The following is a 101,376-nucleotide window of genomic DNA, read 5'->3' on the forward strand; positions in this document are numbered from 1 at the left end:
AGTGCTAGTTCCATTGAGGGCATAAGCGACATCTTCAAAACCAGCGGTAGCCCCTGCATTATCGATAGGAGTACCTCCTGCAGTTTCAAGCGCGTAATTGTATCCACCAGCCGGGGTAGAGACAGGATTGGAAGTAGAAGGAGTAAGCGTTACACGACCATTCGCATCAGGATTTCCACCTGGGCCATCCGCTACGCAGACCGTGTTATCAACATTGTTTGTTTCGGCAACAGCGACAACCGGAAGATCAACCCCTATTACGATTGTAAGTGTATCGGAAGAACAATTCAGGTTCGAGGTAGCGACGACTTTGTACGTATCATCGATTACTCCAGAAAGAGTTGCCGTATTACTTCCAGAAACAGATCCTCCATCAACAACTTGTGTATTATCTGAATAGAACCAATCAAAATCATATGAGCCAGCCGGTGATATAGTTACTGATGCGGCTCCTGTAGCAGACGCTGGGTCACAACTTGTATTATCAGTTGGAGTGCCATTTAAGCTGATAGTTGGAATTACTTGGTTTTCTGATAAAACAAATGATTCGGTAGCTGGACAAGTTGTATTTGTGTGAGTAACAACAAGTGTGTATTCATCAGCGATAAGCCCTGAGACTACTGATGTCTGTGATCCACTAGGTACTGATCCATTTGCTGCGGCAACACCGTCAACTAAATCAACTCCGTCTAATTGCCATTGAAAAGAGAATCCCGTTATGTCTTGAGTTCCAGGAGCAAAATCAGGATTGTTATCTACAAAAGCGCTAAGAACACCATTTCCTGTTGCACAGTCTGTTTGGGCTGCATCTTCTGCAATGACAATGTTAGGAATATACAGGTCATCGTTTACTGTTAAGGTAAGTTCTATAGTCTCACAACCAGTAACGGCATGTTGAGCCACTACTGTGTAATCGCCAGCAGCTAAGTCAGCTAAATCATTATCTCCTAGGGTAGGCCCTGCTAGTACTGGATCACTTGAATCATCACCATCGTACCATGTGAAGTTATAGCTTGTAACCGCATCGCCATCAATACTTACTGATAAGAATCCATTGGGATTTAAGGCATCACATGATGTATTATCATTTACTGTACGACTGGCTGAAAAAGCAGGTATCGTCGAAATATCATTTACTACAACATCTGTGAAGCTGTTACATGTCAGATCATCATTGGTAATACGGATTCTGTAATTACCTGCATCAAGTCCAGTATAGTTCAGACCAGTTGCACCATTGTTCACTGTTTGAGCAAATAACGGAGTAGCAAAACTGTGCCCATCAAATAATTCATAAGTGTAAGAGCCAGGCTCAGTATTATTTGAAGAGCTTGTTACTGCTATTTCACCATTTCCATTAACACAAAAAGAATCATTCGTTATGGAAGTGAAGATGTTTGGAAGATCCGGGATATCAGGTATAGAAACTGTAACTGGAGCTGTAATACAATCAGTAACATCATCTTCTGCAGTTAATGTGTAAAATCCACCAGCTAAGCCAGTAAACAATCCAGTTGAGTTACTAGAAATAAATGTATCTGTAGAAAAACCATCGTAGAGACTATATGTGTACGTGCCGCTTGCAGGAGTAATAAACCCACTTAAATCAACACTTCCATTTGGTGCACTAGCGTCACATGAAGTATTTGCAATAGCATCAGCAACAGGGCATTCGATATCTGCTGTTAGTGTTGATACAGTTCCAGTTGAGGTTCGAGCAGTACCATTATTACCATTCCCACTAGCATCCTGAACATTTGCTCCATTTGCTACAGCGGGTCCTGCAACATCATTGAAGTCGTAATACGCGACCAAACCTGGTTCATTACCTACAAGTTCTTGGCAGAGGTATTGGTTGATTGTTGTTTCGTCTAATGCTATATCAAAGATTCGAAGCTCATCAATTGTTCCTTCGAATTTCCCATATGATGGATTATTATCCCTTCCCAAAAACATGTTTGGTCCTGCATCAATAAGCACACCACTTCCAACGTGGTTGGTCTCACCAATCAGTACCCCATTTGCATACATTTTCATTTCACCAGTGGTGCCATTCCATGTTCCAGTAACATTTGTCCATCCTGCAGCAGAATATGCGCTATTGATTCTACCACGTCCTCCAGAAGATGTTCTAACGACAAAGGCAAGTCCATTATGATTATCAGACCATAAGAGAACTTGGCCTTCTCCAGTAGCCCCAGAAGAAAATGTACGATGGTCATTGGCATAATTAGTAGTAGAAAAATCTGCCCAATAGGATATAGTTAATTCGTTTTGAACATCATTCCCTGGACCGAAAAGTTGAGGTAGTTCTACATACCCTTGACCTTCAAGATTGATAGCATCATCTGTATCGATCACATTATTCAATACAAATTCCGGTTCTACAAAATTATCAGTAATATCAACGGTTGTTGTATCTGTACAAGAGGTAGCTGTTTCTTCTACAATTATGGTATAGGTACCTTCCCTCAATCCTGTCATTTCCCATTGGCCGGCACCAAATGCAGCACTAGGGAAGGAAGCCGAAGGTATTTCATTTTCTGGAATGGTATTGACACCAACAAACCACTCGTAAGTAAACCCAGCTTGACCGACAAGTCCATTTACTTGAGCTTCTGCAATACCTGTAGGGTTTAGACCACAGGTAGAGTTTGGTTGAGTCTCCGAGGCTGTAAGGACAGGAGCATTCGAATCATCCTCCACTAAAACAGTTTGAAAATCATCTGACACACAACCTGATGCATCATCACGTGCTACGACGGTATAATTTCCGATGGAAGAAACGGTATATACTGGGCCAGTAAAATCAGGAGTAGGTCTAACACCAGTACCATCGTACCAAAAGAAAGTGAATCCTGTAGTTGTTCCTCCAATACTTGCAGATACTTCACCAGTTCCTCCACAAGTTTGAATATTTGTAATAGCAACATCTATGTTTGATGCATTCGGTCTAATGATATTACTTGTGACTTCTGCATTTGCAGAACTAGGACAGCCTGTCAAAGTTTCTATAACATTAAGTGAATAAATACTAGCACTTAAATTTTGAATCGTATCACCAGTACCGATGGATGTATTGGTGGCATCAGATGTGATTGTCCATGTAAACTCATATCCATCTGCTGTGTAAAGTGAATCTAGAGGAAAGTTTCCAGCGCCCGGATCAGCAGGGAAAGTGCCGTTTGTTGTCTCAGTGTAAACAAATCCAGCCAATGAACCATCAGGGACACTACAGTTTGTTTCTGGACTCACTTCGTAAGCCCAAGTATGAACAACAGGAGTTACAAGATCTATTGAAATCTCAACGGTATCAGAATAACACTCTGTCGCTCCAAAGAAACCAACTACTTCATAAGTTCCAGTAGTTATTTGCGAATACTGACTTCCGGTATAGATAGGAGCGGAATAATCACCAACATTATACCAATCAAATACAAACCCGTCTGGTTCAGTAAACTCAGCTGTTACATCTGGCCCAGTTCCGTCTATAGATATATTATCAATGTAGTTATGCTCACTGCCTGCTGTATTATGCATTTCTACAGTGATTGTTATGAGTGAATCAGAGCCATCAACATTTAAGTTCGTCAATAATGCTTGCGCATATGTGAAATTTCCAGTTTGAAAGCCGTTTGAAAATAGGCCAGAAGCTGATATTGCATTACTCTTATCTATTATTTCGTAGGAAACTCTTGTGAAATCTCGAAATTCACCAGAACTTTCAGCATCACCATCTTCGAAGAGATCCATCGAGATATTTACATTGGTGTGAGTGGATATATCAATATTTTCTGATGTCCATGTTACGATTCCAACATCATTTGAAGTCCCCGTTCCCGAAGCTCCAAACATCTTAGAACCACTGAAGGTTGTTGCTCCATAAAAATCGGGTGATTCAGTACCCCCATCAGTAGTCCAAGCAGATTCATCTGTATCAGACTGAGCACCATCTGCTCTATCCTCGAAATTTTCAATCCAAAAAGTTGCATTAGCTCCTGGGGTTGGTCCAAAGTAATACGCTCTTGCACTACCATTATCAGGTTTAGTGAGATCACATTTACGATTATCAGCAATTTTTTCAACGGTCAAATCAAAGCTTTGAAATCCAACAAGTACACTTTGAATGTTATTCCCAGTCTCACACTCAGGAATGGTTGCCGTGGGTAGAGGAACTGTTAATGGGGGAGTGCCACCATTGTCATTGATCACTACAAATAGTTCAAAGTCCCCACCTAAACCTGTTATCGTTTGGGTAATGGTAAGAGTCTCGTTTACATCAAAACCTTGAAGCAGAGTCACCTCGGTATCCAGCAAGATACCAGCTGTAGTACGAGGATCATTGAAGTAATACGAAACAGGGAGGTTCCCAGATATAGGTATATCACCAATATTGGTAATCTCAAAATCAACAGTGATTTCCGCATCCGGACAATCGGCATCTGTGGCTGACAAGATTCCTACAAAGTCAATATCTGGAGAAGCAAATTCTACGCAACCATTTTCATTTAGAATCGGCGCTTGGTTTATAAATGTATTGAGGGGACGATTGTCAAATGGAATCACAGTTCCGTCTGAATATTCACAAGTTCCAGCAGCAGAAAAGATAACGGAATGGTCTTGCACCTCGGTTGGTACACTCAAGTCATCGTTAATGTTTACGTTGTAATACCCATGTTGATTCCATACACCCCGTGAAGGCATCCAAGCCTCACCGTCTGATTCATACACACGGATTTGACCGAATTGGGTATTTTCATAAGGATCAAAGGGAGTGGAATTATTAAAGTAACAAGACACACATATTTCGCTACTTCCATCTCCGTCTACATCGGCAATTACTGGGTATTCTTCTTGTGTTCTAGAGACACATGCAACCTCTCTTCTTTCGAATGTAGTATTGTCACCATTACCTACTCCATCAACAATGAGTAATGACTCTTCACTTCTGTACACGACTTCTACAGCTCCATCACCGTTAAAATCAAATAGGGAACAGCCTGTAAAACCTGAAGATCCTTCCTTGATTGGATGTATCCAATGGATACCGAAATTTTCATCGAGGGAATAAAGTTTTTGATCCATGACAAAGTTGGCATTTAATTGTCCATCGCCATCTAAATCACCTATGTTGATTCGTCCAGGTCCTCTAACGAAATTGTTCGTAGGATCATGATAAGTTATAACATTTCCATTGGTTACATCCCAAAAGAAAATGGTTGTTTCACCATTGTATGTTTCTGAGGATGTTCCTAGTGCTCCAGACATTAATATGTCTATGTTTCCATCTAGGTTATAATCAGCTGCTGAAACTGATGACCATTGATCATCCCAACTAGGGTAATATTTTGGGTAGTAATTTAAATTAGGATCGATATCAGAATGGATATCATCGTCCATATCAGCAACCAATGTTCTAGTCCCTGCAGCTTCGTTGATAGACCATACTTCATTACCTGAAACAAGTTCTAACCCACCACAGTCAGGGCATGAAGGAGAAACTGGAAAAATATCTACTGCAATAGAACCGTGTGTATAATCCAAATCCCAATTTCCGCCGGAACTTCCAGCGACGATCACAGTTCCGGTCAGAGCATCCATTACTTCATTTCGGTAGTATATCTCTACATCTCCATCTTCATCAAAGTCAGCTACTCCAGGTAGCCCCACTGATTGGTTCCTTGAAGCTCTTTCTCTCCATACTTGTGTTAATATGCCAGTTGCAATACCAGCGTTATCAACTGATATATCGATGCTATATAAAGCAAGATCGTCACCTGAATTTTGAGATACAATGATATCACCAAATTCGTCTCCATCTATCTTAGCCACTATTGGAGCATTTTCTGGTGTAAAACCAATATCAACTGACGCTATAGTAGCACCAGTAGCTCCGTTTAATACAAAGAGATCAAGACTACCATAATTATTTATTGAAACTACTTCAGGAATTCCATTGCCATCTAAATCACCAATAGCTGGTGTGACATGGCTGGTAGCTGATTCGTCTTCAGACGCCCATTGTTCCCGAATTGCAAATGTTGTTACATCGATTTCATCTGCACAGGCTACTGTGTTTCCGAAAAAGAAGTTTTCACAAGCTCCATCGTCAGAGCATTCTCCGTCATAGCAATCAATGAGACCATCACCGTCATCATCAATACCATTTCCACAATTCTCGGATTGAGCAAAGGTGGCAACAGAAATGAACGTGAAAAATGAAAAAAGTACTGACTTCCAATAGCTATTCATGGTATAAGTTGATATGGATACTGACATAAATACACTTTACAGGTGTAATGTAACCCTCTAGCAATCTAGATAAACCCTCTGAAAACCAAAAGATAAAATGGGTCAGGGTAAAGTTAAACCTATAATCAAAAGCAGAACTATATCAATATGAAATATAATTATTTAAAGGAGTATTTTAGATAAACACACGCTTTTTAAAGTTGAAATAAGATTATTGTATGTTTAACGGGCAAGTAAGATGCTTCCAGACTTGTTCATTTGAGTGTCGTTACATTTAAAAACAAAATAATAAACTCCTTCTGGTACGGGGGAACTGCTTGAATTACCATCCCAGACACAATTGTCAACAAAGGGAGCATCTGCAACTCGTATATTTTTCCCACGTGCATCAAAAATATAGATCTTACAACCAAGAGTATTGTCTTGAGATGAATTAAGTATTTCCCAACAATCATTTATTCCATCGCCGTTAGGAGAAAATGTTTTTTTAGGTCTCAGGTTATCAAGAATTAATTCGAGTTGTGTAGAAACGGTACACCCATTACTATCAGTGCCAGTAAGAGTGATAGTAGTACTTGGTTGATTGGGAAATGCCAAGGTGCTGACTTGAGTTGGGTTATCGAAAATTTCAGAGGGTTCCCATGTCACACCTGAAACATTATCTGCCATTAAAGAAATAAAATTATCCTCTTCTAGGGTCACTATATCTGTTGATGCGTCAATGCCAGGAGAGCTAATATCAATGTCAGAGGGGAAGTTTCTGATTCTAATACTATCCTTAACTTGGCAGCCTATAGTCGTTGTAATTTCAACTATAGCATATACTGTATCTACACCTATTGGTGTAGTAACTTCGAGAGAAGTACCTGATGATGTACTTATGATTGTATCATTAGCAGGGTTAGCATTTCGAATGGCCCAAGTGTAGCTTGATATACTTGCTGCATCTGGACTCGAGAGAGCAACGATAAGGGATTCTGCTTGACATTTAGCAGTTAGATCGGATTGATCAAATGTTAATGTTGGGGCTTCAGAAACAGTTACATTAAATATTTCAATATTACTACAACTTGCAACTTCAGCTGGGTTGTATGAGGTTGTTAAAGTCACAGTATGAGGACCTGTGGTTGTAAACGTAGTAAGCAATTGTGTGGGATCTGTGGGAGATACTGGACTACCATCGACTTGCCAGCTGTATTCTAATGTGAATCCAGACTGTCCAGTACTTTCTGCCAGAAAGGTTGTTTCAAAATCGACACATGTTTCTGAAGGTCCATTGACAATTGAAACAGGCTCACTAATAGCATTTACAGTATAAATTGCTGTCTCAGTAGTACAGGTATTAACATCAGTAACTTCAACTGAGTAGTTACCAGACTGATTGACAGATACGGAAGCATTATTTTCATCTGCAGTGGCTAGATCTGTTCCTTCTCTTTGCCATTGATAGGTGAATGATCCGGTAAAATCTGGTATTGATAGCGTTAAAGATGTTCCTTCACAAAAATTATCTAATCCACTATTCAAAATTTCGAATAGGGGAGGTTGACTGACTTCAACTAGGAAATCAGTAGATTCTTCAGAAAAGCAACCGCCGGTTGATTTTACTCTCAGTGAATAGTTTCCAGCATCAGTAATCACGGAGGATGTGATATTAATCTGAGAAGTAGTAACTGTTGATCCATCAGGGAGAGTCCATTCGAATTCATCAAAAGGTCCTCCAGCCACGTCCAATGTGAACGGATCTCCGAAACATACAGTAGTAGCAGGGCCAGTAATCGTTGGTGGTCCTGGTTGCACTCCTCCAATTAAATTGTAAGTAGCAGTTTGTTGTTGTGAGCATTCATAAGTTTCTCCTGTATCGTGAGTTACTGTAACTCGTATTGAAGTAGAAGCAGGCGAGCCTCCATTTATCGTAATTAACGTATTGTCGGCGTTTGGTGTAGTTATAGAGCCTGTAGCAGGAGCAATGATCTCCCACAAATAAGTAGCTCCTGCTGTTTTTGTAGCATATACCCTAAATGCATCATCAAAACAAAAGTCAGTACTATTTGGAGTGACTTCAGGTTCAACACAATTCCTGTTTAGAAAAATTCCAAGATTTCCAGGATTACCAAGTTGAATGTTATGTGTAAACGCTATATCGGGTCTTCCATCTCCATTCAAATCTCCTACAGCCGAGTTTTGATTGGTATTGGTAGTTGCTACAGCTGTTGGAGTATCGAATACAATTAATCCAGAGGTGGAATTATTTTCAATGACATACAGATTATTCACTGTTGTTGTAGATCCGATAATAAGATCTGGCTTCCCATCTCCATTCATGTCTCCAATATCTACTCCCCAAGGACCTGCACCAGCTATGGCAATATCTACCCCCGTGGCAAAAGTGATTATTTCTCCAGTTCCTGTAGTTGTGTTTCTGTAAACAGTCACTCGTTGTAGTTGTTGATTTGTAGCAACGATATCAATAAACCCATCTTTATCAAAGTCTGCTGCTTTTACATTTACCCTTCTAGCAGAAGTTGATATCCCAGCAGCTTGCTCAAATGAAATGTTATTTGGTTGGCTGTTGTTCTGAAGAACTGTTATTACCTCATTCTGTTCTCTAAAAGGCAATGAAACAATATCCGTACGGCCATCGTTGTTGAAATCTGCAATATCTAGTGAGCTTGTATTAATAGTGCCAGTTACGGTGATCTCAGAGGGTGTGTCAAAAGTAAAGTCTCCATTGCCAGCATACACTATGATAACTCCGTCTGTTTGATTACCTACAACCAAGTCAGAGTTGCCATCACCATCGATATCTGCGATTTTTACTTTTCTAACTAGACGATTACTAGATCCAGAAGGTAGTTTTATGGAGGAAGCAAGAGTCATATTTATGGCAGGACCGCTATTTTCATAGATGAAAATATCTTGTGGATTAGAATTCCTGTTCGAACTGAATACTAGCTCCGGTATGCCATCATTATTCAAATCTCCACATGTCACAGCGATGAATCCAGTACTGTTATTGACAGTGTTTATACTTTGCACCAATGCAAAATCACCTGCGGTATAAGAGTCTGTTCCAGTGGTATTATTTCTGTATATGGTACTTTCATCATCAGAGTTGTCACTTGACTGTACAAAATGAGCCATTGCTAAGTCATTTAGTCCATCATTATCAAGGTCACATATGCAGACATCATATGCATCTGTCTGAGCTGTCGAAACTAAAAACTCTGGGTCGAAATTATTAATTGTACTACCATTAAAACTGATGAAAAAGCGTTGCGATGATTGGGCAACTAGACCATTGTTAATGACAGTAACAACACCATGAGTGGCACCTGGAGGAACAACAGCGGTCATCGTATTTCCTGAACCTGATACACTTGTAGCCTGCACACCTCCAAAGAAAACACTTCCACCTAAATTAGTTCCGGTGATAGTGATTGTTTCTCCTACTTGGGTGTGTGTAGGTGAAATGCTACTTACAAATGGCTTCTGAGCCCAAAGTATCAATGGGAACAAGAAGGATATGATTAATAATTTTCTCATTACTCTGTCACTTGAAGTACCCATGCCTTGGATAATTTAGGTATTTTCCTGAATTCATTTCTCTTTGAACTGGCCTGATTAACACTACCTGACTCATGAATAACAACATAATAGTATCCTCTTCCACTACTGTAGCCAACGATAGTATCATGGAATCCCATTTGGAATAATTCATCACTATAATCTTCAGCATTTTGAAAAACGGAGAAAGCACCGGCAATTACATAATTTCCTATTGGAAGTTCTAGTAAATGATTTCCTCTTTTTGTTACCACATGATCATCTGAGGTTCCGAGTTCCTCTAGAGTTCTAAAATCCTGAGTTAGCTCAGGGTTTCCTTTCGCGATTTCTTCATGATGCTCTTCTGTCAAATCTGGATTCTGAGAAATAGTTTCTGCTTGAGAATCATTGATAGCTCGATCCCATTTTACAACATGCTCTGTACTGCCATCTTCATTTGTCTTCTCATACTTAATCCCTACTTCTTTATTACCATCAGGTAATGTTCTTTCAAGGTGTCCATCTGCAGCTACCGCTAAATTCTCAGCTTGTGATGTAGGTACCCAGCTGATAACGACGTTTTTATCGCCTGTATCACTTGTTTTCTCTAACCTAATTCCCGTCTCTTCTTCTCCAAATTGATTAACTCTTGTAATCTCCTGATGATCCTCTTGGTGATCCCAATCATCTGCCCGCTCAGTAGGTATATCTGCTTCGGGTTCAGGATCATCCAACACTGTTGGCTGAGCAATAGCTAGCGCATCTTCATCCTCTGGTTCCGCGGCTCTATTTTCTTGTAAAGCAGCTAATTGTTTTTGCCTTTCTAGTTCAGCTTTTCTTGCTCTTTCTTCCGCTGAAAGCCTATGACTTTTTATGAAAGAAGACACATGTTCGGCATGATCTTTCTTGGTTCCGAGATGATATCCTAAGTTTATTTCAAGCGTAGGTCCTAAATCTGAAGAAATATCAGGATTGCCAAGTTCATAGGCAAACCCTATAGCAAACTTCTCTTTGACTTTTGCGCCGGCAAGACCGATAATGCCTGCGTCTTGCCTATATGATGCTCCGACCCATACAATATGATACAAGTGCGCAATTAATGTGCCTTCTACCTGATGCGGGACTACATTGCTAAATCGATATATAAGATGTGGCTCAAATGCAAGGTCATCATTTATGTGACCTCTATAATTCATTTTAAACAAAGCATTATCTGTCGGTGAAAACTCAATATCCGAAACTTCTTTCTGAGTGATTGGATTATAACTAAATAAGTTTGGAAGAGATACACCGATATTAAAATGGCCAAAATGATACGCTACTCCAAAATCGCCAAGAAAAAAGGCAGACTGATCTAGAAAGCCAGCTATAGCTGGGTCTCCCGCCGCATCAGCCAACTCATTAAGGTTTACAGAATTTGTCCCAGCTCCAAGAGACATTCCAAAACGTAAGAAATGAGTCCGATCAATATTGATAAGATATGATCCTGAAACTTTGAGAGCTGATGTAGTAAGTATACTTTGCGTGACATTAAATGCTGCACCACCTATTGCTAAACCGCCCTGTAGAGGAACATGAAAACTTGCATGGGCAATTTGAGGAGCACCTTCAATGTTTGTCCATTGATCTCTATACATGAGAAATATCGCAGCGTGTCCTTCTACACCCGCATATGCGGGGTTGTACATATAGGGGTTCATGAAGAACTGATTATATACCTGAGGCTGCTGAGCTTGGATGGAAAAGATAGAGATTAAAAGACAACCAAACAGGGAAGCTTTTAAAATCCCTTTTTTGTAAACCATCTTCGAGCTTTTAAAATGTTTCAAATACGGATGATTTTTGATCTAAACTCTAAATTAGGCAATTTATTATATTTCAACTCACCCGTAACAAATATCCATCCGACGAATAATCCCTTTTATCGATAATTGAACTTTTGGAAGAGTGAATATGAGAAAATATTGACGGATAGATATATAGTACTAAGATTGATTTTGTATTATTACAATTGAAAGAACCTTAAAACGATAATGAGAATTATATTATCAATATGCGTCATAATCGCATTTTCATCAGAATCTCTTGCTCAGTATTGGTTTGGGCCTAAAATCGGTGTAAGCTACATTGATCATGTCTATCAAGATAAAACGTATGAGAAAGATTCTTTTAATGTAGACAATGATATCAACATGCAGTTTGGATTTGCTCTGAGTTATACGGCAACAGATATGTATGCTGTTTATGGTGAGATAGTCTATGAAAGGGTAGGGAAGTCGCTGACAGATAAAGAGACTGATGGGGATAAGGTTACTGCTAGTATGACAAACCATTTCATCTCGGTACCAATAATGTTGAGAGTGACTTTAGGTACTGTGCCGTTTCATTATTACGTAAATGGGGGTCCACGTCTTAGCTATTGGCTAGGTGGTAAGGGAGAGCATGACCTAGAGTCGTTTGCTGAATTTCCGCCAGTGTCTGATGAGGATGGAAATGCTTTGCCGGTAGAATATAAATTAGCTTTCAATTCTGATAATTCCTCTCCGGGTGATTTCAGGACTGCATTTGTAAGTGAACCTAATAGGCTTCAATTCGGCCTGACTCTTGGAGGTGGGATGTTGTTTGATTTAGCTTCAGGAGGTAGACTAATGTTGGATTTCAGATACACTTGGGTACATAGTAACCTTGCAACAAACACTTCCAGGGATACGAATCTTATACGAGGTTCTTCTGGTGATGCGGATTTTTACCGAGAAAATCTAGAGTATTATAATAATATAGCCACTGTGGGTGTTGCATATCTGTTTAGTTATAGTAGCCAGTTAAAACGAAAAGGAAAGAGTACAAATAAGGAAAGTAATAAAAAGAAGAAAAAATAGTACTTTATCAAGGTAAACACTACTGTAATGACGTCTTTTATTGATTTATTCCTACAATTACAGGTAAATATTTAACTTACATGAGTAGCCTGTAAATTCACTACCGTGGTTAAAGCATTCTTAAAATTTTTAGGCGGGGAGCAAGGAGAAGAAAAGAAAATGTTACTCTTACTTGGTAAGGGTTTTTTTATGGGTATTCTTCTAGCTACTTACCAGATTGGTGCTGAAACACTTTTTCTAAAAGTTTTAGGAGATGAGTGGTTAGATGTGGCATTCTTTTCTGCTGGAGCAGCAGGTATTATTTCAACGGCTATTTTCGTTTTTCTTCAACGTAAGATCAATTTTTCCACATTGGTCATCTCAACAACATTTGTTATCCTAATCTTTATTGGAGTATTACGAGCAGCTTTTGAATTTGTAGGTTACAACGAAGATATATCTGGGCAATTTCAACTTTTGCCATTTATTCTTTTCGTCATGATTGGACCTGTCACCTCTATCATATTACTTGGTTTTTGGGGTGTTTTTGGTAGAGTATTTGATCTTAGACAGAGTAAAAGAATTATAGGAGGTATTGATACAGGCCAATTGATGGCTACAATGATTGCCTTTTTTAGCATCCCTCTACTAACCAGTTATGTGATTGATGCTACTTATGATTTGCTATTTGTTTCTGCACTTGCAGCTTTAGGTGTGTTTATATTCACTTTATTACTCGTCATTAATTTCAATTTGGACAAAGCAACGAAAGTTCTCAAAGGAGAGGAAGTACAAAAGGTGAGTTTCTTTAGTTTAATGAAAGATAAATATCTAAGGTTACTTTCGGTCTTTCTTATTTTTTCAATGGGAGCTGCAGTATTTGTAGACTATACCTTTTTGAGTGCTACTGAGACCATGTATCCTGATGAGAAAGATTTATCAAACTTCCTTTCGTTTTTCTCTGGAACCGTCATTGTTGTTTCATTCCTTATCCAAAGTTTTATCAATGATTATATCATTGGCAAGTTTGGGTTAAAGGTTGCCTTGATGACTATGCCACTTATTTTGATCTTGTTTACGTTAGGAGCGATTATTGTCGGGCATATATTCGGTTATGAAGAAAAAACCAGTGAGTTTATTATGTTCTTCGTACTTACTGCAGTTGGAAAGCTTTTTATTGCATCGCTAAAAGATGCATTGGAGAATCCAGCTTTTAAACTATTCTTCCTTCCTTTGGATATAAAGATTCGTTTTGATATTCAAACTCGAATTGAAGGAGTAGTTAATGAAATAGCTGTATTCGTAGCTGGAGCCACCCAAATGGCTCTTGGGCTACTCGTTTTCTTCAAGTTGATCCATTATTCTTATTTCATTCTTGCACTAGCTGCTGGAGTCATCTATTTGGCAGGAAAACTTTTTGAGGAATATAAGAAAACGCTTAAAGCTACGCTAGAAAAGAAAAAAGCAGGGTTACAAGGTGAAGGGAAAAGAAACGAGAACAATACTATTAATATCCTAAAAGAGGAGGTCGAATCAAGAGATGTGGAAAGAATATTAAATGCGCTTCGTCTATTCGAGAAGCTAGAACCTATTGAGTTCGAGTTTGTTCTTCTGGACCTTCTAAATCACAGATCTCCAATCTTACGAAGCTATGCATACCAGAAACTGGGTGATCGTTTATGTTGGGAAGCCATAGAAATAGTTGAAAAAGATATTAAGACAGAAGGAAACGAGGATGTCTTAAAAATTGCCAACACGACATATAAAAATTTAAGGACGGCTGCTGATTTTAAGCTGACGGATGTTTCTATTAAAGAACTAGTTAGATCTACAGAAGCGGAAGATAGAAAAAGAGGAGCCAGACTTCTAGCAAAGGCTTCTGAAGACCGACATATTACATTTATTGTAGAACTACTAAGAGATATAAACCCAGGTGTTCGTTCTGCGGCTATGATTTCAGCGGGTAAAATTAGGCGCCCCGAGCTATGGCCACTACTAATAGAAAATTTGCACTTGGCGACTTACGGGAATGTAGCTATGTCAGCATTAAAAGCTTCTGGTGAAGCAGCATTTCATACGTTAGACACTGCGTTTTATAAAACGGGTCAGTATCATGCAACCATGATAAGAATTATCCAAGTTCTGGGTAGAATAGGAGGTCGAGGAGCTACAGAGTTGCTTTGGAAGAAAATTGACTTTCCAGATAGGAAGATTGTTTCACAACTTTTACTCTCTCTTAGTTACACCGGATTTGTTGCTAGAGATTTTCAAGCAGCAAGAATTAAAATAGCAGTAGAGGGAGAGATAGGAGATATAGCTTGGAACATTAAGTCTACTCAGGAAATTCCGAATGAGACCGATATTGACGTTTTAATTAAAGAGGCAATGGTCGATGAAGATGTCAAGAATTATGACAATATCTTTATGCTATTGGGTATGATTTATGATCCGCAAAGTGTATTGCTGGCAAAGGAGAATATCCAAAGTGGTACAAGTGAGAGCATCACATTTGCGATTGAGATGATGGATATCTTTGTTGAAGAAGAGCTAAAGCCTAAACTCATTCCTGTTTTGGATGAATTAAAAATTCATGAAAGGTTATTCAAACTTCAAAATCATTACCCACCAGAAGATTTTGATTCATATGAAGATCTTCTTCTACAAATCATAAATAGAGATTATAATAGAATTAACAGGTACACGAAAGCATTGGCAATGTTTAGGTTCAGTCAGTTGAGTAGCCATGTTACAGCAGATTTAATAGCTAACTTATTTAATCCTGATCCTTTATTGCTTCAAACGGCTGCTTTTGTTATGTACAATATTAATAAGGACGCCTATCACCAACATACTAAGCGCCTAAGACCAGTAACGAAGAAAGAACTAGATAAAGCCATACTTCCACCTGTATTCAGACACGAAGATGAAGAGTATCACCAAAAATTACTTCTGATCGAACGGGTGGTGGAGTTGAAGAAAATTGAGATTTTCAAAAAAATCCCTGGTGAGTTGATTACCTATTTGGCTGAGGCTTTGGAGGAAGTCAGAATGAAATTAGGAACAACAATAATTAGAGAAGGAGATAATGGTTCTGAACCCATGTATATTGTTTTAGATGGAGCGATTGATATATACGAGGGAGACAATAAAGTCGCCGAAAGAGTGAAAGGCGGAGTATTTGGAGAAAAAAATATTACCGAAACAGATACATTTTCATTTACGGCATTAGCTAGAAATGAGTGTACATTATTGATGCTAAGGAAAGAAGAACTTCTAAATTTAATGTCACGGCATATTGAAATTTTGGATTGTTGGGTTGATATAATGAATGGAATTATGGATGAGGATGACGTGGAAATTGTAGATGTTTTATTTGGATGACATTCGATAACGTACTTTTGAAAGAATAAAAAATTAAATTACTTCACCATATAAAAACCGCCTAATCTCAAAAATGAGTATTAATCGTACCATAGCACTAATTTATTCGGAAAAAGACGATGCGATGATTGATGGAGGCATCAAAGGATGGGTAACAAACTTCCATAAGTTTTTATCTACATTGATGTATCAAATTACTCGAGAAAACCCTGAAATAAAGCTCATAACTGAATCCAATTTCTCAGCTGCGGAGTTAGATGATTATTTTATAATTCTTACTGTGGTAACTTCTAATTTAACCTCAAATGAGGTTTTAATTAAGGCTCTCAATGCACATGGTAAGAAATTGAAAACGCAAGAAAAGCTGGTAGTTGATGGCGTGCCGCGCTTCTTTAAAATTCTAAAAAGACCATATGATCCAGATATTCATTTAAATGAATTAGAAGACCTTCTCACATATGATTTTTATCTGGTCGATCCACTGACAGGTGACCCTCAAGAGTTTACAAGATTTTTCGGGAATGATGCAGAGAGGAGTTACTGGATGAAGCTAGTCGATATGGCTTACGACATCAATCATGTTTTGAATGCTAAAGAAGCTGCTGATGGATCTGGTACTTATGCAACTATACCGCGAGAAAAGACAGTGTATTTAGCAAGTACAGGTGTAGACATGGTTATTCAGAGAGATATTATCAAGAGGGAGTTGATCAGGCATGGTTACAAAGTACTACCAGATCATAGCTTACCAAAAGAATCTAAGGCATTGGACAGAATGGTGAGAGACGATCTTGAAAGATGTCGACTTTCTATTCATTTGGTTGGAGAAGATTACGGATACAAGCCCAGAGGATCAGAATTATCAGTCGTTGATATTCAAAATAGAGTAGCTTCAGACCACACATATCAGATGGTTGAAAGGAATAAGGAAGCTAAGAGCGACGATAAAAAACCATTTAGTAGACTTATTTGGGTTTCCCCTGATCTTAAAAATGTAACCGAACGACAAAAAATTTTCATTGAGGATCTAAAAAGTGATGCTGCCGCTCTGGAAGAAGCAGAGGTTCTTCAAATCCAACTCCAAGAATTAAAAAGAATTGTTAGAGAGGAGCTTGTCACAGGGGGGCGATTCAACAATCGAAGAGAAATTAGAGGATTGGATGAAGAGCAGAAAGACGAGAAGACTAAAATGATTTATCTGATTGCAGATAAGCGTGATGTAGACGAAATAGAAGGTATCCAGACTTATCTTAAGGCTCAAGGATTTAATGTTGTTTCTCCTAGTTATGAAGGAGACTTAGTCGATTTAAGATACATACATCAAGAAAATTTGAGAAGATGCGATGCATCAATAATATACTTTGGCCAGGCTACAGAGGACTGGATCAAGACGAAATTGCAAGATCTTTTGAAAGCTCCGGGTTTTGGACGCGAAAAGCCATTATCGGCTAAAGCTGTTTATTTCATGGGGCAGAAAGATGTTGATATGGAGCATTATAAGAAAAACAACGCCATGGTTTTAGGTAATAACGGAGGAACATTCAGTCCGGAACACCTTAAACCTTTTCTAACTAAAATGGAAAGCTGATGAGCGAGAAAGAAATTGATATTCAAGGTCAAGAGATCCAAGATATCGTTGATATTACCCAGTTAATAAATCCGTTCCCAGGTCTTAGACCATTTGGAATAGAGGAAAGTCATCTGTTCTTTGGAAGAGAAGGACAAAGTGATGAAGTTCTTGTCAAATTATCCGATAATAAATTCGTCGCTATTCTAGGAGCATCTGGAAGTGGAAAATCATCCTTAATGTATTGTGGGTTAATCCCAACGTTATATGGAGGATTCATGACAGAAGCGGGATCCAACTGGCGTATTGTCGTTACCAGACCTGGTGGTGGTCCAATAGATAACCTAGCAGAATCATTATTATTAAAAGATAAAGAATATTCAAACCTTGGAAGTGAGGACAAACTTATACGAAAAACCATCATAAGTACCGTGTTGAGAAGTAGCTCTTTGGGGCTAGTCGAAGTAGTTCGTCAGTTAAAGACGAGTGATTTTCAAAACGTGCTCATTCTTGTCGATCAATTTGAAGAACTTTTTAGGTATAGAAAACTTGAGTCAGCAACATCTGACTTGGACGAATCTTCTGCGTTTGTCAACCTTCTTTTGGAAGCCATCCATCAGTACGATGAGCCTGTTTACATAGCTCTGACCATGCGCTCAGATTTCATTGGAGAATGCGCGCAATTTCCAGACCTGACTCAAATGATCAATGATTCTCACTACTTGATTCCTCAAATGACTCGGGATCAAAAGAGAACCGCCATTGAAGGTCCTGTAGCAGTAGGTGGAGGAAAAATAGCTCCTAGATTAACACAACAACTACTGAATGATGTTGGCGACAATCCCGATCAACTTCCTATTCTTCAACATGCCTTGATGAGAACATGGTCATATTGGACAGAAAATCGAAAGATTGGAGAACCAATAGACTTAAGACATTATAACTCCATTGGAACATTGAGAGAAGCACTCTCGATGCACGCTAATGAAGCTTTTGACTCATTGAGTAAACGCGAGAAAGAAATTTGTGAGGTGATGTTCAAAGCTTTGACAGAAAGAGGCTCTGAAAACCAAGGTATTAGACGACCTACCAAACTAGCAACTATTTCGGCAATTGCCGGAGTAAATGAAGATGAAGCCGCAAGAGTAGTAGAGAGGTTTAGAGAGCCTGGAAGGTCACTACTAATGCCTCCTTTTGGAGTTCGATTGGAATCCGAGACGGTAATTGATATTTCCCACGAAAGTTTGATGCGTATTTGGGTTCGTCTGAAAAGGTGGCTGGATGAAGAATCAAAGGCAGCTGAAATGTACCTGAAGTTATCAGAGGCGGCTGAGCGTTATCAAGAAGGAAAAGCAGGTCTATGGCAGATGCCAGACCTTCAACTGGCACTTAACTGGAGAGAGGAAAATCGTCCTACTTTGGTTTGGGGGCAGAGGTACAATCCGGCATTTGAACGCACCATGGTATTCTTAGAGACATCTGAGAAAGCCTATCTGACGGAACAACGAAATAAAGAAATCCTTCAAAAGCGTCAGGTTAAGAGGATGCGAACCACTGCGGTTGTTTTAGCTATAGCCGTTTTGGTATCCCTAAGTTTCTTGATTTATTCATTTATTAAAGCAGATGAAGCTGAGAAAGCTGCAGCAGCGGCAATAGAAGCAAAAGCAGAGGCGGATAAAGAAAAAGAGAGGGCAGATTTACAAGCAAAAATAGCTTTAGACAATGCCGCTGATGCACGATCAGCTCAGGCAGAAGCTGAGAAGCAAACTGATCTTGCTAATGAAAACCTTAGGTTTGCAAATCAGCAGACAGCTCTAGCTGAGCAAAGGCAAAGTGAAGCAGAAGAAGCTCAAAGAGAAGCGGATGTCGAACGTAAGAATGCTCAAGATGCTGCAGAGCAAGCCAGAATTCAAAAGGATTCTGCAGACGTCCAAAGACAAAAAGCAATTCTAGCCTCTCAAAGAGCAGATCGTTTGAGGTATCAAGCGATTGCCCAATCCATGGCGATCAAGGCAAAATCAATTATTCCTGATGACCGCCCCCTTGCTGAGTTGAAAGGTTTAGTGGCGCTACAAGCATTTTTCTTCCATCAGAAATACAAAGATCCTGGCAAAGGCTATAATGGAGATATTTATGCTGGTGTATATAATGCCTTGCAAGGACTCTATGAAATTAAGTATGGGGACCCTGTAGTAGGTGATTCCGTATTTAATCAATATCATAAACCTGTTAATTCAAATTCTGAAAATACAGTAGTAGCTGTAAGATCAGTAGTTCATTCGAATGATGGAAACTATTTCTATTCAGCTAATGGCAATGGAGAAGTAATTAAATGGAATGTGGAAAGCCGTGAGTGGAATCAGATATTCTACAATGAAGACGTGGCTAGAGTGGTTAATGTTAGCCCTAATGAGCAGTATTTAGCACTTGGAACAGACCAAAATAATATCCTCCTATTTGATGTTAAAAACATAGAACAAGAGCCTATAAAAATAAACGGACACGAAGGAGGGACAGTTTTTGATTTGCTATTTCTTCCGGATAATTCAGGTTTTATTAGTGTTGGAAATGATAATAGAATTTTGAGGAGCGACTTTAGGACATCAACTGAACTAGCAAAATCGAATGTCAGAATTAACAAAATTGCACTTTCACCTGATGCCAAGACACTAGTAGGTGGCGGACAAGACGGAAATGTCTATATCTGGGATCTAACGGATATTGGGAAGGGAGCTACCACTTTAGTGAATAAATCTGCTTCTAACGATTCAACAGGTGTCATTTCTTCCTCAAAAAAGGTTAGCCCTATCAAAGCTGTGAAATTTAGCAACAAAGGCAATCTATTAGCATACGGTACCGATGATGGCAGAATTAAGATCTGGGATTTTAAAACTCAAAGTCAAATTCCACCGACGCTAACGGGTTTTAGAGCTCCGATTACAGACGTTGAATTTAGCCCGAATGATAGGCTCTTACTTGCTACTTCAAGGAATAAGCAAGTAAGAATGTGGGATTTGGATAATCCTTTTGACCTACCTATCATTCTGCAGGATTACAAGGGTTCTGGAGGGGATAATCAAGGATGGGTGAATGATGCAAGTTTTAGTCCCGATGGTCAATATTTTATCACTGGAGCAAATGATGGAAATATTAGAAGGTACCCAACGAATGTTGGTAAGTTGGCTAAAGAGATATGTTCTCATATTACCATTGGCAATATGTCTGCAAATGAGTGGAGGCAATACGTTGGTGATGAGATTGATTATGTTGAAACTTGTTCAGGAGTGCCAAGAAGAGAGAACGAACTCTAATTAGTTTATGAAGAAATATCTAATCGCTTTATCTGCACTTTTTATTGCATCCTATGGCTATTCTCAGTCAGCATCTTCGTGTTCAAGATCATTGAATTTGGCTGAACAAGCATTTGAGCAAGGAAGACTTTCTGATATTATTAATGATGCTGAGAATACGAGTACGTTTAAGACATGCTTAGATGATGGAATCTTCACTATTGAAGAGAAAATACGTGCTTACAAGCTGCTAACTAAAGCATACTTGTTTCAAGATAATGAAGCTAAGGCAGAAGAGATGTTTGTTGAACTCTTGAAGGTAGATAAGGAACATCAGTTTTCTCCAGAAGATCCTGCTGAACTTTACCTCTTAAAGGATAAGTTTAAAACAGAACCAATTATAAGAATAGCAGTTCGCGGGGGGGTAAACAAATCACTTCCTGCTGTGATTCAAGACTTTAACACATTTCAATCCGGAAATAAAAGATACAATGAAAAAGGGAATGATACTGGGTTAGGGATTGGCTTTTGGGGAGAGGTATTAGCAGAGCGACATATAAGTAAAGGGATTGAAGTAGCAGGGGGATTGCAATATCGCATAACAAGCTATGAAATTGAGGGAGAATTAATAGAAGGTGATCTTAATTATGTTGCAAAGAACACAAGTAACATGCTCCGTATCCCAATTTTGGCAAGGTATAGTTTAAATTATGACAAGAAAGATAGTGATGGTAACCGTGTCGGTTTCTTACCCTATGTTTTTATTGGAGGATCATACGATCTTGTTTTAAAAGCTAAATATGTAGATACAAGAAGAACTGGAGGAACCGCGTATACATTGCCTGATGGTAGTGAGGATTTAAAGTCTGCTGACCAAGTCGCAGGAACCAATATTTCTATAATGGCTGGAATAGGAATTCGCTCCAGAGTAGGAAGGGCAAAAGTTGATTTCTTTTCCCTTGAATTGAGATACGATAATGCTCTTTTGAATTATATCAATCCAGATAATCGATGGGTAAATGAAGATGTGAACTTTGGAATTGGACATGTGGAAGATGACTTGACACTCAATACCATTTCAATATCTTTTGGATATACCCGATCACTTTACATTCCAAGAAAACGTAAGCAGTACCGCTAGTATATGAGATTCTTATTATACATATTGATCATTACCATGATGATGGTTTCCTGTCAGATTAAAGATGATAACGCACCATCGCCCGATGAAGCATTCATCAAGTATTATGGCGAATTAACAAGTTATGAAGCAAGTGATATTGAGATTGTTTATAATGCCACTGGGGAAGTACCTGAAAGTCTTATTGTTTTCGGTACAGTAACTACAGAAAGAGGAGATGACGACTATTTCATTCTGCAAACAGACCTAGTGGGAAACGTCTTAGCGTCCACGTCATTTGGATTGTCAGATACGCTTGACCTTGATGATGATGGACTTGCAGATGATTGGACTGGTGATGGTGTTGCAGATCGTTTTAGAGCAGATGAGATCGCAGGTCAAATTCAACATATTCCTGGCTTAGGGTATGCTATTATCGGTTCTTCAGCGATCAATATTAGTGCATTAGGTGTTTCCGATTGGAAATGGTTGTCTTATGGATTTGTTGATGAAGCCTTGCAGCCCATTACAACCCTGGGAGATACCCTTTTATTTGATTTAGCTCAGAATAATGCTGGGGAATTGTTAGATATAGTTGGTAATGATATTATTACGCTTCCAGTAGGAGAGGGTGTCTTATTGGTTGGAGGAGAGGAATTTGGTGCTGGAGGATCCATTCATTTTGATAATTTCTACACTAAAATTTCCTTAAGTGATGGAGTCGTTTTTAATCAAATACAAGGAATTTCAGGTGCGGGAGAAGATGATTTATTAGTGAGAGCATTTGAGAAATCGAACGGAAATCTTGTAATGATAGGGAATAGTAATACCCCTAGTTTGTTGGGGGAAAATGGAGGTAATAATGGAACAAATGTGTTCTACTTAGAAACAGACCCAAATGGCACCCCAGTAAACTCCGCGGCATATGGACTAGCAGATCCAGCTAACAGTATTGTATTTAATGAGGAAGTAAATGACGTCATTAAAACCACAAGCGGTTTCTCAATTGTAGGCACATCTAGTACTTCACAGAATCAGCAATTTGCTTTTATAATGAACTTGAGTAATGGAGGTACATATTTAAATAGTAACAGCCACGATAGTTCTGCATTTACAGTAGATATAGAGAGTGCTCCACTTGAGACCATTGGAGAAGGAGTTACTCAAGCGATTGATAATGATTTGATACTATTAGGTCAATACCTCTCCTTTGTAGATAATAATTTATCTAGAGGAAACGAAGGTTTGTTCACTAAATTTGATCAAGCTTCAAACCCTGTTGAAGGTGAAGAATCGTTTTTTGGATTATCCGATGGAGACGACACGATTATAGATGCAGTCACATTGCCAGATGGAAAGATAGTAGCTGTGGCAAATGTTGACTTTGGAGGAGGAGTAAAACTTATCTCCATTATTAAATTGAATGCTGATGGTTCTTTGGATTAATCCTTGAATAGTACAATTTTAACTACATATACTCTTATCTTGAAATATAAAGCCTATATCGAAAAAATTGTCAGCTGTTTTGTTTTGAAATAACCATTTAAGAACTTCACTGAGTATAAACTCGCTAGCATCATGTCACATAGAGATTTCATTTCACCGACAGCTTCTTTACAAAAAAACCATTTCATGAAAAAAATTCTTTTTCTCTTGTGCTTTGCAGTAGCTGGAATGGCCTCAGCCACGGTCCCAGTTTTTCAATCAGCCACAGCTACATCTACTACGACAATTGATATCGTTTATGATATTAATATTGATTTTGGAACTACTGAGGCAGCATTTATTGCAGGACTTAATGCTGGAGGTGGGTTAGATAAAACAGGTGCCAGTGCCTCTATAACTGGGACAACAATAACTCTCACGCTTGTTGTACCTTTATCAGCGGACTATACAGCATCTGATCTTGCAATTTTAGTTGGTACAGTAAAAGATGATTCTAGTGCTGACCTAAATGCAGGTGTTTCTGGACAAAACATCGATGATGGCATTTCGCCAGAGTTGGTTAGTGCGGTGTTGACCTCATCTACGACGATAGATTTTACCTTCAGTGAGGATATTAATTATGTAACCTCAGATGCTAGTTTTTTAACGAGTGTATCAGCTGCAGGCTTGGATTTGACGGGTGCAAGTGTCACAGATCCGGCAGGCGCTAGTTCGGTGATTACATTGACTTTAGATGGAGCCCAAGCAGTAGGAACAGACTACACAGCTTCAACCTTAGTGATAGGATTAGGCGAAGTAGAAGATCAATCTCTGGCAGACAATGGGAATGCAGCGATCAGTGGAGGAAGCATTACAGATGGAGCAGACCCTGAATTTGTCAGTGCCGTAGCGACGACACCCACTACGATCGACATTACGTTTAGCGAGGATATCAATTATGTGACTTCAGATGCTAGCTTCTTAGCTAGTGTATCAGCCACAGGTTTAGATTTGACAGGAGCGAGTGCGAGTGATCCATTGGGAACTAATTCAGTAATTACGGTTACGTTAGCAGGACCGCAGGCGGTAGCTTCGGATTATTCAGCACCTGATCTCGTGATCGGAGCAGGCGAAGTAGAAGATGTCTCTGCAGGAACATTTCCTAATGCTGTAGTAGGTGGAACTATAGATGATGGAATTTCTCCTGAGTTGCTGAGTGCGGTGTTGACATCCTCAACGACGATAGACTTTACATTTAGTGAAGACATCAATTACGTCACATCGGATGCTAGCTTCTTAGCCAGTGTATCAGCTGCAGGCTTGGATTTGACTGGCGCGAGTGTCACGGATCCATTAGGCGCGAGTTCGGTGATCACCTTGACGTTAGCAGGCGCACAAGCAGTAGGAACGGACTATACAGCTTCAACCTTAGTGATAGGCGTAGGAGAAGTAGAAGATCAGTCGGTGGCGAACAATTCGAATGCGGCAATCAGTGGCGCGAGCATTACAGATGGAGCAGCCCCTGTAATAATTTCGGCAATAACTGGAGATACAGGAGGTACTGCTGGCGAAATTGATCAAATGACTGTTACATTTTCAGAAGATATCGATGGTGGTACTTTAGATACAGATGGTGGATCTGACGATTTTATTGTTACTGATGGAGCCTATACATATACCATTACTAGTGTGGCGGTCAATGGGACGGATGGAGCTACTATCACATTAACAGAACGAGGCTCACCGGATACGGGGGTTACACCTGACATAAACCTTGGAGTTTCTGATATTGAAGATCAAGCACCTTCAGATAATTCTTTGACTGTTGCTCAAGACTTTACTGCTACACAAGATGGCGCAGCACCCGTGCTTTATAACTTTACCTTACAGCCTACTAATTCATTCATAGAGGTAGTATATTCTGAACCAATTCAACAAGTTGGTACAGGAACACCTGTTTTAGGAGATTTCAATGAAAATCAGGCAAATGTTACCCCTTCTACTACGATTACTATTAATTCAATAACGGATGCTTTAGGAGATCCATTAACTGGACCAGAAGACACCATTCAATTTACGCTTACAGTTGGACCTGTCCCTTCTACGTATGATGCTGGAGACAATGTGGTTATTGATACAGACGGAACAACATTAGAAGATGCTGCAGGAAATCCTTTAGGGGATGGAGAAACTACTGGAGCAGTTCAAGTCAATGATGTAAACAATGTTGTAACCATTGTTGATGCAATTTGGGTTACGACTTCAGCTCCAGCAGATTTTGAAGGATACATTGAATTAGAATTTTCTGATGGTGTTTTTGGAAGTGCTTCGGATAAAGCAGTAAGACTGGCTAATTCTGATAATGGTATCTATGAGCAAGGGAATTGGACGGATGGATCTGCCTTATGTGATAATAATGACCAATTATGTGCAACGTATGCATCCAGTGGCTCATCTGCCTTTGTAAATTCAGATTCGAATAATGATATTGAACTAAGAGCTGGCGATAATGGATCGGGAGGTGCTACTGACGAAGACAAAGAAATAAGATTTAGCAATAACGATGCTAATAACATATCAAACTATGATGGAAGTAAGTATAGATTCTATTTAAATGATATAGATAACGGCCCATGGACAGGAGAAGAGACCTATACTTTTGGTCCTGCAAATGCCAGTTCAGGTAAAATTAATGGTCGCACAACAGCATCGACAATGCTTGGGTCATACACTTTCGTATTCACATTGCCGGATTTAACAATAAATGATTTTGATAACGCTACAGCAACTGCTTTGGATGTTGATGGAGACGGAAATATTGATGAAGTAGAAGTGGTGATGCCTGATGGTATTGAAGATGCCACAGTTACACTAGCTGATTTCCAATTCAATTCAATTGCTGCAGATGGGTTTGATACAGGAGCAACTCCTGATGATAATACGTTCAGACTTACATTCAGCTCCTATACGGGTACCGCTGTTGTTGGAAACTTAGTTTATACAGCAGGTACCCTGGAAGATGACGCTCAGGTAAATGCTTCTTACTTAGCTAGCGGAAACCTATATGATGGGGGAACCATTACTCCGGTCGATGGAGCTGGCCCTGTTATTAGAACTGCAACCACTTATGATACAGAAGCGACTCCTAATGGCACCATCGATGAGATTATCATAGAATTCTCTGAGGCATTTTCTGACATAGGCCCAATTGCAACCGGGAGCTTCACGATTCCAGGATTTAATGTATCAGGAGTATTAGTTGCATCTCCAAATGTTACTTTGACAGTGGATAGCACAGGTACTGAGTTTGATACCTACGTTACACCAAATATTACAGTAGCAGCTGCTATTTTGGAAGATCTGAGTGCAGGAGCTGCAGATAACCCTTTACAAACTTTTAGCACTACATCAGATGGAGCTGCAGCTTATTCAACAGTTGATGTCTTAGCAACAGCCAATCAAAATCCAGAAATAACAGGAGAAATTGATGATGTGAATGCGCAGATTCTACTCTCTGTGGGCGGAAATACCAAATCGGCTACCAATAACGCGAATGGAACCTGGACACTTCCAGCCGGTAGCTTGGATACACCCTTGCCAGTTGGAGCTACATATGATGTAATCCTTACCACGATTGATCCTTTTACAAATATCGGATCAGATGATTCATCGAATGAACTCACAATAAATGGAGGAGTTACGATTAGCCCTGCGCCACTTGAGTCACTTTGTACGGATGGTGTTTTCACGACTATAGGTGATATCACGCTTACAGAGACGGATGATGGGGGGATCATTAGTTCCGGAAATATTATTTTATCGCTCCCTCCAGGCTTTGAGTTCAATACATCCGTGCTTCCCACTTTTTCTGGAGCAGGGTATAATGATATAACGATCGACTTGGAGTCAGCCGTTGACGCTGAAGAAACTGAGTTTATCGGAACAGCATCCATAAGCATTGAGATTGATAATGATGGGAGCGCAGATGAAACCGATGTGATCATTATTAGCGGCTTGCAAGTAAGTGCTGTTGGATCTATCGCTCGGGCTGCAGATAACATGTATAGGAGTGGGGGTGATCTATCAATATCACTAGGTACTGATGTGTACGCTTCGTTTGAAAGCAATCTGGCACCTGCTGAAATCACATCAGTTGATGAAACAGTAAATACACTAAACGCAATTACAAGTTTAAATATTCGTTCAGGGATAAACTTCAACTTACAAGTTTCGGATGTTGGTCAGGATGAAGTTCGTTGGGATGAAATAGGAGTTGGTGCTGATCCTGATTATACGGCGGCAGCTGCACCCTTTGATGCTACAGCTGCTAATCTAGGCACTCCTGCAGTAGGATTACATACATACGCTGTTACAAATTTTGTGGCTGTAGATGTGTGTGAGAGCAGTCCTTTTGAATTTGAGCTCCTAATCTATTCGGATGATGACCCTACCATTGCAGGGATAGACAGCACTTTCATCAGTAAGTCTTATCTAGTCACGGATGATACGGATACGATTTACATTAGTAACCCTGCTGGACATACGGTTAATGTATCTGGCGCTGGTACTACAGTAACTAATCCTGGAGATTCACCTAATCCACTCTTAGTTATCTTCGATCCGGGAATAGCAGACGATGATGGAGCAGGAGGTGCACAAGCTCATACGATCACGTACTCAATTACAAATAATACAACAGGAGCTTCAACTACTGAATCTGTTGTTTTTACAGTAGAGCCAGAAACGGAAATATTTGTTTCTCCTTTACCTCCACCTACCCCTATTGCGAAGGAATATTGCTCTAATGAAGGCGGAGGAATCCTTGATCTTACTGTTGATTTTACAGGTTTTAATTCAGCTATTGGAATTCCACTTCCCCCAACTCCTCCAACTCCCCCGTATATAAATACGTTGTTTGTCAATGGGCTAAGGCATGGATTTACCGATTTTCCCTCTGGAGCTGGCATTGAAAATGGAACAGAAGGTCCAGGTGCTTTTCAATACAGGCTTAACATTAACGCTTTAAGCGTACCGTTAGGGGATTTTGAATCGGTCAGGTTTGAAAGAGAAATTGTTGAGCAGGTTGGTGTAATTCAGCGAAAAAGAGTTGATGCAGTTAACTACTTTATTTTTTACGGACTGCCAGACGTCTCTTTATCTAATATAGGAACAGTCTATTGCGAGGATGATGCAGTCTTTACCATTAATAGAAATCTGCAATATGTCCAGTCGGTAAATCAAACAGATCCTGATAATCCTATTCCTACTTTCGGGACAGAAAACAATCAAGCAATTACCAATGGATATATGTTATATAGATCTAATGATGGAGGGGCTACATACCCAACATTGTATGCGGATTTTACCGCAAGTGGTATATTAACTAATACGTTCGATCCAACCAATCCTGATCAAGACGCAAATATTGGCGAAGCAACCGACGTAGGATTTTTCAGAATTCAATACATGACTGAAACTCTTACACCGAGTAACTGCACAACAACCATCACGGTTGATTTAATTGTGAATGCGGACACACCTACACCTACACTAGATGCAGCGACAGCAGCAGGTGGTGGATCAACAGGGTTTGTCATCAATGCTTCTCCTGATCCGGGTATTGATTCTGATGAATATGTGCTAGAATATTGTGCTGGAACAGCATTGTTAACCATAGGTACAAATGCAGGCACAAATGTGAGATGGTATGATGAAAACTTAAATCCATTAGATGATATTGAAGATTTTGCTGTCGCTCCAGCAAATGAACTTGGAATAACTACCGTTGGTGGGGCTAATCGACTAACTGAACAATCGGTTATTTTCTATTTTTCTGAGATAGATGCTACTAATTGTGAATCTGACTTGAGAAAAGTGACATTGGAAGTATATGCCAATCCTGATAATCCAATTGTGTCTAATGCTGAAGCCACAGAAGTAGGAGCAAACAGTTATGAAATTGATTATTGTGATGGAGATACCTATTTGAACATAGACTTGGACGATTTATCGGGATTTACCAATGCCAATTATCTTGCGCGCTTGGATTATTATGCAGATATAAATGCTGACGTAGGATCTGCTACACCAACTTCATCAGTAGGAATAACCAGCTTGGGCCCCAATAGCTTTGTGAATATAAACGGTGGACCATTTGCGATTGGTGCTACAGGGGTTTATGTCTATCAAGTGTCGAGGAGAGAGAATACCAATGCGTCTTCAAGTTTTATTGGGTGTAGTGGTCTCTTAACGACTATTCGAATAAATGTAAACCCTGTAACAACTGCACCAACGGTCGCAGATGTTGTTTCACTTGGAGCAACCATTGTCCATGTATGTGAGGGTGGCGCATTTGCAGATATCAGGTTCCAAAGTACTGGAATAGATGAGTATGTTTTCTATGATACAGATGGTACAACAGAGATTGCCAGGATTGGAAACGGAGAGACCGTATCGCAGGGAGACATAGTATTGCAAGCCACCAATTCTGACTTTGATGTGGATGGAAACGGAGTTTTAGGATTTGGAACATATGATTTCCAATTGACAAGACTTACCGGATTCAATGACCGAACTGGTTTTATTGGCTGTGAGAGTGCTGCCATGACTTTTTCAATAGAAGTTCATGAGATATTAGAAGATGAAATACCGACTATTGTTTCTTCTGATTATACGGATTTAAATGTAGGTCCTGATACGTATCAATTTGCAGTGTGCCTTTCAGAGCTTCTTCCTGGATCAACGTTAACAGCGGCTTCACCTTTTGCAAACCCTAAAGAGTTTGTATGGTATGCTGTAGACGATATAACTGGCGCAAACCCTTCTGAATTACTGGTATCCACAGCGCCAACGTTTAATGATCTGGGTATGGGTATTGGGGATATTACAATCGCTCAATCCAAATTTTTTGAGGTGACGCAACGATTTGATACAGATGATTTTGCTCCTGGAGAAGCTTGTGAAATCCCGGCAGGGGCGATCATTCAGGTGACTTTCTCTGATCAGGATGCTATTGATATAGCAAATGTTGATGATGGAGATCAATTCTGTACATCAGACACAGATTTTACATTGGACCTTCAGGTAGATAATGGTGGTGGCTTTATGCCTGCTGCTTTTCAGGATATCATCGGATATGAAATAAGAAATGCAACTGATCTCTCATTGATTGATTCAGATTTTGATGCGGTCAATGGTGTAGGAAACCCAACCACAGACTTGAAAACATGGCATGAGGATGCAACGGGTAACATGAGAGACGCTGAGGGGAACATTGTAGGAGGTGATCCGAGCATGATTCAAATTACATTGACATATGAAGACCCTGCAGCTAATTGTATTCAAAATGTGGTGAATACAATCACAATCAATCCAGATCCTAATGTCTCTATTGCGCTAAATGGTGTTAACTCAAATGCTTTAGAGTTTTGCTACGATGATCCACCAGTGAGTATTGCGGGGTTTGATATAGATGATGCTGTTATAATTGCTTCAAATATTGGAAGTGGTAGTTTCTCTATAAATACGGGTGGTGGTTTGACGAATACCGGCAATAATTCAGCAGAATTTAACCCTAGAAATGCACATGATGTGTTCCATGGCGGGGCTTCTGGTACAACTCCTTTTGCATCGCAATCCGAACATAGAATTGCTTATTCATTTACGGATAATTTTGGATGTCAGCGTGATACAACATTATTTGTTTATGTAAATCCACGCCCTCAGATTGTAACAGGTACGATACAAGCTTCAAATTCCTGTGCGGTGGATAACATCGAGCTTTTTGTGGATATGTCTGATGACGAATCGAACTATACATTCTCATGGAGAGTAGGTGGTGCTACGATTGATAATAGTTCTGCTGAATTGACTGATTTGGACGGTAATATCTCGGATGCGTTCCTTACATATAATCTGGAAACAGTTTCAGGAAATTTCGGGGTAACTGTTACAAACAATACAACAGGCTGCCAAACGGCAATCAACCTTCAACAAATAACGGTAGGTGAGGCACCTGTTCCATCTCTTACCTGGGTAGGAACGACGGAAGGACGGACAACCTCATTCAGCTTGTCTGAAGATAATAATGCTCTCCCAGATGACAATATTGATAGTATAGGGGTGATTGTTGATGGGATACAGGAAGTTTCTATACTGGGAGCTAGTAATATTACCTTACCATATAGTTTTGATTATTCATTTCTTTCTAGTGGATCCTATACGGTTGAATATGGGATGAGAACAACTGCAGGTTGTAGAATAAATGGAACAAGGGAAGTATTGATTATTGATCATGTTACTGGATTGAGTCCTACAGCAGCTTATGCTGAAGATTTTGAAATAGATAACGGTGGATGGACTGTTGAAACATTATCCCTAGATGGGAAATCGAATATGCTGAGTACTTCATGGGAAAGGGGAATAGATATTCCTGATCTAGCCGGAGATGGTACCGCAAGTGGAAGCAATGCTTTTTATACCAATGGATATTTAGAATCAGAAGTATCATTTGTCTATTCGCCTTCATTTGACTTAAGAGCATTCAATGCGCCTACCATTAGTTTCTTGAGGTTAGAAGATTTTGAGACTTTTAGGGATGGAGTTGTGTTTCAAATGTCCATTGATGATGGAAGAAATTGGGTGAATGTAGGATCGTTCAATGCAGGCTTATCAGGTATTGGTCTAGCATCTACACCAGGATGGTACAATCGAGAGGCGATTACCAGTGCACCAGGATCAGTTTCTCCACCGGGAGCACCACTATCTTCTTCGAATAATAATCAGGGAATTGGTTGGGCAGAAAATAGTGATTGGGAAACAGCAATTTCTCCAATCAGTGTTCCTCCTACGGCACAGTATGCACGATTTAGATTTGCTCTTTCTGCTCAGGCAGGAACAAAGACAACACAAGGTTTTGGGTTTGATTTGGTTGAAATCTACGAACGAGATCAAGTGGTGTTAGTTGAACAATTTTCAACCACCTTACGTGAAGAAAGCAAGGCTGTTAACACTATTATCGATAATGAAAACATCTTTAACACTGGAGATGTTGTTCGAATCAACTACTTCACTGACTTTGCGAATAATGGAGATAGCCTTGATATCCTAAATCAACGAAATACGTCTGCTCCTGGCGCAAGAAGTTCTTTTTACGGTATTGAAGATGTTCCAAGTGTAGCGATTGCAGGAACACCAACGTTGATATCTGACGAAGATCAGTTCAATAGCCTTGCTGCGCAATTGACCAATGCAAAGTTAAATAACCCAGGATTTACTATCACGATCAATGCGTCTATTGATGATCAAAATGAATTGACAGTAGGAGCTGATTTTGAGGCTATTTCTGAGATAGGAAGTGATAATGCGAAACTCGGACTTTTTATCGCCATACTTGAGCCGATGATTATTATAGAAGGGGATGAAAATGCGATTGGTAGATATGTTGATGGAGATACCATTACCAATGTCATGCGGAGAATGCTACCTACTCCTGCAGGTCAATTTGAGGAAGGAGCAGTCGCAATTAGTGATGTTTTGAGTATTTCACCCATAACTTGGCCTGTGTCCAATATGTACACAAAGGATACCTTAGCAGTTGTGGCTTATGTACAGGATTTGACATCTAAGCTTATACTTCAATCGTCAATTTTAGGATTGAGTAATCCGAATGCAGAGCTTGCTTTAGGATTGAGTGATATCAAAGACTTTGTCCTTTATCCCAACCCGGCAGATAAAGAAGTTACCGTGGAGTTTGCGGATGGCATAGCTGAAGATACGGAATGGATCATCTATGATGGAGCAGGAAGAGAAGTATTGAAAGGGGAGGTATCCAGAGGCACCAGAACGATGACGGTTCAAACGGCTGATGTTCCTTCTGGAATGTACTTTATTCACCTATACGGGGAAGATAGAAAGCGTGAGGCTAAACGAATCATGATTGTTCATTAAAAAGATTGAGCAGTCTCATGAAAAAAGGTCCTTGCTGATTTTAGCAAGGACCTTTTTGTTTCCCATTTGTTTATTTGTGACTATTATACTACAATATTCACAATCTTTTTAGGCACCACGATCACTTTGCGAGGCTCCTTACCATCCATCCATTTTTGAATGATTTCATGAGCTAAGGCACCTTCTTCGACCTGTTCCTTGGTAGCATCTGCAGGAAAACTAATTTTGACTCTCATCTTACCATTCACTGAAACAGGGTATTCAATGGAATCTTCAACTAGGTACTTTTCCTCAAACGATGGATAGGCAGCATCTACCACTGAAGTAGCGTGTCCCAGTAAATGCCATAACTCTTCTGTAATATGTGGTGCGAAAGGAGAGAGTATGATACTCATTGGTTCAAGAATGCCTCGTTTATTACATTTCAAGGAAGACAGTTCATTCACTGCAATCATGAATGTACTGACCGATGTATTCAGAGAAAGTCTTTCAGCGTCTTCAGCTACTTTTTTGATGGTTCCATGAAGAACCTTCCATTCATCCTTTGTTGGTTCGTCATCTGAAATACTGAAGGCAGCATCCATATGGAATAAGGACCAGAATTTCCGTAGAAATTTATAAACCCCCTCTATACCATTCGTATTCCACGGTTTACTTTGTTCGATTGGGCCAAGAAACATTTCGTACATCCTCAAGGTGTCCGCTCCATATCGTTCTACGAGTTCATCGGGGTTTACCACATTGAACTTAGACTTGGACATTTTTTCCACTTCCCAACCACATTCATACTTTCCGTCTTCTAGAATGAATTCCGCATTGGCTGCATCAGGTCGCGAGCTTTTAAATGCTTCAATATCAAGGATATCGTCTTTTACAATATTGACATCTACATGAATGGGAGAGGTCTTGTATTGACTTTTCAACCCTTTGGAAACATATTTATTTTCTCCATTGATACGATATGCAAAATTAGAGCGCCCTTGAATCATCCCTTGATTCACTAACTTTTTCGCATACTCATCTACTTCGATGATCTCCATATCACAAAGAAATTTGGTCCAGAATCGTGAGTAGAGCAGGTGGCCAGTAGCATGTTCACTTCCACCCATGTAGAAGTCCACATCTTGCCAATAGTTCATGGCTTCTTTGCTACAAAACTCGTGATCATTATCCTGATCCATGTATCGGAAGAAATACCAACTACTGCCTGCCCAGCCAGGCATAGTGGAAAGTTCATAAGGTTGACCATTATGATTCCAATTTTCCGCACGACCTAACGGTGGATCGCCATCTTCGGTTGGAAGATATTCATTGATTTTGGGTAGGTCTAGTGGAAGTTCTTCATCCGGAACAAGCTTAGGAATGCCATCTTCATAGTATACAGGGATAGGCTCTCCCCAATATCGCTGACGACCGAAAATAGCATCTCGCAGTTTGAAGTTCACTTTGCGAACTCCAATACTTCTCTTTTCTACCTCTTCAATTCCTTGCTCCATCGCCTCAACTGGTGTAAGTCCATTGAGAAAATCAGAATTGATTATTTTTCCTTCTTTAGTAGGATCAGCTTCTGTATCTGTTAGTTTTTGTGCATCATTGATTAGAGGAATAGGTAGATCAAACTTCTTAGCAAAATCAAAATCTCGTTGATCACCACTTGGTACCGCCATTACAGCGCCTGTGCCATATCCTGCCAAAACATAGTCAGCTATCCAGATAGGAATTTTTTCACCATTGAATGGATGAATAGCATAACTTCCAGTAAAAGTCCCAGTTACATTTTTAGCATCACTCATTCGTTCACGTTCTGATCGATTCTTAGCAATGCTGATGTATTCTTCTATTTTTTTCTTCTGATCCTTTGTTGTAAGACCTGTAACTAGCTCACTTTCTGGAGCTAGAACTAAGAATGATACGCCATAAATGGTGTCAATTCGAGTGGTGAATACCGTGATTTTTTGATCAGACCCTTCAACTTTAAAATCGATATCTGCACCATAGGATTTTCCAATCCAATTTCGTTGCATCTCTTTGATGGGCTCTGGCCAATCTATTTTATCCAAACCGGAAAGCAATCGATCAGCATAAGCTGTAATACGCATGCTCCATTGAGGCATATTCTTTTTAACAACTGGGTGACCACCTCGTTCTGAAAACCCATCTTTCACCTCATCATTGGAAAGAACGGTACCTAGTGCAGGACACCAATTTACTGTTGTTTCAGCCTGATAAGTCAGCCGATATTTTAATAAAAAAAGCTGCTGCTCTTTCTCAGAATAGTTGTTCCATTTCTTCGCTGATATAGTTGGGGTGTCTAAATCGCAAGCTGCATCAATGTGGATGTTCCCATTTTTTTCCAAGTGAGAAGTCAAGCTGTCTATATGTTCTGCACGATCGGTTTCATTATTATACCAGCTATTGTATATCAGCTTGAATATCCATTGAGTCCATTTATAAAACTTTGGATCGCTTGTTCTTAATTCTCTAGACCAGTCATAGGAAAAACCTAATGCTTTGAGTTGTTCTTTATATCTATCAATGTTTTCATCTGTGGTAATGGCTGGGTGTTGACCTGTTTGAATAGCATATTGTTCTGCTGGCAAACCAAAACTATCAAAGCCCATAGGGTGTAAGACATTATACCCATTAAGCCTTTTAAACCGTGCAACAATATCTGATGCTATGTATCCTAACGGATGACCTACATGAAGCCCTGCGCCAGATGGATAGGGAAACATATCGAGGATATAGTATTTTGGTTTATTGGATTGATTAGAGACTTCATATATCTTCTCCTCAGTCCAATATTTTTGCCATTTTTGTTCTATATCTTGAAAATTGTATTCCGCCATTATACTTGAGAATTTTAAAGCTCGCAAAGGTAAAAGAAGCAAAGTAGAAATTGGTTTACATTTTGGGAAACCCTTGAATCTTTTAGCTGTCATTATAACAAAACAGACTCAATAAAATAAGGATGAAAAAACTGATGATGATAACGATGCTGGGTGTATTAGCATCTTTTACAATAAATGCTCAAGAAAGTGACTCTACAAAAACGGAGACAAAGCAGATTCCTGCTGATACGATTCCTAAACCTTCAGTAAAATCGGAGAACGAAGATGAAAAGCCCAAGATCATTTACTACCAGAGCACAGAGCCTGAACGTAAGAAAAGACGAAGACAAGACATTAAGACATTGAGTGGTTCCATGAGCCATAGTGGAGGCTTTGGAGCTTTATCTTTTCGAACCACCAAATTTCGAGATGAAGCAATGGTATTGGGCGGCCTAAGAGGAGGGTGGATCATAAACAGAACACTTGGAATAGGCTTTGAAGGTCATGGGATCATTCCAACAGCAAAGTTTGATGACATTGAAGCTGGACGTGAGGTTAATATTTTAGGAGGATATGGAGGGATGTTTTTAGAACTAATTTTCTTCTCAAATGAAGTAGTTCACTTTACATTTCCTGTTTCAGGTGGAGCAGGCTGGTTAGGCTATCATAGAATAAATGAAGATAATACCGTCCCAGGACCATTGGAAAAGGAAGTGGATAGCGACGTTTTCTGGTATGTGGAACCGGGCGCTAACCTAGAGTTTAATATCAGTCGAAACTTTCGTCTAGCTATGGGGGTAAGTAAACGATTCAGTCAGGATTTAGAATTGATAAATACAGAGACTGATGCATTTGATGAACTCAATTATTTCATTACACTCAAGATAGGAGGATTTTAACGCCCAGCTGTAGAACAAAAAAGCCCCTTCCTTCTCAGGTTGGGGCTTTCATCATCGATTCGGTTAGGTCTAATCGAATTTCTTCTAAAACTAGTTTTAGTTTTTAGTCATTTATCACACAGTGATAGTTGAGATAGTACTGCAATTTAATTGATATAATATTATTGTTAAATAATATAACTATTTCAATAAACAGAAAAGTGCTAGATGAACACATCGTTGTACGTTTATGAACAAGTTCAGGGATGTTTCGCTTAGTCAAATGATTGAATTACAGATATTTATGATGTTTGGCACCTTTTGTGACATTAATAGAAAGGAAACCTCAATGTATCAAAATGATAACTTCAATTAAACTATTCTTTAGATCATTAAAGCGAAACAAGCTTTTCTCATTTATCAATATCCTCGGGCTAACTGTAGGGTTTTTTTCATCCATTCTAATTTATCTATACGTCACCAATGAAATGGACTATGATAATTTTCATGAGAATGGAGATCAAGTTTATCGGATAAATCAAACATTTATATGGGGTGAGGATAGTCCTAACTTATTCTCTGCAACAGGTCCTGGTGTTGGATATTCCATAAAGCAGGAAATTCCAGAGGCTAAACATGTGGTGAGAGTGTTTAATGCAAATGACATGCTTCCAATCAAATTTGAATCTGCTGGTCAAGAGCGCTTTTTTAATGATGAGTCTGTTCTTGCTGTTGATTCAAATTTTCTTGAGGTCTTTACATTTCCATTGCTTTATGGCGATAAGAATACATGTTTCGACAATCCCAATTCTGCGGTACTTACTTATGAAACAGCTGAGAAGTTTTTCGGTTCTCATGATGTTTTGGGCGCCACTATTGATATGGATAATGGCGAATCCTATAAAGTGACAGGGGTATTCCAGAAAATTGAAGAAAATTTCTATTTAGATGAAATGGATGTTTTGGTATCACTAAATAGCATTGAACGCATCAAAACCAGTGACTGGAACTGGTTATGGACAATGTTTGAAACGTACATTCTTTTGGAAGATCAAGCCAATCCTCAAGTAGTTCAATCGAAGTTGGATAACCTTTTGGAAAAACATGCGGGACAAACGCTAAAGGCTATGGGATATACTTATGAAGAATATATAGCTGCTGGAAAAGAATGGAACCTATATATGCAACCCTTAACTGATACCTATCTAAAGTCCGACAATGTAATAAGTATACATGGTGATACAGGTAATATAAAGATTGTAGTAGCACTTGTTGGTTCTGCGATATTCTTACTGGTTCTTTCGTGTATCAACTTTATTAATTTAAGTACAGCACAGTTTACAACCAGAGCACAGAATGTCGCAGTAAGGAAGATACTTGGTGGCAATAGTTCAATGTTTGTTAAACGCTTTTTTGGAGAGGCTTTGATGTATTGCATGATTGCTGCACTTTTTTCGATCATGCTGGTATTTTATTCCGTTCCATTAATTAATCAGTCTTTGGGCACAACCCTCAGTTTTTCAGTTTCAGGGCAACCTCAATTAATTGCATTTTTATTCATTTTAATTGTTTCTGTAAGTGCTGTCGCAGGATTCTATCCATTTGTGTTTTTCAATGCATTTAAGCCGATCAGTGCTATGAAAGGGGAATTGAAAACTGGAAGAAAAGGGGTTCGTGTTAGAAATGGAATGTTGATTACCCAGTATGTTTTGTCTTTCCTGCTCATTATCGGTACGATAACCATTTACGAACAACTCAATTATTTTCTAAAGGCAGATCTTGGCTTTGAAAAAGAAAACATTCTGACAATAGATAATGCCGAATGGACGGGATCATTAAATGAGTTTGCTGATGAAGTTGCAAAACTTGAAGGGGTAGTAGGTACCTCCGTATGTGATGCTGTTCCTTTACTTGTTTTCAATGGAGATCAGTTTAAAACTGATGAACCTGATGCTACCTCTCTTCCATTAAATTATACATTAGGCGATGAAAACTATACAGATCTTCTCGATTTTGAATTCATAGTAGGACGTTCATTTGAACAGTCTTTTTCAAGTGACACAGCAAGTATTATCATCAATGAAACTGCTGCAAAAACAATAGGCTGGGCTGTAGATGAATCAATACTGAATAAAAAAGTTGAGAATTGGAGTGGAAAATATAAGGTAGTAGGCGTTGTAAGAGATTTTAACTATTGGGGCCTGAATGGACCAATAGAACCCTTCGCTATTTTTCATTCAAAATCTAATCCAAACGGAGGGAGACCCTTAACAAGAGTTTTGGTAAAAACATTTGGCAATGATGCCGATATGAAAGCTCTAGAGAAAAGATTAGAGGCTAAATGGAACGAGTTTGTGCCGAACAGACCGTTCGAATATACGAACTTGTCTGAACACTACGCTTCTTCTTATGAGACAGAAGAGCAGTTTGGTAGTGTGCTTTCATTCTTTGCTGTACTCACAATTATTATAGCTTCATTGGGATTGTTTGGTATCGTTGTGTTTACTCTAGAACAAAAACTGAAAGAAATAGGCGTAAGAAAAGTTTTGGGAGCCTCTGTTGGAAGTATCGTGTTGCTGTTCTCTAAAAGTTATATAAAGCTTCTTCTCATAGCATTCTTCGTAGCTGTTCCAATTGGTTATTACGTCATGAATATTTGGCTATCGGACTTTGAATACCGAATTAATATGGGAGTGAACATATTCGCTTTCTCGCTAGCAATATTGCTATCTATTTCATTGGCAATATCTATCGTTCAAACGGCGAAAGCGTCCCTTATGAATCCAGCAGAAGTATTGAAGGATGAATAGTTATAAAGATTTTAATATTCTTAGGGACTCTTTGATATGTTGGTTTGCATTAAAGTCAGCTCTAAACGAATGAACAATTATTCCATGTCTATCGATAATAAATGTCACCCGACCTGGGACTAAACCGAAAAGCGTTGAAGGTATTTTGAATGCCTTAAGCGCTTTTTTTCTAGTATCACTTAGTAATATGAAAGGAAGCTTTCTTTTTGTTGAAACTCTTTTGTGAGAACTAGTCGAATCACGACTAATCCCAATAACCTCAGCTCCAACTTCCTGAAACTCTTCGTAATGATCTCTAAATCCACACGCCTGAGCTGTGCAAACACTTGTGTTATCCTTTGGATAAAAATAAACCACTAGAGGTTTTTTGCCTGTGAAATCACTTAAAGAAATCAGTTCTCCATGTTGATTCTCCAATGAAATCTCAGGAATTTTGTCTCCCTTATTTAGCATTTTTCCTGAACTTAATAAGTAGAAGTGGTAATAAGCTTAGATCAATGACTAATGCAATAAGTAACGATAAACTGACAAAAAGGCCTAGGTAATAGGTAGCACCAAAATTAGAAAAGAGATACAAAGCAAAGCCTGACATCATGATGATAGATGTAATAAGCATAGCACTACCAGCATGTTTGAATGTTTCTTTCATGCGCAGCACCGGATCGGACTCTTGACTTTTAAGGTAGTAACTCATCATATGTATAGTGTCATCAACAGCAATACCAAAAGCAATGGTGAAAATGATTGAAGTGGTCATTTTTAATGAAATGCCAAGCCATCCCAACGTTCCAGCAACCATCAAAAGAGGTATTAGATTAGGAACTAAGCTGATGAGTAAAAGTTTCCAGGATTTAAAATAAATCCCCAGTATTATTCCAATTACGAGAATAGCAGTTAATAACCCTTTCAATAGATTGATGGAGAGTAATTCGTGACTTTTATCGATAAGGTAAGTCGTTCCTGTAATTTGATATTGTATGATTTCAGTGTCAATTTCATCCTTTAAAAACAAAAGCATTTTTTCATTCTTCAAACCAGTTTCATATGACCCCAATTCGGGAAAAAATCCAATTAGCCTGGCCACTTTACCATTAGCTGTTACCAGTTTATCTAAACGCTTTGGATCAATTCTATTTTTTAAACGAAGAGTTTGGCTATACGCACCACTGGATGATGGATATTGATAATTCTCGTTTAATCCTCCATTATTGGCCATGTTTAGATACTTAATTATCGTGGCAGGAGATTGAACTTTAGCAATTGGATACTCATTGAGTAAGTATTCTTCAATTTTTATAATTTGATCCATTACTTCTTTGTCCCAGATAGAACTAGCAGTGTCTGTCACTTCTATTCTTACCTCGTAAGGTTTAGAACCTCCCAATTGATCATCTGCAAACTCAAAATCTTTTCTTACTTGTGATTCCTCAGGCAAATCATCCAATAGAAAGGAATTTATACGTAGTTGAAAAATACCGGGAGTTAAAATCATTAAAAGAACACAGGCTATACCTATTATAATTGTTTTGTTATTAAGTAGATAATTGAGCCAGCTTTCAGGCACTTCTAATATTCGTTTTTTTGTCTCGTAGCTTGATATAGAGGCAACCAGTAATCCAAAGGTAAAAGTGATGACAAAGGCAATGAGAATACCAATGGAGGCAAACAAGCCCAGAAACTGAACTGGCTCAGTATTGATCCAAAGAAGACTCAAAAAGCCAATAGCGGTTGTTACGGAAGTTAGAAATGTGGGTACCCATACGATTTTCATTGCACCTTTAACCCTATCTACGGAGTTGCTAGCTAAAGTCTTTTTTAACGCATTCATAAGGTGAACTGCATCTGACATGGAAACAAAGAATAGGATAGGAGGTAATAAGGAACTTAGCAGATTGATTTTATAACCTAGCATGCCAATCAATCCAAATAACCATACGATAGAAAGTAGGCTGATTAAGAATGGTAGCATGGCTGACTTAAAACTTCGAAAGATCAGAAGAAGCAAAACAAAACTTAAGCACAAAGACCCAATTAAGAACTTGCTAAAATCGTTTTGAATGTATGAAATAAAAACACCGGCTGCACTTAGCTTGCCTACTAATCTGATGTTTTCTATGCCATGTTTTTCCGCTTGAAACCTTATTGCACTTAATAGTTGTTCACTTCTTCTTTGATCAGCAAAATGTGCATGATTGAGATAGATACTTAAAGCTTTTCTATTTTCACTGAAAGCACTTCGGTAAAATGGATTCCCAAAAATCCTCATACTATCCTGTCTTAATTGATATTTGGTAGGATCCTTTGTATGAATAAGTGGAAAAATGACCAAGCCAGTTGGGCTCTTGATTACATGCTGAAGAGAAAGGGGAGAATAGACATTCTCGACATCATTGATCTTAGTTAATGACCTTTCAAATAAGTGAGCTCTTTTTATGAAATCTGGATCAAAAAGATGGTTATCTTTTTGAATGATAATATGTAAATAGTCATTGTCATAGCCAAACTGAGCAGAATGTTTAGTGTAAGCTTGACTATCTGGATGGTCGTTTGGGAAAAATTTCTCAAACTCGAAATCAAATGTCACATACTGGAGATTCCATGCTAATATCGTTGTAATTAGTACCAGTAAACTGGTCATAATCACCTTTCCCTTTGTGGTTATTAACCGCTCGACATATTTATCTATTCGTGAGTTCAGGGTTTCTTCGTTTAAAAGTTAATTTTGTTACCAAACTACGAACAGAATGCAACAATACCTGAACCTAATGAAACATATCTTGGATAATGGAACCGAGAAAGGTGATCGTACAGGAACGGGAACTAAAAGTGTGTTTGGATATCAAATGCGATTTGATCTGAGCAAGGGGTTTCCTTGCGTAACCACTAAAAAACTTCACTTAAGATCAATTATTCATGAACTTCTGTGGTTTCTTCAAGGAGATCAAAATATCAAGTACTTAAAAGAGAATGGAGTTTCTATTTGGGATGATTGGGCTGATGAAAAAGGAAACTTGGGTCCAGTCTATGGTGTACAATGGAGAAGTTGGGAAACATCGGATGGAAGAAAAATAGATCAAATAAAAAAGCTTATTGAAGGAATCAAAAATAATCCCAATAGCAGGAGGCATATCGTAAGTGCATGGAATGTAGCGGATGTGGATGAAATGGCATTACCACCATGTCATACAATATTTCAGTTTTATGTTGCTGATGGTAAGTTGAGTTGTCAATTGTATCAAAGAAGTGCAGATGTGTTTCTAGGAGTACCATTCAATATTGCTTCATATGCGTTGTTCACCATGATGGTGGCACAGGTATGTGATTTAGAGCCAGGAGACTTTGTTCATACGTTTGGAGATGCTCACTTGTATTCCAATCACATAGAGCAAACAAATCTTCAACTCACTAGAGAGCCAAGAGATTTACCAACTATGAAAATCAACCCTAATGTCAAGGATATTTTTGATTTTAAATTTGAAGATTTTGAACTAATAAATTATGATCCGCATCCTCATATAAAAGGTGCGATAGCAGTGTAACATTTTGAAGCTTAAGGTAGTCAACTAATCAAGAAATAACCCATGGCAGAAAGTAGCGGAATATTTGATATGATAGGACCAGTGATGATTGGTCCATCAAGCTCGCATACAGCTGGAGTGGTACGTATTGGTCGTGTTACAAATAGGGTATTAGGAGGAATTCCTGAGCATGCTGATATCATTTTCTATAATTCATTTGCAAGAACATATGAAGGACATGGAAGTGATAGAGCAATTTTGGCAGGGTTGATGGATTATCATACAGATGATAAGCGGATAAAGGATTCATTTAAATTAACTGAGACAGCAGGTCTCACGTACAAGTTCAAGTCTATTGGAAGTGCATCTACATTTCATCCTAACTCAGTAAGAGTTTTAGCAAGAAGGAAAGATAAGAAGGTAGAGATTTTGGGAGAAAGTAGGGGTGGAGGAGTTATTCGGATTAAAGAAGTAAATGGATTTGATTCAAATTTTACTGCAAGCCTTCATACATTGATTATCGAGGCTAATGACGTAAAAGGTAGTATAGCATTCTTCACGGAAGTATTGTCTCAGGACGAATGCAACATCGCTACCATGACAGTATCAAGAAAAGGCAGAAATGATTTGGCTTGTCTAATTCTGGAAATGGATTCAGGGATAGACGATATAACCTTAGAGTATTTAAAGAAGAGGAAATGGGTGCATAAGGTCATCTACATTCCGAATATTGATAAATAAATATGATGAAAACTGGACTAATCACCACACTGATTTTATTATGCTTCACCGCAATTGGTCAGGGGAAGAGAGTATTGTCTCTAGAAGAATGTATAGAAATCGCTGTAGATAATAACTTAAGTATAAAACGAAGTGAACTGAACCTTCAAGGTGCTCAGGTTAGCCTGCTGCAAGCACAAGCACAGAGATATCCCACAATAAACTTTAGTGGGAATTTTGGCTATAATTGGGGACGAGGTATTGATCCTACAACCAATCAATTTATTGATCAGCGAATCAATTTTAATGGAGTTGGAGGAACTGCAGCAATGCCCATTATCAATGGTCTTCAAACCCATAACTCTATAAAACAGAGTAAACTAGATGCTGAAGCCTCGAAATATGATCTTCAGAAAGCTGTCAATGACATTTCACTTAGTGTTTCTTTAAATTATTTGAATGTGATCTTCAATAGAGAGCTTCTTGAAAATGCACGCTTTCAATTAGAGTCAAGTCAGCAACAACTCGATCAAACAAAAATATTAGTAGAATCCGGTGCTCTTCCTATAGCAAATGAATTGCAGCTTGTAAGTCAAGTAGCGACTAATGAGGTTACATTAATTAATTCACAAAATAACCTTGACTTGGCTCTTTTGGATTTGAAGCAATCTTTATTACTTCCTCCAGGGCAAGAAATAGATATTGTCATTCCTGAAATAGATATTGATCAAGCTGAAATTGAAAATAGCACTATTGTTGAAGTATATGAAGTAGCATTGGCTAATCAACCTGAAATTCAAAGCGCAGATTTACGGGTAAAAAGCGCAGATGTAGGTATGGATATATCTAAAGGAGGTATTTACCCAACACTTAATCTATCAGGAGGATTTAGTACTAATTATTCTGATGCATTAAAGAATTTTAATCAGACTGGGGCAGCACCTGTTCAGGAGCCAACACAATTGCAAACAGCGTCTGGAGAAGCTGTTTTGCTCAATTCGTTTGATGTACAAGGAGATTTTGAAACGGTGGATTTATCTACTCAATATGATAATAACTTCAGTAGGAGATTGACCCTAAGCTTGAATGTGCCAATTTTCAATGGCTTTAGAACAAGAAGTGATATTCAAAGATCTAAAATCAGCTTGCAACAAGCAGAAATAGCAGCAACCGAACAGCGAAATGTTTTGTATCAAACCATTGAGTCATCTTACAGAAATGCGGTGGCTGCAGCTAAGACATTCTCAGCTTCTCAAAAACAAGTAGCTTCTCTGGAAGAGACTTTTAGAGCTGTTGAAAATCAATATAATAATGGAGCTGCTAATTTCACTGATTATCAAGTAGCTTCAAATAATTTATTTCAAGCACGAACCGATCTTTCAAGAGCTAAATACGATTTTGTATTTAAACAGAAAGTGCTAGAATTCTATCAAGGTAAACCATTAACATTCTAAACCGATCACCAACTTATATATCTAAAATCATGGCTAAGAAGAAGAAAAAATCAAACAAAATTTTATATATCCTAGGCGGAGCAGTAGTTGTACTAATACTATTCGCAGTAGTTGGTAAATCTCAAGGATGGGTTGGTCAGAAGAAAAAACTGCAAGTGGAAGTTTCCAAAGCGGAAAAATATACGATCATTGAAAAGGTAAGTGCATCAGGACAAGTACAACCAGTAGTGGAAGTACAGCTAAGTCCTGAAGTATCTGGTGAGATTATTGAACTAAAGGTAGAGGAAGGTGATTCCGTAAGCAAAGGAGATTTTCTATTAAGGATTCGTCCAGATAATTTTAGATCAGCCTACGAAATTGCACAAGCTAATCTTAATCAGCAATTGGCTAATCAAGCACAGGCAAAAGCATCAGAAGCAAGAGCTGCTGCTAATTTTGAGCGAGCTAAGCAAGACTTTAACCGTCAGGATAAGCTTTATAAAGAAAAAGTTATTTCTGAAGCCGATTATCAACTTGCTGAAGCAAATTTTAAAATTGCTGAACAAGATTATGAGTCTGCAAAGCAAAGCGTAAATGGAGCTGAATATATAGTAAAGAGCTCTAGAGCAAACGTTTCAAACGCTCAGGAAAACCTTAGACTTACCACATTGAATGCACCAATGAGCGGCATTATTTCCAAATTACCGGTAGAACTTGGTGAGACTGTTCTTGGTACTTCACAATTTCAGGGGACTGAGGTAATGCGTATTGCAGATCTTTCAAAAATGGAAGTGCAGGTAGATGTAAATGAAAATGATATTATTCGTATTTCCGTTGGAGATACCACCATCATAGATGTAGATTCATATTCTTATATGGATAAAACCTTTAAAGGAATAGTAACCCACATTGCTAATACAGCCAATGACAAGATATCAGCAGATGCGGTTACAGAATTTGGAGTAAGAATTCAAATCTTAAATAGTTCATATCAAGATCTAGTAAAAGAGGAGGGTCTTAAATACCCTTTTCGCCCGGGAATGACGGCTAGCGTAGATATTATCACGGAAGTCAAGAAAGACATTCTTACTGTTCCATTGGCATCTGTAACTACTCGTTCAGAAAAGGGAAAGAAGAAAGAAGAAGAGAAATCTTCAGCAGACTTAGTTGATGAGGAAGTGAGAGAAGTAGTCTTTGTGATGGAAAATGGAAAAGCTGTGGAGATTGAGGTTGAGACTGGTATTAGCGATTTTGATAGAATTGAAATAAAGTCTGGAGTTTCTGAAGATACGGATGTTATTTCAGGTCCATTCTTAGCAGTCTCTAAGAGATTAAAAGACGGAGATGATGTAGAGGCTAAGGGTAAGAAAAAGGATAAAGAAGAGACATCTGAATCAGAGGATTAACTTATTTTGAGTAGTAAATTTATTTAAAACCTGCCTCGGCAGGTTTTCTTGTTACTAAGTCAACCGGTTATCAAATCTCACTTTTGATTTTAAGCTTAATACCTCAAATTACAAGTACAAAACAACTACACACATGAAACTCACACATATTTTGTCATTCAGTATTGCTGCAATGTTCATTGGATGCAGCTCACCAGAACGTATGGAAAAAAAGGAATTTAAAATTGAGTACGAAAAATTCACACTCGAAAATGGCCTTGAAGTAGTCTTACATGAAGATCATTCAGACCCAATAGTAGCAGTAGCTACGCTCATGCATGTTGGGTCCAATAGGGAAAAACCTGGCAAAACAGGATTTGCTCATTTCTTTGAGCACATGTCTTTCAATGACTCAGAAAATGTCCCAAGAGGAGCAAATCGAAAACTTATTCCAGAATGGGGAGGAAGCAGAAATGGAGGTACATGGTCTGATGGCACGATCTATTATGAAGTAGTTCCAAAAGATGCCTTTGAGAAGATTCTTTGGATTGATTCAGATCGATTTGGTTATATGATTAATACCGTAACGGATGACGCGTTAGAAGCAGAAAAGCAGGTAGTAAAAAACGAAAAACGACAAAGAGTAGATAATGCTCCTTACGGCTATACTGATGAAATTATTCGTAAAAACCTATATCCTGAAGGACATCCATACAGTTGGACTGTAATCGGCTCATTGCCTGATCTTCAATCAGCTACATTGGATGATGTAAAAGAATTTTATGAAGAATACTATGGGGCGGGTAATGCCACACTTGTAATTGCAGGAGACATCAACGTAGAAGAAACGAAGCAGTTAGTTGAAAAATGGTTTGGTGAAATTCGTAAAGGGCCTGAAGTAGAAAAACCTACACCAATGCCTGTTTCATTAGAAAATAGCAAATCACTCCATTTCGAAGATAATTTCGCAAAGCTTCCAGAGCTTAGAATGGTCTATCCAACTGTAGAAGAGTATAATGAAGATACTTATGCTTTAAATGTATTGGGACAGTTGTTAAGCGGAAGTAAAAAGTCTCCTCTTTATCAAGTCATTGTTGAAGAAAAGAAACTTGCTCCAAATGCATCAACTTATCAAAGTAGTAGTGAGGTAGCCGGGGAATTTGTTTTTAGAGTTAGGGCAAATGCTGGTGTTGATTTAGACAGCATTAAAGCTACCATTGAGGAAGGTTTGATTCGTTTTGAAACCAATGGGATTGATGAAAATGACTTAAAGAGAATTAAGGCTGAGTTGGAAACGAATCTTTATCAAGGGGTAAGCACTGTGTTAAATAAGGCGTTCCAACTAGTGCAAGACAATGAGTTTGGAGGAGACCCCAGTTACATTACTCAAACAGCCAAAAACACACAAGCGGTAACATCAGCCGATGTAATGCGGGTTTATAATAAGTATATAAAAGGCCAGAATTACATAATGACAAGCGTTGTTCCAGCTGGCAGTTTAGATTTGACTGTTGATGGATCAGAAGAAGCTGAGGTTTACATTGAAGAGATAGTGGCCAATGTGGAATCTGAAAATGTTACACGTGGCGAAGTAGGGGAATATGAAAAAACATCTTCTAAATATGATCGATCTGAACCAGAGTTCGGTGAATTGCCACTTTTGAACGCACCTGAGGTTTGGACATCTTCCATTGATAATGGAATGCAGGCATTTGGCATTGAGAATAAGGAGTTGCCTTTAGTGTATTTTGACTTAACCATTAAAGGAGGTCATTTCCAAGATTCTCTAGACAAGTCTGGTACCGCATCATTGCTTTCTAGTTTAATGACTGAAGGTACAAAATCAAAAACTCCTTCAGAACTTGAGGAGGCTATTGGCCTATTGGGAGCTTCGATAAATGTTTTTAGTACAAGTGAAGAAATTAGAATCTCAGCGTCATGCTTGACAAGAAATTTTGGTGAGACATTTGATCTGCTGAAAGAAATATTGTTGGAACCAAGATGGGATCAAGCAGAGTTTGATCGCTTGAAGCAGTCTCAACTTACACGATTAAAAGGAAGAGAAGCCAGTCCAACAGCAATTGCTTCTACTGTGTTTAACAAGCTAAATTATGGACCTGATCATGTCATGAGTTACCCTGTAAGTGGAACCCTAAAGACAGTTGAGAGTGTATCAATGGATGACCTAAAAGCTTTTTATGAGCTCAATTTTTCTCCAGTTGTGGCAAACTTTCATGTAGCTGGAAATGTCAGTCAAGAAGAAGTGATGGGTGCACTTTCTGCGCTACAAGAAGAGTGGCCTTCTAAAGATGTGCAACTAGCGTCTTATAACTTACCTGAGAATAGTAATGCAGGAAAATTCTATTTTATTGATTTTCCGGGAGCAAAACAATCAGTTCTCTATATTGGTAAATTAGCTCTTTCAGGTATGGAGGATAAATTCAATGAAGTAGGCTATGCCAATGAAAAAATAGGAGGAGGGTCTAGCGGCCAGCTATTCCAGACTCTTCGGATTGAAAAAGGGTATACGTATGGTGCTTATTCATTCGTAAGACAGATGACGGAAGTGGCTCCATACACGGTTACTTCCAGCGTGAGAGCCAATGCGACTCTTCCATCTTTGGAAATCATCAAAGACATGCTTGCAAACTATGCCGACCGATTCACTGAAGAGGACGTAGAAGTAACAAAGAATAAAGTTTTAAAAGCAAATACACGTGCTTTTGAAAGCTTAGGAGCTAAGCTGGGGATGCTTCATGAGATTAGTCAATTTGGCAAGCAAGCGAATTTTATGGAGCAAGAACAAGACGAACTCACCTCAATGACACTTGAAGATTATCAAAAATTGATCAATACGCATATGAACGAAAGTGAGATGTTCTATTTGGTATTAGGTGATGGAGCAACTCAACTTGAAGAGGTCAAGAAGCTCGGGATGGGTGACCCAATTATTTTAGATATAAAAGGAGATCCTATTACTCAGTAAGGACAGCCCTCAGCAAAAAAAGTCCATCCCTTCCAAGGGATGGACTTTTTTTCAATCCATGCTCATTGCACTTTCCACAGCATCAGTGATCTCTTGCATTTTACGCTGAGTAAATTTCCCCCACGTAGAGTAGACAATCTTCCCTTCTGGATCTATTACATAGAAATAGGGTACGTTTTTTCCGTCAAAATTGAGCGCTTCCTTATATTCTTTCAACGTGCCTTTATAAAAAAGGACATTTGGCTGAAGCCTCTTATCAATCGTTTTTTTGAGCTTATTCATTACTTTTTGATAAGCTGGCCGCTTAGCTCCGGTAAACATCGGGACGAAGTAGGTATTGACGTCAAATGAAAAATCAAATAATCCAGGATTTGGATTCTTGTAAATGAATTGATTGTAAATAGGTTCAAACCATCCTTTCAAGAAGTCTTCTGCCTGTTTTGAATAAGCAAGACCTACTAAGCTATACTTGCCACCAATATCTTTTGGTAGCATAACAAATTCATTGGTCAGTGTTTCAGCTTCCATATCTGGAAAAACACTTCCTACTTGAGCATGTAAATTAGTATGCCCGATATACAGGATAAACAGTGTGAGTACTAATATTCTTTTCATTGAAGTTGCTTTTTGATCAAGTTAAAATACGCATGGTTAACGAAAGAATCTGTTTTATCTCATAAATTTCCTAATTTCATGTGAATAATCTATTTTTCAATGGACACATGGAATCACTTAAATTTTATTAATCCTTGAATTTCTATATTAAAGATTATGAAATTTACGCTTATTTCGTTTTTCATTAATGAATATCAATCATGCAAATAAGAAGAATCAGCTATTTATTCAGTCTATCGATTTTGATCAATTTTTCCTTCGCTCAAAACTATAAAGACTCATACCTCCAGGGTATGCAAGCAATAAAATTTGAAAAATATGATCTGGCAATAGAGAAGTTCAAAGAGTCTATAAAATTTAATCCTCAGTACCCTGATGCCTGGTTTTACTTAGGTAAAACATACGATCATCTAAATAAAGTGGAGGAGACAATCAGTGCTTACAGGAACCTGGAAAAAGTAAAAGCAGACTATAATATTGCGATATATTATGATATTGCCAAGTCATATATTGAGCTTGAGAATCTAAGAAGTGCCAGGATTTACATCAAAAGATACCTCGATAGAGCTCCTAAGACACCTAAGTCGGAGAAGCTAATACACTTGGCTCTCAACCGACTTAACTATATTGATATAAGCACTGAGCTACGGGCTTCTGCTCCAAATACAACAGAGCCAACACCTATAGCTACACTAAACAGTGTTTCTGGAGACTATATGCCTCAGGTTAATCCTACAGGAACTAGACTCTATTTTACAAGTGTAAGGCAAGGTGGATTTGACTTCAAAGATCAAAACAGTGCAGCCTTAGATTTTGGAGAAGATCTGTACTATTCGAAATTGACTAATGATCAATGGAGCGCTCCTGAACTTTTACCCCAACCAATAAATTCAAAAGCGAATGACTTTGGTTCTTCATTTACCGGAGATGGTCAGACGATGGTATATGTTCGATGTGATGAATCTGGAGCGATGGGAAGCTGCGATCTGTATATGACACAACTAATTGGAAGCAAATGGTCAGAACCACGAAATATGGGAAATGTAGTGAATACCAAAAATTGGGAAAGTCAGCCTACAATTAATACCGATGGAAATCGTATCATTTTTACATCTATACGTCCTGGTGGAAATGGAGCATCTGACCTTTATATGATTGAAAAAAATCAATTGGGCTTATGGGGTGTGCCTCAAAACCTTGGAAGCATTGTCAATACTCCATTGAGTGAGAATAGTCCATTTTTAGCGGCAGATGGTAAGACGCTTTATTTTTCCTCAACAGGACATCCAGGTATGGGAGGAGCAGATATCTTTTATACAGTATTTGAAAATGGAAAATGGTCTACACCTAAAAACCTCGGGAAGCCAATAAATTCAAGAGGAAATGATACCAATTTTAGTATTTCAGCTTCAGGTAATGCTTACCAAGCATCATCAAGATTAGACGAAAATAATTTTGACATTTTCAGTGTGGTACTTCCAGATGAGTTGAAACCCAAACCAACTATTATTGTTCAGGGTGTTGTTTCAAATTCAGAGGATAATAAACCACTCAGCGCCCTCGTACTTATTGAAGACCTTAATTCGGGAGAGCTTATAGCAACTAATAAGAGTAATGAGGAGACGGGGGAATACTTGGTTGTTTTACCTGCCGGTAGAGATTATAGTGTTTCTGCAAACGCTGAAGGATTCTTCTTTTATTCTCAAAGTTTTGAGCTACCCACAGACGCAACCTATGCAGAGATCACAAATGACATACCATTAGAGCCAATAAAAAAAGGGACAAAGGTAGTGTTGAACAACATTTTCTTTGAAATAGGTAAGGCTGAGCTAAAGCCTATTAGTTATGTAGAATTGAATAAAGCTGTCACACTTATGAAAAACAATAAGTCGATGGTTATTGAAGTTGGGGGACATACTGATAGTCAAGGTGCTGATGCAGCAAATCTGAGCTTATCTCAAAAGCGGGCGCAATCCGTTGTAGAATATATGGTATTGGCGGGTATAGAAAGGGAGAGATTGATAGCCAAAGGCTATGGCGAAACTGTAGCAATAGCTGATAATAATACAAAAGAGGGTAGAGCTAAAAATCGTAGAACTGAGTTTGTAATAGTAGAATTTTAATTGGATAAAGGAAACTTTAATTCGTTTTCCTTTACTTCAATAAAATCATGATTACTTAAAAGCTTTAGCAATTGTGGAATCACTTCTTTCATACGAGAGAGAAGTGATTCTTTTTTTTCCAGACCGTAGATAAACACAACTTTATCAGGGACTTTTCTGCTTACATATGACCTCACAAAATCGTCATCTTTCGTTACAATGATGTACCCTTTTTGAATGGCTAACCTTCGTAATTGATCATCAAGTACACGCTGTTTTTTCTTTGCTTTTATATCATTGACATGATACGACTCCAGCCCTTCTGACCGAAATAATTCAGTCAAATCAGGAGGTAGATTTTCGTCAATGATAAATTTCAAAAATCAGAACTCTTTTTGAAGTACCCTGTATAAAGTATCCACAGGAAGGCCCACTACGTTGTAAAATGAGCCTTTAATCCATTCGACACCAATTAAACCTATCCATTCCTGAATGCCATAGCTCCCTGCTTTATCCGTAGGAGGCCAAGAACTCACATAGTGATCAATCTCATCAACAGCTAACTCATGAAATTTAACTTCCGTTGTAGAAGAAAATGAAACTGTTTTGTCTTTGTTACTAATGCAAACGCCTGATATGACAGAATGAATTTTTCCCGAAAGTATTTCCAAGACCTTCTTCGCTTCATTCAAATCTTTTGGCTTACCAAGGATCTGACCAGAGAAGATGACAACCGTATCAGCAGTGACAATGAGTTCATCGCCAAATTGAGATCTATGGGCTTTGTTTTTCTCTACAGCTAAATATTCTGCAACCTTTTCAACACTTAAGTCTGCCGGGAAAACTTCTTCAAAATCAATGGTCTTGACTTTGAAGCTAAATCCAGCTTCAGAAAGTAATTGTTTTCTCCGTGGAGATTTGGAAGCCAGGATGAAATTATTGAAATGCTTCATCAAAGAAAGAATTGAATTCGTCTTCTTTTATGGACCCAAAGAGAAACCCGCAAATTACTTTTGGATAGAAATAAGTGCTCTTTTGAGGAAGTGTGTAGCCGCTGTAACATACTTCTTTAACGGTGTTTATGGAAATATCTTTTGTGATAATAGCACATTGTGCTTCATTGGTTATCACCGATTTTAAGCATTTCGTAAAATTTCGCTCAAAGGTCAGGTTCTTACTCCCTCTTTGGTCTTTTCCAGGTATGCCTAAGCATTTTTCAAATACAAAGTAGTGCATTACTGTAAGATCCAATTCTTTAATCGCCTGTGGAAAATCCCATGAAATATTGTTGATCATTTCAGGCTTGAGACGGATTTTGTAAGCCTTATCTTCAATGAGGAGCCCAAATGCCCATAGCTTACCAAGAATCACCTCATTCACCTCAGCAGCTTCTTCAATAGGTTTTATAAAGAAGTATTGATCTAGTTTATTTAAGAGATCCTCTTTTGAAAAATCTTCAATCCCATTGATCATACGGTGAGTGGGAAGAATTCTAAGATCATCAGATTCGGTATTTGTAAAATACATTAGGTGATAATTGTAGCCTTCTTTTCCAGTATGATTGGGGTTATTCTTTGCTCGTTCTTTTTGATAAAGTAAAGAACCTTCATATCTGTGGTGACCGTCGGCAAGGATGATTTGTTTATCCTCTATAATATCCATAATTCGTCTGATAATTTTAACATCATGGATAACACTAAAGACATCTCTAACACCTTGATAGTCTTCTGTTTCATACAAGGGATTTAGTATGGCTTCATCCAGATACTTTTCAATTTCGTGAGTTGTATCGGTGTAGAGTCCGTGTGTTGGGCTTACATTAAGTTGGGTTTTATCCAAAATTTCCATTCGATCATTTACTGAAAAGGGCATGGTGTTTTCATGTCTCAGCAGAATTTTTTCATCCCAATCGTATACTCGAAGATTGGCTATGAATCCCTTTCTTATTCTTTCTTTATCAGATCCAGGCAGGGTGAAATATTGATAATACACGTAAATAGATGGGAGCTCGTCCTGTTTAATTATACCTTCATTCTTCCATTGAATGAGTCTTTTAGCAGCTCCACGGATGGAGTCGTCTCCTCTTGGTACAGAAAGATGTATGCTACAAAATTCTTGTTCGTAAAGAGTCTCTCTTTGACTCTCTGACACTACATCAAAGAGGGGAGAGACTAACTTGTCTACATCTTTGATGTGTTCGTTGTTATATCTCCAGGCTCTCAGGGGTTTAATTTCTGCCATTTAATTACGTGCTCGTTCTTTCCACTTACTCTTGATCTCATTTGAAGAGTGCACCGAGATTGTTTTCGCAGAATTGTTTATCAATTCATATGCTATGAGTGCCGCTATATCAGCTTCTTCCTTGTTAGGTTGTTTTTTCAGAATCTCAGAGTCGTAATGAGACTCTACAAATTTTGTGGTGAAAGATCCATCCACAAACTCCTGATGCCCAAGTACATAATCACAAAATGAAAGAGTAGTTTTTACTCCGGTGATCTGATACTCTTCAATTGCACGTCTCATTCGCTGAATCGCCTCTGTACGATCTTTCCCATAGGTGATTAGCTTGGCAATCATGGGATCATAATAAATTGAAACATCAAGTCCTTCTTCATAACCATCATCAACTCGAACTCCAGCACCTTGAGGTCTAATATACGTCTTGAGTTTGCCTGTATCAGGAAGAAAATTGTTTTCAGGATCTTCAGCATAAACTCTTACCTCCAAGCTATGTCCATTGATGGAAAGATCATCTTGACTGAAACTCAATTTTCCTCCATTGGCAATATTGATCTGCTCCTTTACTAAATCTACTCCGGTAATCAACTCAGTTACAGGATGTTCAACTTGAAGGCGAGTATTCATCTCTAGAAAGTAGAAATCCTGATTTACATCAGCAATGAACTCCACTGTTCCAGCTCCAAAATAGCTGCAGGATTTAGCTACGTTAACAGCGGCTTCACCAATTTGCTTACGTCGTTCAGGCGTTAAGAGGGCGGAAGGAGCTTCTTCGATCACTTTTTGATGTCTTCTTTGAATGCTACATTCTCTTTCAAACAAGTGAATGATGTTACCGTGTTGATCTCCAAGTACTTGCACCTCAATGTGCTTTGGTGAAGAGATGAATTTTTCAATAAATACTTCATCATTGCCAAATGAATTTCTTGCTTCACTCATGGCTCGATCCATCTGCTCTTCAAAATCTTTGAGGTCATTTACGATTCGCATTCCTTTACCACCACCGCCTGCACTCGCTTTAATCATGACAGGATATCCAATGTCATTTGCTACCTTCTTAGCTTTATCCACATCACTAATGGGTTCATCCATTCCTGGAACTAGAGGCACATTGAATTTTTGAACAGTTTGTTTTGAAGTAAGCTTGTCACCCATGATCCTGATGGCTTCTGGAGATGGCCCAATGAAGATGAGTCCTTCTTTCTCAACTCGCTCAGCAAACGAAGCATTTTCAGACAAGAATCCATATCCTGGATGGATGGCATCAGCACCAGTTTGCTTACAAGCCTCTATTATTTTATCCTGAACTAAATAAGATTCTGAAGCAGCTGCAGGCCCAATATTGATTGCTTCATCTGCAAAAGAAGCATGCGGGAGGAGCTTGTCAGCTTCACTGTAAACTGCTACAGTCTTGATTCCCAGTTCTTTAGCGGATCTCATTACCCGGATTGCTATTTCACCTCTATTGGCTACTAGTATTTTCTTTATAGACATAATTCAATCGTTGGTGCAAGTTTATTGAAAAGCCGGCACTCATTATATGCACATTCCTGCTAAATTTGCATCTTGTTGAAAAAAGGAGAACACAAGTAAATGGATTTATTTGAGAAATTACTCAGTGATAAAGGAGCGTTAGGACAATACTCTTTTCTTGATCAGGATGTGAATTATTATTTCTTTCCGAAACTGGAAGGCGAGATTCAGCCTAGAATGAAGTTTAAAGGACAGGAAATGCTAGCGTGGAGTTTAAATAACTACCTCGGTTTAGCTAATCACCCTGAGATCAGAAAAGCAGATACTGAGGCTACAGAGAAGTGGGGACTAGGATATCCTATGGGAGCCCGAATGATGACCGGAAATTCTGATTATCATGATCAATTGGAACAAGAGCTTGCGGATTTTGTTAGTAAGCAAACAGGAATGCTTTTGAATTACGGGTATCAAGGCATCATGTCAGTAATTGATGCATTAGTTGATAGGAAAGATGTAGTAGTATACGATGCTGAGTGTCATGCGTGTATTATAGATGCATTAAGAATGCACATAGGGAAACGTTTCGTGTTCCCTCACAACGATATTGAAAATTGCGAAAAGCAATTGAAGAGAGCCGAAAAGCTAGCAAACGAGCAAGGTGGTGGTGTCTTGGTGATTACCGAAGGTGTATTCGGTATGAGCGGAAATACAGGCAAGCTTGACAAAATTGTAGCTCTGAAGGATAAATACAGTTTTAGACTTTTAGTAGACGATGCACATGGTTTTGGAACAATGGGTAAAACGGGAGCTGGAGCAGGAGAACATTACAACTGCCAGGATGGAATAGATATTTATTTTTCCACATTTGCTAAGTCAATGGCAAGTATCGGTGCTTTTATAGCTGGTGAAAAAGACATTATTGATCATCTTAGATATAAAGTAAGATCTCAAATTTTTGCTAAGTCATTACCTATGCCTTTAGTAGTAGGAGGATTGAAGCGATTGGAAATGCTTAGGACTAAGCCCGAGCTCAGGGAAAAACTATGGACGATCGTGAATGCATTGCAGAGTGGCTTTAAAGAAAGAGGCTTTAATATTGGCTCAACAGATTCGCCAGTAACGCCAGTTGTAATGAATGGGGATGCTATTGAGGCATGTAATATGATCGTTGATCTTCGGGAGAATTATAAGATATTTTGCTCAGTAGTAGTTTATCCAGTAATCCCAAAAGGGATGGTGATATTGCGAATTATTCCCACGGCTATGCACACTCTAGAAGATGTAGAAGAGACACTCAATGCGTTTGATGCAATTAAGATCAAGTTAGATGGCGGAGTATATAAAGAAGCGGGAGTAGAAGGTGCCATGTTGGCAAAATCTTAAGAATTACCGTTACATTATCTTGATATTAACGATTTTAGGCTATATTGCCACCACTTTTAAAATTTATCGATAACCTTAATTACCTTATAACATGAAAAGATTTGAACAACTAAAATCAATGGTTGAATCATTAGAAGCAGATTTTGAAAAATTCTACGATAAGAAAAACAATGCCGCTGGTACTCGAGTAAGAAAAGGTATGCAGGACATGAAAAACCTTGCTCAGGAGATTAGACTAGAAGTTCAAGATATGAAGAACAAAGGATAATCGATCGATAGATAATCAATCGAAACCGATAAAGAAATCGGGAGTCATTTGACTCCCTTTTTTTATGTCTAATAAGTAGTAGTTTCTATTAAATTATCTTTGAGAATATTAAATAAAATTATATCCTCAATCCCTATTCAAAATTTCCTGAAACAGTTTTTCAAAATCATTATCAGCTTTCAAGTAATTGAATCCTTTCCAGAATTCATCGGTATTTTTAACTATCTGACGTTCAAGAATTCCTTTTGAAGCAAGTTCTTCTTCTGGGGGTACTACAATGTTTTCTTTCTCAATATCCGTTACTACAAAGTCTGCTTTAAACATTACTGGACGTGTAATTCCTTGTTTTTCTCTTCGCATCGTCCAGTTTATATTATACGTTGCATGACTTAGATACCACCTCCCATTGACTAACTGATAGTTAAGTTCATTTTGATAATTGTCCATTGTGCTTTTGCCTAACCCCACAATCATAGCGGCCATACTAAATCTATCAAATACCTTATCCGGATTGTCTTTGCTGATGAGTTTATTGAATGCAATTCTTACGAAAGCCAATGATTCTGTATCTAATAAAATTTTTCCCTCAAAAAGGTCTCCCTTAGCTTTTTTCTTAGGTTTAAAGCTTACAACAAAAACGCTTCGTTCATTGTATGAGGTAGCGTCGGTTATCTTATAGGTATGTTTTTTAAGTACTTTCTTGTTTAAAATAGCATGTTCTTTTAATAATGAATTTGCGAATAACGATTGAGGTGTTACACCTATTTGCATACCTCCGATATCACTAAAAAAGGATGTATCTCTGGCAACCCTTCCTTTCAAGATTTTCATAGCATTATTTTCATCACCAAGCTCTCCATAGCGAAACATGTCAAAAGCATATTCAGTAAGTTGGATATATTCTCGCTCATCATTTTGAATAGAAGCTCGCCAAAAAGCTCGAAGTAGCATCTCATTTTGATCATGATTCTTAGGGATAGCTTCAATAGCTTCTTCAATAATTGATTTCTCATTGGTTCGAATAACCAACTCAGGAAGTTCTGTCACAGTAGATTTGAGCTTGATGATCAAATCGTTACTCACGTCTATAGAAGAAACAGGAATAGACTTTAATTCATACCCTAAATATGAAGCAGACAATTTGTTATTGTTAAACTTGGTGGGAACAATTAAAGAAAAGTCGCCATCTATGTTGGAAATGGTACCGTAGCTCGAATTAAAAATGCCTACATGGGAAAAGGCTAGTGGTTCACCCGTTAACGCATCTATTACTTTTCCTGAGATTCTTTTGCTTTCTTGCGCACTTATATGGAGGATGCTAAGTAGCATACCCAATGTTAGTAGTTTTTTGATCATAGAGTTACTTTAAATAGTGTTCCCAGGCAGCTATCAAGTTTTCTGATGCATTGTACAAGGGAGGCTTCACTGTTCGACGGCAAATGCCTTTTACTTCAAGGCCAGCTTTGAGTGATGTTGGATTTCCTTCTTGAGAAAGCAGTTCATATGCTTTTTTCAGGTCCTCTTCTATACGCTCAGCTTCCTCGAAAGAATTTTGCAGTGCTGCACTTACCATATTGATGAAGGGAGCAGGTAAAAGGTTGCTTATGACCGAAATAACTCCTTCGGCACCCTCTTTGATCAATTTGTAAGTCAGTGCATCATCACCAGAAATCAATAGAAAGTCACTAGGCTTTTCATGTGCGATTTTCTTACATTGATCTAAGTCCCATGAGGCTTCTTTAATGGCAATGATATTCGGGTGCTTGGCTAAAGTAAGTGTGGTATCCGCTATTATATTTGAAGCAGTTCGAGCAGGTACATTATAAAGTATAATAGGGAAGGGGAACGCATCTGCTAGCATTTCATAGTGCCGAACAATTCCTTCCTGCGAAGGTTTATTATAGTAGGGCGATGCAGAAAGAATAGCTGAGAGTTCGAATTTCTTTAAATCCTTTGACTTTTCAATAAGATCAAATGTATGGTTTCCGCCCAGTCCAAAAACAATAGGCTTTCTGTCAGCGTTGACCTTGAATACAAAATCAAGGATTTCCAATTTCTCTTCCCAAGAAAATACAGGAGATTCTCCAGTGGTACCTAAAACTACCAAGTAATCTACACCTCCATCTATCGTATGATTTATAAGTTTTTCGAGTGCTGGAAAGTCTACACCATAATCCTTATTCATCGGAGTAGCCAGTGCCACACCTGTTCCTTTTAACTCTTGCCTCATTAAATCATTTTTAGATACCTGATGATACTTTTCATGGCATCAGACTTGTTTTCTTCCATTTTCACAGACATCTGCAACAAATCATAATACTGTTCAGTTTCAAATCCTACTTTGCAGGTGGCCTTACTGAGAGCAAGTACATATTTGTAGTTGATGTTCCCCGATGTATCTAGCGAAATTAGAAAATCAAAAGATTGATTTATGAAAAAACTGAGTTGATTTTTTTTAATGGTACCCGTTCCGGAAATATCTTTTTTACTAAAAAGGAGTGCTTGTTCTGTGGCTTTTTCTACATAGCCTATTCGAGCTACATTCTTTCCATCAGCTTTTAGTTGATTTTCCAGTTCTGTGACAACCTGATCTGGAAAATCATCCGCGTGATATAAGATACCTACCTGAGAGGCATCTAAGTAAGTACAGTGTTCCTTTGAGGCAGTGGTTGACTTGCCTTTATGGTTAAGGAAAATGTTTTTAATCATTTTCTAAAAGTTCTCTAAATGATGACTCGTCCAAAATAGTAATTCCTAATGAATCTGCCTTTTCTTTTTTTGCTGGCCCCATGTTTTCACCCGCTACCAAATAATTGGTTTTAGATGAAATGCTACTTGCTATTTTTCCTCCGTGCTGCTTAATAAGTTCTTTTAGTTCGTCTCTTCCATATCCTTCAAAGACCCCAGAGACAACAAAACTCAATCCTGATAGAGTATCTTTAGTTCCTTCTTTCTGAATTACTTCAAAAGAAAGACCTACGCTTTTGAGTTTAGTGATCATGTTTCTATTTTCTTCTTCAGAGAAGAACGCGACTACACTTTCTGCAATACGATCTCCGATCTCATGGAGATTTACTATTTCTTCAAAGGATGCACTCATTAGACGATCAATAGTAACAAAATGTTGAGCTAGTTTTTCTGCAACTGTCTTACCTACGTGCCTGATTCCTAAGCCAAATAGAACTCGCTCGAAAGGAATTTGCTTTGATTTTTCGATAGATTCAATGATGTTATTAGCTGATTTTTCCTTAATCGAACGCTTAGATATATCTCCTGTTTCCTCATCTATTTCTTCAAATTGAAGGTTATTGATGTGTTCAAATGAGAGCGAGTAAAGGTCTCCAGCGTTCCGAATCAATCCTTTACTTAAAAAGCCCTTGATAGTTCGAGGGCCTAATGATTCTATGTTCAGAGCATTCCTACTAATAAAATGTTCAATACGCCCGAGAACTTGAGGTGGGCACGACTCAACGTTAGGACAATAGTGCTGTGCTTCGCCTTCTTTTCGTACGAGTTCCGTTTTGCATTCTGGGCACTTTGTGATGTAAGAAATTTTTTGGGTATCAGCTGGCCTAGATTTTAAGTTTACGCTTGTAATCTTCGGAATGATTTCTCCACCTTTTTCAACATTTACACGATCACCAATTCGCACATCTAGTCGTTCAATTTCATTTGCATTATGTAGTGATGCTCTTTTAACGGTGGTTCCTGCTAGCAGGACAGGTTTCAATTCAGCTACTGGTGTTATAGCTCCAGTACGTCCTACTTGATAGGTGATTTTGTTCAGTGTGGTAACTGCTGATTCAGACTTAAACTTATAGGAAATAGCCCATCTTGGATTTTTGGCTGTAAATCCTAATTCTGATTGATGTGCAATGCTATTGACTTTGATTACAATACCATCTGTTTCTACGACTAGTTTATGTCGTTCTTTATCCCAATGGCTTATGTATTCCAATACCTGATCAATCGTTTTACACTTTTTGTATGTTTGAGACACATTGAAGCCAGCTTTTTCTAAGAATGTCAGTGATTCTTCATGTGTAGGAAAAGTGTTTGCATCATCGAGATAGGAATAGAGATAGCAATCCAGTTTTCTACTGGCTACCATGGATGAATCCTGCATTTTCAAGCTTCCGGAGGTGGTATTTCGTGCATTTGCGTAGAGCGTAAGCAATGTTTTGCCTTCTGCCTCCCTCACTTTGTTTTCTTCCTTTACGTGATCGTTTAATTCAATGAAGAATTCTTTTGGCATAAAAACTTCACCCCTTACTTCAAAGGAAGGAGGGTAATACTTCCCGTGTAGTTTAAGTGGGATTGATCGGATGGTTTTCACATTCGATGTTATGTCATCTCCCTTTGTGCCATCACCACGTGTGATTCCACGTCTAAGAATTCCATTTTCATAGATTAAACTAATAGCGACACCATCAAATTTTAGCTCACAGATGTATTCATAGTCATCTGTACCTAAACCCTTTTTGACTCTACCATCAAAGTCTTCCAGCTCATCTTTAGAGTATGTATTTCCAAGAGAAAGCATTCTATATTTATGATGTACCGTCTCAAAATCTTTGGTGATATCACCTCCCACACGAGCGGTAGGAGAATGCGAGAGTTTTAGATCTGGGAAGGTAGCTTCCAGCTTCTCCAGCTCTTTGAGTTTACTATCGAACTCATAGTCAGATATTTCGGGTTCGCTTTTTTGATAATAGAGGTAATTGTGGTGATTTAGCTCTTCTGTCAGCGACTCAACTAGGGTTTTAGCTTCCTCTCGATTCATCGAAAACAAATCTATTTCATTCAGAGAGATTCTCTACATTTTTTTATGATGTGAGTATTGGTATTTCTATTTTCGAGCCAATTTCAACCATGGATAAAAAGGCTAAAATCATTAAAGCCGCTTTCTCACTACTTTCTAAAAATGGGATATTGGACACGTCAGTTGATGATATTGCCAAACTTGCCGGTGTAAGTAAGAAGACGCTTTATTTCCAATTTGGATCAAAAGATCGATTAATAAAAGAAACATTCAGCTGGAAGATGATGAATGTATCGAAAGCAGTTGATGAAGTTATTGAGATGGATCTTTTCATCACTAAGAAAATAGCGCTATATATCAAAGTGATATGCGATAGCATCTCTGATATCTCATTTAAGGTGTTTTTTGATTTAGTAAACCTAAAAACGCTTGCTACTCCAGCATCTGCTGAATACTTAAAGCATGCAGTCTTTATTCGATTTAACAAGCTATTGGATGAGGCTAAATCTAACGAGATCACTAAACCTGGGATCGAGGTAGGTAAAGCTTTGATGACTTATTGGACCATACTCAGTCCTTACTTGTTGATGGACCTCAAAAATGATGTGCCTTATGAAATAAAAAAAGCAGAGTCGTTGAGTAAGGTTCTTTATACACAGTTGGTTAATTTTTATGATGATTTGCTAACTGATTCCAATTATACCAAGCTTTTGGAATACTTAAGTCAATCTTGATTAAGTGAATTAATATCTTTGTATCATGTCTGATCAATTTGAGGATCATTTAAGATCTTTGCACATATTTAGTGTGGTTTCCGAAACTGCAATAGAAATAGGCTCACCTACCTATGTTGTGGGTGGATATGTGAGGGATTTAATCTTGAAAAGACCATCCAAAGACATTGATTTTGTATGTGTTGGAAGTGGTATTAATCTGGCAAGTTCTGTAGCTAAGAAACTTGGTGATAAAGCTAAGCTTTCAGTCTTCAAGAATTTTGGAACTGCAGCTATTCATTATCAAGGGTTTGAATATGAGTTCGTTGGTGCGAGAAAAGAATCATATAGGAAGGATTCAAGAAATCCAATTGTAGAAGATGGAACGCTTGAAGATGATCAAAATAGGCGAGATTTTACGGTCAATGCCATGGCGATTAGCCTAAACAAACATGACTTTGGGGTTTTGATTGACCCCTTCAATGGAGTGGAAGATTTGCGCAATATGATTATGCGAACCCCATTAGAACCTGGGATAACATTTTCTGATGATCCATTGAGGATGTTGAGAGCTATTCGTTTTGCGACACAACTGCATTTTGATATCGAACCGGATACTTTTCAGGGTATTGTAGATCATGTAGATCGGATATCTATCATCTCTCAGGAAAGGATTACTTATGAGTTAAATAAGATCATCATGACGGACAAACCATCTTATGGTTTTCAACTCCTTTTTCATTGTGGCCTTTTGAAATTGATCTTTCCTGAAATGACCGATCTTCAAGGAGTTGAAAAAATAAATGGCAAAGGCCATAAGGATAATTTTTATCACACATTACAAGTGCTGGATAATATTTGTGAAATGACCGATGATATCTGGCTCAGATGGGCAGCCATTCTACATGATATAGCTAAACCAGCTACTCAACGTTTCAATGAAAAAGTGGGCTGGACCTTTCATGGACATGAGGATTTGGGCGCTAAATGGGTTCCTAAGATCTTCAAACGAATGAAATTACCCCTGGATGATCGAATGAAGTATGTGCAAAAACTTGTAAGACTTCATTTACGCCCTATTGCTTTGGTAAATGACCGAGTGACAGATTCTGCTATCAGAAGGATGGTTTTTGAAGCAGGAAATGATGTTTCCGATTTAATGACACTTTGCAAAGCGGATGTTACTTCAAAAAACCCTGAGAGGGTTAAAAAGTACCGAGCAAACTTTAAAAAGGTAGAGCATAAAATAAAAGAAGTCGAAGAGCGTGATCATGTAATGAACTTTCATCCGCCTGTATCAGGGGAGCAAATCATTGAAGTGTTTGATATTAAACCATCAAAAGTTGTTGGTGATTTGAAGCTAGAAATTAAAGAAGCTATTCTGGATGGAAAGATTAAGAATAATGAAGAGGAAGCTTTTAGGCTAATGCTAGAACTAGGTAAAAGGCATGGCTTGAAACCAATTGATAAATACATTTCTACCTCCAAGGACAAATAGCTATGTTTGCACGCTGTTAGATTATTTAGACTTATGAAAAAAATATTTTTGGTACTTACAGTACTTGTTTTAGTATACACTTCTGCTGCTCAAAGCACTGAGATTGCTCCAGGAGACTCTATTCCATGGGAATTAAGAAAGCAGTCGTTCATATACAACACAGCTAAAATGTTTAATGATCCTTTGGTGACAAGAATGGCACTTTATAACCTGCTTTCTGAAAACCCAGGCAACATTGCTTTGTATGATTCTTTAGCACTTTTGTACATTCAGTACAACCAAAATGCATCTGCCGCTCTAGTAGCTCAGCAGGCGCTTAGAATTAATCCACAAGACCAACTTGCTATTGAGATAGCTGCAACGAGTTTTGATAATCTGGGAGTAAAAGATAAAGCACTCAACAATTATGAAAAGTTATATTTAGCCAGTGGCGACATAAATACACTCTATAAGATTTCGTTTTTACAGTTTGAGCTGGAGCGCTTTGCGGAATCAAACACGTCCCTTGATATCATTATGGGAGATCCACAAGCAGAGGAACGAAGTATTCGATTTCCTACTTCGGACGGAGTGGGACAAGAGGTTGCATTAAAAGTGGCTGCTAATCGTGTGAAAGCGATGATTTTGGAAGAAAAAGGAAGTGCAGAGGAGGCGAAGGCTAAATACCTTGAAGTTCTTGAGATGCATCCTGGGTTTCAGATCGTGCAGCAACAACTTCGTGAATTGACAAAACCTAAAACGGAAGGAGAATAGAAAACTATTCTTCTGCTTTATTCTTTAAGCATTCAAGCCAGCTTAAGAGTTCATCATAAACCTTCTGATGATTTTCCATTAATACGACCATGGTTCCTTGCAATGATGCACTAACTGTTGCAATGGTTTGCCCTTCGTCAGACTCGAGAGACCAAACAAATATTCTTTTGACCCATTTGGCTTTACTTGTCCAAGTCAGTGTAGAAGGTTTGTTTACTTGTTGAATTTGCGATTCACCATTTGTTCTACCCATGGTCCATTTAAATGTGGAACCCTCACTTAAATCTCCATCAAGAGTTACTTTCTTGACCTCTGGATTCCAATCTGGCCAATTTTCCATGTCAGTAAGTATTGACCAAACTTTTTCAATATCTGCATTGATAATTGTAGAATGAGAATCTCTTATGCTAGCATTCTCATTTATTTTTCCTTTTCGAGCGAGTGCATTAAGTTTTTTCATGCTAACTATTGATATGCTTTGAAGCTAAGTTATTCAACTTCCGAAATTTCTTGTTCTTTTTTTGTGTCCTTCTTCTTTATAAGTCCAGATGTCATAACAAGGCTTGTAACAATAATGATGAAAAGTAATATACCAGATTTAAAATTCTCAAATAAAAACTCTTCAGGGATAGAATAGAATAGGAGAAGCGTAATTAACCCTCTTGGAGCTATGGTGAGCGCTTGTTTTATATTGTCATGCCTATACGGGAGGAATGATAAAAGTCTTGTGACATAGATGATTATCAATATAGCTACACTTACAATCGCTACTCGAACATCCAATAGTGTGGTTAGAGCAATGGAGAATCCAAAAATGACAAAAAAGAAGGTCCTAACGACAAAGGCTGATTCTATAGTAATCATTAGGAAAGTCTCGCGAATATTTTCTATCGCCATGGGTCTTAAGTACTTCTTAAGTCTACCTACAAAAAATAGTTTGTAATTATTAAGAACAAGCCCAAAAACCAGAATAACCAGAAGTGAAGATAAGTGCATCAATTTCCCTACGCTGAACAATAGGAATAATACGCCGATCATTAAAAATAGCTTGACTTTCGTTTCGAGATTTTGAAATATGTAAATCAAGACATACGATAATATGATTGACGTAACTATCGTGATAACTAATCCAAAAGTAAAATCACCTAGTACCATGATATCACTAGTCGGTTTCCCAAGTTCTATCAGAAAATAAAAAACCATAATCCCCAGAATATCCGAAAAGGTGCTTTCATAGATGTGAAACTCTTCATTTTTCTCATCAAGATTAGCTACAGATGGAATTACAATGGCACTACTCAGGATTGATAGAGGAGTGGCGTATATCAATGCTGTAGACCAATCCATGGATTTAAATGAGAAAATAAGAATACCAGCAATGGCAAACATGCAAAGGAGTAGGCCAGATAATGCAATCACAAAAGACTTATAGATTAACTTCAATTTGTCTTTTGCAATCTTTAACTCTAAAGCTGCCTCCAATACGATAAGGATTAATCCTAGTGTACCTAAAACTTCGAGAATTTTGATTCTAGAGAAAATATCAAGAATAGTCATCTTCTCAACACCAAAGAGTCCAATCATTTCACGGCTTATTACGCCAAGAAAAATGAGTAACAATACGGAAGGAATATTAGATTTTTCTGAGACCCTGTTAAAAATATAGGAAAGAATGATAATGAGGGAGGCAGCAATAATGATATAATACTCCATTTCTATTGATTAGATGGGACTAAATTAACAATTTGAAACTACTGGATTCACATATGAACTAAATGAATCTATTAGAAGTTAGATTTGATCAGTAAATAAAATAATCTATGGAAAAAGCCACTTTTGGATCGGGATGTTTTTGGTGTATAGAAGCAATGTTTCAGCGGCTTAAGGGAGTTGAGAATGTGAAATCAGGATATTCTGGTGGTGAAACTAAAAGCCCAACATATAAAGAAGTATGCTCGGGAGAATCAGGACATGCTGAAGTTATTCAGTTTGATTTCGACCCTACTATTATTTCATATGATGAGCTATTGGAAGTTTTCTGGAAAACTCATGATCCTACTACACTGAATCGTCAAGGAAATGATGTGGGAACACAGTATCGCTCAGTTATTTTTTATCATAATGATGCTCAAAAAGAACTAGCTCTAGCTTACAAGAAAAAACTTGATGAATCAGATATATGGCCTGATCCTATAATTACGGAAATTTCCCCACTTGATCTTTTTTATCCTGCTGAAGATGATCATGATGACTACTTTAATCAAAATGAGAATCAGCCCTATTGCGCTTTTATAATAGCACCTAAGGTTGCTAAACTAAAAAAAGTGTTTGCTGAAAAACTTGCTTAGTTGTAGTGTTTACTAAGATGGTGCACATGTATTCGAATTTTATCAACCCTGGCTGTTACATGCTTGACATATTTGTACAATTCAGTTTCTAAGAGATAGACCTGTCCTGAGTAAGAATTGATGCCTACATCATTAGCTGTTTCTTCAGAATTTCGCTCTATTTCTCTTTGTACTTGACATTCTTCATTCATAAAATGAACAAAGCTTTGAGTATTGTACTCATCTTCAAATTTCTTGATATCCTTTAGTGTTTTCTTCACCTCTTTGTCATCACTGGTTTTGGAAATCTTTAACAATACACCGTATAGGACTGTGTCATAATGATGAATGTCATCCAAAAGCGTAAGTATTTTGCTTCGATAATCTGTATCGGTACAAAGAAATTGAAGCCCTTCATAGGTAGAGAGCTTATCAGCTTCTAAATCCCAATCATAGGTGATTTTATCAATTTTTTCATCCAATCGCTCTTCTTGTGGGTAAGCGATATAAACAGTGAAAAGTAATATGCTTAAAAAAATGGTTTTCATGTTTTTATGCTGACTATAACTAGCTTTTATCAAAATTCGAACCAACCTTGAAATTGTTATTCGCTAATATAAGTACTAGTTACTATTCGTTTTCTACGTATAAAACCTGATTTTTACCTTATAGTTTCATACAACTACATTAATAATACGATGATTAGACTCATATATTTCCTTGTTATATTTTATGGATGCACTTCTGAACGCCAAGAAGTAGTGGCTATTGTTCAATCTGAAGAGTTGCTTGAGCTTCAATCTCAAGGAATTAAAGTGGTTGATATTAGAACACTTGATGAATTCAATGCAGGTCATATTCCAGATGTTATTCATATTGACTTTTTCGCGGAGAACTTCCTTGAAAAGATGAGCGCGCTCAATGTAGATCAAGTGGTAATTCATTGTGCTAGTGGTGGTAGAAGCGGAAAGGCTTCTAAAATTTTGCAAAAAGCGGGTTTTAAGAAAGTGTATGATTATTCCGGAGGATTTAATGAATGGAAAACAAAAGGGTTGAAAATTGACAAATAGCAATTGTGTTTCTGGGAAAGTGCGTTTCGAGCTGAAAGAATTGGCTGAAGAGTCGTTAATTCAGCATCACATAAGAAATAATTATCAAAGAGGACAAGGGCCTTTGAATGTTTATCAATGCTTGGATTGCGGAAATTGGCATTTCACTTCAAAAGGAGATAGCCATGAAATGTTTGAGGACCCTGAGGTAATTAGAAAAATTAATCATGAACGTAGAGGTCTAGAATGGGAGCAAAGACTTAAATAAAAAAACCGCTTCGTTGGGCCGAAGCGGTTTGGAGATCCAACGTTTTATTATGAGAAGATTAATAATTATGTCGAATCCTTACTCAAATAGAATCAATTTGCATTTATTTGGTTGCAGGAATTTACATTAACGGTTATTAAATAATTGTGAACATGACTCAAGAACAGATAATAGAAAGATTAAGGAAAGGAAATGAAAGCTTTTCAAATAATAAATTAGCTCATGAACTTCAAAATCAAGATCGTAGGTCAGTCCTTGTCAGTGGTCAAGCCCCTTGGGCAATTATATTGAGTTGCGCAGATAGTCGTGTAGTTCCAGAATTGGCTTTCGATACCGGTCTTGGAGAGCTTTTTGTGTTGAGAGTGGCAGGAAATATAGCAAATACAGATACTATAGCAAGTATTGAATATGCCGTGGCGCATTTGGATACTCAAGTAATTGTTGTGCTAGGGCATGAAAGCTGTGGTGCGGTTGGTGCTGCATTATCCGGAGGAGACAATGGCTATAACCTAAATCATCTATTGGCACAAATAGAGCCCGCAAAGGCTCAAGCAGAAAATTCTGATGTTAACACGGTTGTTAAAAAGAATGCAGAGCTGTCTGCTAACGATTTATATGATCGGTCTAAAATTTTAAGGAATTCTGTAGAAGCAGGAAACTTGAAGATTGTCTCTGCTTTTTATAACCTCGGCAGTGGTAAAGTTGATTTTTTATAGAGAATGTAAGTTTTGATTGAAACCTATGAACAAACTCTTCTAATTCTCATTTGAATCACGTATCATAAAGTTGATTCGCTGCATATCCCCAGATAATTCATTGATATGGGTATGTTCGATATCAATTTTTTCTTTTTCCTGAAAACTCTTAGCTATTTCTTTTTCCACTAGCTTGAAAGCATCAATAGCCTTGGAAAACTGTTTAACTAGAGCTGTTGTGTGATACAGTTTCTGGTAAAATTCTGTAAGCATTCGATTGTGCCTAGTGTAATATTCTAAAGGTGGGGTTGAGTTATTAATGCTTGATAAAAGAGCTTCGAAATCCGCCATTGAACGTTTATCTATATCTTCCAATTGTGGTAAATAGTGGAAATGAATATATTCCTTTAGTACTGAAAGTGATAAGAGTAATTCCTTTTCTGATGAAAGCACATGGGCCTGTATTTTCCTTTTTTTTGTTGGATTGAGTCCATTTACATTGCTTGGAAGTATGCCGCTGACGACACCCCCTAAGCCAAATATCCCACTAATGGTTTCTGTAGTACCCTTTAAGGCACGATAAACATTGAACCCATTTGGAATGAGTAAGTAATATTCTTGAATATAATTGTCTACATATTTAGTGTGAACAAGAATGCTGTCTGGAACTTTGATTGATTCTTCATAAGCGTTAATAGAATTGATTATCATGGAAACACGCAAAGAATCTGAAGTTTGGAGAGAGCTTTCTAGGTTTTTGGATTCTAAGTTTAGATCAGCAATGTTTACGGTCAGTTCTCGATATTGCCTGGGGTAATTGGCGATGGCTTCAAAGTAATTATGAGACATTTTTAGCTGGCTTTTGCTAAGTGGCGCACATGAGGCAATGATTAGAAGACCAATTAGAAGGATTCCAGTGCTCAATTTCATGACTTAAATCTCATAAGTATTAAGTTAATAATGATATTATCACAGCCTTTTATAAATAAAAGTCAAAGTTATATTTGAAACTTCATGGATAAAGTACTCAAAGAATTAGTTGGCTTTAGAAAAGAACTCCACCAATATCCTGAGGTTTCACAAAATGAAACACAAACTCAAAAAAGGATCATTCAATTTTTAAGTAACCAAGAGATACAGGCTAGAAAAATAGGCAAAACTGGAGTGTATGTTTTGTTTGATTCAGGAATCGATGGAAAGATGATAATGCTTCGTTCAGATCATGATGCATTGCCGATCCAAGAGATAAATAATTTTGAACATAAATCAACAATCGAGGGAGTTTCACACAAGTGTGGACATGATGGGCATACGGCGATTATGTGTGGAGTAGCAAAGCATTTTCGAGAGAATCCAATAGACCGTGGTAGGCTGTTGCTTCTGTTTCAGCCAGCAGAAGAAAATGGCGAAGGAGCTAAAGCAGTATTAAATGATCCAAATTTTGATTTTAGGCCAGATTTAGTTTTTGCTTTTCATAACCTACCTGGATATCCACTTCGGAGAGTCGTTGTAAAAGAAGGAAGCTTTAATGCTGCAGTAAAAAGTATCATTATTGAATTGAATGGAAAAACTGCTCATGCAGCTGAACCAGAGATGGGAACTAATCCTGCCAAAACTATATCAGAACTCATAACCATGTTTGATGAAGAGAATCAGCCAGATATAGATAGGGATGATTTCGCTTTAACCACCCCCGTTCATGTTCAACTGGGAGAGATTTCTTATGGTGTATCCGCGGGACACGCACAAGTACATTATACCATAAGAACTTGGAGTAGTGAGATGATGTATGAATTGATGGATCGTTTGGTGAATCGAATTGATCAGATTTGCGAGTCAAATAATATCAAAAACACAATTCACTGGACAGAAGCTTTTGAAGCGAGTAAAAACGATGCTAATGCTGTCCAGTTGATCAAATCAGCAGCGATTGAGAATAGCCTGGCTTTGGACGAAAGAGATCGTCCATTTAAATGGGGAGAAGACTTTGGACTGTTTACGCAACGTTTTACAGGTGCAATGTTTGGTATTGGGTCTGGAGAAGAATGTCCTGCACTGCATAATCCCGATTACGACTTTCCTGATGGAATCATTGAAACGGGAATATCAATGTTTGTGACAATAGTTAAAAAAGCAATTGATATCTAGATAATTTCAATTAAAATTATAATGAAAATCGAGTATTTCGAATTAGAAAGATAGTTCCTACTTTTGCCGCCAAACCTAATTACCATGTCCGCAGATTTTCAAAGCAAGAAGCTTGGATACTTCTTCAGAATTTTAGATTTAAATAGTAATGGCAGCCTTCAAATGGACGATTTCTCTGAAATGGTTGAGAAGGTTCGCTTAAGGCTGGATTATGAGCCAAATAGTAAAGAACATCAGCGAATCACCAATAAGGCGGTAAAGCTTTTCAATTCCTTGGTGAAGGACATTAAACCATTCTCATTTAATCAAGTGACAGAAGGAGAGTGGGTTGAGTTTTTTATGAAGGAAGTCATTTTATCCAATGACGAGGATGCTCTGGATGAGTATAAAGAATTGATCTTCAACTTCATGTTTGACTTTTTTGATCAAAATCGAGATGGTTTTATTTCGAAGAAAGAATATGAAGATTTCTATGACATTTTTGGGATAGATAGAAACTACAGCGATAAGGCATTCAGCCTTCTGGATAAGACTCAGAGCTACAAGCTTTCTCGTTATGACCTGATGACAGCAGTAGAAGAATTTTTAGCTTCCGATGATCCAACACTACATGGCAACTGGATTTTTGGAAATTGGGATTCAGAACCTCATGTAGTAGATATTTAAGTTAGCGCGTCAAGAATTGTTTCATCCACCAAATTAGGTAAGGTCACTTTTAACTCAGGCGTACGAGCCATCTCTCGCTTTATAGCAAAGAGAGCTTCATTATTTCTAGCCCAGCTTCGTCGGGAGATGCCATTGTTTACATCAAAGAAAAGCATGTTCTTAAGTCTTCTATCCGCTTCTTGAGATCCATCTAGTAGCATACCAAATCCACCATTCATCACTTCTCCCCAGCCAACACCGCCACCATTGTGAATGGACACCCATGTGGCTCCTCTAAAGCTATCACCAATGACATTTTGTATTGCCATGTCTGCAGTGAACTTGCTTCCATCGTATATGTTGCTAGTTTCACGATAGGGAGAGTCCGTTCCACTTACATCATGATGATCTCTGCCCAAAACAATGGGAGCTGAGATATCGCCAGACTTGATTGCTTGATTAAATGCTTCTGCAATCTTTGCTCGTCCTTCAGCATCAGCGTAAAGAATACGAGCTTGGGAACCAACAACAAGATTGTTTTTTTCAGCTTCTTCAATCCAGCAGATGTTGTCCTGCATTTGCTGCTGAATTTCTGGAGGTGATTGAGTCTTCACCTCTCGCATTACTTTGAGTGCTAGCTGATCAGATTTTCTTAAATCTTCAGACTCTCCAGATGTACAAACCCATCTAAAAGGACCGAATCCATAATCAAAGCACATAGGTCCAAGGATATCCTGAACGTATGACGGATATCTAAAATCAATGCCATTTTCATGCATGACATCAGCGCCAGCGCGCGATGATTCTAATAAGAATGCATTTCCATAATCAAAAAAGTATGTACCCCTTTCTACATGCTTATTGACTATCGCGGCATGTCTTCTTAAAGATTCCTGAACATGCTTTTTAAACTCCTCAGGGTTGTTTCTGATTAAGCTATTCGATTCTTCAAAGGATAACCCTACAGGATAATATCCACCTGACCATGGATTGTGGAGAGATGTTTGATCTGAGCCTAGTTCTATTAGGATTTCATCTTTATAAAATTTTTCCCATACATCTACGATGTTTCCGACAAACGCAATAGAGACCACTTCACTATTGGTTTTTGCATGAGAAACCCTCTTTACAAGGGTTTCCAGATCTTCAATTATTTCATCTACCCAGCCTTGTTCATGACGTTTGTGTGCAGCATTGGAGTTCACTTCTGCACATACAGTAATGCAACCTGCGATATTGCCAGCTTTAGGCTGAGCTCCACTCATACCTCCTAAACCCGCTGTTAAGAAAATTTTTCCGGCCGGAGACACATGGGCTCCAAGTTTTTTTCTGAATGCATTCATTACAGTGATGGTGGTGCCGTGGACAATACCCTGCGGTCCAATGTACATATATGATCCTGCTGTCATCTGTCCATATTGGGTAACGCCAAGCGCATTAAATTTCTCCCAATCATCTGGCTGAGAATAGTTGGGAATCATCATGCCATTGGTGACAACAACCCGAGGTGCTTCTTTATCGGAAGGAAACAACCCCATTGGATGGCCTGAGTATATATGGAGTGTCTGCTTATCTGACATAGTCGCCAGATACTTCATTGTGAGAAGATATTGAGCCCAATTTTGAAACACGGCACCATTTCCTCCGTAGGTGATCAGTTCTTCGGGATGCTGAGCGACTTCAGGATCGAGATTGTTCTGTATCATCAGCATAATGGCTGCTGCTTGTTGAGATTTTGCAGGGTAATCCGAAATAGCGCGAGCTTTCATCTCATATTCGGGCATAAATCGATACATATAGATTCTGCCATACTCGTTGAGTTCTTCTAGAAATTCTGTAGCTAACTCACCATGCCATTCTGAGATGAAATAGCGTAAAGCATTTTTTATTGCGAGCCTTTTTTCATCTGTACTCAAAATATTTTTTCTTTTTGGTGCGCGATTCACATCAGTTTTCAATGCTTTTTTAGCAGGTAGGGTAGATGGTATCCCTTGAAGGATTTGCTCTTTAAATGTCATCGGTATTCCTATTAATATTCATCAAACTCTGTACTGAACTCGTTCTCTAGCTTTGCTACTTGATTAGCGACATGGATCAATTCATTACTTTTGATCATTTCAATTGCAATTTCCATGGTCTCATTCATAACCCCATCTTTTGTAATGTGATCAATTTTGGAACGGACATGATTATGAATGGCTTCCATGGTTTTGCTTGATTTTAATGGTCGATGGAAGTCTACAGCTTGGGCCGCACAAAACAATTCCACACCAATTATTTTTTGAACATTTTCAATAACTCTCAGTGCTTTTCGACCTCCAATGGATCCCATACTAACATGATCTTCTTGACCTAACGAGGTGGGTATGCTGTCTGCACTAGCAGGGAAGCACAAGCCTTTATTTTCACTAACTAAAGCCGCTGTTGTATACTGAGGAATCATGAATCCTGAATTAGTTCCTGTTTCTTTGAGTAAGAGTTTGGGAACTCCAGGAGTGTCGCCTTCAAGTGATAAATAGATCCTTCGATCCGAAATATTACCAACCTCCGCAGCAGCTAGACAAGCATAATCTAAGGGTAATGCCATCGGTTGACCGTGGAAATTCCCTCCGCTTATTGTATGATTTTCACTAAACACCACAGGGTTATCAGTAACTGAGTTGATTTCAACTTCCAACATTTCTTTTATATGTAGCCATGCATTTCTAGATGCGCCATGCACTTGTGGTATACATCTTAGAGAGTATGGATCTTGAACTCTTGCACAGTTAGCATGAGAGTGAACCACTTCTGACCCTTCCAATAAATGATTGATATGTGCTGCTACATATTTATTGCCTTTGTATGCTCTTAGTTCATGTAACTCTGGAGAAAGAGGTCTTACTGATGCAAGCAATCCTTCTATCATCATTGCTCCTGTGATGTCTGCATGTGTCAAAACATTTTGCAGTTTTTCAACAATGGAAACCCCATGAGCCGCAATAAACTGAGTTCCATTGATCAGTCCTAATCCTTCTTTTGCCCTTAAATCAATGGGTTTAAGATCATACTTGGTAAGTATTTGATCTGTTGGAACAAATGAATTATTGATTTTTACTTTGCCTAGACCTATTAAGGGAAGAAATAAGTGGGAGAGAGGGGCAAGATCCCCTGAAGCCCCTACTGAACCTTGTTCAGGAACCAAAGGGATAATGTTTTCATCAATGTGCCAGATGATTCGATCGATTGTAGATTCCTGCACTCCTGAATACCCTTTGGCAAGTGCATGTACCTTCAAAATCATCATCAACTTGGATAATTCATCTGATATAGGATCTCCAAGACCAACCGCATGACTCATGAGTAAGTTTTTCTGAAGTGTATTTGTCTCTTCTTTGGATATCTGTGTTGTGCATAATGGTCCAAAACCAGTGTTTATGCCATAAACAGCTTCATCACCTTCTGCAATGGTTTTCACGGCTTGAGCACTTTTTTGAATAGCTTCCCGGGTTTTCGCGGATAGTAAACCTTTGGTGAGACCCCTTGCAATAGATAATGATATTCCAGCTGTCAAGTGATCCTCTCCGTAATGAAAAATTGAAGGTGTAGTAGCCATAATATAAAGTTGTTATAGCAACAAAGTTAAAAGAGTTAAGCTTCAAAAAAACAACTCTTGTGCAGTTCTAAATGTATTGGAATGAGCTTGTAGGATATCTCGAATATCTTTTGAATATCCACCGCCCATTGATGCGACTAGCGGGATGGAATTATCCCTCGCGGATTCGATTACAATCTTGTCTCTATTCTTGCACCCTTCAATGCTCAGGCCTAATCTCCCAAGTTTGTCTGTTTTTAAAACATCAACTCCTGACTGATAAAAAATAAAGTCTGGCTCTACTTTATCTAGAAGATGCTTGAGGTTTTGATCCAAAAGATTCAAATAAGTACGGTCATCTGTTCCATCTTTCAAAGGGATATCTAAATCAGATTGTTCTTTATGAAGGGGATAATTATGTGCACCATGCATGCTGAAAGTGAATACGCTAGCTTCATCTTGAAAAATCTCAGCAGTTCCATTTCCTTGATGAACATCTAAATCAACCACAAGCACTTGATGCGCTTTGCCATTATCCAGAAGATACCTGGAAGCAATGGCAATGTCATTTAATAAACAGAACCCTTCTGCTCGATCCGTAAATGCGTGATGTGTTCCTCCTGCAACATTCATAGCGATACCATATTCTAAGGCATAATCTGCACATTGTATGGTGCCTCCATTGATGGTGATTTCTCTTTTTACCAATGTTTCTGAAATGGGAAACCCGCTTTTACGTTCTTCTTGTCTCGTAAAGTCTAGAGATCGAAGTTTTTTCCAGTATCCAGGCGTATGCACTGATAGTATTTCTTTTTCTGTCAACTCTCGAGGAGCAAAAATGCTGGATTCTTCAATCGTACCTTCATGTAATAGTTGCTTTGGTAAAAGGTCATATTTTTCCATCGGAAACCTATGTCCATGAGGGAGAGGGTGATTGTAAACTTGTGACCAGGCAACTTTAAGCATAGAATGCTAACACTATACTATGACTTTAGTTTTGATGGATCTTTTGGTAATCTAAGTCTGATCGCAGTACCCATTCCCGGTTCTGAAGCGATGGTAATATCTCCTCCATGTTGTTTGACAATTCTATTTGCAATAGCCAGACCTAGTCCAGTACCTTTTCCAGGATCTTTTGTTGTATAGAATGGATCAAAAATTTGATATTGTTTTTCAGGAGGAATCCCTTCTCCGTTATCCTCTACAATGATGTTTAGGAATTCACCTTGCTCTTTTGTCCTAAGCCAGATTTTTCCTTCTTTGGGTACAGCATGGATTGAATTTGCAAGTAGGTTTAATATTACCTGATGAAGCTGACCTGAATTGCCCTTAATCGTAGATAAATCACAAAAATCTTTGTTCACTTCAATGCCTATTTTCAGTTCATGATTTAGAATACCAAGGCAATTATTGATAATTGAATCAATGTTACACTCTTGATCAAAAGTAGGACTGCTATAGTTGAAATGATTTAGACTTTTCACAATATTGCCAATCCGATCAACACCTTCTTTCATGATTAGCAAATACTGAGAACTTGACTCTGTGGCACTCCCATTCATGGATTCTATTTCTGTTTGCAGCCCCTCCACACTACCCTTGAGAAAATTCAATGGATTATTTATTTCATGGCTAACCCCTGCGAGAAGAATCCCTAGAGACGCCATCTTTTCTGAGTGAATTAACTGTGATTGGGTACTTTGTAAGTCTTCCAAGGTGTCCTCTGCTTTTTCTCGCTCCTCAATCAATTTATCATATGTCTTGTTTTGATTTTTGATTACAAAATACCCAACAAGTATGGTTAGTAAAAATGAAATTAATATGTGAAAAAAATTGCTCTGTGCTACAACCTCAGGAGCAAGCGTGATGGAATAAATTTGATGCCTTTCCATTATAAAGGAACTTGCTATGAAGAATACGACAAGAGCGAAAGAAATGAAAAAGTAATTAGCTTCCTTTCTAATATTGAAGAACAATGGAAGACAAAATAGGATAGGAAAGAATGAAGTTAATGCGGAGTAGTCCACATTAAATACGTGATATGTAATCCAAAGACTAAAACTGTTCAGGACAAACAGAATTGTTTTGGCTAAACCATGCTTTGTAAGTGAATTGAAAACAAGTGCTACCAGTGTGAGGGTGAGCATACTTGAGGCGAGCCAAATGGAGAAAGACTGGCTATAATAAATACCATACCATATATAGAACAAGTATGCGACAACAGGAATCATCGCTGTGATATTTGTAAGTCTGACAATCTGAGCTTCCTCGATTCTCAAATCATCTTTGATTCCTAGATTTACAAGTTTACGTATCACAAAATAAAATTCTCACATGCAAAATATAGAATTATCAATTGATAAGTACCATTATGAGTGACCGTTCATAAAACTTAATCTTGATTAAAAAAATGATGCTTATTAATCTGATTATCTTTATAAACCATTAAACTTCTTTAAAACAACACCATTATGCCTAAAATGACCATTTCTAGATCAATTACTATTGACGCATCAAAAGAGAAGGTATTCTCATTCATTAACGATTTTAATCAATGGGTACAGTGGTCTCCCTGGCTACTTATGGAACCAGAGGCTAATGTTATTGTAGCTGATGATGCCAAATCATATGAATGGAAGGGAAATAGAGTGGGAGAGGGCAATATGAAAATCTTGGAAGAAAAGGAAAATGAATTTATTAGATGCGAACTTAATTTCTTGAAGCCTTGGAAATCATTTGCGAAAACAGCATTCAATATAGAAGAGGCAAAGGATGGAACAGAGGTCACTTGGACCATGGACAGTTCATTACCATTTTTTATGTTCTGGATGAAAAAATCGATGCAAGCATACGTTGGAGCTGACTATGAAAGAGGCTTGGACATGCTCAAGGTTTTGATAGAAAAAGGTAGCATTCCTTCTAAATTATCGTTCGATGGGATTTCTTCCTTCGAAGGATGCAAATGGGTGGGAATTCGTACTAAATCTTCTCTGGACATAGTCGCAACTCAGATGCAGGCTGATTTTGCCATGCTCGGAGCTTTTACTGAAGAAAACAAAGATTTGGTTGCAGGGAGTCCATTTACAACGTATCATAAATGGGATATACTTAAAGGAAACGTTGATTATACTGCGTCCATTCCAGTTAAAGAAATTCCAGACTCATTACCCGATCAATTTGTTAGTGGGATAATTCCATCACTAATTGCCTATAAACTCAAGCATACAGGATCATATTCCCATCTTGGGAATGCATGGAGCACTGGTTATGCTATGATGCGTAATAAGGAGTTTAAATATAAAAAAGGCATAGACACCTTTGAAATATATTTAAATAACCCTCAGGAAACAAATGAGAAAAACCTAGAGACCGTTCTTCACTTCCCAGTTCGTTGATTAATCTAAACCTACAATCCTAGGCTTTTTCACGGTTGGGCTTTCAAAGAACCTTGGAGCAGAAAGATTAACCTTGAAGTAAAAGACCTGACCTTCGATAGGAGGTTCTGGAAATATGGACACTCTGAATTCAAAGGTGTTGAAGACGAGGCTTTCATTTCGTATCCGTACTCCACCCCCAAAGTTGTAGTACGTTTCTGAAAAGGGCGTAGAAATCCTAGACTCTTGAACATGTCCAATCCCAAGGTGGGCATAAGTTGCAAACCTGAACCCGTAGAAATACCAGGGTTGAAAGACTACATATTCTGAAGAAAGTGATATAACTCTATCACCTTCTATTTGATTTCCTTCAATACTTCTAATTCTATTTTCGCCAACTAAACTTTGAGATTCAGGAATGGAAAGTCTATTTCCATTGAAGAAGTAAAACCGTGTAAATATTCTTGAATAAGCTCCATTTAGATCGATTAATGGAGTGAAGTGACGTCCTTTAAACTGGAAGATGACATTGGTTTTGAAATCATCTCTTAAGAAATAACCAGATTCTAAATCAAATAAAAAGTATCCTTTTTTCTTATTGTAAGTAGAAAAACTCCCTAGGAACCCCCTGTAGTTCCTAGTGCCAAACTCAGTCCAATCTTTTCCTAATAGAAACGAAAACAAATATCCAACAGGTACATCCTCAGTAATGTTAAATGAGAGAATGTTTTTGGTTTTCAAGAAATTGATTTGACTAAAAGAAACTGCACCAACCAAGAAATGATGATTATGATAGATCTCGTTACTATCTATTTGAACGATAGGTCTTTCTGAGAAATTATCATGATCCAATCTGAGAGCTAGACTAAGGCTTCTACGCTCTTGCAGTAAAAAAGACCGAGCCGCCCATATATCGTAACTTTTCCGCTCAATGCTAAAGTTTTCTTCATAAAGCGAATCGGCAAATACCAAATCTCTAATAGGCTGAACATGTTCAAAAGTGGCTTCCCCATTATACTTTATATCTGGAGATACAAAGTTTCTACTAAACGTAATCCCCTTACTTTTCCCACGGTAGTTGTCAGATACAAACAGAGTAGCATCTATGAATGAATCGTCAACATTTCTAATGGTATACTGAGCATCAAACCCATGTGATGGCACATCATTCTTGGCATATAAATATCCAACTCCAAATTCATTTCCAGTACCCAAAATATTTTGATTGATGAAGCCTACCCTAAAAGCACTATTTTCATCAATGGAAAGATCTGGAGACCAAGGAAACCGATCCTTAGATATTACAGTGACTATCACACCATTGGTATCATCCGGATCTATTTTTAGCTTGATCCGAATATCTTCAATGTAAGCTAATGACCGTATAACACGTTCAGTATCAGCCACCTCGAATGGGTCTACTTTATCTCTTATGTTAAAAAGTAAATGTTTCTTGATTACATTTTTTCTGGTATTTTGGTGCAATTGATTACTTAATTCACCTATACTTGATTGAGCTTTCCTTGTGGTATCATTGATGTCACCCCCCAGAATATCTACAGTGACGAATTGGATAGAATTAATTGTTTTACCTTCAAATTCTTCAAAGAAAGATTCACTTTTCACAGGTTCAGTGTCTGTGATACCACCTTGCGTTGGATTACTGTTTATCAGTAAATTATAGAGTTCTTTGGTGACTCGACTTTGACGAGCTACAGCATAAACCGAATCATAAAAGCCATCAGAAAGAACATATTTATTATCATAAACTCGATATGAAATTGTATCAGAAATGAAGATAATAGTGTCTTTTTTGGGGATAAAGATGGAGTCAGAAATAATTAACGCCTGCTTCTGCGTTAATCTAACTGTATCTAAAGAAGATTGGGCATAAATCCCATTCATGAATATTAAAAAGAATAAAAGACTACCAACTACCTTGTTCACAAATTCCTAACGGGTAAATTTTGAAGGCAAGTATATCAATAAGTTGTAATGATACTAGACAGATTAAAAACCTTTATTAAGAATTTTGTGCGATGTAAGGACAATGACTATTCACGGGAAGTAAATAAACAGTTGATTAAGTAGGTGAATAATAATATCGTATAAAACGGTTTAATTTTGGTTCCAAATTTAATTTCATCTAGTCAAACACTTGACTTTTCAAAATACTAATTTGGGCTATTGTTTTTAGTAAGTTGACTTGCAGAACCATTGATTTCCAAGAACGCTTGTTCTAAAAGTTTAGTCGCTTCTTTATCATTGGGATTAATCTTTTGGGCTTTTTCAAGATATTTTAAAGCTTGTGTTGAATTGTCACCTTTATTAGAATACCTTAAGTAATACCTTCCTACTTCTCTATTAGATCCAAAATGGTCTTTGTCCATCTTAAGTACCTTGTTAAATGATGCTAAGCTTTTATCGTGATTATTTTCTTTAGCATAAAGAAGACCATTTAAGAAAAGAAGTTGTAAATCGTTCGGGTATGCTTCTAATGCAAGATCAGATAGAACAAGTGCTGTATGAGGCATTTTTCGATCTATATATCGCTGAATTTGAATTACTGAAAAAGATAAGTTGTCTTTGAATTTTTCATTCACCTCTTCAAGAATTCTATCTACCTCAGCGAATTCTTCAACGGCATACAAGTGTTCCAAGATCAGCTTATATGCAAAATCTTCTTTATAGCCATTGCCTATTAATTTTCTACAATATTGGACTGATTTATTTGAAAAATTTAGCTCTTCTGATTTGAGTATAAGATCGTAGTAAAACTCGTTTGTTGGTTTTCCTATTTCAGCCATCAAGTGAGCTGCATGATCTCTTGAGATAAAATACGCATGAGGATGATTATTTTGCAGTTGCTCATCTGATAACATAATTAGGTTCTCTATCAATGCAGATAATCTTTGATCCATCTCCTTTTTGTGCTGAACACTCTCAGTATTCTTAAAGTAAACCTCATAAGACTCAGCGATCTTTTCTGAAACCTCTACATTCTCTGATAATCGTAACCTGTTGGAGTAAAACTCAGTGTTGATCATGAAGTAATAATACATAGCACTGGTAAGTTCCTCTTTTGATTCGAAAGGTTGCTTTATGGCTTGATTGATTTCTTCTTTTGCAATGCCATAATTGTGCGCATTAAAATGTTTTATGGCTTTCTTGAGATCCTGGTTTTGCGAAAAGCAGTTTGTGAGAGATAAAGCAGCGATAATAATGAAGGTGAATCTTTTCATAATCCACGTAAATTAAGTATTCAGAGCAGGTATAATAAATTGATTAGCCAAAAGAGAGAAATGCTTAGATGAATCGACCTAAAACATCTTTTGGAGTTTTCCACTCATGAATATATTCAGCATATTCTTCCAGGCAGAAAGAAAATTTAAGACTATTATTTATTCTACGGAGATATTACTATAAACCGATAACTATCAACAGACAGAATCTAATAAAGAAAATACGTCCGACTTTCAACCAAAACCTTTTGGAATTAGAGAATAGTATTGCTTACTCTTTTTCGATGTTTTCTTCATCGTTGAGCTTCTGGTTGATTTCCCTTAATGCATTATCCAGTTCAGTGGCAGATTCATGAATGCTTTTATTTATAAAATCAAGATTTTCAGAATCCCCCGGTTTATAAAGGTCAACAAGGCCGAGTATACGAGCTAGAGGAGCACGTACAATATGAGAGTTAGAGGAGATATATTCCTTTAGTTGCTGATTCCTTTTTTCCAGTTCTTTAGCGCGTCGATTGACCATCATTTCCAGGTCGTTATTCATCTCTGTTATTTCACTATTAGCCTGACGCAATTTTTCTGCTTGTGATTCTATCTGATAGTTTAGTTTTTGTAGTGCTTTGTTGGCCATCTTATTACGAGAGTAATTCTTGTAGATGAGATAAGAGATGAAAAACATCGCTAGTAGCCCAGCAATGAGTGTATTTCGAACCCAAATAGCATTATTTAAAGCTTTCTGTTGCTCGAGTTGAGTCTGCTTTTGTTTTGCTTCTTTTATAATCTGTTCATTATCAAGCTCATACTTCGCTTCCTGAAAAGCCATTCGTTTTGCTAAATCCCTATTGAACAATGAGTCATCTAATGCTTTGTAAAGTTTATGATACATCAGAGCTTTATTAAACATGCTTCGTTGCTCATACAATTCTGACAAGTATAGAGAAGCTTGTTTTCTCTGCGGACGTAAGTGAATTTTTGTAGCTACATCGAAAGCTTCTTTGAAAGCATGTTCAGCTTTCTGCACAACGCCCGATTTCATATACATCCTACCTTCATCTATGAGTGTCAAACTCAAAATGTATTGATTGTCGAGTGCTAACGCCATTTCCTTTGACTTATTCAAGTAGAATTCTGCAGAATCGTAATGATCTATTAGCATGTAAGTACTTCCAAGATTGTAAACAGGTAAGATTTCAATATTCTGGTCATGAACTTCTATGCCAAGTTTAAGTGATTGATATAGATACTCCATCGCAAGAATATATTCATCTTGTTTCTTGTAGATATGCCCGATATTATTCAAGATGATACTTTGTCGGGATGAATCTTTCAGTTTTGCAAATAGAGCTGCTGCCGCTTTGTAATTGCTCAATGCTCTATCATAATCATCAATGAAATTATAAATCATGCCTATATTATTGAGACATGCAGCGATTTTAGAAGTGTTTTGAAGAGAATCGTAAGTTTTTTTTACCTCCAGGTACAAGTTGAGTGCCAGGTAATAATTGCCAAGCGCTGCATAACCATTGGCCTGACGCATTTTAGCCTCAGTAGCACCGAAAGTATAGTTTATACGTTTGGCGAGTTGTTCACTTTTTTGTCCTATTAGGATGGTAGAGTCTGGATTGATGTTTATCAATACATAAGCTGCTTGATTCATCACTTCAACCAGGACGATTGTATCTTCTTCATGTTGCGCCAATTGATATAGACTATCTAGTTCGCGTTGAGCGTGCAATGCGAACGTGATGAGTCCTAGTGATAAAATGGTAAATGCTTTCAGTTTCAATAAATCAGCTTTAGGTCGATGATAACATTTCAAATTAACTAGAAAATGAAAAGCTTACAACGTACTTTCGACGATTCGTCTAAAAATAAAAACGAATCAAAATTATCAGATGATAAAAATTTATAGGTGTCTAATGTTGAGTTTAAATAATGTTGTTTATTATAGTAAATAGCGAATAGTAGTAGTTGAAAAATTATTGCAACAACATCTTAATTAGTAATTCTGAGCTAATGAAGGTATTTATTGATTCAATTTGATATGTTTCATCTTCCTTAATTATGACCCCATTTTTCACACTATTTCTTTTGCATTCAATGTGAAAAATTGTGATTCTTATCATGTGCAAACTTAGTAGCCTCTACTAGTTAAGCTTGATCACTTTTGTTAAAAAAATCGAATGATCTAACTATTAGACAACCTATCCCTCGCCTTTGACATTCTTGGAGAAATGATCTAACATGATTAATGAAAAAATAGCTTTCTACCTCATATGCTCCCTCACCTTTCTTACAACTATCTGTGCTCAAGACAATACGTTTATTGTAGTTGGTAAAGTCTATTCAAATGTGACTAAGGAGCCACTTCCTTTTAGTACACTCGGACTCCTAAATAACACCAAAGGAACAATATGTAATTCAGTAGGAGCTTACAGACTTATTTTAAATAGAAAGTATAAAGGAGAGGCACTTCATGTCTCATATGTTGGATTCAAGTCTAAGTCAGTAGTGCTTTCTGGGGATAATCAAAAACTCGATATTTATTTGGAAGAAGACAACCAACAATTGAAAGAGGTGACGGTTACAAGCTTGACAGCAGAGGGAGTCTTTAGCCGTGCATTGGATAGTATTCCTAAAAACTATTACGATTCGCCTCATATAAGTAAGGGGTTTTATCGAATTACTTCAAAAAAAGATGATCAGTATGTCCATCTCTCTGAGGCCGTTTTTGATTTGTATCGATCTAAGAAACCAAATAAAAACCAATTTAAGCTAGTTAGGATGAGGGCACTCACGGATGAACGAGCAGCTCATTCGATGGATTTAGGATTAAAACCAAAGAGTATTTTTAATCAAGATGTTGTGAATACATCACTCATTGAAACAATGTTTAAAAAGAAGACAGTCAAGACTCATACGTTCATTCTGGAGGGGATTTACCCCCATGAGGGGAGAGAGGTTTACATCATTTCATTTGATTTGAATGATGGAGTAGACAAGCTTGGTTTTAAAGGGAAGGTTTTTATCGATACAGAAGACTTTGGATTTGTATATGTAGAATATGGTTTGAGCCCGAAAGGTATTCACCATTTTAAGTTCAATGTAGCTTATCGTGCCTTAATGGAGCTGTTTGACATTCATATTGAGGTTTTGAGTCAAACACAAAAGGTTACTTACAAGAAATCTGGAAAAAAATATTATCTAAGTAATGTGATTGAGGATGGGAGTATCTCTATGAGAAGTACGCGTGAGCACTTTAACTTCAGTCTTGATGTTCACGTGGACTATTTGGTGACTTCCCTTCAGCTGAATGATGCAGTGCCATTTGAAAAAGAAGAAATGCTTGGCAAAGAAAAGCTAATCGAATTTCAGCATTCCGAATATGATTCAGTGTTTTGGAATGATCATACAATCATACTCCCAGATACAGACTTCAATGAAATCGCGAAAAAAATTGAATCCAATAATACAGCCGATGATATCAAAAAAGATATCAAAGGACGACTAAGAAAGTATCCTAAAGAAATCAATGCTAGGGTAGATTCAATTCTTACCTTTTACAATAGAAAGGGACTGTTTAATGGAAATGCATTGATTGCGAGAGATAATGAAATAGTTTTTACTGGTCAATACAATAATGAATTGACTAATAACCAAAGGGAGACTCAATTTAGGATAGGATCCACAAGCAAGACATTCACTTCAATGCTAATCATGCAGTTAGAAGCTGAAGGAAAATTGAGCTTTACAGATACCATTGGGAAGTTTATACCGGACTACCGACACGGTCATGTAACTATTGAACAGTTACTCTCTCATCAATCTGGAATACCAAATTATCTGGCAAAGAATGAATATATGGTGCAATTATTTGATCGACCTTATGAGTCTAGAGAGCTTGTAAGCAAATTTTGTAGTGATTCATTGGAATTTGATCCAGGAAGTAAATTCCAATACTCAAATTCTGGCTTTCTACTCCTCGCATATATCGTAGAACAAGTGAGTGGCGTAGATTATAAAACATTTTTGAAAGAACAAATTTTTGATCCAGTCGAAATGAATTCCAGCTCGCATGGATCTCCGAAAGATGCCTCTATGCTTGCTGCAGGCTACTTCTATGGGAAACCAGAAACTTCATACTACTCGGAAAACGTGATTGGGTCAGGCGGCATTGTTTCAACTGTTGATGATTTGTTTTTGTGGAGTAAATCATTGGAAACAGAGCTACTCATCGACTCAGAAAAACTTCAAGAAGCATATGTTCCTAGAGCAGAGTATCTGGATTGGGAAGGAGATTATGGATATGGATGGATGTTGGACAATTACATGTTCAAAGCTTCTAAGAAACATGAAATACATTACCACCCTGGAACAGACCTTGGATTCTTTTCCATGTTTTTGAAGCAACCAGATGAAGGAATTACAGTGATTCTGCTGTCAAATACAGGCCACTTCCCACGTTTTGAAATTACAGATTTGATTTTGAACGAATTGAATTGATTTCCTATGCAGTATTCATCCACCTCCAGAACTTACCTAATAATGTTTTTGGTTCAGGTCGAACACCTTTAGCCTCCTCTTCGATAGGTTCAGTTTCTTGTTTGACTTTTCGTTTGACCTTCTTTGTCGTCTGTGTTTGTTCTAATTTCTGTTGATAATGAGCAGATCTAAGTTCTTTTAGCTTCTGCGCTTCTTGTTCTGTTCTTCTCTTTTCCTCTCGTGCTTCGTAAGCTTCTTGCTTACGTTTGGCTTTTAATCGACGTTTTTCCTTTTCTTCTTCGCTTAGTTGAGGTCGTTGGTATTTTCTTTCACGATTTGATTTTTTTTCTTGCTCTTCTTCGAGTTCAGATTTCTTCTTAGGTTCTGGAAGGTCAACTTTACCCAATACCTTCAAGCCAGACAATTCTTTTTTGGGTGCTTTTATCAGTTTGATTTTAGCAAGTTCGGCTGGTATTTCTTCAGATTCCAACATTTCTAGAAGCTTATCTGTTTGAATCACTTCATCTTCTTTAGGAGTCAAGTCTTCTGACTTTAATTCTTCGATGATAACTCCAGACTCTTCCTTTGCAGGTTTTTCTTGAATGTAAACTGGTTCAATCTCTCCTTCTACTGAAGCAATATCATCCAATGGAGTTTCAGGTATGGTAAGTGTCTTTTCTTTTTGAACAACATACTCAGAGTCTTCTGCATCCCATTCAGACTCCTCTTCAGTGGGTGATTTAGCTTCTTTGGTTTCCGTTATTGGCTCTTCCCTGACATCTTCCGGTTCTTCCTGGATGACTTCCAGTTCTTCCTGAATTACTAGTTCTTTTACCGCCTCTATGCCAAAAAAATCCAAAACATCAGCTTCATCTTGATCATTTAACTTGGTATTGGAGTGAATTTCTTCTGTAGCATCATTTTCTAGATAGGAGATGATGTCTTGTACACGAATGTCATATTTACGGGCTAGTTGTCCTAGTCTCATTGGTATAGGGAGTTTAAGCATAGCAAAGCTAGTGGTTACTTCGCTTTTTTGTAACTCTAAAGCGAGCTAAAAAGTGAAATTTCAGTCAAAGAGTAAAATGAATCAAACACAATTGAATTTATGATTGATGAATGTAGGAATAAACATGCCTGAGTGGTGTCATAACCACATCAAATAGTATCAAGAACAAATAAACTATCCAACACATTAGTTAAGAGAATAGGGAAAATTCAATGGCATAACTAATATTACTTTTTTACTTATAAAATCGATATTAAGTAAGGGAAATGGAGATCATGATTGATATCTTTATGACAAACTCTTAATTAAAATGTATATGAAGAAAATTATTTACGTATTCGCCCTTTTATGTGGATTTGCTTTTTTAACCTCTTGTGGAAGTGATGATGGACCATCAGTAGATCCTATTATTGGTACATGGGAGTTATTTAATGTCTCTTCAAACGTTACTGAGTCTGATTTTGAATATCTAGAGTTTTCAGACCGAGCAAGTCTTTTCGGAGAAGACGTATACAGTATCGAATTTCTCGCCGATGGAACTTACGAACGAATTTTGGAGGAAGTCCCCCTTACTGGAGGATCTATTGGTAATATTGATGATGATGGCGAATGGGAATTGGATGAGGATGGAGACTTATTTTTAGAAGTAGATGGTACTGAAATAGGAGGATTATCTTATGAATATTCAGTAGCTGAAATAACGGGATCTGATCTTATTTTAGAATTTTCAGAAGCGGGCTCAGCGTTTCCCCAAACAAAAATTAATGAATGGTTTGCCGATGGGACAATTGACGGAGATGGTGCCTTTACAGTAACAGATTCTGAATTTGATTCGCTAGCGACTAATTTTTCACAAAATATAAACACTACATTTTCTTTAAAATTTAGTAAGTAGTAATTCGAAATTTTGGCTTAGGCGTAAAATGTTATGAGAGAGGGATTGTCAATTTTACTCCTTATTGTGCTATGTGGCATTGCCTATGCACAATCAACCATCAACGGAAAAATCGTTGATACTACAGGAGAACCTCTTATAGGAGTCACTATTTTCAATGAAACTACTGAAAAAGGGGTAGTCACTGATATTGAAGGAAACTTCGTATTGATGATGTCACGAGGAGATGCACTAGTAGTGAAGATGCTAGGTATGAAAGAACAACGTATCTCATATAGCGGACAATCCTCACTCAGTATTACTTTAGAAGAAGAAGTGACTTCCATTGGAGAAGTAGTGATTACAGGGTTCCAAGAAGTCAACAGGAAACTATTCACGGGTGCTGCAGAAAGCTTGAAGATGGATGATATTCGTCCTCAAGGTATGGTAGACGTTAGTCGAGTTCTGGAGGGACAAGTGGCGGGAGTAAATGTAGAGAACGTTTCTGGTACATTTGGTACAGCGCCAAGGATACGAATTAGGGGAAATGCGTCTATTAACGGGAATAATCAACCACTTTTTGTTATTGATGGAGTGATATTGGAGGATTTGGCAAATGTCAATACAGATGATCTTATCTCCGGGAATGCCAATTTGTTGGTGAGCTCTTCTATTGCTAACCTAAACCCCAATGATATTGAATCATTTCAGATCTTAAAAGATGCTTCAGCTACAGCTATTTATGGCGCACGGGCGGCCAATGGAGTTGTTGTTATTACAACCAGAAGGGGAAAAAGTGGAAAATTGCAAGTGAATTACAGTGCCAACTTTTCAGGGAAGTTGCGACCTACTTACAATCAATTTGATCTACTGAATTCTGCAGAGGAACTTTCTGTTTATCGGGAATTGGCAAACAAAGGTCTGATTGATATCAGTACAGCTGTGCGAGCACGGAACTTCGGAGCAGTAGGTAAGATGTTCAGTTTGATTGCAGCGAAAGATATTCCCTGGGGACCTGGAGGAACTCTCAACGAATCCTTTTTGAATCAATACGAAAATGCAAATACAGATTGGTTTGGTACATTATTTCGAGATTTAGGCCTTCAACAACAGCATTCCTTAAGTTTTACCACTGGAAGCGAAAAGGCTAATAATTATTACTCTTTTAGCTATTTAAATGATCAAGGTCAAACGATAGCAGATCGAGTAAGTCGTTTTACTGGAACTGCTAGAAACACTTATTTCATATCAGATAAATTCACTTTTGGCCTTAAATTAAGTGCTAGTTATAGAGATCAGAAAGCACCAGGTACGCGCAATAGAGAGTTAGATCCAATAACAGGACAATTCAATCGAGACTTTGATATCAATCCTTACAGCTACAGTCTCAATACTGCAAGATCCATACGCCCTTTTGATGAAAATGGTGACTTAGAGTTTTTTAGGAGAAATTTTGCCCCTTTTAATATTTTAGACGAATTAGACAATAACTTCATTGACATTCGTGTAGTCGACATTTCTGCTCAGACTAATTTTGATTTCGATCCGATAGACAACTTGAGTATAAAAGGGGTGTTTCAGGTGAGATATGCTGATACTCGAAGAGATCATGTAGTAACTGAGCGTTCCAATCAAGCGGAAGCTTTCCGTGCTGATGGTACGCAGTTTATTCAAGATGCCAACAATCTGCTTTTTAATGACCCAAATAATCCTGGACTTAATCCAGTGGTGGTATTGCCCGAAGGAGGATTTAATTTTCAAGATCAAAATGACTTATTCAACTTTTTTGGGCGTATGAGCGCAGAGTGGTCTAAGACATTTAACTCTGTGCATCAAATAAATGCACTTGCTGGACAAGAACTACGATTTACAAATAGATCCTCTACTAGTGCTACTGGTTTGGGAGTTGTATTTGGAAGTGGGGGAGTCGTTGCGACGGACCCTAATATCATAGAGTTTTTTAATCTTCAAAACATCGATTATTTCTCCATTGATGAAGAACGTGATCGATTTGTAGGTTGGTTTTTAAATGGAGGCTATTCGTACAAATCGAAATACGTAGCAAATTTCACGTTGAGGTACGATGGTTCAAACCAACTTGGCAGAAGTAGACAAGCTCAATTTCTCCCAACATGGAATGTAAGCGGCGCATGGAATGTGTTTAACGAATCTTTCGCTGAAAATATGCCGGTACAAAACCTTAAGTTAAGAGCAACTTATGGCGTTTCAGGAAATCTTCCTCCTAATGCTAGCGCACTTTTGAATATTCAATCAGACATCACTATTCGCCCGACAGATGTAGAACCAGTTCTATTCATTGAAGATCTTACGAATACAGAATTAACTTGGGAGAAGCTACAAGAGTTTAATATAGGTGTTGACTTTTCCGTATTGGATGGAAGAATAGGAGTGAACTTTGACTACTACAAAAGAACTTCGTTTGACTTGATAGGTACAGTACAGACCAGTGGAGTAGGAGGTCAGGGGCTGAAGGTTGGAAACTTTGCTGATATGGAAATAAATGGGTTTGAATTTACCGTCAACTCATTAAATATGGAAAGAGAAAATTTTAGCTGGCGAACGAACTTTAATATGGGGTATAGTCAGGATCGAATTACAAAACTTGACTTTGGTCCGCGTTTCGTAGATGCCATTGGTCAAGCAGGAGCTGCGGTTCTAGGTAGACCTAGGAGGTCATTGTACTCGACCGATTTTGCGGGATTGAATAATGCAGGTATCCCTACCTTTTTTGGTAGTGAAGGACAACAAGTATTTGAATTCGATCTACAAAATAGAGAAGGATTGGAAGAGACATTGATATTTGAGGGATCAACTGAACCTAGAGGATCAGGAGGCTTTACTAACACTTTTAAGTATAAACAATTCACTCTTTCAGTATTGTTGTCATATAAATTTGATTATAAAATTCGACTGAATGACGCCTTCTTTTCAAGTTATACTGATTTCGACGCATTACCAGGCGAGTTAGTAAATAGATGGGCAGTTCCGGGAGATGAAGATATTACAGATATTCCAGTCATTCTTGATGCGAATACCTTGGCACAAGGAGGAAGTACGGTTCAAGCCTATCAATTATATAATAAAAGTACTGTTCGAATAGCAGACGGAGATTTTGTGCGATTGAAAACGGTAAGATTAAGTTACAATGTGCCATCAGGCTTTACGGAGCGTTTAGGGTTTAGCAATTTTAATATATCTGTTGAAGGACAAAATCTTGCTCTTTTATACTCCGATAGAGAAAATTTAAGAGGGCAGGATCCCGAGTTTTTTAGTACAGGTGGTATTGCGTTACCACAACCTAGATTGATTACTTTTTCATTAAATGTGGGCTTTTAGATGAGAAACATAAAATTGAAATTGGTAAACCTTCCAACACAAATTTTGTGTTTAACATTAGTGCTTGCTATAGGTGCATGCAGTGATTTTTTAGATGAAGATCCGGATAATAGAGTAGAGGTAGATAACTTAGAAAAAGCAGCACAGCTTTTAGTAAATGCATACTCTTTAGCTAGCCCAAATTTCACCGATTGGATGACTGATGACGTTCAATTCACTTTGGGAACAACACAGAGACTTAGTCATGAGCAGATATATAAATGGGAAGATGTTACCACAGGGCCTACAGATGCCGATACTCCTGATTTTTTTTGGTTCCAGACATATGAAGCCATTGCTCATGCGAACGAAGTGTTGCAATTACTGGAGGACTTACCAGTAGATACGGGCGAAGATCAAGCAAGAAGAGATGCCATAGAAGCTGAAGCACGCCTGACTAGGGCATACGGTCATTTCATGTTGGTTAATCTTTTCGGTCAGCATTTTGATGCTAATAGTAATTCTGATGGAGTCCCATACATCAAAACTCCTGAATCTACTTTCCTAGCTGAATATGAGCGTAAATCTGTTCGCAGAATTTATAGCGAAGTTGAGGATGATTTATTAATTGGATTGGATTTAGTAGACGATAGTTTCTTTGAGAATTCTGGAAAATATCATTTTAACAAAAATGCTGCGTTAGCCTTCGCCTCTCGATTTTACTTATTTAGCGGAGAATTTATTAAATGTGTTCAGTATAGTGATCAGTTATTGGGGTCAAATCCTGAGAATTTCATAAGAGATTTGACGTCAGATAGATTCCAACTAGCTAGTGCATCTGTTGCAGAATACCCCCGCCTATACACGTCACCTGATCTCTCTAGCAACCTATTACTTATTCGGAAAATCTCGTTGGTACAAAGAACTGATTTTGCATATGGTCCTGAACGAAATTTCTATTCTAGTTTATTTGGATCAGGCCCGCTTGGAGGACTAAATGATGAAAGAGAAAATCCAGCCTTTGTAAAAGGGCTTAACAATGTTTACCCAGCTCGCTATGAAGGCTTATTCGAACGCGCAAGCCTTAATTCAAGTGTGGGTTTTCCTTACTACATACATATCGCTTTTAGTGGTGAGGAAGTAGTATTGAATAGAGCAGAAGCTAACGCATATCTTGGGAATTTCGACAGGTCTATCGATGATATTCAAGCACTTAGTGAGAAACGTTTTAGTGGAGGAACACCTTTGCTCACCAGAGAAGTGCTAAGCGATTTCTATAATAGTGGTAACGATTTGAACAATATTCTTTCTTATTTGATTTTTCTGGAAAGAAGAAAAGAATTTATCATGCAAGGAATGAGGTGGTATGATATTAAACGATATCAATTAAGTGTTGAGCACGATTTAATCGATGGGTCATTGATTCAGCTCAATGAAGACGATCGAAGAAAAGCATTGCAAATTCCACAATCTGCTATAGATGTAGGTGGATTGGAACCAAACCCTAGATGATATGAAGCAGAGAACTTTGAAAAAAGCAATTCAAATAGCTGGTTTAAGTTTTTTGATGGTTATATCCATGATCAGCTGCTATCCTGAGGAAGCCTTGAACGAGCCGGTAAAGGACACAGATGATGGTATTAAAACCGAATTAGATCAATACATCGAAACTAATTTCACGGAAGAGTATGGAATGGCTATTCGGTATCGATTTGTAGATAATTATGTAGATGTAGGAGAGCGTGTAAGTCCACCTCAATTGGAGATGGTAAGACCTATGCTAGACTTCATAGATGAGTTTTGGATTGATCCATATATGGATATACCAGGAGGTGAGGCTTTCTTTAGAGATCATGTGCCTTCTGAAATTATTCTTTTAGGAGGTTTGATTTACAATACGGATGGAACAGTGGTTTTAGGAACTGCTGATGCAGGCGCTCGTATCACGCTCACAAATGTCAACGCTGTTGATCCAGAGGACGATGATTGGAGAACGCTACAATTGCAAACAGTGTATCACGAATTTGCGCATACGGTTCATCAATTGTACAAACTTCCAAATGCTTTTGAAACAATCTCTCCAAGGGGATACACAGGGCCAGGGTCTTGGTTTGTGTTAACAGATGAGGAAGCCTTGCAGCGCGGATTTGTTTCTCCTTATGCGACAAGTTCACCAAATGAGGATTTTGCTGAGACTGTAGCTTTTTTTCTTTTTGACCGTGATTTTGATGCAAATTTCATGACTCAAGATGATACCTGTGCTACAAGTGATTGTGCATCTGCAAACGAAGGAAAACTAATGGTAACAGAAAAACTGGCAGCTATTGATGATCATTATCAACAAGTTACAGGTATCAGTCTAGTGGAATTACGAGAGGCAATACAAAATAGGTTGCCATGAGCAAAGTTTTAGTAATACTTTTTTTTGTTTGTCTCATATTAGGATGTAATAATTTTGATGATGAAAATTTGCCTTCATTTGATGACAGAACAAGGGTTGCAATAGATGACCTTAGACAAGAATTGGTCAGCGTATCAAATGGGTGGAGGCTGGATTATTCACCTAGCAGTGAAACAGGGACGTTCGTTGTTTTTTTAAACTTCATGGAGGATGGAACTGTGCGAATACAATCAGATATTTCGGCCCAAAATGGAGAGCTTCAAGATCAAATTGTTTCATATCGCATCGATAGTTCGCAAGGTTTAGAACTCATCTTTGAAACCTATTCTATTTTTCATTTTTTGTTTGAACTTCAGCGGGCAACTTTTGGTGGAGAATTTGAGTTTGTTTTCAGTCAAAAATCAGAAGACAATCTTATTTTTCGTAGTAAAACTGATAACATTTTTGGAGAGGTTACTATCGCGACATTAACTCCTGCGGGAGCAAATGAGGATAATCTGATTTCGACAGCAATAGAAAACTCTTTGAGACAAGGTATTTTCCAAACAGAAAACCTAGCTGGCATCAGTTCCTTTTCAACTTTCAATATTTATATGCCAGCAGATGATATAACGATCTCTACTACTTTCGATATTAATGGAAGGAGAATGAAATTTCATGGAGCTGCTTCCGGGCGGACAATGACTGACATCATCTCAAGAAATGAGAATGTGAATATTGATAGACTTATTGGTTATCGTTATGAAAATGAAACCATAATTCTAGATAGTGAAGTCAGCGTTTCAGTCGGGGGGACCTCTTATTCTATTTCTCAGATACCAGTCGGTGGTTCTTCAGCATTGTCAGAAGAGTTTTGTGCAGGTCAAACATATGATTTAGTAAGATATACGAGCTCAAGTACTCCAAATTTAGGAGACATAGAAATCACAAGTTCACTTTTTCAGACGCAAAGTAATTTTCGTTCAGGTACTGATGTGTTCTTTAGTATCGATTTTCCTTTGTTCGTTTATAACGAGTCTGATGAAATACTCACTGAACAAATTCAGTCGATCTTTCCAGATGTAGCTGCGCTACAATGGTATTACGGGTTTGAACTTGCTGAAGATAGTTTACTCAACGCCGTTGGCTTTGTGACTTTAGACGAAACAAATAATGCAAAATTTTATTTGAGAGGATTTGATTATACTCAAAATGGCAATCATATTAGCCTAACTTTCAATGGAGAAAACTTCATAACTGATGATGAAGTGACCGAGCAACAAATAGCAGGTCTAGAAGCATTGACCGATGAGATTTTTGCAGGAGGAGAGGTGTTTATACTAGAGGCCTTACCTATAGAAGGATTATTTGAATACTATAATCCTTGCAACAGGTATAAGGGATTTGTCAATTGAGCTCTCGCATCATCCAAGTTTCAAAAAATGTTGTAAGAGAACAATGATTGATTTATTTTATGATCAATGAAGGATGATAATTAGATAAAACCAGCTTTCTGAAAGTGAAATTAAAAATGCCTTAAAAAGTTAGTTCTACACTAACCTTTTAAGGCATTTAATACTAAAAAAATGTAGGTTTAGTCTACTTTGATAACATTAACTGGGGTGCTTTCCGTACTTCCTACTTTCGTTTTGAGTACATATACACCGCTATTTAAACCTGTTATATCAAGTGTTAATTCGATTAATTGTTCTGTTTTCTGAACATTTCGTTCAAGTACCACCTGACCATTCAGGTTATACAGCTGGATAGATAACCATCCCATATCAGGGCCATTGATATTAATCTGCAAGTCTCGTTGTACAGGGTTAGGAAATATAGTTACCTCTTGTTTTGTCTCCAACTCAGTAGACAGTGGCTCCTGTACTTCAATGGTAAATGCCTCACTATCGCTAGCTATTCCATCACTAACAGAGATAGTTATCTCATATGTGCCAACCTGCCGAGGGGTCCAATTAAACTCCCCAGTAATCTCATTGAAACTAATGCTGTTAGGTAAAGAACTTGTCGTTTCTAGAGAAAATATGAATGACTCATCAGCATTGGCATCAGTTGCCGTTACTGTGAATGATAGAGGTGTAAAAGCATTTACTGTTCTATTGCCAATGGTAGTAAGAACAGGAGCAATGTTTTCTTCCCGAACTCTGATGGTAAAGATCTCACTTGCGGTTAAATCACCATCGGTCACTTCGACTGTTACATCATGAAAACCTACATCCTGATTATCTACAGTCCAGCTAAAAGCTCCTGTTGCTGCATCGATACTCATACCCTTACCTGTGGAGCTAGCATCTATGCTATATGCAATGATTTGTTCTACAGGATCTCTATCTCTAGCGATGACTGTAAACGCCAGTGTATTAGATTCAACAACTTCTTTATCTCCAATTCTTGAAATGGTTGGTGCGTTGTTAACTTCATTTACTGTAATTGTTAGGCTTTGACTTGCACTAAGTCCGCCAGCATCTGTTACTGTGACCGTTACATCATTCAAACCATCATAATCTTCACCAGGCTTCCAGCTAACTTCTCCAGAGTTAAATACGGTAACCCCTTTATTCCTTGATAATTGATCTACAGTCCAGGTGAATGTATCACCAACATCAACATCTGAAACAGAAGTAGAGAAAGATACTACTTGGCCTTCATTTGTGATTTGATCCGCAATAGGAGTCAGGGTTGGCACGTCGTTGACATTTACAACTTCGAGTTCAAAAATATCTATAGCTGATGTTCCAAGGTCATCAAAAGCCGTTAGTTCAACAGAAAACGTCGCTACATCATCATTGGTAGGTGTTCCTGAGAATGTGTTTGAGATATCGTCATAAGTCAACCAGCCTGGGAGGCCACCACCACTTTCAAGCGAAGCTTCATATCTCAATTCGGTGCTTAAATTTAAATCCCTAAATGTATTTTCAGGCACTTCGAAATTGAAGTTATCATCTTCAAAAGCTTCAATACGCACAATAGGATTTACTAATTCCGGAACTATGTTAGCCAGATCGTATTCATAGATATAGTTAGACGAATTATCCATTACATACATTTTCGTACCATCCGGTTTAAAAGTTAACCCCAAAGAGTTACTAGCCTGACCATTTACATTAAGCCGTTCATCATTCCCGTCGAAGGTGGCTGTTGAAACATCGAAAGCTTCAGCTAATGTGTAAGAAATCACTTGACGATTTGAATTACCTAGTATATACAATTTTGTGCCGTCTAGATTAAAATTCAATGAAAAAGGACTTCCTTCCTGTGAGTTTACCGCAAAACGTTCACCAACGCCATCATACAAAGCGGTAGATACATCATAAGGGCTATCGAGTGTGTAGCTATGTATAAAAGTTCGACCTAATATGAACAATTTAAGTCCATCATTGCTGAATCTCAGATCTCGTGGGTCCGATTCCTGAGGCGAACATGAGAATAGTTCGCCATTTCCGTCATAGGTAACTGTAGACATATCAAAAGGAGTAGCCACTGAATACTGATAAACATTATCTCCTGTTGCACCCAAAACAAACATTTTGGTTCCTTCTGGATTGAAAACAAGTCCGTAGGTTGTACGATCCTGAGATCTTAGTGAAAATGTAATGTTGTCATAGACAGCAGTGGAAATATCATATGCTGAAGCCAAACGGTATTGATTGACCTCATCTCCAGAACTTCCGATAAGAAACATTTTCGTTCCATCTGTATTGAATTGTATTGAGGTAGGTGTAGATTCTTGACTACCAACAAAGAGACCTTCATCAATGCCAGCATAAATAGCATTAGAAACATCATAGGAGTAGCCCGAATAATGATACTCTCCAGCATTAAAACCTCCAATTATCGAATTTCCTCCACCATCTTGAATATCCGTGCCAGTTGTTAACAAGTCAATATCAATCACCCCATCACCTGAAATAGATTCAACTGTAATGATATATTCATTACCACTACCGTTAATGCCAGCTAAACTCGAGCTAACATTTTCAGAACTATTTAGAATGAAGTCTGAGATATCTACACCTGTAACATCTTCTCCAAAGGTCACGATAAAATCTACCGTCGTGTCAAATTGATCTGGACTGTTGGCTAACACAATGTTGCTAACTTTTGGATCTGTCGTTGTAATTGTGGTAGTGGAGTTGTTGCTGGTAGTGAAGGTGCCATCATTGATGACCAACGTGAATCTTGTGATCTCTGGGAAGCCAGAGGTTACTCGATCATCCGTTGGATTGAAAGCGATTGAACGTAGAATGTCCTGCATCTCAGTAGCAGTGGCAGCAGCAATCGCATAAGGACCTGAGCCCGTCAAATCATCACCAGAAAGTATTCCTTTTGCGTTATTATCCAATGTAATAGTGGCAGATACATTCTGATTATTTCCTTCAATGATTATGATATCAGCAAAAGGATTAACAGAGGATCTATCATTTACCTCTTGACCAACCAATACACCCTCAATTTCAGGTGCTACGTCTTTCAAAACATATTCATAAACAAAGTCTGTAGAGGCACCAACGACAAACATTTTAGTACCATCTGGTTTAAAAGTCAATCCATAAGGACTAGGATCTTGAAGGTTTACAGAAAACCGTTCATCATTTCCATTAAAAACTGCTGTTGATATATCGTAAGCTGAGGCTAATGTATATGAGTTAATGTCATCTCCAGAGTTACCCATGACGAACACTTCCATACCATCAATACTAAATGTAAAGGATCTCGGGGTAGACTCCTGACCATTTACAAAAAACCGTTCATCTACTCCATCGAAAACAGAAGTAGACACATCATAAGGACTAGTAAGTGTATACTGGTTGATCACATCACTGGAAAAACCTAGAACAAATAATTTTGTACCATCATGATTGAAGGCTAAGTCTGATGGTGAAGCTTCTTGTCCTGCAACTGAGAATCGTTCAGAATCTCCATCAAAGGTTGCTGATAGCACATCGTAAGGAACTGATAATGTGTATTGACTGATAAAATCACTGGTTTCACCAACAATAAACATTTTTGTGCCATCGTTATTGAATGCTAAACCATATGGATTAGATTCTTGTGCCCTTACAGAAAACGTTCCCGTTGCATCGAAAACGGCAGTAGACACATCGTAAGCGCTAGATAGGTTGTACTGATTGATATCATCACCAGAAGATCCTAGTAAGAACATTTTTAAACCATCAGGAGTGAAGACTAGATCATGCGGATTTCCCTCCTGATTTCCAACATTAAGACCTTCCTCAACACCTAAGTAGACGGCATTAGCAATATCATATGCAAAGCCAGCAATATGATAATCTCGACTTTCAAATCCTCCTATAACCTGATTGCCGGCACCATCTTGAATACCAGTCCCACTTTCATTCAGATTTATACTAATGATTCCATCGCCTGATATAGATGCCACAGTTACAGTATATAGATTATCACTACCACTAACTCCGGATAAACTTGCAGTTATAAACTCTGAGGTATTAAGTGTGAAATCAGAGACGTTTACGCCTGTTACGTTTTCTCCAAAAGTAACGATGAAGTCGATCGTAGTATCAAACCTTCCCGGGTCTCCAACAAGCACAATGCTTTCCACGTTTGGATCCGTACTAGTTATGACGGTTGTTTCGGTATTGTTAGCGATCAAATTGCCATCACTTATGGCTAATGTGAATGTGGTGGTCTCGGTTGATCCAGAAGAGACACGATCATCTGTTGGATCGAATATGAGGTTCCTTAAAATGGTTTGCAATAAATCCGAAGTTGTAGCAGCCACCGTGTAAGGCCCTGTCCCTGTGAGGTCAGCACCAGAGAGCACTCCCTTTGCATTATCATCTAATGTGATCGTAGCTGTTACAGCTTGATTGTTTCCTTCAGTTATCAATATGTCCGCGAAAGGCGCAATCGTAGATCGATCATTGACTTCTTGATCAGCCACTGTTCCATCGATCTCAGGAGCAATATCAAACAGGTTGAATTCATAAATGGCATCTGTAGAAGCGCCTACAACAAACATTTTCGTTCCATCTGGGCTAAAGGCCAAACCAAAAGGAGATGTGTCAAAAGAATTTACAGGAAGTCGTTCCTCTTCTCCATCAAAAACGGCTGTTGAAACATCATAAGCGGTAGATAGTGTATAAGAATTAATGTCATCACCATTACTACCCATGACAAATATTTTTGCCCCATCAGGATTAAAAACAAATGAGAATGGGGT

General features: G+C 38.0%; 61 protein-coding genes. 33 read left to right on the forward strand and 28 right to left on the reverse strand.

Translation table 11 applies throughout. From position 1 onward, the window contains the following. The 3 genes from ABJQ32_00005 to ABJQ32_00015 all read right to left on the reverse strand — a co-directional run. The coding region (locus ABJQ32_00005; protein ID MEP5287993.1) for a LamG-like jellyroll fold domain-containing protein at window positions 1–6,279 on the reverse strand (6,279 nt) is incomplete at its 3' end. A 195-nt stretch (window positions 6,280–6,474) separates the two neighbouring features. Beyond that, on the reverse strand, window positions 6,475–9,798 hold the full coding sequence (locus ABJQ32_00010; protein ID MEP5287994.1) for an FG-GAP-like repeat-containing protein: 3,324 nt from the start codon (window positions 9,796–9,798) through the stop codon (window positions 6,475–6,477). Further along, complete coding sequence (locus ABJQ32_00015; GenBank protein ID MEP5287995.1) at window positions 9,798–11,603, reverse strand: PorP/SprF family type IX secretion system membrane protein; 1,806 nt, start codon at window positions 11,601–11,603, stop codon at window positions 9,798–9,800. The genes ABJQ32_00010 and ABJQ32_00015 overlap by 1 nt, the downstream gene beginning before the upstream one ends. 228 nt (window positions 11,604–11,831) lie before the next feature. Between ABJQ32_00015 and ABJQ32_00020 the strand changes: the two genes are divergently transcribed. The 7 genes from ABJQ32_00020 to ABJQ32_00050 all read left to right on the forward strand — a co-directional run bounded on the left by ABJQ32_00020 (window position 11,832) and on the right by ABJQ32_00050 (window position 33,387). Continuing rightward, complete coding sequence (locus ABJQ32_00020) at window positions 11,832–12,677, forward strand: outer membrane beta-barrel protein (GenBank protein ID MEP5287996.1); 846 nt, start codon at window positions 11,832–11,834, stop codon at window positions 12,675–12,677. A 105-nt stretch (window positions 12,678–12,782) separates the two neighbouring features. Next, a complete protein-coding gene (locus ABJQ32_00025) occupies window positions 12,783–16,037 on the forward strand; it encodes a cyclic nucleotide-binding domain-containing protein (protein MEP5287997.1) in 3,255 nt (1,084 codons plus the stop codon). A gap of 73 nt (window positions 16,038–16,110) precedes the next feature. Next, window positions 16,111–17,625 (forward strand): DUF4062 domain-containing protein, encoded by a 1,515-nt coding sequence (locus ABJQ32_00030; GenBank protein MEP5287998.1) that lies wholly within the window; start codon window positions 16,111–16,113, stop codon window positions 17,623–17,625. Further along, window positions 17,625–20,915: a hypothetical protein gene (locus tag ABJQ32_00035; protein ID MEP5287999.1), complete on the forward strand. Its 3,291-nt coding sequence runs from the start codon at window positions 17,625–17,627 to the stop codon at window positions 20,913–20,915. The genes ABJQ32_00030 and ABJQ32_00035 overlap by 1 nt, the downstream gene beginning before the upstream one ends. A 7-nt stretch (window positions 20,916–20,922) precedes the next feature. Beyond that, entirely contained in the window at window positions 20,923–22,035 is a 1,113-nt protein-coding gene (locus ABJQ32_00040) for an outer membrane beta-barrel protein (protein ID MEP5288000.1), read from the forward strand. A gap of 3 nt (window positions 22,036–22,038) precedes the next feature. After that, window positions 22,039–23,460: a hypothetical protein gene (locus tag ABJQ32_00045; GenBank protein MEP5288001.1), complete on the forward strand. Its 1,422-nt coding sequence runs from the start codon at window positions 22,039–22,041 to the stop codon at window positions 23,458–23,460. Between the two features lie 186 nt (window positions 23,461–23,646). Further along, the gene (locus ABJQ32_00050) at window positions 23,647–33,387 is read left to right on the forward strand and encodes a T9SS type A sorting domain-containing protein (GenBank protein ID MEP5288002.1); all 9,741 of its coding nucleotides are present in this window, start codon (window positions 23,647–23,649) and stop codon (window positions 33,385–33,387) included. Window positions 33,388–33,470: 83 nt separating this feature from the next. Here ABJQ32_00050 and leuS read toward each other — a convergent pair whose 3' ends face one another. Then, entirely contained in the window at window positions 33,471–36,236 is a 2,766-nt protein-coding gene (gene leuS, locus ABJQ32_00055; protein ID MEP5288003.1) for a leucine--tRNA ligase, read from the reverse strand. 122 nt (window positions 36,237–36,358) lie between these two features. Here leuS and ABJQ32_00060 point away from each other — a divergent pair, with 122 nt between their 5' ends. Both ABJQ32_00060 and ABJQ32_00065 read left to right on the forward strand, forming a co-directional pair. Then, the gene (locus ABJQ32_00060; GenBank protein ID MEP5288004.1) at window positions 36,359–37,117 is read left to right on the forward strand and encodes a hypothetical protein; all 759 of its coding nucleotides are present in this window, start codon (window positions 36,359–36,361) and stop codon (window positions 37,115–37,117) included. A gap of 338 nt (window positions 37,118–37,455) precedes the next feature. Further along, window positions 37,456–39,906, forward strand: a complete 2,451-nt coding sequence (locus ABJQ32_00065; protein ID MEP5288005.1) for an ABC transporter permease — start codon at window positions 37,456–37,458, stop codon at window positions 39,904–39,906. Here the strand turns inward: ABJQ32_00065 and ABJQ32_00070 are convergent, their stop codons facing one another. Beyond that, on the reverse strand, window positions 39,907–40,359 hold the full coding sequence (locus tag ABJQ32_00070; protein ID MEP5288006.1) for a peroxiredoxin: 453 nt from the start codon (window positions 40,357–40,359) through the stop codon (window positions 39,907–39,909). After that, window positions 40,349–42,544 (reverse strand): MMPL family transporter, encoded by a 2,196-nt coding sequence (locus tag ABJQ32_00075; GenBank protein MEP5288007.1) that lies wholly within the window; start codon window positions 42,542–42,544, stop codon window positions 40,349–40,351. The genes ABJQ32_00070 and ABJQ32_00075 overlap by 11 nt, the downstream gene beginning before the upstream one ends. Window positions 42,545–42,650: 106 nt before the next feature. Here ABJQ32_00075 and ABJQ32_00080 point away from each other — a divergent pair, with 106 nt between their 5' ends. From ABJQ32_00080 to ABJQ32_00100, 5 genes are all read left to right on the forward strand, one after another. Further along, window positions 42,651–43,445 (forward strand): thymidylate synthase, encoded by a 795-nt coding sequence (locus ABJQ32_00080; GenBank protein ID MEP5288008.1) that lies wholly within the window; start codon window positions 42,651–42,653, stop codon window positions 43,443–43,445. Between the two features lie 42 nt (window positions 43,446–43,487). Then, window positions 43,488–44,165 (forward strand): L-serine ammonia-lyase, iron-sulfur-dependent subunit beta, encoded by a 678-nt coding sequence (gene sdaAB / locus ABJQ32_00085; GenBank protein MEP5288009.1) that lies wholly within the window; start codon window positions 43,488–43,490, stop codon window positions 44,163–44,165. Between the two features lie 5 nt (window positions 44,166–44,170). Then, window positions 44,171–45,598 carry a TolC family protein gene (locus ABJQ32_00090; GenBank protein MEP5288010.1) on the forward strand — a complete coding sequence of 476 codons (1,428 nt, stop codon included), beginning with the start codon at window positions 44,171–44,173 and terminating at the stop codon, window positions 45,596–45,598. Between the two features lie 29 nt (window positions 45,599–45,627). Beyond that, window positions 45,628–46,983 (forward strand): efflux RND transporter periplasmic adaptor subunit, encoded by a 1,356-nt coding sequence (locus tag ABJQ32_00095; protein ID MEP5288011.1) that lies wholly within the window; start codon window positions 45,628–45,630, stop codon window positions 46,981–46,983. 133 nt (window positions 46,984–47,116) lie between these two features. Then, on the forward strand, window positions 47,117–49,948 hold the full coding sequence (locus tag ABJQ32_00100; GenBank protein MEP5288012.1) for a pitrilysin family protein: 2,832 nt from the start codon (window positions 47,117–47,119) through the stop codon (window positions 49,946–49,948). Window positions 49,949–49,999: 51 nt separating this feature from the next. Here the strand turns inward: ABJQ32_00100 and ABJQ32_00105 are convergent, their stop codons facing one another. Next, a complete protein-coding gene (locus tag ABJQ32_00105; protein ID MEP5288013.1) occupies window positions 50,000–50,563 on the reverse strand; it encodes a hypothetical protein in 564 nt (187 codons plus the stop codon). A 200-nt stretch (window positions 50,564–50,763) separates the two neighbouring features. On the opposite strand from ABJQ32_00105, the gene ABJQ32_00110 reads away from it, so the two are divergent. Next, entirely contained in the window at window positions 50,764–52,686 is a 1,923-nt protein-coding gene (locus ABJQ32_00110) for an OmpA family protein (GenBank protein ID MEP5288014.1), read from the forward strand. Here ABJQ32_00110 and ABJQ32_00115 read toward each other — a convergent pair. Genes ABJQ32_00115 through accC form a run of 4 tightly spaced genes read right to left on the reverse strand, consistent with a single transcriptional unit; the run spans window position 52,683 to window position 56,397 of the window. After that, entirely contained in the window at window positions 52,683–53,045 is a 363-nt protein-coding gene (locus ABJQ32_00115) for a DUF5615 family PIN-like protein (GenBank protein ID MEP5288015.1), read from the reverse strand. The two genes, ABJQ32_00110 and ABJQ32_00115, sit on opposite strands and share 4 nt — an antisense overlap. A gap of 3 nt (window positions 53,046–53,048) precedes the next feature. Next, window positions 53,049–53,618 (reverse strand): Maf family nucleotide pyrophosphatase, encoded by a 570-nt coding sequence (locus ABJQ32_00120; protein ID MEP5288016.1) that lies wholly within the window; start codon window positions 53,616–53,618, stop codon window positions 53,049–53,051. Then, window positions 53,602–54,906: a DUF1015 domain-containing protein gene (locus ABJQ32_00125; GenBank protein ID MEP5288017.1), complete on the reverse strand. Its 1,305-nt coding sequence runs from the start codon at window positions 54,904–54,906 to the stop codon at window positions 53,602–53,604. Before ABJQ32_00125 ends, ABJQ32_00120 begins: the two co-directional genes overlap by 17 nt. Beyond that, window positions 54,907–56,397, reverse strand: coding sequence for an acetyl-CoA carboxylase biotin carboxylase subunit (gene accC, locus ABJQ32_00130; GenBank protein MEP5288018.1), 1,491 nt, complete (start codon window positions 56,395–56,397; stop codon window positions 54,907–54,909). A gap of 99 nt (window positions 56,398–56,496) precedes the next feature. On the opposite strand from accC, the gene ABJQ32_00135 reads away from it, so the two are divergent. Both ABJQ32_00135 and ABJQ32_00140 read left to right on the forward strand, forming a co-directional pair. Next, entirely contained in the window at window positions 56,497–57,759 is a 1,263-nt protein-coding gene (locus ABJQ32_00135; protein ID MEP5288019.1) for an aminotransferase class I/II-fold pyridoxal phosphate-dependent enzyme, read from the forward strand. 91 nt (window positions 57,760–57,850) lie between these two features. Continuing rightward, complete coding sequence (locus tag ABJQ32_00140) at window positions 57,851–58,027, forward strand: hypothetical protein (GenBank protein ID MEP5288020.1); 177 nt, start codon at window positions 57,851–57,853, stop codon at window positions 58,025–58,027. Between the two features lie 126 nt (window positions 58,028–58,153). Here the strand turns inward: ABJQ32_00140 and ABJQ32_00145 are convergent, their stop codons facing one another. Genes ABJQ32_00145 through ligA form a run of 4 tightly spaced genes read right to left on the reverse strand, consistent with a single transcriptional unit; the run spans window position 58,154 to window position 62,810 of the window. After that, window positions 58,154–59,383: a carboxypeptidase-like regulatory domain-containing protein gene (locus ABJQ32_00145; protein ID MEP5288021.1), complete on the reverse strand. Its 1,230-nt coding sequence runs from the start codon at window positions 59,381–59,383 to the stop codon at window positions 58,154–58,156. Between the two features lie 4 nt (window positions 59,384–59,387). Next, window positions 59,388–60,257 (reverse strand): 4-hydroxy-tetrahydrodipicolinate synthase, encoded by an 870-nt coding sequence (gene dapA, locus ABJQ32_00150; protein MEP5288022.1) that lies wholly within the window; start codon window positions 60,255–60,257, stop codon window positions 59,388–59,390. After that, window positions 60,257–60,736: a hypothetical protein gene (locus ABJQ32_00155; GenBank protein MEP5288023.1), complete on the reverse strand. Its 480-nt coding sequence runs from the start codon at window positions 60,734–60,736 to the stop codon at window positions 60,257–60,259. Before ABJQ32_00155 ends, dapA begins: the two co-directional genes overlap by 1 nt. Then, entirely contained in the window at window positions 60,729–62,810 is a 2,082-nt protein-coding gene (ligA, locus tag ABJQ32_00160; GenBank protein ID MEP5288024.1) for an NAD-dependent DNA ligase LigA, read from the reverse strand. The genes ABJQ32_00155 and ligA overlap by 8 nt, the downstream gene beginning before the upstream one ends. Before the next feature lie 89 nt (window positions 62,811–62,899). Here ligA and ABJQ32_00165 point away from each other — a divergent pair, with 89 nt between their 5' ends. The 3 genes from ABJQ32_00165 to ABJQ32_00175 are packed head-to-tail and all read left to right on the forward strand — an operon-like array spanning window position 62,900 to window position 65,753. Further along, complete coding sequence (locus ABJQ32_00165; GenBank protein ID MEP5288025.1) at window positions 62,900–63,523, forward strand: TetR/AcrR family transcriptional regulator; 624 nt, start codon at window positions 62,900–62,902, stop codon at window positions 63,521–63,523. Between the two features lie 25 nt (window positions 63,524–63,548). Then, entirely contained in the window at window positions 63,549–65,000 is a 1,452-nt protein-coding gene (locus ABJQ32_00170; GenBank protein ID MEP5288026.1) for an HD domain-containing protein, read from the forward strand. A 33-nt stretch (window positions 65,001–65,033) separates the two neighbouring features. Beyond that, entirely contained in the window at window positions 65,034–65,753 is a 720-nt protein-coding gene (locus tag ABJQ32_00175; protein ID MEP5288027.1) for a hypothetical protein, read from the forward strand. A 4-nt stretch (window positions 65,754–65,757) separates the two neighbouring features. Here the strand turns inward: ABJQ32_00175 and ABJQ32_00180 are convergent, their stop codons facing one another. After that, the gene (locus ABJQ32_00180) at window positions 65,758–66,213 is read right to left on the reverse strand and encodes an SRPBCC family protein (GenBank protein ID MEP5288028.1); all 456 of its coding nucleotides are present in this window, start codon (window positions 66,211–66,213) and stop codon (window positions 65,758–65,760) included. A gap of 29 nt (window positions 66,214–66,242) precedes the next feature. Then, the gene (locus ABJQ32_00185) at window positions 66,243–67,466 is read right to left on the reverse strand and encodes a cation:proton antiporter (protein MEP5288029.1); all 1,224 of its coding nucleotides are present in this window, start codon (window positions 67,464–67,466) and stop codon (window positions 66,243–66,245) included. A gap of 107 nt (window positions 67,467–67,573) precedes the next feature. Here ABJQ32_00185 and msrA point away from each other — a divergent pair, with 107 nt between their 5' ends. Further along, a complete protein-coding gene (msrA, locus tag ABJQ32_00190; protein MEP5288030.1) occupies window positions 67,574–68,101 on the forward strand; it encodes a peptide-methionine (S)-S-oxide reductase MsrA in 528 nt (175 codons plus the stop codon). Here msrA and ABJQ32_00195 read toward each other — a convergent pair. Further along, complete coding sequence (locus ABJQ32_00195; protein ID MEP5288031.1) at window positions 68,098–68,628, reverse strand: hypothetical protein; 531 nt, start codon at window positions 68,626–68,628, stop codon at window positions 68,098–68,100. The genes msrA and ABJQ32_00195 overlap by 4 nt on opposite strands. Before the next feature lie 150 nt (window positions 68,629–68,778). Between ABJQ32_00195 and ABJQ32_00200 the strand changes: the two genes are divergently transcribed. The 3 genes from ABJQ32_00200 (at window position 68,779) to ABJQ32_00210 (ending at window position 70,113) form a co-directional block, all read left to right on the forward strand. Beyond that, the gene (locus tag ABJQ32_00200; protein MEP5288032.1) at window positions 68,779–69,150 is read left to right on the forward strand and encodes a rhodanese-like domain-containing protein; all 372 of its coding nucleotides are present in this window, start codon (window positions 68,779–68,781) and stop codon (window positions 69,148–69,150) included. Continuing rightward, a complete protein-coding gene (locus tag ABJQ32_00205) occupies window positions 69,140–69,397 on the forward strand; it encodes a hypothetical protein (protein ID MEP5288033.1) in 258 nt (85 codons plus the stop codon). The genes ABJQ32_00200 and ABJQ32_00205 overlap by 11 nt, the downstream gene beginning before the upstream one ends. A 152-nt stretch (window positions 69,398–69,549) precedes the next feature. After that, window positions 69,550–70,113 (forward strand): carbonic anhydrase, encoded by a 564-nt coding sequence (locus tag ABJQ32_00210; GenBank protein MEP5288034.1) that lies wholly within the window; start codon window positions 69,550–69,552, stop codon window positions 70,111–70,113. 39 nt (window positions 70,114–70,152) lie between these two features. Here ABJQ32_00210 and ABJQ32_00215 read toward each other — a convergent pair whose 3' ends face one another. Further along, the gene (locus ABJQ32_00215) at window positions 70,153–71,022 is read right to left on the reverse strand and encodes a hypothetical protein (protein MEP5288035.1); all 870 of its coding nucleotides are present in this window, start codon (window positions 71,020–71,022) and stop codon (window positions 70,153–70,155) included. 84 nt (window positions 71,023–71,106) lie between these two features. Here ABJQ32_00215 and ABJQ32_00220 point away from each other — a divergent pair, with 84 nt between their 5' ends. Both ABJQ32_00220 and ABJQ32_00225 read left to right on the forward strand, forming a co-directional pair. Next, window positions 71,107–72,240, forward strand: coding sequence for an amidohydrolase (locus ABJQ32_00220; protein ID MEP5288036.1), 1,134 nt, complete (start codon window positions 71,107–71,109; stop codon window positions 72,238–72,240). Between the two features lie 84 nt (window positions 72,241–72,324). Next, the gene (locus ABJQ32_00225; protein ID MEP5288037.1) at window positions 72,325–72,906 is read left to right on the forward strand and encodes a hypothetical protein; all 582 of its coding nucleotides are present in this window, start codon (window positions 72,325–72,327) and stop codon (window positions 72,904–72,906) included. On the opposite strand, the gene ABJQ32_00230 is transcribed toward ABJQ32_00225, so the two are convergent. From ABJQ32_00230 to ABJQ32_00245, 4 genes are read right to left on the reverse strand one after another with little or no spacing between them, the layout of a single operon-like run. Beyond that, on the reverse strand, window positions 72,903–74,903 hold the full coding sequence (locus tag ABJQ32_00230) for a urocanate hydratase (GenBank protein MEP5288038.1): 2,001 nt from the start codon (window positions 74,901–74,903) through the stop codon (window positions 72,903–72,905). The two genes, ABJQ32_00225 and ABJQ32_00230, sit on opposite strands and share 4 nt — an antisense overlap. Window positions 74,904–74,914: 11 nt before the next feature. Further along, window positions 74,915–76,480: a histidine ammonia-lyase gene (gene hutH / locus ABJQ32_00235; GenBank protein ID MEP5288039.1), complete on the reverse strand. Its 1,566-nt coding sequence runs from the start codon at window positions 76,478–76,480 to the stop codon at window positions 74,915–74,917. Window positions 76,481–76,522: 42 nt separating this feature from the next. Then, complete coding sequence (locus tag ABJQ32_00240) at window positions 76,523–77,425, reverse strand: histone deacetylase (GenBank protein MEP5288040.1); 903 nt, start codon at window positions 77,423–77,425, stop codon at window positions 76,523–76,525. Between the two features lie 17 nt (window positions 77,426–77,442). Then, entirely contained in the window at window positions 77,443–78,777 is a 1,335-nt protein-coding gene (locus tag ABJQ32_00245; protein MEP5288041.1) for an ATP-binding protein, read from the reverse strand. Between the two features lie 153 nt (window positions 78,778–78,930). On the opposite strand from ABJQ32_00245, the gene ABJQ32_00250 reads away from it, so the two are divergent. Beyond that, window positions 78,931–79,854 carry an SRPBCC family protein gene (locus ABJQ32_00250; GenBank protein MEP5288042.1) on the forward strand — a complete coding sequence of 308 codons (924 nt, stop codon included), beginning with the start codon at window positions 78,931–78,933 and terminating at the stop codon, window positions 79,852–79,854. Here ABJQ32_00250 and ABJQ32_00255 read toward each other — a convergent pair whose 3' ends face one another. The 3 genes from ABJQ32_00255 to ABJQ32_00265 form a co-directional block, all read right to left on the reverse strand. Then, a complete protein-coding gene (locus ABJQ32_00255) occupies window positions 79,855–81,780 on the reverse strand; it encodes a hypothetical protein (protein MEP5288043.1) in 1,926 nt (641 codons plus the stop codon). A 227-nt stretch (window positions 81,781–82,007) separates the two neighbouring features. Further along, window positions 82,008–83,075, reverse strand: a complete 1,068-nt coding sequence (locus tag ABJQ32_00260) for a hypothetical protein (GenBank protein MEP5288044.1) — start codon at window positions 83,073–83,075, stop codon at window positions 82,008–82,010. 271 nt (window positions 83,076–83,346) lie between these two features. Then, window positions 83,347–84,861, reverse strand: a complete 1,515-nt coding sequence (locus tag ABJQ32_00265) for a tetratricopeptide repeat protein (GenBank protein ID MEP5288045.1) — start codon at window positions 84,859–84,861, stop codon at window positions 83,347–83,349. Between the two features lie 458 nt (window positions 84,862–85,319). On the opposite strand from ABJQ32_00265, the gene ABJQ32_00270 reads away from it, so the two are divergent. Then, the gene (locus tag ABJQ32_00270) at window positions 85,320–87,578 is read left to right on the forward strand and encodes a serine hydrolase (GenBank protein MEP5288046.1); all 2,259 of its coding nucleotides are present in this window, start codon (window positions 85,320–85,322) and stop codon (window positions 87,576–87,578) included. Between the two features lie 4 nt (window positions 87,579–87,582). Here the strand turns inward: ABJQ32_00270 and ABJQ32_00275 are convergent, their stop codons facing one another. Next, window positions 87,583–88,545 carry a hypothetical protein gene (locus tag ABJQ32_00275; protein ID MEP5288047.1) on the reverse strand — a complete coding sequence of 321 codons (963 nt, stop codon included), beginning with the start codon at window positions 88,543–88,545 and terminating at the stop codon, window positions 87,583–87,585. Between the two features lie 337 nt (window positions 88,546–88,882). On the opposite strand from ABJQ32_00275, the gene ABJQ32_00280 reads away from it, so the two are divergent. Genes ABJQ32_00280 through ABJQ32_00300 form a run of 5 tightly spaced genes read left to right on the forward strand, consistent with a single transcriptional unit; the run spans window position 88,883 to window position 96,571 of the window. Then, window positions 88,883–89,461: a hypothetical protein gene (locus tag ABJQ32_00280; GenBank protein ID MEP5288048.1), complete on the forward strand. Its 579-nt coding sequence runs from the start codon at window positions 88,883–88,885 to the stop codon at window positions 89,459–89,461. Window positions 89,462–89,494: 33 nt separating this feature from the next. Then, window positions 89,495–92,797 carry a SusC/RagA family TonB-linked outer membrane protein gene (locus ABJQ32_00285; GenBank protein ID MEP5288049.1) on the forward strand — a complete coding sequence of 1,101 codons (3,303 nt, stop codon included), beginning with the start codon at window positions 89,495–89,497 and terminating at the stop codon, window positions 92,795–92,797. Then, on the forward strand, window positions 92,798–94,288 hold the full coding sequence (locus tag ABJQ32_00290; GenBank protein MEP5288050.1) for a RagB/SusD family nutrient uptake outer membrane protein: 1,491 nt from the start codon (window positions 92,798–92,800) through the stop codon (window positions 94,286–94,288). Between the two features lies 1 nt (window position 94,289). After that, on the forward strand, window positions 94,290–95,177 hold the full coding sequence (locus ABJQ32_00295) for a substrate import-associated zinc metallohydrolase lipoprotein (protein MEP5288051.1): 888 nt from the start codon (window positions 94,290–94,292) through the stop codon (window positions 95,175–95,177). Further along, entirely contained in the window at window positions 95,174–96,571 is a 1,398-nt protein-coding gene (locus tag ABJQ32_00300; GenBank protein ID MEP5288052.1) for a DUF4302 domain-containing protein, read from the forward strand. The genes ABJQ32_00295 and ABJQ32_00300 overlap by 4 nt, the downstream gene beginning before the upstream one ends. Window positions 96,572–96,750: 179 nt before the next feature. Here the strand turns inward: ABJQ32_00300 and ABJQ32_00305 are convergent, their stop codons facing one another. Then, window positions 96,751–101,328, reverse strand: coding sequence for a putative Ig domain-containing protein (locus ABJQ32_00305; GenBank protein MEP5288053.1), 4,578 nt, complete (start codon window positions 101,326–101,328; stop codon window positions 96,751–96,753). Window positions 101,329–101,376: the final 48 nt, after the last annotated feature.

The organism is Marinobacter alexandrii, from assembly GCA_039984955.1.
Taxonomy (GTDB): Bacteria; Bacteroidota; Bacteroidia; order Cytophagales; family Cyclobacteriaceae; genus Ekhidna.

Bases quoted from the DNA above. Each gene is read 5' to 3' on its own strand.
- ABJQ32_00075 (MEP5288007.1), bottom strand. From the start codon at position 42,544: ATGACCAGTTTACTGGTACTAATTACAACGATATTAGCATGGAATCTC.
- ABJQ32_00065 (MEP5288005.1), top strand. From the start codon at position 37,456: ATGATAACTTCAATTAAACTATTCTTTAGATCATTAAAGCGAAACAAG.
- ABJQ32_00095 (MEP5288011.1), top strand. From the start codon at position 45,628: ATGGCTAAGAAGAAGAAAAAATCAAACAAAATTTTATATATCCTAGGC.
- ABJQ32_00230 (MEP5288038.1), bottom strand. From the start codon at position 74,903: ATGACATTTAAAGAGCAAATCCTTCAAGGGATACCATCTACCCTACCT.
- ABJQ32_00170 (MEP5288026.1), top strand. From the start codon at position 63,549: ATGTCTGATCAATTTGAGGATCATTTAAGATCTTTGCACATATTTAGT.
- ABJQ32_00040 (MEP5288000.1), top strand. From the start codon at position 20,923: ATGAAGAAATATCTAATCGCTTTATCTGCACTTTTTATTGCATCCTAT.
- ABJQ32_00155 (MEP5288023.1), bottom strand. From the start codon at position 60,736: ATGATTAAAAACATTTTCCTTAACCATAAAGGCAAGTCAACCACTGCC.
- ABJQ32_00035 (MEP5287999.1), top strand. From the start codon at position 17,625: ATGAGCGAGAAAGAAATTGATATTCAAGGTCAAGAGATCCAAGATATC.
- hutH (MEP5288039.1), bottom strand. From the start codon at position 76,480: ATGGCTACTACACCTTCAATTTTTCATTACGGAGAGGATCACTTGACA.
- ABJQ32_00275 (MEP5288047.1), bottom strand. From the start codon at position 88,545: ATGAGACTAGGACAACTAGCCCGTAAATATGACATTCGTGTACAAGAC.
- ABJQ32_00070 (MEP5288006.1), bottom strand. From the start codon at position 40,359: ATGCTAAATAAGGGAGACAAAATTCCTGAGATTTCATTGGAGAATCAA.
- ABJQ32_00200 (MEP5288032.1), top strand. From the start codon at position 68,779: ATGATTAGACTCATATATTTCCTTGTTATATTTTATGGATGCACTTCT.
- ABJQ32_00110 (MEP5288014.1), top strand. From the start codon at position 50,764: ATGCAAATAAGAAGAATCAGCTATTTATTCAGTCTATCGATTTTGATC.
- ABJQ32_00250 (MEP5288042.1), top strand. From the start codon at position 78,931: ATGCCTAAAATGACCATTTCTAGATCAATTACTATTGACGCATCAAAA.
- ABJQ32_00165 (MEP5288025.1), top strand. From the start codon at position 62,900: ATGGATAAAAAGGCTAAAATCATTAAAGCCGCTTTCTCACTACTTTCT.
- ABJQ32_00020 (MEP5287996.1), top strand. From the start codon at position 11,832: ATGAGAATTATATTATCAATATGCGTCATAATCGCATTTTCATCAGAA.
- ABJQ32_00010 (MEP5287994.1), bottom strand. From the start codon at position 9,798: ATGAGAAAATTATTAATCATATCCTTCTTGTTCCCATTGATACTTTGG.
- ABJQ32_00215 (MEP5288035.1), bottom strand. From the start codon at position 71,022: ATGAAATTGAGCACTGGAATCCTTCTAATTGGTCTTCTAATCATTGCC.
- dapA (MEP5288022.1), bottom strand. From the start codon at position 60,257: ATGAGGCAAGAGTTAAAAGGAACAGGTGTGGCACTGGCTACTCCGATG.
- ABJQ32_00285 (MEP5288049.1), top strand. From the start codon at position 89,495: ATGAGAGAGGGATTGTCAATTTTACTCCTTATTGTGCTATGTGGCATT.
- ABJQ32_00030 (MEP5287998.1), top strand. From the start codon at position 16,111: ATGAGTATTAATCGTACCATAGCACTAATTTATTCGGAAAAAGACGAT.
- ABJQ32_00280 (MEP5288048.1), top strand. From the start codon at position 88,883: ATGAAGAAAATTATTTACGTATTCGCCCTTTTATGTGGATTTGCTTTT.
- ABJQ32_00260 (MEP5288044.1), bottom strand. From the start codon at position 83,075: ATGAAAAGATTCACCTTCATTATTATCGCTGCTTTATCTCTCACAAAC.
- accC (MEP5288018.1), bottom strand. From the start codon at position 56,397: ATGTCTATAAAGAAAATACTAGTAGCCAATAGAGGTGAAATAGCAATC.
- ABJQ32_00145 (MEP5288021.1), bottom strand. From the start codon at position 59,383: ATGATCAAAAAACTACTAACATTGGGTATGCTACTTAGCATCCTCCAT.
- ABJQ32_00120 (MEP5288016.1), bottom strand. From the start codon at position 53,618: ATGAAGCATTTCAATAATTTCATCCTGGCTTCCAAATCTCCACGGAGA.
- ABJQ32_00100 (MEP5288012.1), top strand. From the start codon at position 47,117: ATGAAACTCACACATATTTTGTCATTCAGTATTGCTGCAATGTTCATT.
- ABJQ32_00060 (MEP5288004.1), top strand. From the start codon at position 36,359: ATGAAAAAACTGATGATGATAACGATGCTGGGTGTATTAGCATCTTTT.
- ABJQ32_00050 (MEP5288002.1), top strand. From the start codon at position 23,647: ATGAAAAAAATTCTTTTTCTCTTGTGCTTTGCAGTAGCTGGAATGGCC.
- ABJQ32_00175 (MEP5288027.1), top strand. From the start codon at position 65,034: ATGAAAAAAATATTTTTGGTACTTACAGTACTTGTTTTAGTATACACT.
- ABJQ32_00270 (MEP5288046.1), top strand. From the start codon at position 85,320: ATGATTAATGAAAAAATAGCTTTCTACCTCATATGCTCCCTCACCTTT.
- ABJQ32_00240 (MEP5288040.1), bottom strand. From the start codon at position 77,425: ATGCTTAAAGTTGCCTGGTCACAAGTTTACAATCACCCTCTCCCTCAT.
- ABJQ32_00220 (MEP5288036.1), top strand. From the start codon at position 71,107: ATGGATAAAGTACTCAAAGAATTAGTTGGCTTTAGAAAAGAACTCCAC.
- ABJQ32_00300 (MEP5288052.1), top strand. From the start codon at position 95,174: ATGAGCAAAGTTTTAGTAATACTTTTTTTTGTTTGTCTCATATTAGGA.
- ABJQ32_00135 (MEP5288019.1), top strand. From the start codon at position 56,497: ATGGATTTATTTGAGAAATTACTCAGTGATAAAGGAGCGTTAGGACAA.
- msrA (MEP5288030.1), top strand. From the start codon at position 67,574: ATGGAAAAAGCCACTTTTGGATCGGGATGTTTTTGGTGTATAGAAGCA.
- ABJQ32_00185 (MEP5288029.1), bottom strand. From the start codon at position 67,466: ATGGAGTATTATATCATTATTGCTGCCTCCCTCATTATCATTCTTTCC.
- sdaAB (MEP5288009.1), top strand. From the start codon at position 43,488: ATGGCAGAAAGTAGCGGAATATTTGATATGATAGGACCAGTGATGATT.
- ABJQ32_00015 (MEP5287995.1), bottom strand. From the start codon at position 11,603: ATGGTTTACAAAAAAGGGATTTTAAAAGCTTCCCTGTTTGGTTGTCTT.
- ABJQ32_00210 (MEP5288034.1), top strand. From the start codon at position 69,550: ATGACTCAAGAACAGATAATAGAAAGATTAAGGAAAGGAAATGAAAGC.
- ABJQ32_00080 (MEP5288008.1), top strand. From the start codon at position 42,651: ATGCAACAATACCTGAACCTAATGAAACATATCTTGGATAATGGAACC.
- ABJQ32_00180 (MEP5288028.1), bottom strand. From the start codon at position 66,213: ATGAAAAAACTTAATGCACTCGCTCGAAAAGGAAAAATAAATGAGAAT.
- ABJQ32_00105 (MEP5288013.1), bottom strand. From the start codon at position 50,563: ATGAAAAGAATATTAGTACTCACACTGTTTATCCTGTATATCGGGCAT.
- leuS (MEP5288003.1), bottom strand. From the start codon at position 36,236: ATGGCGGAATACAATTTTCAAGATATAGAACAAAAATGGCAAAAATAT.
- ABJQ32_00295 (MEP5288051.1), top strand. From the start codon at position 94,290: ATGAAGCAGAGAACTTTGAAAAAAGCAATTCAAATAGCTGGTTTAAGT.
- ABJQ32_00290 (MEP5288050.1), top strand. From the start codon at position 92,798: ATGAGAAACATAAAATTGAAATTGGTAAACCTTCCAACACAAATTTTG.
- ABJQ32_00140 (MEP5288020.1), top strand. From the start codon at position 57,851: ATGAAAAGATTTGAACAACTAAAATCAATGGTTGAATCATTAGAAGCA.
- ABJQ32_00195 (MEP5288031.1), bottom strand. From the start codon at position 68,628: ATGAAAACCATTTTTTTAAGCATATTACTTTTCACTGTTTATATCGCT.
- ABJQ32_00125 (MEP5288017.1), bottom strand. From the start codon at position 54,906: ATGGCAGAAATTAAACCCCTGAGAGCCTGGAGATATAACAACGAACAC.
- ABJQ32_00090 (MEP5288010.1), top strand. From the start codon at position 44,171: ATGAAAACTGGACTAATCACCACACTGATTTTATTATGCTTCACCGCA.
- ABJQ32_00225 (MEP5288037.1), top strand. From the start codon at position 72,325: ATGTCCGCAGATTTTCAAAGCAAGAAGCTTGGATACTTCTTCAGAATT.
- ABJQ32_00045 (MEP5288001.1), top strand. From the start codon at position 22,039: ATGAGATTCTTATTATACATATTGATCATTACCATGATGATGGTTTCC.
- ligA (MEP5288024.1), bottom strand. From the start codon at position 62,810: ATGAATCGAGAGGAAGCTAAAACCCTAGTTGAGTCGCTGACAGAAGAG.
- ABJQ32_00305 (MEP5288053.1), bottom strand. From the start codon at position 101,328: ATGGGTAGTAATGGTGATGACATTAATTCTTATACACTATCTACCGCT.